This window comes from Microvirga sp. Mcv34, from assembly GCF_024519725.1.
In the GTDB taxonomy this organism is placed as follows: domain Bacteria; phylum Pseudomonadota; class Alphaproteobacteria; order Rhizobiales; family Beijerinckiaceae; genus Microvirga.
This window is the reverse complement of record NZ_JALJRK010000010.1, coordinates 29,742-117,001: the sequence shown is the minus strand read 5'-3', so window position 1 is coordinate 117,001 and position 87,260 is coordinate 29,742. Positions and strand designations below refer to the sequence as shown.

The 87,260-nt window shown below is 64.1% G+C and carries 83 protein-coding genes and 2 tRNA genes; 55 read left to right on the top strand and 30 right to left on the bottom strand.

What is annotated here, in order from left to right; genetic code table 11:
• Positions 1-20: 20 nt before the first annotated feature.
• The 6 genes from OC446_RS08600 to OC446_RS08575 all read left to right on the top strand — a co-directional run bounded on the left by OC446_RS08600 (position 21) and on the right by OC446_RS08575 (position 7,692).
• Positions 21-479 carry a cytochrome c-type biogenesis protein CcmH gene (locus OC446_RS08600; protein WP_262028624.1) on the top strand — a complete coding sequence of 153 codons (459 nt, stop codon included), beginning with the start codon at positions 21-23 and terminating at the stop codon, positions 477-479.
• Between the two features lie 150 nt (positions 480-629).
• On the top strand, positions 630-1,040 hold the full coding sequence (locus OC446_RS08595; protein ID WP_262028623.1) for a hypothetical protein: 411 nt from the start codon (positions 630-632) through the stop codon (positions 1,038-1,040).
• 126 nt (positions 1,041-1,166) lie between these two features.
• The gene (locus OC446_RS08590) at positions 1,167-2,369 is read left to right on the top strand and encodes a S1C family serine protease (RefSeq protein ID WP_410055035.1); all 1,203 of its coding nucleotides are present in this window, start codon (positions 1,167-1,169) and stop codon (positions 2,367-2,369) included.
• Positions 2,370-2,507: 138 nt separating this feature from the next.
• Positions 2,508-3,206, top strand: coding sequence for a response regulator transcription factor (locus OC446_RS08585; RefSeq protein ID WP_262028622.1), 699 nt, complete (start codon positions 2,508-2,510; stop codon positions 3,204-3,206).
• A gap of 10 nt (positions 3,207-3,216) precedes the next feature.
• Positions 3,217-4,647 (top strand): HAMP domain-containing histidine kinase, encoded by a 1,431-nt coding sequence (locus tag OC446_RS08580; protein WP_262028621.1) that lies wholly within the window; start codon positions 3,217-3,219, stop codon positions 4,645-4,647.
• A gap of 93 nt (positions 4,648-4,740) precedes the next feature.
• Positions 4,741-7,692 (top strand): bifunctional [glutamine synthetase] adenylyltransferase/[glutamine synthetase]-adenylyl-L-tyrosine phosphorylase, encoded by a 2,952-nt coding sequence (locus OC446_RS08575; RefSeq protein ID WP_262028620.1) that lies wholly within the window; start codon positions 4,741-4,743, stop codon positions 7,690-7,692.
• 45 nt (positions 7,693-7,737) lie between these two features.
• Here the strand turns inward: OC446_RS08575 and OC446_RS08570 are convergent, their stop codons facing one another.
• Together OC446_RS08570 and pepN are read right to left on the bottom strand one after the other, a co-directional pair.
• Entirely contained in the window at positions 7,738-10,011 is a 2,274-nt protein-coding gene (locus OC446_RS08570) for a PAS domain-containing sensor histidine kinase (RefSeq protein ID WP_262028619.1), read from the bottom strand.
• A 245-nt stretch (positions 10,012-10,256) separates the two neighbouring features.
• Positions 10,257-12,908 carry an aminopeptidase N gene (gene pepN, locus OC446_RS08565; protein WP_262028618.1) on the bottom strand — a complete coding sequence of 884 codons (2,652 nt, stop codon included), beginning with the start codon at positions 12,906-12,908 and terminating at the stop codon, positions 10,257-10,259.
• 196 nt (positions 12,909-13,104) lie between these two features.
• Between pepN and OC446_RS08560 the strand changes: the two genes are divergently transcribed.
• The 7 genes from OC446_RS08560 (at position 13,105) to ybaK (ending at position 20,178) form a co-directional block, all read left to right on the top strand.
• Entirely contained in the window at positions 13,105-13,545 is a 441-nt protein-coding gene (locus OC446_RS08560) for a VOC family protein (RefSeq protein WP_262028617.1), read from the top strand.
• Between the two features lie 139 nt (positions 13,546-13,684).
• A complete protein-coding gene (xdhA, locus tag OC446_RS08555) occupies positions 13,685-15,166 on the top strand; it encodes a xanthine dehydrogenase small subunit (RefSeq protein ID WP_262028616.1) in 1,482 nt (493 codons plus the stop codon).
• A gap of 4 nt (positions 15,167-15,170) precedes the next feature.
• Positions 15,171-17,501 (top strand): xanthine dehydrogenase molybdopterin binding subunit, encoded by a 2,331-nt coding sequence (gene xdhB, locus OC446_RS08550; RefSeq protein WP_262028615.1) that lies wholly within the window; start codon positions 15,171-15,173, stop codon positions 17,499-17,501.
• Complete coding sequence (gene xdhC, locus OC446_RS08545) at positions 17,498-18,472, top strand: xanthine dehydrogenase accessory protein XdhC (protein WP_262028614.1); 975 nt, start codon at positions 17,498-17,500, stop codon at positions 18,470-18,472. Before xdhB ends, xdhC begins: the two co-directional genes overlap by 4 nt.
• Positions 18,473-18,478: 6 nt before the next feature.
• Positions 18,479-18,964, top strand: coding sequence for a nucleoside deaminase (locus tag OC446_RS08540; protein ID WP_315986488.1), 486 nt, complete (start codon positions 18,479-18,481; stop codon positions 18,962-18,964).
• Positions 18,965-19,035: 71 nt separating this feature from the next.
• The gene (locus OC446_RS08535) at positions 19,036-19,686 is read left to right on the top strand and encodes an urease accessory protein UreE (protein ID WP_262028613.1); all 651 of its coding nucleotides are present in this window, start codon (positions 19,036-19,038) and stop codon (positions 19,684-19,686) included.
• Positions 19,687-19,707: 21 nt separating this feature from the next.
• Positions 19,708-20,178 (top strand): Cys-tRNA(Pro) deacylase, encoded by a 471-nt coding sequence (ybaK, locus tag OC446_RS08530; RefSeq protein WP_262028612.1) that lies wholly within the window; start codon positions 19,708-19,710, stop codon positions 20,176-20,178.
• A gap of 54 nt (positions 20,179-20,232) precedes the next feature.
• Here ybaK and OC446_RS08525 read toward each other — a convergent pair whose 3' ends face one another.
• Positions 20,233-20,529 (bottom strand): hypothetical protein, encoded by a 297-nt coding sequence (locus tag OC446_RS08525; protein WP_262028611.1) that lies wholly within the window; start codon positions 20,527-20,529, stop codon positions 20,233-20,235.
• Between the two features lie 220 nt (positions 20,530-20,749).
• Here OC446_RS08525 and dusA point away from each other — a divergent pair, with 220 nt between their 5' ends.
• The 5 genes from dusA (at position 20,750) to OC446_RS08500 (ending at position 24,870) form a co-directional block, all read left to right on the top strand.
• A complete protein-coding gene (dusA, locus tag OC446_RS08520) occupies positions 20,750-21,739 on the top strand; it encodes a tRNA dihydrouridine(20/20a) synthase DusA (RefSeq protein WP_262028610.1) in 990 nt (329 codons plus the stop codon).
• Positions 21,740-22,058: 319 nt separating this feature from the next.
• The gene (locus OC446_RS08515) at positions 22,059-22,295 is read left to right on the top strand and encodes a hypothetical protein (RefSeq protein WP_262028609.1); all 237 of its coding nucleotides are present in this window, start codon (positions 22,059-22,061) and stop codon (positions 22,293-22,295) included.
• Between the two features lie 74 nt (positions 22,296-22,369).
• The gene (locus tag OC446_RS08510) at positions 22,370-23,161 is read left to right on the top strand and encodes an ADYC domain-containing protein (protein WP_262028608.1); all 792 of its coding nucleotides are present in this window, start codon (positions 22,370-22,372) and stop codon (positions 23,159-23,161) included.
• 623 nt (positions 23,162-23,784) lie between these two features.
• Complete coding sequence (locus tag OC446_RS08505; protein WP_262028607.1) at positions 23,785-24,021, top strand: hypothetical protein; 237 nt, start codon at positions 23,785-23,787, stop codon at positions 24,019-24,021.
• A 66-nt stretch (positions 24,022-24,087) separates the two neighbouring features.
• A complete protein-coding gene (locus tag OC446_RS08500; protein ID WP_262028606.1) occupies positions 24,088-24,870 on the top strand; it encodes an ADYC domain-containing protein in 783 nt (260 codons plus the stop codon).
• Positions 24,871-24,904: 34 nt separating this feature from the next.
• Here OC446_RS08500 and OC446_RS08495 read toward each other — a convergent pair whose 3' ends face one another.
• From OC446_RS08495 to cobS, 3 genes are read right to left on the bottom strand one after another with little or no spacing between them, the layout of a single operon-like run.
• On the bottom strand, positions 24,905-25,606 hold the full coding sequence (locus OC446_RS08495; RefSeq protein WP_262028605.1) for a TIGR02281 family clan AA aspartic protease: 702 nt from the start codon (positions 25,604-25,606) through the stop codon (positions 24,905-24,907).
• The gene (locus OC446_RS08490; RefSeq protein ID WP_262028604.1) at positions 25,606-25,821 is read right to left on the bottom strand and encodes a DUF1289 domain-containing protein; all 216 of its coding nucleotides are present in this window, start codon (positions 25,819-25,821) and stop codon (positions 25,606-25,608) included. Before OC446_RS08490 ends, OC446_RS08495 begins: the two co-directional genes overlap by 1 nt.
• Positions 25,822-25,836: 15 nt before the next feature.
• Positions 25,837-26,670 carry an adenosylcobinamide-GDP ribazoletransferase gene (gene cobS / locus OC446_RS08485; protein ID WP_262028603.1) on the bottom strand — a complete coding sequence of 278 codons (834 nt, stop codon included), beginning with the start codon at positions 26,668-26,670 and terminating at the stop codon, positions 25,837-25,839.
• Between the two features lie 78 nt (positions 26,671-26,748).
• Here cobS and cobT point away from each other — a divergent pair, with 78 nt between their 5' ends.
• From cobT to OC446_RS08440, 9 genes are all read left to right on the top strand, one after another.
• Positions 26,749-27,774: a nicotinate-nucleotide--dimethylbenzimidazole phosphoribosyltransferase gene (cobT, locus tag OC446_RS08480; RefSeq protein ID WP_262028602.1), complete on the top strand. Its 1,026-nt coding sequence runs from the start codon at positions 26,749-26,751 to the stop codon at positions 27,772-27,774.
• Positions 27,771-28,274 (top strand): thermonuclease family protein, encoded by a 504-nt coding sequence (locus tag OC446_RS08475; RefSeq protein ID WP_262028601.1) that lies wholly within the window; start codon positions 27,771-27,773, stop codon positions 28,272-28,274. The genes cobT and OC446_RS08475 overlap by 4 nt, the downstream gene beginning before the upstream one ends.
• A 61-nt stretch (positions 28,275-28,335) precedes the next feature.
• Positions 28,336-28,974, top strand: coding sequence for a uracil-DNA glycosylase family protein (locus tag OC446_RS08470; RefSeq protein ID WP_410055034.1), 639 nt, complete (start codon positions 28,336-28,338; stop codon positions 28,972-28,974).
• A 126-nt stretch (positions 28,975-29,100) separates the two neighbouring features.
• Positions 29,101-29,313, top strand: coding sequence for a hypothetical protein (locus OC446_RS08465; RefSeq protein WP_262028600.1), 213 nt, complete (start codon positions 29,101-29,103; stop codon positions 29,311-29,313).
• Between the two features lie 82 nt (positions 29,314-29,395).
• A complete protein-coding gene (locus tag OC446_RS08460) occupies positions 29,396-29,743 on the top strand; it encodes a hypothetical protein (RefSeq protein ID WP_262028599.1) in 348 nt (115 codons plus the stop codon).
• 176 nt (positions 29,744-29,919) lie between these two features.
• Positions 29,920-30,141, top strand: coding sequence for a hypothetical protein (locus OC446_RS08455; RefSeq protein WP_262028598.1), 222 nt, complete (start codon positions 29,920-29,922; stop codon positions 30,139-30,141).
• A gap of 154 nt (positions 30,142-30,295) precedes the next feature.
• Complete coding sequence (locus tag OC446_RS08450; RefSeq protein WP_262028597.1) at positions 30,296-31,087, top strand: enoyl-CoA hydratase-related protein; 792 nt, start codon at positions 30,296-30,298, stop codon at positions 31,085-31,087.
• 12 nt (positions 31,088-31,099) lie between these two features.
• A complete protein-coding gene (locus tag OC446_RS08445; protein ID WP_114945452.1) occupies positions 31,100-31,306 on the top strand; it encodes a hypothetical protein in 207 nt (68 codons plus the stop codon).
• A gap of 104 nt (positions 31,307-31,410) precedes the next feature.
• Complete coding sequence (locus OC446_RS08440; protein WP_262028596.1) at positions 31,411-33,708, top strand: caspase family protein; 2,298 nt, start codon at positions 31,411-31,413, stop codon at positions 33,706-33,708.
• Between the two features lie 162 nt (positions 33,709-33,870).
• Here the strand turns inward: OC446_RS08440 and OC446_RS08435 are convergent, their stop codons facing one another.
• The 3 genes from OC446_RS08435 to moaA all read right to left on the bottom strand — a co-directional run bounded on the left by OC446_RS08435 (position 33,871) and on the right by moaA (position 36,771).
• Positions 33,871-34,737 (bottom strand): NAD(P)-dependent oxidoreductase, encoded by an 867-nt coding sequence (locus tag OC446_RS08435; RefSeq protein WP_262028595.1) that lies wholly within the window; start codon positions 34,735-34,737, stop codon positions 33,871-33,873.
• A 180-nt stretch (positions 34,738-34,917) separates the two neighbouring features.
• Complete coding sequence (locus OC446_RS08430) at positions 34,918-35,724, bottom strand: transporter substrate-binding domain-containing protein (protein ID WP_262028594.1); 807 nt, start codon at positions 35,722-35,724, stop codon at positions 34,918-34,920.
• Positions 35,725-35,733: 9 nt separating this feature from the next.
• Entirely contained in the window at positions 35,734-36,771 is a 1,038-nt protein-coding gene (gene moaA / locus OC446_RS08425) for a GTP 3',8-cyclase MoaA (protein WP_262028593.1), read from the bottom strand.
• A gap of 94 nt (positions 36,772-36,865) precedes the next feature.
• On the opposite strand from moaA, the gene OC446_RS08420 reads away from it, so the two are divergent.
• Positions 36,866-37,234 carry a DUF971 domain-containing protein gene (locus OC446_RS08420; RefSeq protein WP_262028592.1) on the top strand — a complete coding sequence of 123 codons (369 nt, stop codon included), beginning with the start codon at positions 36,866-36,868 and terminating at the stop codon, positions 37,232-37,234.
• A 67-nt stretch (positions 37,235-37,301) separates the two neighbouring features.
• Here OC446_RS08420 and OC446_RS08415 read toward each other — a convergent pair whose 3' ends face one another.
• Positions 37,302-37,886 (bottom strand): L,D-transpeptidase, encoded by a 585-nt coding sequence (locus tag OC446_RS08415; protein WP_262028591.1) that lies wholly within the window; start codon positions 37,884-37,886, stop codon positions 37,302-37,304.
• Between the two features lie 247 nt (positions 37,887-38,133).
• Here OC446_RS08415 and OC446_RS08410 point away from each other — a divergent pair.
• A tRNA-Val gene (locus OC446_RS08410) sits at positions 38,134-38,208 on the top strand.
• 67 nt (positions 38,209-38,275) lie between these two features.
• Here OC446_RS08410 and OC446_RS08405 read toward each other — a convergent pair.
• Positions 38,276-38,977 carry an HAD family hydrolase gene (locus OC446_RS08405; RefSeq protein ID WP_262028590.1) on the bottom strand — a complete coding sequence of 234 codons (702 nt, stop codon included), beginning with the start codon at positions 38,975-38,977 and terminating at the stop codon, positions 38,276-38,278.
• Positions 38,978-39,068: 91 nt separating this feature from the next.
• Here OC446_RS08405 and OC446_RS08400 point away from each other — a divergent pair, with 91 nt between their 5' ends.
• The 3 genes from OC446_RS08400 (at position 39,069) to OC446_RS08390 (ending at position 40,885) form a co-directional block, all read left to right on the top strand.
• The gene (locus OC446_RS08400; protein ID WP_262028589.1) at positions 39,069-39,524 is read left to right on the top strand and encodes a hypothetical protein; all 456 of its coding nucleotides are present in this window, start codon (positions 39,069-39,071) and stop codon (positions 39,522-39,524) included.
• Positions 39,525-39,651: 127 nt separating this feature from the next.
• Positions 39,652-40,347 (top strand): ribose-5-phosphate isomerase RpiA, encoded by a 696-nt coding sequence (gene rpiA / locus OC446_RS08395; RefSeq protein ID WP_262028588.1) that lies wholly within the window; start codon positions 39,652-39,654, stop codon positions 40,345-40,347.
• Positions 40,348-40,378: 31 nt separating this feature from the next.
• A complete protein-coding gene (locus OC446_RS08390; RefSeq protein WP_262028587.1) occupies positions 40,379-40,885 on the top strand; it encodes a DUF2059 domain-containing protein in 507 nt (168 codons plus the stop codon).
• A 134-nt stretch (positions 40,886-41,019) separates the two neighbouring features.
• Here the strand turns inward: OC446_RS08390 and OC446_RS08385 are convergent, their stop codons facing one another.
• From OC446_RS08385 to OC446_RS08375, 3 genes are all read right to left on the bottom strand, one after another.
• Entirely contained in the window at positions 41,020-42,519 is a 1,500-nt protein-coding gene (locus OC446_RS08385; protein ID WP_262028586.1) for a tripartite tricarboxylate transporter permease, read from the bottom strand.
• 10 nt (positions 42,520-42,529) lie between these two features.
• Entirely contained in the window at positions 42,530-43,003 is a 474-nt protein-coding gene (locus OC446_RS08380; protein ID WP_262028585.1) for a tripartite tricarboxylate transporter TctB family protein, read from the bottom strand.
• Between the two features lie 68 nt (positions 43,004-43,071).
• Positions 43,072-44,043 carry a Bug family tripartite tricarboxylate transporter substrate binding protein gene (locus OC446_RS08375; protein WP_262028584.1) on the bottom strand — a complete coding sequence of 324 codons (972 nt, stop codon included), beginning with the start codon at positions 44,041-44,043 and terminating at the stop codon, positions 43,072-43,074.
• Between the two features lie 231 nt (positions 44,044-44,274).
• On the opposite strand from OC446_RS08375, the gene gor reads away from it, so the two are divergent.
• The 4 genes from gor (at position 44,275) to gltX (ending at position 51,107) form a co-directional block, all read left to right on the top strand.
• Positions 44,275-45,660: a glutathione-disulfide reductase gene (gene gor / locus OC446_RS08370; protein WP_262028583.1), complete on the top strand. Its 1,386-nt coding sequence runs from the start codon at positions 44,275-44,277 to the stop codon at positions 45,658-45,660.
• A 381-nt stretch (positions 45,661-46,041) separates the two neighbouring features.
• Entirely contained in the window at positions 46,042-47,427 is a 1,386-nt protein-coding gene (locus tag OC446_RS08365) for a class II 3-deoxy-7-phosphoheptulonate synthase (RefSeq protein ID WP_262028582.1), read from the top strand.
• Between the two features lie 386 nt (positions 47,428-47,813).
• Positions 47,814-49,550, top strand: coding sequence for an NAD+ synthase (locus OC446_RS08360; RefSeq protein ID WP_262028581.1), 1,737 nt, complete (start codon positions 47,814-47,816; stop codon positions 49,548-49,550).
• 216 nt (positions 49,551-49,766) lie between these two features.
• Positions 49,767-51,107, top strand: a complete 1,341-nt coding sequence (gene gltX / locus OC446_RS08355; RefSeq protein WP_262028580.1) for a glutamate--tRNA ligase — start codon at positions 49,767-49,769, stop codon at positions 51,105-51,107.
• Between the two features lie 568 nt (positions 51,108-51,675).
• Here gltX and OC446_RS08350 read toward each other — a convergent pair.
• The 3 genes from OC446_RS08350 to OC446_RS08340 all read right to left on the bottom strand — a co-directional run bounded on the left by OC446_RS08350 (position 51,676) and on the right by OC446_RS08340 (position 54,721).
• Entirely contained in the window at positions 51,676-52,437 is a 762-nt protein-coding gene (locus OC446_RS08350) for an ABC transporter permease (RefSeq protein WP_262028579.1), read from the bottom strand.
• Positions 52,434-53,405 (bottom strand): ABC transporter ATP-binding protein, encoded by a 972-nt coding sequence (locus OC446_RS08345; RefSeq protein WP_262028578.1) that lies wholly within the window; start codon positions 53,403-53,405, stop codon positions 52,434-52,436. Before OC446_RS08345 ends, OC446_RS08350 begins: the two co-directional genes overlap by 4 nt.
• Positions 53,406-53,596: 191 nt before the next feature.
• Positions 53,597-54,721 carry a DUF2865 domain-containing protein gene (locus OC446_RS08340; RefSeq protein WP_262028577.1) on the bottom strand — a complete coding sequence of 375 codons (1,125 nt, stop codon included), beginning with the start codon at positions 54,719-54,721 and terminating at the stop codon, positions 53,597-53,599.
• Positions 54,722-54,879: 158 nt separating this feature from the next.
• On the opposite strand from OC446_RS08340, the gene OC446_RS08335 reads away from it, so the two are divergent.
• Together OC446_RS08335 and OC446_RS08330 are read left to right on the top strand one after the other, a co-directional pair.
• The gene (locus tag OC446_RS08335; protein ID WP_262028576.1) at positions 54,880-55,263 is read left to right on the top strand and encodes a VOC family protein; all 384 of its coding nucleotides are present in this window, start codon (positions 54,880-54,882) and stop codon (positions 55,261-55,263) included.
• A gap of 63 nt (positions 55,264-55,326) precedes the next feature.
• Positions 55,327-55,830, top strand: a complete 504-nt coding sequence (locus tag OC446_RS08330; RefSeq protein WP_262028575.1) for a CreA family protein — start codon at positions 55,327-55,329, stop codon at positions 55,828-55,830.
• A gap of 13 nt (positions 55,831-55,843) precedes the next feature.
• On the opposite strand, the gene OC446_RS08325 is transcribed toward OC446_RS08330, so the two are convergent.
• Positions 55,844-56,455: a LysE/ArgO family amino acid transporter gene (locus OC446_RS08325; protein ID WP_262028574.1), complete on the bottom strand. Its 612-nt coding sequence runs from the start codon at positions 56,453-56,455 to the stop codon at positions 55,844-55,846.
• 94 nt (positions 56,456-56,549) lie between these two features.
• On the opposite strand from OC446_RS08325, the gene OC446_RS08320 reads away from it, so the two are divergent.
• On the top strand, positions 56,550-57,440 hold the full coding sequence (locus OC446_RS08320) for a LysR family transcriptional regulator ArgP (RefSeq protein ID WP_262028573.1): 891 nt from the start codon (positions 56,550-56,552) through the stop codon (positions 57,438-57,440).
• Here OC446_RS08320 and OC446_RS08315 read toward each other — a convergent pair.
• Positions 57,437-57,760, bottom strand: coding sequence for a hypothetical protein (locus tag OC446_RS08315; RefSeq protein WP_262028572.1), 324 nt, complete (start codon positions 57,758-57,760; stop codon positions 57,437-57,439). The genes OC446_RS08320 and OC446_RS08315 overlap by 4 nt on opposite strands.
• Before the next feature lie 293 nt (positions 57,761-58,053).
• Between OC446_RS08315 and cysS the strand changes: the two genes are divergently transcribed.
• The 3 genes from cysS to cimA all read left to right on the top strand — a co-directional run bounded on the left by cysS (position 58,054) and on the right by cimA (position 61,824).
• Entirely contained in the window at positions 58,054-59,580 is a 1,527-nt protein-coding gene (cysS, locus tag OC446_RS08310; RefSeq protein ID WP_262028571.1) for a cysteine--tRNA ligase, read from the top strand.
• 142 nt (positions 59,581-59,722) lie between these two features.
• Positions 59,723-60,232, top strand: a complete 510-nt coding sequence (locus OC446_RS08305; protein ID WP_262028570.1) for a GNAT family N-acetyltransferase — start codon at positions 59,723-59,725, stop codon at positions 60,230-60,232.
• Positions 60,229-61,824: a citramalate synthase gene (gene cimA / locus OC446_RS08300; protein WP_262028569.1), complete on the top strand. Its 1,596-nt coding sequence runs from the start codon at positions 60,229-60,231 to the stop codon at positions 61,822-61,824. Before OC446_RS08305 ends, cimA begins: the two co-directional genes overlap by 4 nt.
• 36 nt (positions 61,825-61,860) lie before the next feature.
• On the opposite strand, the gene OC446_RS08295 is transcribed toward cimA, so the two are convergent.
• Positions 61,861-62,214: a BA14K family protein gene (locus OC446_RS08295; RefSeq protein WP_262028568.1), complete on the bottom strand. Its 354-nt coding sequence runs from the start codon at positions 62,212-62,214 to the stop codon at positions 61,861-61,863.
• A gap of 182 nt (positions 62,215-62,396) precedes the next feature.
• Between OC446_RS08295 and OC446_RS08290 the strand changes: the two genes are divergently transcribed.
• The gene (locus OC446_RS08290; protein WP_262028567.1) at positions 62,397-62,903 is read left to right on the top strand and encodes a DMT family transporter; all 507 of its coding nucleotides are present in this window, start codon (positions 62,397-62,399) and stop codon (positions 62,901-62,903) included.
• A 6-nt stretch (positions 62,904-62,909) separates the two neighbouring features.
• Here the strand turns inward: OC446_RS08290 and OC446_RS08285 are convergent, their stop codons facing one another.
• Positions 62,910-63,518 (bottom strand): TIGR00730 family Rossman fold protein, encoded by a 609-nt coding sequence (locus OC446_RS08285; RefSeq protein WP_410055033.1) that lies wholly within the window; start codon positions 63,516-63,518, stop codon positions 62,910-62,912.
• Positions 63,519-63,612: 94 nt separating this feature from the next.
• On the opposite strand from OC446_RS08285, the gene OC446_RS08280 reads away from it, so the two are divergent.
• From OC446_RS08280 to OC446_RS08250, 7 genes are all read left to right on the top strand, one after another.
• Positions 63,613-64,959: a LysM peptidoglycan-binding domain-containing protein gene (locus OC446_RS08280; protein ID WP_262028566.1), complete on the top strand. Its 1,347-nt coding sequence runs from the start codon at positions 63,613-63,615 to the stop codon at positions 64,957-64,959.
• Positions 64,960-65,064: 105 nt separating this feature from the next.
• Positions 65,065-66,978 carry an ABCB family ABC transporter ATP-binding protein/permease gene (locus tag OC446_RS08275; RefSeq protein ID WP_262028565.1) on the top strand — a complete coding sequence of 638 codons (1,914 nt, stop codon included), beginning with the start codon at positions 65,065-65,067 and terminating at the stop codon, positions 66,976-66,978.
• A 57-nt stretch (positions 66,979-67,035) separates the two neighbouring features.
• Complete coding sequence (locus OC446_RS08270) at positions 67,036-67,737, top strand: phosphatidylserine decarboxylase (RefSeq protein ID WP_036352163.1); 702 nt, start codon at positions 67,036-67,038, stop codon at positions 67,735-67,737.
• A gap of 186 nt (positions 67,738-67,923) precedes the next feature.
• Positions 67,924-68,778 carry a CDP-alcohol phosphatidyltransferase family protein gene (locus OC446_RS08265; protein ID WP_262028564.1) on the top strand — a complete coding sequence of 285 codons (855 nt, stop codon included), beginning with the start codon at positions 67,924-67,926 and terminating at the stop codon, positions 68,776-68,778.
• A 107-nt stretch (positions 68,779-68,885) separates the two neighbouring features.
• Complete coding sequence (locus tag OC446_RS08260; RefSeq protein ID WP_262028563.1) at positions 68,886-69,536, top strand: Maf-like protein; 651 nt, start codon at positions 68,886-68,888, stop codon at positions 69,534-69,536.
• A gap of 198 nt (positions 69,537-69,734) precedes the next feature.
• Complete coding sequence (gene yacG, locus OC446_RS08255) at positions 69,735-69,938, top strand: DNA gyrase inhibitor YacG (RefSeq protein ID WP_262028562.1); 204 nt, start codon at positions 69,735-69,737, stop codon at positions 69,936-69,938.
• 100 nt (positions 69,939-70,038) lie between these two features.
• Positions 70,039-70,114 (top strand) — tRNA-Phe (locus tag OC446_RS08250).
• A 108-nt stretch (positions 70,115-70,222) separates the two neighbouring features.
• Here the strand turns inward: OC446_RS08250 and OC446_RS08245 are convergent.
• Entirely contained in the window at positions 70,223-70,579 is a 357-nt protein-coding gene (locus tag OC446_RS08245; protein ID WP_262028561.1) for a hypothetical protein, read from the bottom strand.
• Positions 70,576-70,761, bottom strand: a complete 186-nt coding sequence (locus tag OC446_RS08240; RefSeq protein ID WP_262028560.1) for a hypothetical protein — start codon at positions 70,759-70,761, stop codon at positions 70,576-70,578. Before OC446_RS08240 ends, OC446_RS08245 begins: the two co-directional genes overlap by 4 nt.
• 158 nt (positions 70,762-70,919) lie before the next feature.
• Here OC446_RS08240 and OC446_RS08235 point away from each other — a divergent pair, with 158 nt between their 5' ends.
• The 5 genes from OC446_RS08235 (at position 70,920) to OC446_RS08215 (ending at position 77,613) form a co-directional block, all read left to right on the top strand.
• Positions 70,920-71,669 carry an ImuA family protein gene (locus OC446_RS08235; RefSeq protein ID WP_262028559.1) on the top strand — a complete coding sequence of 250 codons (750 nt, stop codon included), beginning with the start codon at positions 70,920-70,922 and terminating at the stop codon, positions 71,667-71,669.
• The gene (locus tag OC446_RS08230; RefSeq protein ID WP_262028558.1) at positions 71,590-72,675 is read left to right on the top strand and encodes a Y-family DNA polymerase; all 1,086 of its coding nucleotides are present in this window, start codon (positions 71,590-71,592) and stop codon (positions 72,673-72,675) included. The genes OC446_RS08235 and OC446_RS08230 overlap by 80 nt, the downstream gene beginning before the upstream one ends.
• Before the next feature lie 30 nt (positions 72,676-72,705).
• A protein-coding gene (locus OC446_RS08225) for an IS3 family transposase (RefSeq protein ID WP_262028557.1) occupies positions 72,706-73,880 on the top strand; the annotation gives its coding sequence in 2 pieces (ribosomal slippage) (positions 72,706-72,979 and positions 72,979-73,880; 1,176 coding nt in all).
• Between the two features lie 41 nt (positions 73,881-73,921).
• Positions 73,922-74,362, top strand: a complete 441-nt coding sequence (locus OC446_RS08220; protein ID WP_315986487.1) for a hypothetical protein — start codon at positions 73,922-73,924, stop codon at positions 74,360-74,362.
• Positions 74,359-77,613 carry an error-prone DNA polymerase gene (locus OC446_RS08215; RefSeq protein ID WP_262028556.1) on the top strand — a complete coding sequence of 1,085 codons (3,255 nt, stop codon included), beginning with the start codon at positions 74,359-74,361 and terminating at the stop codon, positions 77,611-77,613. The genes OC446_RS08220 and OC446_RS08215 overlap by 4 nt, the downstream gene beginning before the upstream one ends.
• Before the next feature lie 56 nt (positions 77,614-77,669).
• Here OC446_RS08215 and OC446_RS08210 read toward each other — a convergent pair whose 3' ends face one another.
• From OC446_RS08210 to OC446_RS08180, 7 genes are all read right to left on the bottom strand, one after another.
• Positions 77,670-82,898, bottom strand: coding sequence for a calcium-binding protein (locus OC446_RS08210; RefSeq protein ID WP_262028555.1), 5,229 nt, complete (start codon positions 82,896-82,898; stop codon positions 77,670-77,672).
• A gap of 106 nt (positions 82,899-83,004) precedes the next feature.
• Positions 83,005-83,409 carry a hypothetical protein gene (locus OC446_RS08205; protein WP_262028554.1) on the bottom strand — a complete coding sequence of 135 codons (405 nt, stop codon included), beginning with the start codon at positions 83,407-83,409 and terminating at the stop codon, positions 83,005-83,007.
• A gap of 1 nt (position 83,410) precedes the next feature.
• A complete protein-coding gene (locus OC446_RS08200) occupies positions 83,411-83,818 on the bottom strand; it encodes a hypothetical protein (RefSeq protein ID WP_262028553.1) in 408 nt (135 codons plus the stop codon).
• A 12-nt stretch (positions 83,819-83,830) separates the two neighbouring features.
• The gene (locus OC446_RS30835; protein ID WP_315986486.1) at positions 83,831-85,612 is read right to left on the bottom strand and encodes a hypothetical protein; all 1,782 of its coding nucleotides are present in this window, start codon (positions 85,610-85,612) and stop codon (positions 83,831-83,833) included.
• Positions 85,613-85,800: 188 nt separating this feature from the next.
• On the bottom strand, positions 85,801-85,974 hold the full coding sequence (locus OC446_RS08190; protein WP_262028552.1) for a hypothetical protein: 174 nt from the start codon (positions 85,972-85,974) through the stop codon (positions 85,801-85,803).
• 130 nt (positions 85,975-86,104) lie between these two features.
• Entirely contained in the window at positions 86,105-86,359 is a 255-nt protein-coding gene (locus tag OC446_RS08185; protein WP_262028551.1) for a hypothetical protein, read from the bottom strand.
• 254 nt (positions 86,360-86,613) lie between these two features.
• Positions 86,614-86,763: a hypothetical protein gene (locus OC446_RS08180; RefSeq protein ID WP_262028550.1), complete on the bottom strand. Its 150-nt coding sequence runs from the start codon at positions 86,761-86,763 to the stop codon at positions 86,614-86,616.
• Positions 86,764-87,260: the final 497 nt, after the last annotated feature.

Here is an 87,260-nt window from a genome sequence, read left to right as displayed (position 1 = left end):
CCGTGCCCGCGGAGTAGGCGATGCGCTTCGTTCTCGCCTTATTGGCAGCCCTCCTGTTCAGCGGCTCGGTCTTCGCCGTGCAGCCCGACGAAGTTCTCAAGGATCCGGGGTTGGAAAAGCGCGCCCGCGAGATCTCGTCGGGCCTGCGTTGCCTCGTCTGCCAGAACCAGTCCATCGACGATTCCGATGCGCAGCTCGCCAAGGACCTACGGATCCTGGTGCGCGAGCGTCTGGTCGCGGGGGACACGGACGGCCAGGTGCGCGACTTCCTCGTGCAGCGCTACGGCGAGTTCGTGCTGCTGAAGCCCACCTTCGGCGCCCATACCCTGCTGCTCTGGCTGACGCCCACGCTCGTCCTGGTCCTCGGCGGCATCGGCGCCTACGCGGCCATGCGCCGCCGCCCCCGTGTCGCCACCGCGCTCGATGCCGAGGAGCAGAAGGCGCTGGACGATCTGCTCAAACGCGATCAGAGCGCTTGACGACGGAGCATGGCGAGCAGGGCCGCATTCCTCGCGTTAAGCACGTCCGTTCCTTTCTGTTGATCATGCCATTGTGTCGCGGTGCCAAGCTGGGCAGCGGCTGATATCGGGCTTTCACATCTCCCGATATTTCCCGCGAAAGGTCCGGTCGTGAAGCTTGCGGCCTATGGATTGTGTCTGATCCTCCTTGCTCTGCCTTCCGCCGTCCGATCGAGCGAGAATCTCGCCGACAGACGCGAGGCTTGCCGCGTCGAGGCGAGAAGCCGCATCGTGCCCAAGGGCAAGATCAAGGTCGACGATTACCGCCGCATCGTCCAGCGCCGCGCGGACTATGTGACGCAATGCATCGACCGAACCGTGGTGGCGAGCAGCTACGCTCCTCCTCCCCCGCGAAGGGTGCTCGATGATGCGACGGCCAGCGGCGGACATCTTGCTGCCGCGTCGAGCCTCGAGAAGCCCCGACATGAGGCAGGGCGGGTAAAACCATCCCGCACGAAGGCGGTCAAGGCCGCGAAGGCCAGAACCAGGAAAGCCAAGCCTCATGCGCGCCAGAGACGCTGAAGCCGCCTGGCGGCCCCTCCCGAAACCTTACCAACAATTCATCTACGGGTGAGAGTACCGTAAGGCTCGAACCCCCATCTTGCTCCCATGACGAACCAGCAAGCGTTCTTCGAGGAGAGACAAGACATGTTGGACAAGGTTTCCACCCCCGCCCGCAAGCGCACCGCAAAGTGGCTCGGCGCAGTGGCCGTGGCCGCGATCATCGTGGGCGGCGGCGTCGAAAGCGGTCTGGTTGCTCCCAATCCCGCGCACGCCGAGCTGCGCTCCATGTCGCAGCCGATGCAGGGCATGCCGTCCTTCGCCGATATGATCGACCGGGTGAAGCCGGCCGTCGTGGCCGTGAAGGTCAAGGTGCAGAACGTGTCCGCTCAGGGCGACGACGAGGACGGTCAGCAGTTTTCGATGCCCGACTTTCCGCCCGGCAGCCCGATGGAGCGCTTCTTCCGCCAGTTCCGCGATCAGCAGATGCCCGGCCGGGGCGAGCGCCAGCAGCGCCCGCGCCAGTTCGGCCAGGCCCTCGGCTCCGGCTTCTTCATCTCGGCTGACGGTTACGTCGTGACGAACAATCACGTGGTCGAGAACGGCTCCCAGGTCACCGTGACCATGGATGACGGCAAGGAGCTGAGCGCCAAGGTGATCGGCACCGATCCCAAGACGGACCTCGCGCTGCTGAAGGTCGACGGCAACGACTTCCCCTATGTGCGCCTCGCCCCGCAGAAGGCCCGCATCGGCGATTGGGTCCTGGCCGTCGGCAATCCGTTCGGCCTCGGCGGCACCGTGACGGCCGGCATCGTCTCGGCCCAGCACCGCGACATCGGCTCTGGCCCCTACGACGACTTTATCCAGATCGACGCGCCCGTGAACAAGGGCAACTCTGGCGGCCCGACCTTCAACCTCTCGGGCGAGGTCGTGGGCGTGAACACGGCGATCTACTCGCCGTCCGGCGGCAGCGTCGGCATCGCCTTCGCCATCCCGGCGAGCACCGTGGAGCAGGTCGTCGCTTCGCTCAAGGACAAGGGCTCCGTGACCCGTGGCTTCATCGGTGTGCAGATGCAGCCGGTGACGAAGGAGATCGCCGAAGCCATCGGCCTCAAGGAGCCCAAGGGCGCCCTCGTGGCCGAGGCCCTGAAGGACAGCCCTGCCGCAAAGGCAGGCGTCCAGACCGGTGACACGATCGTCGCGGTCGACGGCGAGCCGATCAAGGAGGCCAAGGACCTGTCGCGTAAGATCGCGAACGTGGCCCCCGGCAAGTCCGTGTCGCTCACGCTCTGGCGTCAGGGCAAGGAGCGGACCGTGACCCTTGAGGTCGGGAGCCAGCCGAAGGCCTGATCCACATCAAGAGTAAAAGGCACCGGGCTTTGTAGTTGATCGCCCCCCGCACCTGGTGTCTTCTGCCCACGGCAGGTCGGCCCCTTCCCCTCCAAGGCCGGCCTGCCGTCGGGCGTTTTTTGCGTGACGAGGAGGCTCATGCGGATTCTCATCATCGAGGACGACAAAGAGGCGGCCTCCTACCTCGTGAAGGCGTTTCGCGAAGCGGGCCATGTGGCGGATCATGCCGCCGACGGACTGGACGGTTATGCCTTGGCCGAGGAGGGGGATTACGACGTGCTCGTGGTCGACCGCATGCTGCCCAAGCTCGACGGCCTCTCCCTGATCCGATCCCTGCGCGAGCAGCGGGTCGAGACGCCGGTCCTCATTCTGTCCGCTCTCGGACAGGTCGATGATCGCGTGAAGGGCCTGCGCGCGGGCGGTGACGATTATCTTCCCAAGCCCTACGCCTTTTCCGAGCTTCTGGCCCGCGTCGAGGTGCTCTCGCGCCGCCGGGCCTCCACGCCCACTACCGAGCCGACGGTTTATCGCATCGCCGATCTCGAACTCGACCGCCTGTCGCACCGCGTGACGCGCTCGGGACAGGAGATCGTGCTGCAGCCGCGCGAGTTCCGGCTGCTCGAATACCTGATGAAGAACGCCAATCAGGTGGTCACCCGCACCATGCTGCTGGAGCATGTGTGGGATTACCATTTCGACCCGCAGACGAACGTGATCGACGTTCACGTGTCGCGGCTGCGCGCCAAGATCGACAAGGGCTTCGACAAGCCGCTGATCCACACCATCCGGGGTGCCGGCTACATGGTGCGCGTCGGCCAGGAGGGCGACGAGGAATGAGCGTGCGGCGATGAACGCGTCCATGTCCGCCCTCGGCAAGCTCGTCCGGACGACCGCCTTCAAGCTGTCCCTGGCCTATCTGCTCATCTTCACGATCTTCGCCTTCGTGGGCCTCGGCTATGTGGCCTGGAACGCCCAGCGACTGCTTACCAATCAGTTCGTGTCCACCATCGAGAGCGAGATCAACAGCCTCTCCGACCAGTATCGGTTCGGCGGCCTGCGCCGTCTCGTGAACATCGTCGAGCGGCGCTCGCGGGCTCCAGGCGCCATGCTGTATCTCGTCACGACAGAGGCCGGCGAGCGGGTCGCGGGCAATGTGGGTGCCCTGCCACCGGGCGTCATCGGCCGCACGGGGCAGTTCGAGACGCTCTACAACCGCACGGACGAAACCGAAGCGCGGCCCGACATGGCCATCGTACGCGTCTACCTTCTTCCCGGTGGGTTCAGGCTCCTCGTGGGTCGGGACATCGAGGAGAGCAGGCGCCTTCAGGAAGTCATCTACCGCGCCTTCGGGTACTCGCTGCTCTTCATCGTCGTGCTCGGCTGCGTCGGCGGCTGGTTCATCACGAGGCGCGTCCTGAAACGCGTCGACGACATGACGGAGATCACGCGCCACATCATGGCGGGCGACCTGGGAGGGCGGCTGACGATCGCGGGAACCGGCGACGAGCTCGATCGGCTCGCCCAGAACCTCAACGACATGCTGGATCGCATGGGCGAATTGATGCGCGGCATGCAGGAGGTTTCGGACAACATCGCCCACGACCTCAAGACACCTCTCACGCGCCTGCGCAACAAGGCGGACGAGGCCCTGCGCACGGCCAGCACGCCCGACGAGCTGAAATCGGCTCTCGAAGCGACCATCGAGGAAAGCGACAACCTGATCCGCATCTTCAATGCGCTGCTCATGATCGCCCGCCTGGAGGCCGGCAATGCCCGCGACGCGCTGGCGGATTTCGATGCCGCCGAGGCGGTGCGGGACGTAGCGGAACTCTACGATGCCCTGGCCGAGGAGGCCGGCGTGTCGCTCGATGTTTCCGTGGAGGACGATCTGCCGATCCATGGCAGCCGTGAGCTTCTGGGCCAGGCCATGGCAAACCTTCTCGACAATGCGCTGAAATACGGTGCCTCGACCGGTGCACCCCAGGCGATCAGCGTGTCGGCCCAGCGGAATGGCGGCGAGGTGCGGATTGTCGTGGCCGATCGCGGCCCCGGCATCCCGGAGGCGGAGCGCGGTCGCGTCCTGGAGCGGTTCGTTCGCCTGGAGACGGCGCGCTCGCGTCCCGGTTTCGGCCTCGGTCTCAGCCTCGCCGCCGCCGTGGCCCGGCTGCATGGCGGGAGCCTGCTGCTGGAGGACAACGAACCCGGCTTGCGGGTTGTCCTGGCCTTGCCCCTGAAGGCCATCGAGCTGCCGCAGGCTCCTCTGCAATCCGCCGCCTGACCCGTCGAGCCGGGTCATACCGGCACTTTTCTGTTGCCTCCGGCGTCCCGGCGTGAACACTCAAGGCCAATCGCAGAACCCGGTGGATCGGCCGTGCAGGACCAGACGAATTCACTTCTCAATCGCCTGACCAAGGCTCCTTTGGTTGCGGACACCAAGCGCGCAAAGGCGCAGTTGTCGGATTTCGTCAAGCGCATCCGCGATGAGCCCGAGGCCGGGGAGCTGCTGAAACACCTCGACGGCGGAACGTTTCGCGATCTTCTCCTGGGACTGTCCGATCATTCTCCCTTCCTCTGGCAGCTTGTTCTCAACGATCCGGCCAGGATGGCGAGGCTCGCCTTCGCGCCGCCGGAAGATTCGCATCGCGCCATCGTCGACAGCCAGTCCCATCTCTTCCAGGAGGTGCGCTCCGGCGCGATGACGCGGGTGGATGCGGTGCGTGCCTTTCGGCAGAACCGCAATGCCCATGCGCTTCTCGTGGCGCTCGCCGATATCGGGGGCGTCTGGGGCACCGAAGAAGTCACGCAGGCTCTCTCGGATTTCGCCGATGCCTCCGTGGCCGGCGGCGTGAACCTGGTGCTGACCGAGACGGCCGATCTCGGCCGCATCAACCTCAGGAACCCCGACGCCCCGGGCGAGGGTTCCGGCTTCACCGTGCTGGCGCTCGGCAAGCATGGGGCGGGTGAGCTCAACTATTCCAGCGACATCGACCTCGTCATCTTCTTCGATCCCGAAACGGCCGCCCTGAAGGACAATTCCGAGGCGGCGACCATCTATACGCGGATCGCCCAGCAGCTCGCCAAGCTCCTGCAGGAGCGCACGGCCGATGGATACGTGCATCGCGTCGACTACCGCCTGCGTCCCGATCCGGGCTCGACACCGACGGCCGTGTCGCTGTCGTCGGCCTATGTCTATTACGAGACGGTCGGGCAGAACTGGGAGCGCGCAGCCTTCATCAAGGCGCGGCCGGTGGCAGGCGATCTCGCCCTCGGCGAAGCGTTTCTGAAGGAGCTTCGCCCCTTCATCTGGCGCAAGTATTTCGACTTCGCCTCCATCGCCGACGTGCATGCCATGAAGCGGCAGATCCATGCGGTGCGAGGCCATGACGAGATCGCAGTCGCCGGCCATGACATCAAGCTCGGACGCGGCGGCATCCGCGAGATCGAGTTCTTCGTGCAGACGCAGCAGCTGGTCTTCGGAGGACGCCGCCCGAACTTGCGGGGCCGCCGCACCCTCGACATGCTCAAGGCCCTGCACGACGAGGGCTGGATCACAGCGACGGCGCGCGACGAGCTTTCCGACGCCTATCGCTTCCTTCGCACCATCGAGCACCGGCTGCAGATGGTGGCGGACGAGCAGACCCAGCGCCTGCCGTCAGACGAGGAGCAGCTCAAGAATTTCGCCAAGTTCTGCGGCTATCCCACTCTGAAGGCTTTCGCCAAGGCGCTGACGGATCAGGCCAGGATCGTGCAGGGCCATTACGCGCTGCTCTTCGAGGAGGGGCCGGAACTCGCCTCCGACGTGGGCAGTCTCGTCTTCACGGGAACGGGCGACGATCCCGAGACTCTTTCCACGCTTCAGCGCATGGGTTTCCGTGAGCCCGAGCGTGCGGCCGAAACGGTGCGCGGCTGGCATTTCGGCCGCCGGCCCGCGATCCAGAGCGCGCGCGCCCGCGAAGTGTTGACCGAACTCACACCCGCCTTGCTCTCCGCGCTCGGCGGCACCGCCGATCCGGACGGAGCCCTCGCGGCCCTCGACCGCGCCTTCGGCCGCATGCCGGCCGCCGTCGAACTTCTCACGATCCTGCAATCGCACGACCGCCTGCGGCTTCTCTTCGCGGATCTCCTCGGCACAGCACCGCGCCTCGCCGACACGGTCGCGCAATCGCCGCACGTGCTCGACGCGCTGATCGATCCCGCCTTCGGAACTCCCACCACGGACGATGAAGCCATCGAAGGTCAGGTCAGGCAGCTCATCGGTCCGGCGCGCGATTTCGAAGATTTCCTGGATCGCATCCGCGATGCGGCGCGACAGATGCGGTTCGTGACCGGCGCAAGGCTTCTTTCCGGGGTCCTGTCTCCCGCTCAAGCGGGCGAGGCTTACGCGGCGATCGCCCGCGCGGTCATCCGTGCCTCCTTCGAAGAGGTCCGCCGGGCTTTCGAGAGCGAGCATGGCACGGTGCCGGGCGCCAGGGTTGCGGTCCTCGGCCTCGGGCGGCTCGGCAGCCGCGAACTCACCGCGGGCTCCGACCTCGACCTCGTGGTGATCTACGATTTCGACGAGAATGCTCGCGAGAGCACCGGCCCGCGCAGCCTCGATGCGGTCGTCTACCACACCCGTCTCACACAGCGTCTCGTCTCCGCTCTCACCGTGCCGACACGGCGCGGCCTGCTCTACGAGGTGGATCTGCGCCTGCGCCCGCAGGGCGGGAAGGGACCAGTCGCTTCGCAGTTCAAGGGCTTCTTGAATTATCAGAAGACTGAAGCCGATCTCTGGGAGCACATGGCGCTCACGCGCGCTCGCGTTCTGGCCGGCGACGAGGCCTTCGGCGCCGAGGTCTCCGAGGCCGTGAAGGGCATTCTCACCGCCAAGCGCGACGCGAAGACAGTGTTCAAGGACGTGCGCACCATGCGCGAGCTGATCGCGCAGGAGAAGGGCGACAGCGATCCTTGGGACCTGAAGCTCGCCCGCGGCGGCCTCACCGATCTCGACTTCATCGCACAGGCTCTGGTGCTGGCCCATGGCGGCGCGCACCCGTCCCTCATCGGACAGGCCGCCGAGGGAGCCTTCGCCAAGGCGCAGGCCGAAGGCTTGCTGGGGGCCGAGGCTGCGCGGTCGCTGATCGACGCGCATAAGCTCTTCAACGACGTTTTCCAGTGGCAGCGTCTGACCATCGAAGGTCGCTTCGATGCCGAAACGGCGCCCAAGCCGATCCTGAAGAGACTATCGACAGTGGCGGGCCTGCCGAACGAGACCGTGCTGCTGTCGCATCTCACCGATACGTATCGGCAGGTGACGGAGATCTACCGGACAGTGCTGAAGTAGGATCTCGTCCTCGGCGCCTCTTGCCGGTCGGATCTCTGCCGGAATTTACGCGGCCGCATCGGCCAGCGCGATATCCGCGTTCGTGGCCTCCGTGAGCGGCAGGTGGACGAGCACGATGGTGCCGACGCCTTCCTGGCTCCTGATGCGCAGGCTGCCGCCATGGAGCTCGGCGAGGGAGCGGGCGATGGCGAGGCCCAGGCCCGAACCCTTGTAGCTTTTCGAGAACTCGGTCTCGACCTGCTCGAACGGCTGTCCGAGCTTGTGCAAGGCGTGATCGGGAATGCCGATGCCGTTGTCTTCCACGTAGATGTTGACCGCGTTGCCGGCCTGGCGGGTTCGCACGGTGATGCAGCCGCCGTCGCTCGTGAACTTCGTGGCGTTCTGGAGCAGGTTGACGAGGATCTGGTGCAGCGCGCGCTCGTCCGCCGGAACGATGATGTCGTCGGGGTTCACGTCGACCGTGACCGAGAGATTCTTGGCCTTGGTCTGCTCGCCCACGAGCTTGAGGGCACGCTGGATCGACGCGTGGACCTCGATCGGCTGCTTGGTGAGCGACGTGCGGCCCGCCTCGATGCGCGACATGTCGAGAATGTCGTTGATCACCGACAGGAGATATTCGCCGCTCGAGCGGATGTCGGAGCAGTATTCCTCGTACTTTTCGGAGCCGAGCGAGCCGAAGATGCCGCTCTGCATGACTTCCGCGAAACCGATGATGGCGTTGAGCGGCGTGCGCAGCTCATGGCTCATATTGGCGAGGAATTCGGACTTCGCCCGGTTGGCGCTCTCGGCCTGCGCTTTCTGGTCGAGATAGCGTTCAGCGAGATCGGCAAGCTGGTGGGTCTGCGCCTCGAGCTTCTGGCGCGACTGCTTGAGGTCGAGAACGGTCGCGATGAGTTCCTTCTCGGACTCGACGAGGCGGTGCTCGTGGCGCTTGAGCGCGGTGATGTCCGTGCCGACCGACACGTAGCCGCCGTCCTTGGTGCGTCGCTCGTTGATCTGCAGCCAGCGGCCATCTTGCAGGCGCGCCTCGAAGGTGCGCGCGCCGACATCCTGCTGCTCGCGACGCAGGAACTGATGCTGCACTTCCGGCGGACGACCGAGCGCCATCACTTCCGCGTAGGACTTGCCCTGGAGCTGCGCATCCGCGGGCAGCTCGTGCAGCTTCTGGAATTTCGAGTTGCAGAGCACGAGGTTGTTGTTCGCATCCCACAGCACGAAGGCCTCCGAGATGGCCTCGATCGCGTCGTGCAGGCGGGCATCCGCCTTCGCGGTCTTCTCTTCCAGGCCGCGCTGCTCGGTCACGTCGACGGCGATGCCGACGAGATGGCTCGCCGCGTCGTCCGGATCGTTCATCAGCTCGGCGCGGGCGCGCAGCCACACCCAGTCACCCGAGATGCTGCGGATGCGGAACTCGTAGTCCACGAGCGAGGTGCTGGCGGAGGCGAGCTGCTCGGCCAGCGTGAAAAGGTCCTGATCCTCGGGATGGATCATGGTGTTCACTTCGCCGAAGGAAAGGAACTCGTCCTGGCGCTCGTATCCCAGGAGCTCGTACATCGAGTCGGACCAATAGATGCGCCCGCGGCCGATATCCCAGTCCCACAGCCCGCAGCGTCCGCGGTTGAGCGCGGAATCGATCCTGTCGCGCACCTTCTCGCAAACCTCGTCGGCGGCGCGGGCGCGGTTCGCCTGCATCACATAGGCCACGCCGATGCCGAGCAGGACCACGATGGTGGCGCCGAGCAGCGAGACATGGCCGATGGTGCGCGTCCACCAACCGGAGAGAATGTGCGGCATCGGCTGCACGAGCGCGATCTGTCCGGAAGACGCGTGAAGCGCACGGACCGTTGCCATGCCCTCGGTGCCGCCAGGAAGCTTGATCGTCATCACGCCGGCGCGGTCCGCGAACAGCATCAGGGGCTGCGCTTCTCCCAGGATGTCCGTCAGCTTCGCCGGTGCTTCGTCCATGGGCGGATAGACAGCGAGAATAAGGCCGGCTTGGTCCACAAGCAGGAGCGAGCGGTTCTGCGTCAGGGCGCTCGGCGGCATGTCCTTCGCCAGGCGCTCGAGCTGAGCCAATGCCTGAGTGCGGTCTGTCGGCGCACGAGCGGCGCCGAGCTTCGCGGCCGAGAGGGACGCGATGATGTCGATGTCGTTGATGGCGTCGAAGAGGGTGTCCTTGCGGCCGTCGCGGATCTGGATCCAGGCGCTGCCTGCGAGGGTGATCAGGAAAAGAACAAGGAGAGCCGGGACTGCGAGCCTCAGCAGAGGCTCATATTGCTCGAGCCGACGATAGGCCGGATTCGCATCCGAACGCGTCACTCCTAGAATCGTACCCGCGCGTGCGGGTACGCATGCGGTCACCGCCCCCGCCATGCGATGCTTCCTCCGGAACCATTTACGTCCTGTTTCGGAGGACGTGCCGCATCTCTCCGAATCACTAACAATAGAATCTTGAGCGGGTGATTTGTCTAGTTAGTAGAACCCGAAGGTTAATAAAAATTTTCCCATTTCGCATTCCCCTGGGGAAATCTTGGACAACCCGCTAACCTACTAGAACATATAGCTTATTTGCCCTGGTTCTCTTCGAGCGAACGACTCACGATATCACCTACGTCCCGGGAAAGATTGGGCTTTTGAGCGATGGAGCGAAGGGCTTCTTCGGCGTGTGAACGGCGCGTGCTTTCCATCATCCGCCAGGTGCTGAAAGCGGTCAGCAGACGAGCCGCGAGCTGTGGGTTCAGCTCATCCGTACGCAGCACGATCGAGGCCAGGAAGCGATAGCCGGCTCCGTCCGCGCGATTGAACTGAACCTGATTCAGCATGGCGAAGCTTCCGATGAGCGCGCGCACGCGGTTGGGGTTGGTGATCGAGAATGCCGGATGCTGCATCAGGCCTTTGACGCGCTCCAAGGTGCCGTCCTCCGGGATGGCGGCCTGCAGGGTGAACCACTTGTCGAGCACGAGGGGCTCGTTGCGATAGCGTTCGCCGAAACGGGCAATGGCTTCCTCGCGCACCGCACCCGGCAGGGTGGTCAGAACGCTCAAGGACGCGAGGCGGTCGGTCATGTTGCTTGCGGATTCGAGCTGGCGCACGGCGAGGGCTTCGCCTTCGCCTGGATCGGCGGCCGCAAGGAGATCGAGCGACGCGTTGCGCAGCGAGCGCCGCCCCGCGCTGGCCGCATCGGGGCTGTAGGCTCCTGAATCGGTCAACGACCCGTAGAAGCGCCGCAGGTGCTGGGCGCAACTGACGCCGATGCGCCGCCTCATCTCCGTGCGGGCCTGATGAATGGCATCCGGGTTCACGTTCTGGCCGATCTCCTGCGCGATATCCGCCTCGCTGGGCAGCGTGACGACAAGCGCTGCGAAGGCCGGATCCTCACAGGCGTTCCTGTCCATGAAGGAGGCAAGCGCCGCCGTGAAGGCGTCGATCGGCGCGTCTGAGACATCGGCGCCGTTCGCGCGGGCGGCAAGAAGGCGCATGGCGACGGTCTGTGCCGCCTGCCAGCGATTGAAGGCGTCCGTGTCGTGCCGGAGGAGGACCAGCAGCTCCTCGTTCGGCAGGTCGAGCGAAACCTTCACCGGAGCCGAAAACCCTCGGAAGAGCGATGGCACCGGCAGGGACGTCACGCCCGTGAAGGTGATGCTGTGTTCAGGCTTGTCGAACAGGAAGACGCCCCGAGCGTCCACATGCTCGCACGTCGCGTTCAGGAGCGACCCATCATGCGTGACCAGGCCGAGCGCCACCGGGATCGCCATGGCGTCCTTCCTCGGCTGACCGGGAGTCGGAGGCGTGCTCTGCGTGAAATCGATGCGGTAGGTCCGCGCGTCGGGATCGTAATGCCCCTTCACCTTGACCCGCGGCGTCCCGGATTGTTCGTACCAGCGCGCGAAGTGAGACAGGTCACGGCCGGTCACTTCGGCGAAGGCATTGAGGAAGTCCTCGACAGTAGCGGCCGTACCGTCGCAGCGCTCGAAATAGAGATCCATGCCGCGCCGGAAATCCTCCTCGCCGATGATCGTCTTGAGCATGCGCACGATCTCGGCGCCCTTCTCGTAGACGGTGGCGGTGTAGAAGTTGTTGATCTCCCGATACTGGGTCGGGCGCACCGGGTGGGCGAGGGGACTCGAATCCTCCAGGAACTGCCGCGCCCGCAAGGTCTTCACCTCGGCGATACGGTGAACGGGGCGGGAGCGTTCGTCGGATGAGAATTCCTGATCGCGGAAGACCGTCAGGCCCTCCTTCAGGCAGAGCTGGAACCAGTCGCGGCAGGTCACGCGGTTGCCGGTCCAGTTATGGAAGTACTCATGAGCGATGATCGCTTCGATATGGGCATAGTCCATATCCGTGGCGGTCTCGGGGGAAGCGAGAACGTATTTGTCGTTGAAGATGTTGAGACCCTTGTTCTCCATCGCGCCCATGTTGAAGTCGGACACGGCGACGATGTTGAAAACGTCCAGGTCGTATTCGCGGCCGAAGACCCGCTCATCCCAGCACATGGAGCGTTCGAGGGCGTCGAGGGCGTAATCGGCGCGATCCTCCTTGCCGGGTTCCACATAGATCGCCAGCTCCACCTCGCGCCCGCTCATGGTCGTGAAGGTCTTGGCAATACGGCCGAGGCGCCCGCCGACGAGGGCGAAGAGATAGGACGGCTTCGGGTGAGGATCGTGCCACACGGCATAATGTCGGTGGGAACCGTCCACGGATCCGCTTTCGACCGGATTGCCGTTGCCCAGGAGAACCGGAACATCGTCGCGCTCGGCTTCGAGGCGGGTGGTGTAGACGCTGAGAACGTCCGGCCGGTCGAGGAAATAGGTGATCCGCCTGAAGCCTTCCGCCTCGCACTGCGTGCAGTAATTGCCGCTCGACCGGTAGAGGCCCATGAGCTTGGTGTTGGCGGTCGGATTGATCTCGGTCTCGATGGTGAGGGTAAAGGGTTGTCGGGGCGCCTGCGCGATGGTCAGCGACTGGGGCGAGGCTTCGAACTCCTCGGTCCCCAGGGTGCGGCCGTTCAGAGCCACGGACTTCAGCTTCAGCTCGTCGCCATCGAGGGCGAGCGCCGCGTCCGGACGACCCTCCGGGTTGGGCCGCATGGCGAGGGTGGCGATGACCCGGGTTTCCGTGGGATGAAGTCTGACATCGAGCTCGACGCTGTCGATCAGGAAGTCGCTGGGTCGGTAATCCTCAAGGCGAACAATCGGGTTTGTGTCGATGCGCATCAGATACTCGTCTGAAACTGTGTTACGTCGAAAGTAGGACCTTGGGGAGGGGCCTCCAGCCTGCTTGGAGCAGCAATTGTTAAAAGTCACCTGATCTTGAGCAAATCCAAGGCTTTTTCGGCGCAAGAAAAAGGTACCCCTTGATCTCCTCGGCAAATACGCCATCACCTATCCCCGACCCATAGGGAAACTGATCATGGAATACCTGCACACGATGGTTCGCGTCTCGAACCTCGAGGAATCCCTCGATTTCTTCTGCAACAAGTTCGGGCTGGTCGAGGTTCGCCGGACGAACAACGAGAAGGGGCGTTACACCCTCGTTTTCCTGGCCGCTCCCGGCGATGTGGAGAAGTCCAAGGACACGAAGGCTCCCTTGCTGGAACTCACCTACAACTGGGACGAGAACGAATATACCGGAGGTCGTAATTTCGGCCATCTCGCTTACCGGGTCGATGACATCTACGAGACCTGCCGCAAGCTGATGGAGGCAGGCGTCACTATCAACCGTCCGCCACGCGACGGCAACATGGCCTTCATCAAGACTCCGGACAACATCTCGATCGAATTGCTGCAGCGCGGCGAGCCGAAGCCCGTGCAGGAGCCCTGGGCATCCATGCCGAATACCGGCACCTGGTAAGCGGAGACCTCGACGGCAGGAAAAGCCGGTTCTGGTGGCGGACAGTCTCGCTTGAGTGTGCCCTTGGCGAAAAGGCCTTGCTCCGTCATTCGACCCGGCTCACCATAACAAGGCCGGGTGCAACCGGCGGAGGATTACTGTGGTACGAGACACTATCCGCTTCTGGCGGAACGGACAGGCCGTCGAGGTTTCCGGCTTTCACCCGCGCACCACGCTTCTGGACTATTTGAGGCTTCAGGAGCGTCGCGTCGACACGAAGGAGGGTTGCGCGGAAGGCGATTGCGGTGCCTGCACCGTGGCCTTGGGTCGATTGAGGGGCGGGCGTGTGCATTACGAGCCCATCAATGCCTGCATCCTGCTGCTAGGCCAGATCGACGGAGCGGAACTCGTCACGGTCGAAGATCTGAGCTCAACCGGAGACCTGCACCCGGTCCAGTCCGCGATGGTGGCCCATCACGGATCGCAATGCGGGTTCTGCACGCCCGGCATCGTGATGAGCCTCTTCACCCTCTATCATGAAGGTGAGCGGCCATTGACCCGCGAGAGCGTCAATGATGCTCTGGCCGGCAATCTCTGCCGCTGCACGGGCTACCGTCCCATCGTGGACGCGGCGCTTCAGGCCTGCAGCCGCCATGTCGGCGATTCCTTTTCCGAGAGCAGGGAGCACACCGCGCAGGGGCTCATGAGTCTGGCCGATGGGCGCGATGTCTTCATCGGCGACGAGACCTGTTTCTTCGCCGCGCCTGCGAGCGCGGATTCGCTTGCGGCGTTGTATGCGCGACACCCCGATGCGACCCTGGTGGCCGGCTGCACCGATGTCGGCCTCTGGATCACCAAGGCCATGATGGAGATCGAGAAGGTCATCTGGCTCGGGCGCGTGGCGGGTCTCGACCTGATCGAGGATTCCTCGGACAGGCTCGGGATCGGCGCGACGGTGACGCACGCGGAAATCCATCCATCCCTCGCGCGGATCGATCCCGATCTCGGCGAGATCATGCGGCGCTTCGGTTCGGTGCAGGTGCGCGCTTCTGGAACAGTCGGCGGCAGCATCGCCAACGGCTCGCCTATCGGCGACCTCGCGCCCGCCCTCATCGCTCTTGGCGCGGCATTGGAATTGCGACAGGGCGACGGCACCCGCACGCTCCCACTCGAAGACTTCTTCATTGCCTATCGCAGGCAGGACCGGAAGCCGGGCGAGTTCGTTCGCCGGGTGAGCGTGCCGAAGCTGAAGGCCCAAGAGGTTTTCCGCGCCTACAAGATCTCGAAGCGCTTCGACGAAGATATCTCGGCGGTTCTCGGCGTCTTCAGGTTCACGCTCGATGGGCGGCGCATCGCGGAGGCTCGCGTCGCCTTCGGCGGCATGGCCGGAACGCCCAAGCGCGCGGCCGAGACGGAGCGGGCGCTGATCGGCCTGTCGCTCGACGAGCCGTCGTCCTGGGGCGAAGCCATGGCGGCGATTGCGATCGACTACCAGCCTCTCGACGATCATCGGGCCTCGTCCGCCTACCGCGCGACCGTCGCGCGCAACCTCGTGTTCAAGGCGCTGAGCGAAACCGCATCGGGCGAAACACAGGCGACTCGGATCATCGGACGGCGCGAAGCCCTCCAGGCGGCGGAGTAGGGTCATGAACTCACCCGCCAAACCGACCATGGATGCGGAATCGCTTCGCCACGTCCGCCAGCCCGTCGCCCACGATTCCGGCATCAAGCATGTCCAGGGATCGGCGCAGTATATCGACGACATTCGCGAGCCCGAGGGCACGCTGCACGTGGCCATCGGCCAATCGCCGAAGGCCCGGGGGCGGCTGGTCTCTCTCGACGTGTCGGCCGTGCGCGCGATGCCCGGCGTCGTCGCCGTTCTCAGCGCTGCCGACATTCCTGGAAAGAACGATGTGTCGCCCGCCTTCGGCGACGATCCGCTCTTCGCCGACACCGAGATCAGCTTTCTCGGCCAGGCCCTTTTCGCCGTCGTTGCGACGAGCCGCGACGCGGCGCGTCGTGCCGTTACGAAGGCGGTCATGGACATCGAAGAGGAAGCGCCCAGCATCACCGTCGAGGATGCGCTGGAGCGCGGTGAGACCGTGCTCCCCGACTACGCTTACGGCCGCGGCGATCCGAATGCGGCGATTGCCCACGCCCCACGGAAGCTGGAGGGCCGATTCCGCGTCGGCGGGCAGGAGCACTTCTATCTCGAGGGCCAGATCGCCATGGCGATCCCGGGCGAGGATGGCGACATCCATGTCTATTCCTCGACACAGCATCCGACAGAGGTGCAGCACGTGGTCGCCCGCGTGCTCGACATTCCCGACGCCTATGTGACCTGCGAGACGCGCCGCATGGGCGGCGGCTTCGGCGGGAAGGAAAGCCAGGCGACGCAATGGGCCGTCACGGCCGCGCTCGCAGCCCGGGTGACGGGCAGGCCCTGCAAGCTGCGCCTCGACCGGGACGACGATTTTGTCCTCACGGGCAAGCGTCACGATTTCCGCTGCGACTGGCAGGTCGGGTTCGACGAGGACGGGCGCATCCAGGGTTATGCGGTCGATCTGCTGGCCCGCTGCGGCTATTCGGCGGATCTCTCCAGCGGCGTCGTCGACAGGGCCATGTTCCACGCGGACAACGCCTATTGGATGCCGGCCGTCCACATCGCCTCGAAGCGGCTGAAGACCAACACGGTGTCCAACACCGCCTTCCGCGGCTTCGGCGGCCCGCAGGGGATGCTGGCCATCGAGCACGTGATGGACCAGATCGCCTGGGCGACAGGGCGCGATCCGCTCGACGTGCGCTACGTCAATTTCTACCGGCCGGGCGAGAACGTCACGCCCTATGGCATGGAGGTCGAGGAGACCGACACGCTCATCAATCTCGTGCGCACGCTCGAAGAGACGTCGAACTATCGCGTGCGCCGCGAGGAGATTGCGGCCTTCAACGCATCGTCGCCGATCATGAAGCGCGGACTGGCGCTGACGCCGGTGAAATTCGGCATCAGCTTCACGCTCACGCACATGAATCAGGCGGGCGCCCTGGTGCATGTGTATCAGGACGGGTCCGTGCACCTGAACCACGGCGGCACCGAGATGGGGCAGGGGCTCTACATCAAGGTGGCGCAGGTGGTAGCCGAGGAATTCGGCATCGCCATGGAACGGGTACGCATCACCGCGACGACCACCGCGAAGGTGCCGAACACCTCGCCCACGGCAGCCTCCTCCGGGTCCGATCTCAACGGCATGGCGGCGCGGGTCGCGGCGGGCGCGATCAAGAAGCGGATGATCGACTACGCGGCAGAAGCCTATGGGGTGCCGGACGAGCAGATCGTGTTCCGCGACGACCGCGTCTTCATCGGCAACGACAGCGTCGCCTTCGACGAGCTGGTGAAGAAGTGCATCCTCGCCCGCGTCTCGCTGTCCGAGGCCGGGCATTACAAGACGCCGAAGATCACCTGGGACCGGGCGAAGGCAACGGGTCGGCCCTTCTTCTACTTCGCCTATGGGGCGGCCTGCTCGGAGGTGATCGTCGACACGCTCACCGGCGAGAACCGCCTGCTGCGTGCCGACATTCTCCACGATGTGGGGCGCTCCCTCAATCCGGCGATCGATATCGGCCAGATCGAAGGCGGGTTCGTGCAGGGCATGGGCTGGCTGACCACGGAAGAACTGGTCTTCGCCAAGGACGGGCGTCTGCTCACGCACGCGCCTTCCACCTACAAGATCCCGGTGGCATCCGACGTGCCGGCCGACTTCAGCGTGGCGCTCTATCCCAACGAGAACCGCGAGGAGACGATCTACCGCTCCAAGGCCGTGGGCGAGCCGCCGATCATGCTGGCCAACAGCGTGTTCTGCGCCCTTGCCGACGCGGTCCATGCCGTCGATCCGTCGAAGCCCGTGCCGCTCAATGCGCCGGCCACGCCTGAGGCGATCCTGCGGGCCTGCGAGAGCCTGCGGGGGAGGCCGATGGGGTGAAGGTCTGGCGCCGTCTCACCGACCTCGTGGCGCGGCACGGCAGCGCCGCCCTCATCACCGTGCATGACGTGAAAGGCTCGGCACCCCGGGAGGTCGGCGCCCATATGGTCGTGCGGCCAGATGGGGCCTTCCACGGCACCATCGGAGGAGGGCAGCTCGAATTCCGCATGCTCGACACCGCCCGCGAGATGCTTGCGGCGGGGCGAGGACAGGCGCGCATCGTCGATCAGGCGCTCGGGCCGGATCTCGGTCAATGCTGCGGCGGGCGGGTGAAGATCCTCGTCGAGACCTTCGACAAGCGGGACCTGGAAGACCTCGCCCCCCTCGTGGAGGCGGAAGCCGAGGGCGGGCTGTTCGAGGTCGAGTGCCGGATGGAGGCGGGACGCGTGCGGCGCGAGATTTCCTCCGCCGTCGGCGACGACCGATGGACCGGTTGGCGTGAGACCCACGGCGAGGTCCGCACGCCCGTCCTCATCTTCGGCGCAGGCCATGTGGGGCGTGCGCTCGTCCTGTCCCTCGCGCCCCTGCCGTTCTCGACTCGCTGGCTCGACGACCGGGAGGATGCCTTTCCCTCCCACGTTCCGGCAAACGCGAAGGCCGTCAACATGCGGGACCCGGAGGCCGAGATCGCGGAGGCCGAGCCGGGCTCCTTCATTCTGGTCATGACCCATGATCACCCCCTCGACATGGCGATCACGGCGGCGGCCCTGAAGCGGGGCTTTCCCTATGTCGGCCTCATCGGCAGCGCCACGAAGCGGGCGCGTTTCGAGAAGCGCTTCCGGGAGCTGGGCCTGCCGGAGGAGACGATCCGCTCCCTCATCAGCCCCATTGGGCTCCCCGGCATCACGGATAAGGACCCGGCGGTGATCGCCGCCTCGGTGACGGCGCAGCTGCTGCAGATGCGGGAGAGGGGAGGCCGAGTGAGCGGCCAAGGAAATTTCTCGCCTCCCGCCGCCTCAAACGATACATAAGCGTCCATGAGCACCATGAAGACCGACGACCAGCGCTATCTGGCGCGCGCCATCGAACTCTCCCGCGAGCACATGGACGAGGGGGCCGGAGGTCCCTTCGGCGCCGTGATCGTCCGTGACGGCAAGGTTCTGGCCGAGGGCTGGAACCAGGTGACGTCCGCCAACGACCCCACGGCCCATGCCGAGGTCACGGCCATACGCCGCGCCTGCCAGGAAGTCGGCAATTTCTCCCTGGAGGGCGCCACGCTCTATACGAGCTGCGAGCCGTGCCCCATGTGCCTCGCCTCGGCCTATTGGGCCCGGGTGAGCCGGATCGTCTTCGCCAATACGCGGAAGGATGCGGCCGAGATCGGCTTCGACGACAGTCTCATCTACGACGAGATCCCCAAGCCCATCGCCGAACGCATCCTCCCGATGGACCACCTGCCGAGCCTGGAGGCCAGGGCCGTCTTCGACGCCTGGGCCGACAAGGAAGACAAGATCAGGTATTGATCTCGGCCGCTCTAGGTTCCGCGCTACGCCTTCTTATCTAACCTTCACCGACACCTACCCGAGACAAGCCCATGCCCCGCGTCAGCACCATCGTTCGCAAGCCCGCCGTGAAGGCCGAGCGCGTCGTCGACACGATCACCCTCGACCACAACGCCCGCAACCGCCGCCAGGGCAGGCTGAAGGCCGAGGGCGGGACCGAAATCCTGCTCGACCTCGACATGGAAACAACCGTCAACGACGGCGATGCCCTGCGCCTCGAGGACGGGCAGCTCGTCCAGGTGAAGGCGGCGGCGGAGCCTCTGCTGGAGGTGAAGGCGGAGAACCCCTTGCGGCTGACGCGCCTTGCCTGGCACCTCGGCAGCAGCCACGGCCTCGTCGAGGTCACGGCGGACGCTCTCTATGTCGAGAACAACCCGGTTGTGGCCGAGCTGGTGCGCGGGCAAGGCTGCACGGCGACGCCCGTCGAGCGGCCGTTCAAGCCGGAGCGCAGCGCCCATGTGTGCGATCACGACCACGGGCATCACGATCACGGGCACTCTCACAGCCATAGCCATAGCCATAGCGAGAGCCATAGCCACGCCCACTCCCATGCTCATTCCCATACCGATGGCCACGAGCATCATGACCATGGGCACGATCACGCGCATGGCCACACGCATGATCACGACCATGGTCATGGCTGCGGCTGCGGTCATCACCATGATCACAAGCACGAGCACTGATCGCCTTTAAGCGTCACGACCATGTCCAAGACCACCCGCGCGACCGCAGCCCTGCAACAGGCGGGCATCTCCTTCACGGTTCATGCTTACGATTACGACCCGAATGCCGAACGCATCGGGCTCCAGGCCGCCGAAGCCATGGGGGCGGACCCCGGACGGGTGCTGAAAACCCTGATGGTGCTGGTGGACAACAGGCCGGCCTGCGTGATCCTGCCCTCGGACCAGGAAGTGAATCTGAAGAGGCTCGCCGCCGCTCTCGGCGGCAAGGCAGCCCAGATGATGAAGCCGGCCGATGCGGAGCGCATCACCGGCTACCATGTCGGTGGGATCAGTCCGTTCGGCCAGAAGAAGCGCGTTCCGACCGTGCTGGAGCAATCCGCCCTGGAACACGCCGAGGTGTTCATGAATGGCGGGCAGCGAGGCCTGCAGGTGAAGCTCGAGCCTCGGGCGGCGGTGTCGATGCTGGACGCAAAGGTGGCTGCGGTGATCTGAAGATCTGCCCGGGATGAGGATGCGGAGAGGCCTCGCCTCTCCGCATGGGGCAGTTTATTTGCGCTGCGTCGAGGTGCCGGTCGAATCCGTCGGCAGCTTCTTCTGCTGACCGGGGGCGTAGCCCGAGGCACCGGAGCCGCTCACGGAACCGGTGGTGTCGTTCTGCATCTTCTGACCAGGGGCAGCGCTCGATGCGCCGGGTCCTGTCATGGTGCTGCGGTCCTGCTGACCAGGAGCATATTGTGAAGCGCCGTTCGAATTCGTGTTTGTGTTCGAAGATTGCGCATAGCTTGCCATGGGAACGGCAAAGAACAAAGCTGCGGCGCAGGAAAGTCCAAGTGTCTTCTTCACGCGAGTGCTCCTATGTTGGGCATAGAACTTGGACGATGGAAACGAATGCTCGCGACAGATGTTCCGATAATAGGTTGAGACAAAATTATACATAAGTGAATTTTTATTCATCTTAGTGGCATCAAAGTGAAGCGGTCCGGGAGCGCCTTATTTGCCTTGCTCCGGCCATACCCATATGAAAGGGCCTTCCCTGAGCCCTGGACCTGCAGTTTTTCTGACGATGACGGACAAGTTTCTCACCGTTGCCCCCATGATGGATTGGACCGACCGGCATTGTCGGGCGTTTCACCGTGTCCTGTCGCGCCGGGCACGGCTCTATACGGAGATGGTGACCACGGGGGCGGTCATTCATGGCCCGCGCGAGCGGCTGTTGGGCTTCAGCGACGTGGAGCACCCGGTGGCGGTGCAGCTTGGCGGGTCCGACCCGGAGGATCTGGCGCTAGCCGCGAGGATCTGCGCCGATTTCGGTTATGACGAGATCAACCTCAATGTGGGCTGCCCCTCCGACCGGGTCCAGAACGGTCGTTTCGGGGCCTGCCTAATGCAGGAGCCGGTTCTGGTGGGCGAGTGCGTGGCGGCCATGAAGGCAGCCGTTGCCTTGCCGGTGACGGTGAAGTGCCGGATCGGCGTCGACGATCAGGACACGGAAGAAGCCCTGAACCGCCTGACCGATTGCGTCGTGGCGGCAGGCTGCGACGAGCTGACGGTCCATGCCCGCAAGGCTTGGCTCAAGGGCCTGTCGCCGAAGGAAAACCGCGATATCCCGCCTCTCGACTACAACCGTGTCTATCGCCTGAAGCAGGCTCGGCCGGATCTTCCCGTCGCCATCAATGGCGGCGTCAAGACCTGGGCCGAGATTCACGAGCACCTGGAGCACGTGGACGGCGTGATGCTGGGCCGCGTGGCCTATCATGAGCCCGAGATCCTGCTCGCCGTCGATCCTGAGCTTCATGGCGAAGCCGCACCGGTGGCTGACGGGTTCGAGGCGGTGGAGGTTTATGAGCCTTATATCGCAATGCAGCTCGCCAGAGGCGAGCGCCTGAGCAGCATCACCCGCCACATGCTGGGTCTCTTCACAGGCCGTCCCGGCGCACGGGCCTACCGTCGTCATCTGGCGACCGAGGCCGTCAAGCCGGGCGCGAATTTGCAGGTTCTTCGGGAAGCCGTGGCTCAGGTGTCGCGCGCCGCCATGCATGAGGCGGCGGAGTAAGTCCTGAACGTCGTTCACAGCGTAATGCTTGCCCTCGAAGAATTTGGGGCAAGATCAATTACCGGTTGCTTTGTGTATTCATATGCAACTTTAACCCAATGGGTTCGCCAAGAGGTGGCAGCCACAAGTTCTTACGGCAACTAAGAGTACGCTTACCGTGAGAGGTTTCGCACATAGTCCTGTGATTTCTGACAATATTCTCGCTTTCGCGCTTTACTGTAACAATGTTCAGATTATCTTCCCTCTAGCGGGGCGCCTCGGCGTCCGCTCACTCATCTTAGAGGGAAAGTGAATGTCTCTTCGTTCGAAAACCGCCATCTTGGCACTTGCCGTCGGAATCTCGGCGGGATCGGCCGCGTACGCCGCCGAGGTCGCCAACGGTCTCACCTTGAATGGCCTGACGTTGAATGGTCTTACTGTAAACGGTCTCACCGTGAATGGTCTGACGCTGAATGGCCTGACCCTGAACGGCCTCACCGTGAACGGCAGGGCTTCGCAAACTCTGGCTGTGCAGAGCGTTGCTTTTCCGAACGGCGAGCGCATCGAGCTGCGCTGATCGCTTGTCAGTGAAGAGAAGAAGCCCCTTCGCTCCTGGCGAAGGGGCAAATTCATTGTCCAATGCACAATCCCTTGTTCTTCTTCCTTCGGATTGGCGCCTTCATTCTTGCTCTTCTTGCTGCGCCGGCCCTTGCGAGGGAAGGGCGCTTTGTCCTCGAGGGCCTGGATCTCACGCTCCGACTGAGTGACGGAACCGTGTTGAAAGGCGACGGATTGGTCGGCCTGACCCTCACGGCTGGCCAGCCCCCGAACCAAACCGACATTCGCATCGACGACATCGTCCGCAATGGCCCGCTCGCTAAGCGCGAAATTGCTTTCTACCGCATGTCGCTCCAGGATACCGCCACAGGAGCATCGCAATCCTTGTGTGCGGCTGATCCCGACGGCGAGCGTGCGGCCTTTGCCTTTCCTAATGACGCGGGAGGATTCTCCATCACCTGCACCAGCGGCGCGGAAGGCAAGTGCATCCTTTTCGGCTATCGCCCCTGGGAGACGCGGGACGGCGTTCCCTTGCGTGATCTGCATAAGGCATGTGTGCATATGCTGCGCGCGGATTACGGCGGTGACGATCGTCCCACGACACGGGATGGCACCGCAGTAAACATCTACGATCGCCTCGGCATTCAGCATCCCGACCCGGCGCCGGGAATGGCCTTCGAGGCGGCGTGGGGGGCCGAGGGAGCTGTCTGTGTTTCTCACACGCGCATTGCCGACAATATCACCCTTGAGGAATTGGCCGAGCGCTATCCCCGGTTGCGTGGAAGGCTGGGGCCGCATGTCTGCTCAGAAGAGGCCATGCGCGCTGATCCGCTGGCGCTGCTTTACAACCAGTCCGTTTTGACCTCGCGCAGCGACAAGCGCTAGCGGAGGTTCAATCGGCATCGACCGATCCTGTATGTCGGCAACGTCCTTCTTAGGAGGGGCGCCTTTTTGCTCGTCATCGGATCAGGCACGAGGCGTGTGTCCTGCTCCTTCATCACGTCTTAGATGATCCTCGTCACCATTCTGATTCCTGCTTCAACCCTCACTGCGATCGGGCGGTATACGATGTTCCGAGCTGGATCCTCGAATTGCCCTTAGGGTTCTCTTGAGAACGACGTTCTCCAATTTTTCACAAGCAGATGACCGGATCCTGCGATGCGGATCGGTTTCCGGCCTCAAGAGAAGCCGGGGAGCGCCAGTCCAGTGCTTCAAGATCGCATGGGTGAGCGCTGCGTCTCGGCTCGATGTCAATCTCAGGGCGAGACTACCTAAGGTTACCTATTGAGAATATTCAACAACGCAGAGTGAAGCAAATTCAATCTGTAATAGAGTTGGCTTCAGCATCTAATCAACCGGCAATATGACGCAAAGTAGCTATGCAAACATGCATACATAAAGTTACGCTTAGCTAATTGCATGAATCGTTATTACATGTACTTTCTCTGCGTGATCGGGCGGGTTGCCGCTGAGTCATTTCACAGAAAATACGATATAAGGGGATAAATATGCGTATTCAGTCTTGCCTTCCGGTTATTGCCATAGCCTTCACCCTTTCGGTTGCCTCTGGTGCAAGTGCGGCTGAGACAATGAACGGCCTGAGCACCAACGGCCTGAGCACCAACGGCCTGAGCACCAACGGCCTGAGCACCAATGGACAGGATCCCAAAGGCGCCGCTTCTACGGGGATGCGGCTTGATGCGGCTATTCTGCAGGATGGCTCTGTTATTCAGCTCAGGCAGTAATCCAGCGTTGCTTTGAAGTTCGTAGCCTCTCGTTCGAGAGGCTACTTTTTTATCAGGATCCACTTTATGCGCAGTCCGACCCTCGCATCCATCCTGCTCTTCATCCTGCATGCCTCCGTCTTCTCCCAAATGGCCCTCGGCGCAGGTGGCAGGCTTCAGGCCGAGGGACCCGAGCTCGTGCTCAGCTTGGAGGATGGTCGGGTCCTGCGAGGCGACAACCTGATTGGAATAAGGTTCGTTCTGACCGGCCAGGAGGGAGCGATCCAGGTCCGGATCGACGGTGCGGAAGAGGATAAGACTGCCACGGGAGGCCCGCTTCTGCTTTACAGGCTGTCGATCCATTCTCCGAACGGAGAGGAGAAGGGGCCTTTCTGCTCATCCGACCCTCAAGGGCGTAGCGCCGGCTTTGCGATGCCTGACGGCGCCGGTGGGTTCAGCTTTACTTGCACCAGCGGTGCGGAGGGCAAATGCGTTCGCATGGGCTACCGGCCATGGGAAAAACGCGATGGGCTGCCGCTGCAGGAGCTCCATCGGGCTTGCGTTCACATGCTGCGCGCCGATTACGGCGGAGATAACCGGCCGACGACGCGGAACGGCACTTCCGTCGATATCTTCGACCGGTTCGGTATTCAGACGTCCGAGAAAGCGGACGGCATGCAGTTCGAGGGCGCCTGGGGGGGCGATGGTGCGCTATGCGTCGCTCATCCCCGCATTGCGCAGAACATCACGCTTGAGGACATCGCGGCCCGTTTTCCCCGCTTGGCCGGAAGGCTCGGACCGGAGAAGTGCAGCCTTGAAGCGATGCGTGCGGAGCCGCGCGCGATTCTCTTCAACCATTCCTACCCCTGAACGAAGACGGATTCTCATTCGCCCCGGCGTGGCGTCACGAGCCTGTCCGGGCTCTCAGGATCAATCTGTTCCCCCGCACCTCGTAGGAGCCCAGCCGCTCCAGAAACGTCATGCCGAGGAGGTTGGCGTGGAGCACGCCTTCGCGGGCGATGAGCGCGCGGACCTTGCGTTCGGTGATCGCCCCGATGGTCAGGCGGTCGATGATGACCGGAGCGGCGAGGGCGCCCCCGTTGGCGGTCGCGACGGGAATGGAATAGTTCAAGTTGTCGGGTTTGAAGCCGAGGGCGGCGGCGTGCTCCGCGCGCAGGACGACGGTGCTGGCGCCCGTGTCGAAGACGAAGCGGGTCTCGTGGCCGTTCACCTCGCCCTGCACCATGAAGCTCCCGTCGGTGCGCCGCGCGGCTACCACTTCGCCTTCCGGCGTGACGACGGTCCGTCCGACCGCGATGTCGCCGATGGCGCGGTCGATCACGGCCTGCAATTCTCCCCGGGACGCATAGGTGACGATCAGGGCGACCAGGATGCCGCCACTGACCGCGATGGACTGGACGCCATAGGTCCAGTGGCGGGAGAAGCCTTCGACGATCGAAGCCGCCATGAGCAGGCACACGCCGCCGATGGCCAGAAGCCCCGAAGCCTCCAGGGCCGAAAACTCGCCGATGGAATCGTTGACGAACAACCCCACGAGCAGGGCAGCCAGGAGAAGGAGGAGGCCCGCGCCGCGAATGCCCGGCATCAACCCGCCTTGCCGGCTTTCGGCGCGAACGGAGATTCGATGGCGAAGGCCTGACGCATCCGCTCCGGGAGTTCGGCCATGATCCGCTGGCGGTCCTCCTCGCTCATGCGGTACCAGCCGGCGATCTCCTCCCGCGTGCGGCCGCAGCCTTCGCAGAGCCCCGTTTCGGGGTCGAGCATGCAGACACGGATGCAGGGGCTGGAAACGCGGGTCATCTTATCTTCATGTCGTTACGGGTGGACGGTGGTCAAGAGGCCGATCAGCGCAGCGATCTCCGCTACCTGCTGGGCGGCGCCGATCACATCCCCCGTCTGCCCTCCAAGATGCCGCGCCGCGAAGCCGCTGAGGGCAAGGCCCGCGAGGCCCGAGAGAATCAGCATCAGGGCGATGCCGAGCGGCGGCAGGCCCGAAAGGGCTCCGAGGACGACGGCGATTCCCCCGGCAATGCCTGCGGCCAGCCAGAACGTCTCCCGCGCCGGCTGCCCGACAGCCCGGGCGACGCCGTCCCGGCGGGCCGGCGGCAGGAACACGAGGGGAATCAGCCCGGCCGTGCGGGACAGGCACGCGACGACGAGGACCACCGCCATCACGGCGGCTGCGTCGAGCCTGGAAGCGAGAGTGGCGAGCGCCCCGACCCTGAGTGCCAGGCCCAGAAACAGCGCCGCGGCCCCGAAGGAGCCGATCCGGCTGTCGCGCATGATCTCCAGGCGCTTCTCGCGGGTCGAGCCGCCGACGCTGTCGGCGACGTCGGCGAGTCCGTCCTCATGCAGGGCCCCGGTCGTCGTCACCAGGGCGGCCACGGCCAGCATAGCGGCGAGCCAGGGGCCGAGATCGAGGACAAGGGCCAGGCCGAGCAGGACCGCCGGGAGGGCGCCGATGACGAGCCCCCCGAGCGGGATCACCCGCACCACGCGGGTAAAGTTCGGCAGCCCATGGGCGTCCCGCTCGAAGGGAAGGGTCGGCACCGGCAGCCGGGAATAGAAGCGCACGCAATGGGCCAAGTCGGTGACAATCGCCCGCCAGCCGCCGATGGCGGCCTTACCCTGCTCAAATTGCTCCGACATGCTTCACCCCGCGTGCATGGGTCGTTATAGGTCACGCCTCTTCGTGTTCTGCAATGCCCCCCGGGGCCGGAGCCCTCCATGTCTGATGCCGTGTCCTCACCTTTCGACGATATCCGCCGCCTGATCACGACCATGCCCGGTCCTGACGAGGCCGCCGTCGAGGCCGTGCAGGCGCGTGACCGCCAGCTCACCAAGCCCACCGGGAGCCTGGGGCGCCTGGAGCGGATCGCCGAATGGCTCGCGGCCTGGCAGGCGAAGCCCGTTCCGACCGTCGACCGCCCCCTCGTCTGCGTCTTCGCCGCAAGCCACGGGGTGACCGCCAAGGGCGTCTCGGCGTTCCCCTCCGAGGTGAACCGCCAGATGCTGGAGAATTTCGCCGCCGGCGGGGCGGCCATCAACCAGATCTGCGCCGCCTATGGCCTGGGCTTCAAGGTTTTCGACCTCGCCATCGACATGCCGACCGGCGACATCACCGAGGCTGACGCGATGGACGAGAAGTCCTGCGTCGCCACCATGGCCTTCGGCATGGAGGCGATCGCCGGCGGGACCGATCTGCTCGCCATCGGCGAGATGGGAATCGGCAACACCACCATCGCGGCCGCCATCTACACGGCCCTTTACGGCGGGTCGGCCGAGCATTGGGTCGGGCGCGGCACGGGGGTGGACGACGAGGGGCTCAAGCGCAAGGTTGCGGCGGTCGAAGCGGCCATCGCCCATCATGGCGACAGCCTGAAGGATCCGCTCGAATTGCTGCGCCGCCTCGGCGGGCGTGAGATCGCCGCCATGGCGGGCGCTATTCTCGCGGCGCGCCTCCAGCGCATTCCCGTGATCCTCGACGGCTATGTGGCCACCTCCGCGGCTGCGGTCCTTCACGCCATCCATCCCTCGACCATCGATCACTGCATCGCCGGCCATCTGAGCGCCGAGGGCGCGCACCAGGACGTGCTGACCCGCATCGGCAAGGTGCCGCTCCTGGCCCTCGGGATGCGGCTCGGCGAAGGCTCCGGCGCAGCTCTGGCGGCTGGCCTCGTGAAAGCCGCGGCGGCGGTGCATCGGGACATGGCCACCTTCGGGCAGGCGGGAGTTTCCGAGCGCCTGTCGTGAGGTTCCGGCGTCGCCGCTCCCGGTCGAGCGGCATCACCTCCCTGATCGTCGCGCTGGCGCTCGCCGGCGGGGCCGGGCTCGCGCTGAAGCCGAACGGGCGCTCCCTCGATGGCCGGGCCCAGGTGACCGACGGGGATACGATCCGCATCGGCGAGACGCGCATCCGCCTCAAGGGGATCGACGCGCCCGAGATCAGGCAGCATTGCTCCCGCGCAGGTCGTTCCTATGCCTGCGGCGAGACCTCCCGCCGGGTGCTGATCGATCTCGTGTCCGGCGAGACGGTGCGCTGCCGCGCCACCGGCCGCGACCGCTACCAGCGCGTTCTCGCCCGCTGCACGGTGAACGGCCGGGACATCGGCGCCCGCATGGTGGAGGACGGCTGGGCCGTTTCCTACGGACGAGACTACGATGCCGAGGAAACCCGCGCCCGCAAGCGCTCGACCGGACTCTGGGAGGGCGATTTCGAGCGCCCGCAGGATTGGCGCAGGCGCAACTCGTGAGGGAGCGACGTCGTGTCGTTCCTCCGGGCATCTCCTCGGCCTGGGCCTCGATCCCCATCTGATGGGGATGAATCCCTCCCCGAGTTTCGACGATCTTGCCGCACAACTGAGAGCCTGCCGGATCTGCCGCGACGCGCCGCGCTTCGGCGCCGCCCTGCCGCACGAGCCGCGCCCGATCATCCAGGGCAGCGCGACGGCGCGGCTGTGCATCGCCAGTCAGGCGCCGGGAACCCGCGCCCATGCCAGCGGCATCCCTTTCGATGATCGTTCGGGCACGCGCCTGCGCGACTGGCTCGGCCTCGACAGGGCGACTTTCTACGACGCCTCCAAGGTCGCCATCGTGCCCATGGGCTCCTGCTTTCCGGGCCAGGATGCCAAGGGCGGCGATCTCGGTCCTCGCCGGGAATGCGCCGAGGCCTGGCGACGGCCGCTCTTCGAGGCGCTCCCCGGCCTCGATCTCGTGCTCCTGATCGGCCAATACGCCCAGGCCTGGCACATGGGAGACGATTTCAAGGACGGGCTGACCGGGACCGTGCGGCGCTGGCGGACGATCCTCGGCAGTCCGCAGAAGCCCCGCATCCTGCCCTTACCGCATCCATCCTGGCGCAATAATGGGTGGCTTAAGAAAAACCCATGGTTCCAGGATGAAATTTTGCCTGCTCTGCAAGCTGAAATTCGAAACTTAATAAGAAGATATTGATATTGTAGATATTAAATTCATGCCATTAATTGTGGGAGTGGGTCGGAACTTATTTGGAATACAGTATGAATATTATGGAACAATCACTGATAGGGCCCGTTGTCAAAATACATATCAGGTAATTTCATGTCACAAATATTCGACGGTTGGGACGACCACATTTTTGCAGGACGCCATATGCGCGAGGTCCAAGCCAAATGGAATCGCCTGTCCATGTCGGACCTCTCGCAGATCAAGACGAAATCTGAGCTGATCGATCGCGTTCAGGAGCAATACGGGCTCGCTCGCGAGGTGGCGGCTCAGGACGTCGAAATCTGGTGGTCGGATCGGAGCTTTTGATCGTTCCAGCCACCGACGAGTTGCAGCGGCGAACAACTGTTCGACAGTTCAACCTGCCCGGACCTGACGAAGGAGCGGCCCCATGAGAGCCCACCATTTTGCTGTTGGAGATCATGTTCTCTATACGGAGCAGCGTTTCCCTCACGTCGTTTGCAAGCAGCCATACACGATCGTCGGCTGCCTGGACTCAAGACGTCGCGAACCGCAATATCAGATTCGATCCGCCATGCGGCCTTACGATTGCGTGGCTGGCGAAGATGAGCTGAGCCGGGATGGTTCTCCAATGAGTGCCTTTCGAGCGGCAGATAGCTCGGATTCCCTGGATGAAACAGGCATGAACGAGCCTGCCAATCTGAACCTCGTTCCCTGGGCAAGCCTGCCGCGCAGAGCCCAGCACAAGAACGAGCAATCGTACCCGTTCAGGCAATGACATCCACGTTCAGGCGCGGAGCCGTTCCGACGCAGAATGGACGCACTCTACTCATCCCAGTCGGCCCCACCGTCACTGTCCGGTTCGGGGCCTTCTTCATCACCGCTCTTTAAGCCCTGGAACCGCCAGTCGGATGGTCTCTCGGCCGATTCATCCGAGATTTGAAGGGATTTCCTGTGTCCAACTATCTTTATGCGCGTGGTCAGCATGTGACGTTCACCGCCAAGCGCTTCATTGGCCCGGCATGGACCGGAGCATTCGTCGTGACCCAGCTTTTACCCTCCGGCGGCGAGGAGCCCCGTTACGAGATCAGAAGAGTGGGCGAAGTCTATAGCCGCGCGGTTCTCGAGAGCGAGTTGAGCGTCCGTTTCGAAGTCCTTCAGTCAACCGATCTTTGATGTCGCATATCGAGCGGAAGGTCAGACCAATTTGAATGATCGGGCGATCGGCCATGCGGGGCGTCATCCTTCCTTAGTCTGAACACGACTTTTACGGGTTCTCCGATCGGAGATCCGTTCTATGTTCGGTCCCGACGACAAGGAGCTTTGAGGCATGAGCCCGACGACCCTGCGCTGCGCCGTCGACGGATCGGTCGCGACCATCACGCTGTCCCGGCCGGAGAAGATGAACGCTTTCAACGCCGAGATGCACGCGGACCTTCGGGACGCGCTGGACCAATGCGAGCGGGACGAGGCAGTGCGCGTGGTGGTGCTGACCGGGGAGGGGCGGGCGTTCTCCTCGGGCCAGGATCTGACGGTCGATCTCAAGCGCGACGAGCAGGGCCGTATCGATCTCGGACCCGCGCTCACCCGCGATTACAACCCGCTGGTGCTCAGGCTCGCCGATTACGCGAAGCCGACCATCGCTGCCCTGAACGGCCCGGCGGTCGGCGCCTCCATGAACATCGCGCTCGCCTGCGACATCGTCGTGGCGGCGCGCTCGGCCTATCTGCAGGAGGCCTTCGCCAAGATTGGCCTGATCCCGGATGCCGGCGGCACCTGGATCCTGCCGCGCCTCGTCGGTCCCAAGCAGGCGCTCGCCCTGATGCTGAGCGCCGAGGCCATCCCGGCCGAGGAGGCCCAGAGGATGGGGCTCGTCTACAAGGTCTTCGACGATGTATCCTTCGCGGTCGACGTGGCGGCTTTCGCCGCAAAGCTTGCCGAGGGGCCGGGACTCGCCTATCGCCTCACCAAGCAGGCGGTGGGACAGAGCCTGGCGAACGATCTCGAAGCCCAACTCGATCTCGAAGCCAGGTTTCAGGCCGAGGCGGGATCGAGCCACGACTTCATGGAAGGCGTCGCGGCGTTCCGCGAGAAGCGAGCTCCCCGGTTCGAGGGACGATAAGGAGAAAGCCCGATGCGCCCGACCTACTGGATTCTCGGCCTTGCCACGTTGAGCATCGTCATCGGACTCTTTATGTCGCGCGATCCCGAACGCGCCGAGCGCCTCAACCAGATGTACCGGGACGCGGCCCTGACGGGCGAAACGCGCCAGCTGGTGATCATGGGCCTCGCCGTCGCCATCGGGGCCTTCGTGGTTTACCTGACGATGACACGGCGGTGACAGAAGAGCCGGCATCCGACCATCCCATTTCGTTCACAGCCCGTTCAACTGCCTTGTCCATATCTGCATAAGACCCGCAAGGGCGACAAAGGGGTGGGCAATCCGTGTCTCGTCTGAAACGTGCTATCGTTTTTATTTTTCTAGTTGCGACAGCCTTTATTGGCGCCTTTTCATATGCTGCAGCCCAACCGCAGCGTCTCGCACTCGTCATCGGTCAACGCGAATATTTGAATCAGAGCCGCCATCCGATCACGACCACCAACGACGCCGGGTTAATTGCACAGACATTGACCAGTGCCGGTTTCGAGGTTGTTCAGGGTCGCGATCTGAGAAGCAACGACCTGCGTAGCGTAATGCGCGATTTCCTAGATAAGGCTCAAGCCCTAGAGCCAAGCGCCGTCGTGATGATCTATCTATCGGGCTATGGCATCCAGCTCGAAGGCGAGAATTATTTCATACCTGTCGACGCCAATGTCCAACGCCATATGGACGTACTTCTAGAGGGCTTCCGTCTTTCAGATTTGACTCGTTCGCTCGAACGCACCTCAGCTCAGGTTCGCATTGTCGTGGCCGACATGGAGGATTACCGAGAGTCTTTTCCCTCCGACGGTAAGCCGCTGGCTCAGGGCCTCGCCCTAATGGAGCCGCCTGCCGGGTTCCTGATGGCCTTCTCCTCGGCTCCCAACATTGTCGCGGCCGATAGGCAGGGGCCTTACGGGGCCTATGCGACGGCCCTGGCGGAGATGATCCGGCAGCCGGGAATGCCGATCGACGAGGTGTTCGCCCGCACGCGCCTGAGGACGCACGAGGCCACGAACGGCCTGCAGATACCCTGGCATTCGGCCAATCTCGGAAACAGCTCCTTCGTCTTCTTCGAGCAGGCAGAGGCGGCGGCCGCGCCGCTGGTGCGCGAGGTGCGCCGGATCGAGGACGTTCCGGCCGAAGAGGCTTACGCCATCGCGGTCGAGCGCGACACGATTCAGGACTACCAGGCCTTCCTGCGCCGCTACCCGGACCATCGCCTGGCCCGCCACGTGACGGCCCTGCTGGCCGCCCGCCGCGAGGCCATCGTCTGGCGCCGCACGCTCACCAGCAACACCCGCGAGGCCTATTGGACCTATCTGCGTCGCTATCCGAACGGCCCCCATGCGGCGGATTGCGAGCGCCGTCTCGCGCGCCTGTCGGCCCCCTATGCGCCGCCGGCGGATTTCGAGGAGGTGGTCTATGTGGATCTGCCGCCGCCGCTGCCCGAGGTGGAGCGGGTCGAGGTCGTCGAAGTCACGACCATCATCCGCGACGTGCCGCCGCCGCGCGCGCCGGTCTATCTCCTGCCGCCGCGCGACGAGGACGTAGAGTTCGTGACCATCGTCCGCGAGCCGCCGCCTCCTCCGATCATGGCCGGCGTGCTGCCGATCCCGATGGCCATTCCGGTCCCGGTGCGCGCCCGTCCGCCGCGCTCGTTCTACCAGCCCATCGCGCCGGTCACGCCACGCGGCCCGGTCGCCATCCCGGTGGCCGCTCCGCCGGTCTTCGGCGGACTCATGGGCGATGAGCGAGGCCCCCGTCCGCGCCGCGGTCTGCGCCCTCAGGAGCCGGTTGTCCCGCGCCAGCCCGGATTGGCCGCGCCGCTGCGGCCGCTTCCGGTTTCGGTTGATCCGAGAGGTCCGCGCGAGGGCAGGGGCGTTCGCCCCGGCGAGGCGCAGCCGCAGCGGCCCGGCCGCCTTCCCCCGCGTCCGATTCCCCTCGCGACGTTCCCTCAGGAACCATCCCGTCAGGAAGTTCCCCGTCCTGGTCGCTCGGATATCGGGCAGCCGGCCTTCCGTCCGGAGGTGCCGCGCGGTGTGCGGCCCGTCGAGCGCGATGTCTATCCTCGGGCGATCCGTCCTGAAGAGCCCATGCGCGATGCGGTCCGCCCCAGAGAGCCTCGCTTCGACAGGGATCAGGTCCTGCCGCGGCAGGCCCGGCCCGAGAGGCCGCGGATCGAGATCGAACGGGAGCGGCCCGCCCGGCACGAGGCCGGCCGCCCGACGGCCGTGTTCCCTCAACCGGAGCAGCGCCGACCGCGCCCGGACGTCAATGTGCGCCCGCCGATGGAGCGCGAGCGGCCTGCCGCCTGGGACAGAATGGATCGCGAGCGTCCCTCGCCGCGTCCTGCACATCGGATGGAGCGTCCGGAGGCACCAGCCTTTCAGCCCAGGCTCGTTCCGCGCATGGACGCGCCCCGGGAGGAGCGCGCCTTCCGCGAGCCGCCGCGCCCGACGATGCAGCCGCCCCCCGGGCGTGGCTTCGAGAGGCCGGCGCAGCAGGTTCGCCCCGCACCCGCGCCATCCGGCAACCGCCAGGGCGGGGGGCATCCCGAACGCTGCCGGCCTGGACGGCCTTGCGCGGAAGAAGGACGCTGAAACGGAGAGCGCCGGAGCTTGGAGGTGTTTCCACTGACGTGGAAACACCTCTCTTCTTTGTCGGACCGCATTTTCTTGACGGTGAACCGGATCCACTTCACCGAAACATGCACTTACCGGCCCCGGCGCTTCGCTTTCATCTCTTGATGGATCGGCTGAGGCTTACTTGTCGAGCCGGGCGATCAGGCTCGACGTATCCCAGCGCCGGCCGCCCATCTTCTGCACATCGGCATAGAACTGATCGACCAGGGCCGTGACCGGCAGGCTGGCGCCGTTCTTGCGGGCCTCGTCCAACACGATGGACAGGTCCTTGCGCATCCAATCGACCGCGAAGCCGAAATCGAACTTGCCCTGGTTCATGGTCTTGCCGCGATTCTCCATCTGCCAGGAGCCGGCGGCCCCCTTTGAGATCACGTCGAGCACCGCCTCGATGTCGAGGCCGGCCTTCTTGCCGAAATGGATGCCTTCCGCCAGACCCTGAACGAGACCGGCGATGCAGATCTGGTTGATCATCTTGGTGAGCTGACCGGCGCCGGCCTCGCCCATGAGGCGCGAGGCGCGGGCAAAGCTCATGATGGCGGGCTCGGCCTTCGCGTAAGCCTCCGCGTCGCCGCCGCACATGACCGTGAGCACGCCGTTCTCCGCGCCCGCCTGACCGCCCGAAACGGGGGCGTCGATGAAGGCGAAGCCCTTCTCCGTCGCGGCGGCATGAAGCTCGCGCGCCACTTCCGCCGAGGCGGTGGTGTGGTCGACGAAGATGCTGCCTTTGCCCATGCTTTGGAACGCACCGTCGGGGCCGAGCGTCACCTGGCGCAGGTCGTCGTCGTTGCCCACGCAGGCGAAGACGATCTCCTGGCCTTCGGCCGCCTCCCGCGGCGTCCCGACGGCACGTCCGCCGTTCTCGGACACCCATTTCTCGGCCTTGGCCGCCGTGCGGTTGTAGACCGTCACCTCATGACCCTTCGCCTTGAGGTGGCGAGCCATGGGGTAACCCATCACGCCGAGTCCGAGGAATGCAACTTTCGCCATCGTCCGCTCCCTGTATGTCTCGCCGGTTCTACCGCATCATGCGAAAATGTGGACCTGATTTTTCTTGGACGCCCACGGTGTCATCACCGACCTGTGCCGGTGATCTCGCTTCTGGAGCGCGCGGCGCCTTTTCAATCGGGATGGCCGGCACGAGGCCGGCCATGACGTGATCGATCGCCTCTATTTGACGTCGAAGGGGAAATACTCGGTGCGGATCCGGTCATAGGTCCCGTCCGCCTTCACCTGCGCGATGGCGCGATTGAACTGCTGGCGTAGGCTCTCGTCCTCCTTGCGCAGGCCGATACCATAGGATTCGCGCTTGTAGGCGGGCTCGGCGGGTGCTTCGCCGAGGATCTGGCAGCAGGCGCCTTCGCGGCTCTTCAGGAATTTCGAAAGAAGCAGCTCGTCGGCGAAGACCGCATCGATACGGCCCACGAGAAGATCGAGATTGGCTTCTTCCGCCTTGGCGAAGAGGACGATCTGGGAATCCTTGTAGAACGTCTTGAGATAGGTTTCGTGATCGGTGCGCTCGATGGTGCCGATCTTCTTGCCGGCCATCGCCGCCGGAGTGACCGGGCCGGGAGCGGTTTCCTTGGATCCGATGAAGACCGCCGGGATGCGGTAGTAGGGATCCGAAAAGGCGATCCGCTTCTGGCGACGTTCCGTGATTTCCAGGGACGACATGATCGCGTCGTATTCGCGATTCAGGAGTCCCTTGATGATGCCGTCCCATTCATGCTGGACGAGTTCGCAGGTGACATTCATCGTATCGCAGAGGCTTTTGAGGAGCTCGACCTCGAAACCCTGCAGCTCGTTGTTGGCATCGATGAAGTTGAACGGCGGGTAGGCGCCCTCGATGGCGATGCGGATCGTCGGTGTCGGTGCTGGCGCCGCATCCTGCGCGAAGGCCGGGGCCGTTCCCAGGCCGATCGCGAGGGATGCCAGGAAGGCCAGCTTGCGGATCGAGATGAGGACATTCGCATTCATTGCCGGAGCCTACCCGCCTGTGACGCTCATGTGCCGGCTCACCGCTGGACGGGCATGACGCCGGTCGATGATGAAGTCGTGCCCCTTCGGCTTGCGGGCGATGGCATCGACGATGGCGCGCTCGAGCAGCTCGTCGGACGTGGAGGCGCGCACCGGGCCGCGCAGGTCGGCGGCATCCTCCTGGCCGAGGCACATGAAGAGCTGGCCCGTGCAGGTCAGCCGCACCCGGTTGCAGCTCTCGCAGAAATTATGGGTCATCGGCGTGATGAAGCCGAGCCGCCCGCCGGTCTCCTTCACCCGGACGTAGCGGGCCGGCCCTCCGGTGCGGTCGGCGAGATCTTCCATCGTGTAGCGCTCGGACAGGCGCGCGCGGACGAGCGACAGCGGCAGGAACTGATCGATGCGCTGCCCTTCGATCTCGCCCAGCGGCATCACCTCGATCAGGGTCAGATCCATGCCGCGGCCGTGCGCCCATTCGAGCAGGTGCACGATCTCGTCCTCGTTCACGCCTTTCAGGGCGACCGCATTGATCTTGACCTTGAGGCCCGCGTTCTGCGCCGCATCCAGCCCTTGCAGCACCTTGGTCAGGTCGCCCCAGCGGGTGATGCTCCGGAACTTGTCGGCATCGAGCGTGTCGATCGACACGTTGATCCGCTTCACCCCGCAGGCGGCGAGGTCCTTGGCATGGCGGGCGAGCTGCGAGCCGTTGGTGGTGACGGTGAGCTCGTCCAGCGCGCCGGAATCGAGATGGCGCGACAGGGAACCGAACAGGGTCATGATGTCCCGCCGCACCAGGGGCTCGCCGCCGGTGATGCGCAGCTTGCGCACTCCCCTGTCGACGAAGGCCGTGCAGATGCGGTCGAGCTCTTCCAGGGTCAGCAGGTCGCGCTTGGGCAGGAAGGCCATGTCCTCGGACATGCAATAGACGCAGCGGAAATCGCAGCGGTCCGTCACCGACACGCGGAGATACGTGATCGCCCGGCCGAACGGGTCCAGGAGGGACCGGTCGGTATCGGCATTCTCGAGATGGGCCGGAAAGGCTCCCATGGCGGAGACGTCCTTGTTGGCTTGAACGCTTGCCTTCGATGTTATGATCAAGCAGTTAGCGTGAAATTACGTTCCGGGGAAGGGGTTGAGGCCTATGACATCTGAACGCTGGCCGACGGAGATCCGCCTCGCCAAGGACAAGCGCAGTCTCCGCATCGTCTTCGACGACGGGGCGGCCTTCGACCTGCCGGCCGAGTACCTGCGGGTCACGAGCCCCTCCGCCGAGGTCCAGGGCCACAGCCCCGCGGAGCGAAAGACGGTGCCGGGCAAACGGGAGGTGCAGATCATCGGCGTGGAGCCGATCGGCAACTACGCCGTCAAGCTCGTCTTCGACGACATGCACGATACCGGGATCTACGGCTGGGATTATCTCTATCGGCTCGGAGCCGAGCAGGGGGCAAAGTGGCAGGCCTATCTCGATGAGCTGGCCGCGAAGGGCCTGTCGCGGGATAGAGCGCGCTGAGGGGAGAGCCGCTTCCAAACAGAAATGGCCGGGACGAACCCGGCCATGGCCTGTAAAGTCTCGTCCTTTAGCGCAGGACCACGACCCTCGCGCCGACCTTGGCGCGGTTGTAGAGGTCGGTGACGTCCTCGTTGGTCATCCGGATGCAGCCCGAGGACACGGCCTCGCCGATGGTCTCCGGCTCGTTCGAGCCGTGAATGCGGTAGATCGTGCTGCCGATGTAGAGGGCGCGGGCGCCGAGCGGGTTGTCCGGTCCGCCCTTCATGTAGCGGGGTAGGTCGGGACGGCGCTTGAGCATGGACGCCGGCGGGCGCCAATCCGGCCATTCGCGTTTCATGGTGACGGAATGGGCGCCCGACCAGGTGAAGCCCGGGCGTCCGACGCCGACGCCGTACTGGATGGCCTGGCCGTTGCCGAGCACGAACCAGAGGCGGCGTTCGCTGGTCGACACCACGATGGTGCCGGGCGCATAACGGCCGTCGAAGGTCACGACTTCCCGCGCGACCGAGGCGGCCTGGGCCTTCAGGGCGTCTTCAGCGCTGTAGAGCGGCTGGCGGGTCAGAGGATCGATTGCCGTAAATGCCGCAGCCGGCGTCGCAAGGGCGACGAAAGCGCAGGTGAGCCCGGTCAGGGCAGCGCGAGTGCGTCCCATTTTTGCCTCAGAGAAAACATGGTTGGTGGCGGGTACTGTCATTGCTCAACGCAACAGCCCCACTTCGGATCCATGTCTTATCAAGGTTCTGCTATAAAATTCTAGTGCGGAATGGCCTTATTTCCACCACATCGTGAGCAAGCTGTTAAAGCCACGCTGCCGCAATTCACCACGCAAAATACTTGGACCCGGATATGCTTCTTTGGCTTGACGCCGGGGGCTGAGCGCCTTTAGAAGGCGCTGGTCAGGGCGCGTAGCTCAGCGGGAGAGCATTCGCTTCACACGCGAAGGGTCACAGGTTCAATCCCTGTCGCGCCCACCATTCCTTCCTGATATCGAAGCTTCACTTCTCCATGCGTGGTCGCCGCGCAGGATCGATGTCGGCCGCGTCAGGCCGCCAGCGGCCTCATGAGGGTCTGCACGGCGGCGAAAAGGTCGTCGAAGTGGTCGATGATGAGATCGGGTCCCAGCTCGCGAACCGGCACATCGGTATAGCCGAACGGTACGGCAATCGCGGGGATGCCTGCATTCTTCGCCGTCACGATATCCGTCCGTGAATCGCCGATCATGACCGCCCGGGCCGGGCTCCCGCCGGCGCGTTCGATGGTCAGGGTGAGGTGGCGCGGATCGGGCTTGAAGTAGGGGAACGTGTCCCGGCCGCAATTGGCCGCGAAACGCCGGCCGACGCCGAGCTCGTCCAGGAGCTTGACCGAGTGCTCCTCGACCTTGTTCGTGCAGACCGCCAGGATGAATCCCGCCTTTTCCAGCCGGTCAAGCGCCGAGGCGACGCCCGGGTAGAGCTGCGTGCGGACGCAGATGTTCTCTCCGTAATGGACCATGAACTGGCGGAACAGCTCGTCGAGATGAGCGGGCGCCAGCTCCTTGCCGGCGGCCTCGAACCCACGTTCGATCAGGGCCCGGGCCCCGGCGCCGATCATGTCCCGCGCCTCGGCGACCGGGAGGGGAGCCAGACCTTCGCGGTCGAGAATCACATTGAGGGTTCCGACGAGATCGACGGCCGTGTCCGCCAGGGTTCCATCGAGGTCGAAGACGGCGATGGGCGAGACGATGTGCGGGGTATCAATGGCCATGAAGGTCGGCTACCTGCTGTGGGCAAGGGAATCAATCACCGGGATGATATGGTGCCTATGGTTGATTCGTTCTTACCGGATGGAGTGGTGAATGCGGCCCCTTGGTTCCGCGGCGTTGATATCGGCAGTCCTGGCGCTGGGAGGCTTCTTCGGCCCCGCCCTGGCGGCGTCCTATGATTTCGTCCCTGCGCCTCAGACCGACCTGAACAGGATTTATAGGATCGATCGGATCACCGGCGAGGTGAGCTCCTGCCAATACGGTTTACAGGAAGGCACGGTCGGGGTCACCCTCTGCTACAGCGCGGGCGAGGGCGCGGGAGCTCAGGCTCCCGGGGAATACGGTCTCGTCGCCTCCCGCCACGAGCGGGAAGGGGGCGTGTTCCGGGTCAATTACCGGACGGGCCAGATGAGCATCTGCTACGTTTTCGACGAGCGCGTGGTCTGCACCCCGCAGACGACCCCATCGCCCGCCGTTTCGTCGGCCGCGCCGACGGCCGCCACCCCGAGCGGCGGCTCCGGGACGGGAGCCTCGCCGCAGCGTCCCTGACCGGGCCCGGGCGAGCTTCCGCTGCCGACCATGGGTGAAACGTTCTTTCTTTTAGCCGCTCCGACATGCTAGAGGCGAGCAAAACAGCCTTCGCAAGCCGGAGCGGACGCATTCTCAGAGGATTTCAGTGAGCGACAATCTCAAGCGCGCTGCGGCCGAGAAGGCTGCCGAACTGGTCACGGACGGCATGAGGCTGGGCCTGGGCACCGGCTCGACCGCGGCGCATTTCGTGGCGGCCATCGGCGAGCGGGTTCGGGCCGGGCTCAAGGTGGTGGGAGTTCCCACCTCCGAGGCGACCCGCGAGCAGGCGCAGCGCGAGGGCATTCCCCTGTCGACCCTCGACGAGACCCCGGACCTGGACCTGACGGTCGATGGGGCCGACGAGATCGACGACGACCTCCGCCTGATCAAGGGCGGCGGCGGCGCTCTCCTGCGTGAGAAGATCGTGGCCTCCGCGAGCCAGCGGATGATCGTCATCGCCGACGGGTCCAAGCTCGTCTCCAAGCTCGGCCGCTTTCCGCTTCCCATCGAGGTCGTGCCCTTCGGTCTCACGGCCACCGAGCGCGCCATCGTCAGGCTGCTGGACAGCCTGGGCATGAGCGGCGAACTGATCCTGCGGCACGCTCCCGACGGGGCCGCCTACGTCACAGATGGTGGCCATTTCATTCTCGATGCGCATCTCGGGCGCATCGATAAGCCGAACGTGCTCGCCTCGACGCTGAACAACATCCCTGGCGTCGTAGAGCACGGTCTCTTCCTGGGTCTGGCCACCGGAGCGATCCTCGCGACGGGCGACGGGCTCGTCGAACTCGGTCAGCTCTGACCAAAAAACCATGACGATTGGAGCTACTTCTATGATCCGCAACGCCTCCCGCTTGGCCGCGACCTCGGTCGCGTTGTTCATGCTCGCAAGTCCCGTTTTCGCCCAGCAGGCTCCGCAGCCCAGCGCCAGCCAGCTCGCGGCCGCCACCGACGTCGCCGTCAGCTCCGGCCTGACCGGCGCCTTCGATGCCATGACCGACCCGCTGCTCAATCAGCTCCAGCAGATGAACGTGACCCGCCCGGAGATCCGCCAGGATCTGGACCAGGTGGTGACTCTCATCCGTCCCGAGGTCGAGCAGAAGAAGAAGGAAATGATCGACGCCACGGCCAAGACCCTCGCATCGCGAATGAGCGAGGCCGAGCTGAAGGAGATCGCAGCCTTCTACAAGTCCCCGGTCGGCCAGAAGTGGGTGCAGCTGCAGCCTGGCATTCTCGACGCCATCGTCCGCGACATGGCGATCTGGACCCAGAAGACCTCGGAATTCATCATGACCCGTGCCCGTGAGGAAATGGGCAAGCGCGGTCATCAGCTGAACTGAGATCGATCGGATCGCAGACATGAAAAAGGCCCGGGAAACCGGGCCTTTCTTTTTGTCTGTCCTCTGAAGTCTTTGTTCTCCGGCATCTTTCCATCCAAGACCGGGAGCCGGCCCTGGATGCGATGCTTGGAGGATCAGTCCTCGACGGCCTTGAAGCGCCCCATGCCTTTGAGGACGAAGGGCAGGACCAGGGCGATGACGGCGATGCCGAGGAGCGTGGCCGAGATCGGGCTCTGCAGGAGCACCATCGGATCGCCCAGGCTGATCGAGAGCGCCCGGCGCAGCTGGCTCTCCGCGATCGGGCCGAGGATCAGGCCGACCACCACCGGGGCGATCGGGAAGTCGAACCGGCGCATCAGGAAGCCGAGCACGCCGAACACCGCCAGCATGATTAGCTCCACCGGCGAGGGATTGGCCGCGATGGTGCCCATGGTGGCGAAGACCAGAATGCCGGCATAGAGCCAGGGCTGTGGGATCGCGAGCAGCTTCACCCACAGGCCCACCAGCGGCAGGTTGAGCACCAGCAGCATGGTGTTGGCAATGAACAGGCTGGCGATCAGACCCCACACAAGGTTGGGCTGCTCGGCAAACAGCAGCGGACCGGGATTGAGGCCGTATTGCTGGAAGCCAGCCAGCATCATGGCGGCCGTCGCGGAGGTCGGAAGGCCGAGCGTCAGCAGCGGCACGAGCGTGCCGGCCGCGGAGGCGTTGTTGGCGGCCTCCGGTCCGGCCACGCCCTCGATGGCGCCCTTACCGAAATCCTCCGGGTACTTGGTGAGCTTCTTCTCGGTCGCGTAGGACAGGAAGGTCGGGATTTCGGCGCCGCCGGCCGGCAGGGCGCCGATGGGGAAGCCGTAGAGCGTACCGCGCAGCCAGGGCTTCCAGGAGCGCTTCCAGTCCTCCTTGGTCATCCAGAGCGAGCCGCGAACGGCCTCGAGTTTCTCCTCGTGGATATGGCGCCGGGAGGCGACGTAAAGCGCCTCGCCGACCGCGAAGAGACCGACCGCGAGGGTCGTGACCTCGATGTTGTCGTAGAGTTCCGGGATGCCGAAGCTCAGGCGCGACTGGCCGGACAGGATGTCGATGCCCACCAGCCCGAGCAGCAGGCCGATGAAGAGGCTGCTGAGGCCCCTGACCGGGGAATCGCCGAAGGTGGCCGAGACGGTCACGAAGGCCACGCACATGAGCGCGAAGTAATCCTCCGGCCCGAAGCTCACGGCGACTTCCACGAGGTACGGGGCGAGCAGCGTCAGGCCGAGGGTGGCGATGGTGCCGGCCACGAAGGAGCCGATGGCCGAGGTGGCGAGCGCCGGGCCGCCGCGGCCCGCCTTGGCCATCAGGTTGCCTTCGAGGGCGGTCGCCATGGAGGCGCTTTCGCCCGGCGTGTTGATCAGGATGGCGGTGGTCGAGCCGCCGTACATGCCGCCGTAATAGATGCCGGCGAACATGATGATGGAGCCGGCCGGATCGAGCTTGAAGGTGATCGGCAGGAGGAGCGCCACGGTGAGCGCCGGGCCGATGCCGGGCAGAACGCCGACGGCGGTGCCCAGAAGCACGCCGATGAGCGCGAACAGCAGGTTCATCGGCTGGATGGCGACGGAGAGGCCGCTGGCGAGGGAGGTGAAGGCTTCCATGATCAGGGCCTCAGAACAGGTGCTCGAGCGGACCTGCCGGCAGGGACAGGGTCAGGAGCTTGCCGAAGAGCAGGTAGATGAAGACCGCGATCACGGCGCCGATCAGCAGATCGGTCAGGAACGCCCGGCGTCCGAAGGCGGCCGATGTGGTGGCGAACAGGATGGCCGTGCCGATCATGAAGCCGCCGCCGACAGCGACGAGGGCGATGAGGCAGGCGAGGCCGCCGAGAATGAGGATGATCGGCTTCCAGTCGAGGCTGTCGCGGGGCGGAAGATCGCCGCGCAGGGCGCCGATGCCGTTGCCGATGGCGAGAAGCGTCAGGCCGACGGAGACGACGATGGGCATGACCTTAGGGCCGAGATCGTATGGGGAGAGGATCTGGAGCTTGGTCATGTCCCACCAGACGAGACCGGCCAGGCCGATGAGAATGAGCGCGATGACGAGGCCTGCCACGTCGATGCGCCGCTTGGGTGATGTGGTCATGGATTGTCCCAAAAAAGAAGCGCCGCGCTCCGAGAACGCGGCGCTTCCAACGGCCTTTATCTTGAAAATTAAGACTTCACCAGTCCCACGGCCGTGAGCACGTCCTTGGTGCGGCCCTGCTCGTCGGCCAGGTTCTTGGCGAAAGCATCACCGGACATGTAGGAATCCTCCCAGCCCTTCGCCTTCAGGATTTCCTGCCACTCCTTGGACTTGGCCATCTTGTCCATGGCGTCCATCAGGGCCTTCTTCTGGTCGGCGGAGATGCCGGGAGGCGCCACGACGGCGCGCCAGTTGGCGATCTCGAGGTCGAGGCCCTGGGCCTTGATCGACGGCAGGTCGGCGGTGGCCTTGTCGGCCGGCGACGTCAGGCCGAGGAGGCGCAGCTTGCCGGCCTTCACCTGGCTTTCGAACTCGCCGTAGCCGGAGATGCCGGCCGTCACCTTGCCGCCGAGGATGGCCGCGAGGGCCTCGCCGCCGCCGGAGAAGGGAATGTAGTTGATCTTGGTCGGATCAGCGCCGGCCGCCTTGGCGAAGAGCGCCGCAGCGATGTGGTCGACGCCGCCGGCCGAACCGCCAGCCCAGGTCACCTTGGCCGGATCTGCCTTGATGGCATCGGCAAGTTCCTTGACGGACTTGATCGGCGAGCTGGCCGGAACCACGATCGCCTCGTATTCCGAGGTCAGGCGGGCGATGGGCGTCGTCTGGTCGAGGGTGACCGGCGACTTGTTGGTGAGAAGAGCGCCGACCATCACGTAGCCCATGACCATGAGCTGGTTGCCGTCGCCCTTGGAGTTGTTCACGAGCTGCGCGATGCCGATGGAGCCGCCGGCGCCCGGCACGTTGGCGACCTGCACGCTCTTGGCGATGCCGGCCTGGGTCAGGGCCTGCTGCATGGAGCGGGCCGTCTGGTCCCAGCCGCCGCCGGGAGCCGCCGGAGCCATGATCTTGAGCTCCATCTGAGCTGCCGCCGATGTCACGAATCCTGCCACGGCCGCCGCAGCGAGAGCGCTGCGCCAAAGACCTTTACGAAAATGGCTCATAAGTTTCCTCCACTTGGGGCCGACTTCAGTCGGCGTAGCCGCGGCAGACCCTAATGAGGGAACAGGGGAGCGGCAAGCGGCTTGCTCCTTTATCGTTGTTGAACCTTAGCGTAAGAGCTTCTCGATTCAGGTGAGCAGCCATGCACCCGGAGCAGGGCCGGCGGGCGACGTCGCCGCAAACCGTCCTTATATGAATGAATCCAAGTTGCAGAAGTGAGCGGAGACCGCACCATGTCCTCATTCGACGTTGACCTGTTCGTAATCGGAGGAGGATCCGGCGGCGTGCGCGCGGCGCGGATCGCCGCGGGCTACGGGGCGAAGGTCATGCTGGCGGAGGAGTACCGGGTCGGCGGAACCTGCGTGATCCGCGGCTGCGTGCCCAAGAAGCTGATGGTCTATGCCAGCCGTTTCGCCGACGATTTCCACGACGCGGAGGGCTTCGGCTGGAGCGTCGGGGAGACCCGCTTCGACTGGGCTACCCTGATCCGCAACAAGGATCGGGAGATCGACCGGCTGGAAGGGATCTATCGCGCCAACCTGGAAAAGGCCGGCGTCGAGGTCGTGGACAGCCGCGCCGTGATCGAGGACGCCCATACGGTCCATCTGCTCAAGACCGGCGCACGCATCCGCGCCCGCTATATCCTGGTGGCCGTCGGGGCCCATCCGACCCTGGAGCCGGTCATTCCCGGCGGCGAGCTCGGCATCACGTCAAACGAGGTCTTCCACCTGGAAACCCTGCCGAAGCGCATCCTGGTGGTCGGCGGCGGCTACATCGCCGTCGAATTCGCCGGGGTCTTCGCAGGCCTCGGCAGTGACGTCACGCTCCTGCACCGGGGCGACAAGCTCCTGCGCGGCTTCGACGAGGACGTGCGCGACGCCCTCGGGGAAGCCTATGCCCAGCGCGGGATCAGGCTGGCCCTGGGCCGGACCCTCACGAGCCTGGAGAAGACGGCGGATGGGATCGCCGCGACCCTGTCCGACGGGTCGATCCTCACGGTCGACCAGGTCCTCGTCGCCACGGGCCGACGGCCGAACACGAAGGGGCTCGGACTGGAGAAGGCCGGGATCACCGTCGACGAGGTCGGGGCCATTCCCGTGGACGGCTATTCCCAGACCCTGGTTCCCTCGATCTACGCGGTGGGCGACGTGACCAACCGGGCGAACCTCACTCCCATCGCGATCCGGGAGGGCCATGCCTTCGCCGACACGGTGTTCGGCGACAGGCCCACCATCGTGGACCACGACCTGATCCCCACGGCGGTCTTCTCGACGCCGGAGATCGGCGTGATCGGCTGCGGCGAGGACGCGGCCCGGGCCATCTACGGCGATGTGGACGTCTACAAGACCGCCTTCCGGCCGATGAAGGCCACGCTCTCGGGCGGCAAGGACCGGGTCTTCATGAAGCTCATCGTCGACAAGGCGACCGACAAGGTCGTGGGCGTCCACATCATGGGCCACGACGCGGGCGAGATGATCCAGCTCGCCGGCATCGCCGTGACCATGGGGGCCACAAAGGCCGATTTCGATCGCACCGTGGCGGTTCACCCAACGGCCGCGGAGGAACTGGTCACCATGCGCACGCCGGTGGTGGTCAAGAAGCCGGTGGCGGTGGGCTAGGGTTCTTAGAATTCCAATGGCTTAAGTGTTTATGCCTCATATTATGTAGTAACGTCAGTTGAGCTGAGCGCATTCCGGAGCTGTTTTCGTGTTTGAGGTCATGCATATGGTTTGGGATGTGCTTGCCGAGCTATGGTGGGTACCGGCCGTTTATGCCGTACTCATGATCATGACAGGAAAGTGGAGTTTACGGGATCTTGCTAGAAGATTATGAGAGGTCGTTTGCAAAGCATAGATGGCGATATCGCTGCACTTGCAGGGATTCGAGACGCGTCACCTCTACCCACTCGCCTTTTTGAATATGTCGTGTATAGGTGCCTTTCCATGCCGCTTGTTGCGGTGCACGATGAGTATTGAAGGAAGGATACGGGGGTTAGTGTCATGACCGAGCGGTGGACGCCCGATAGCTGGAGAAACAAGCCAATCCAGCAGGTTCCGGCCTATCCGGACCTTGAGGCGCTTGAGAGCGTCGAGCAGCAGCTCGCCGGCTTTCCCCCGCTCGTCTTTGCGGGCGAGGCGCGCAAGCTGAAGCGGACCCTCGGCAAGGTCGCCAAGGGCGAGGCCTTCCTGCTCCAGGGCGGCGACTGCGCCGAGAGCTTCGCTGAGCATTCGGCCGACAACATCCGCGATTTCTTCCGCCTGTTCCTCCAGATGTCGGTGGTGCTGACCTATGCGGGCGGCTCGCCCGTGGTGAAGGTCGGCCGGGCCGCCGGCCAGTTCGCCAAGCCGCGCTCCGCTCCGACGGAGACCATCGACGGCGTGGAGCTGCCGAGCTACCGGGGCGACATCATCAGCGACATCGCGTTCACGCCGGAGGCCCGCACGCCGGATCCGCGCCGCCAGCTCATGGCCTACCGCCAGTCTGCCGCGACCCTGAACCTGATCCGCGCCTTCGCGACCGGCGGCTATGCCAATCTCGAGAACGCCCATCGCTGGATGCTCGGTTTCGTGAAGGATTCGCCGCAATCGTCCCGCTACAGCGAGCTTGCGGAGCGCATCACCGAGAGCCTGAATTTCATGCGGGCCATCGGGATCGATCCCGAAACCCACCCCGAGATGCGCTCGACGGATTTCTACACCAGCCACGAGGCCCTGCTGCTCGGCTACGAGGAGGCCATGACCCGCGTCGATTCCACGACCGGAGACTGGTACGCCACCTCCGGCCACATGCTCTGGATCGGCGACCGTACCCGTCAGCTCGACCATGCCCATGTGGAATACATGCGCGGCATCAAGAATCCGATCGGCCTCAAATGCGGTCCGTCGCTCTCGGCCGATGGGCTGCTCAAGCTCATCGACATGCTCAACCCTGAGGACGAGGCCGGTCGTCTCACGCTGATCTGCCGCTTCGGCGCCGACAAGGTGGCCGACCATCTGCCGGGCCTGATCCGCGCGGTGCAGCGGGAAGGGCGCACGGTCGTGTGGTCCTGCGATCCGATGCACGGCAACACCATCAAGGCGGCCTCGGGCTACAAGACCCGGCCGTTCGAGCGCGTCATGGGCGAGGTGCAGGACTTCTTCTCCATCCATCAGGCGGAAGGCACCCATGCGGGCGGCATCCACCTGGAGATGACGGGTAAGAACGTGACGGAATGCACGGGCGGCGCCCGCGCGCTGACCGATGCGGACCTGCGCGACCGCTACCACACCTATTGCGACCCGCGCCTCAACGCCGAGCAGGCGCTCGAAATCGCCTTCCTGACCTCGGAGCTCATCAAGCGGGAGCGCCAGTCAAGGGAACGACCGGCCGCCCTCGCGGCGGAATGAGCGACTGGGCAGATTAGATAAATAAAAGGGGCGCTCCGGGCGCCCCTTTTACTTTACACATACGCAACTCTACTCGTATTATGGGTTAGCTGAGCCAACCCATGAAGAAGAGAATGAGAATGATCGGCAGCGGAATGCCGATGAGCCAGAGAAGGCCGCCTTTAAACATGTCAGTCTCCCAGTGTTTCGTGTGGAAATAACGAACTGGACTGTTCCGGGTTCCCACAAAGCTTGATCTGTGCAGCCGTTGCTTAACCGGGGGGCCGGCCTCCAACGAGAGGCATGGAGAGACACGTCGCGGTGGCGCCGCCCGTGAGGGTTCATGAAGCATGGGAAAGCCCCACCCTTGCATTGCTGCTGACCCTGCCGCGCGCTAGATCCGTGGCATGACCGCTCAGAACACGCTCAAGATCGCGCTCGCGCAGCTCAACCCCATCGTCGGCGACGTGGCCGGCAACGAGGAGAAGGCGCGGGCGGCCCGTGCGGAGGCGGCCCGGCTCGGGGCCGATATCGTGATGTTCGCCGAGCAGTTCCTCGCGGGCTATCCCGCCGAGGACCTCGTGCTGAAGCCCGCTTTCCAGGATTCCTGCCGCGCCGCCCTCGAACGCCTCGCCCGCGAGACGGCGGATGGCGGTCCCGGAATGCTCATCGGCCTGCCGTGGCGTGAGGAGGGCGAGCTCTACAACGCCTACGCGCTCCTCGACGGAGGCTCGATCGCGGTGCGCTTCAAGGTCGATCTGCCCAATTACGGCGTCTTCGACGAGAAGCGCAATTTCGCCGCCGGCCCTCTGCCCGGGCCCGTGAACTTCCGCGGCATCCGCTTGGGTCTTCCGATCTGCGAGGACATCTGGACCGGCGATGTGGTGGAATGCCTCGCCGAGACGGGCGCCGAGATGCTCCTCGTGCCCAACGGCTCGCCGTATTGGCGCGGCAAGACCGAGGAGCGGTTCAACATCGCGGCCGCCCGCGTGACCGAGACCGGCCTTCCCCTGGTCTATCTCAATCAGGTCGGCGGCCAGGACGAGCTGGTCTTCGACGGCGCATCCTTCGCGCTCAATGCGGATTGCTCGCTCGCCTGCCAGCTGCCGGCCAACGAGGAACTCGTTGCGCTCACCACCTGGGAGAAAGGCGAGGAGGGCTGGGCCTGCCGCGAGGCGCCCTTGGTGACGGTGGAGGAGGGCGAGGAGGCCGATTATGCCGCCTGCGTCCTGGGTCTTCGCGATTACGTGGAGAAGAACGGCTTCCCGGGCGTGGTGCTGGGCCTGTCCGGCGGGCTCGATTCCGCCATCTGCGCCGCCATGGCGGTCGACGCGCTCGGGCCCGAGCGGGTGCATTGCGTCATGCTGCCCTACCGTTACACCTCGGGCGAGTCCCTGAGGGACGCGGAAGCCTGCGCGCAGAAGCTCGGCGTCCGCTACGACATCCTGCCGATATCTGCCCCGGTCGAAGGGTTCGAAACCGCCCTGGAGCCGATCTTCGCCGGCCGGGAGCGCGACATCACGGAAGAGAACCTCCAGAGCCGCGCCCGGGGCACCATCCTCATGGCGATCTCGAACAAGTTCGGCGCCATGGTGGTGACGACCGGCAACAAGTCGGAGATGTCGGTCGGCTATGCCACCATCTACGGCGACATGAACGGCGGCTTCAATCCGATCAAGGACCTCTACAAGATGGAGGTCTATCGCCTCGCGGCCCTGCGCAACCGCTGGAAGCCCAAAGGGGCGCTCGGGCCGGACGGGATCGTCATCCCCGAGAACATCCTCAGCAAGGCGCCCACGGCCGAACTGCGCGAGGGGCAGAAGGATCAGGATTCGCTCCCGCCCTACGAGGATCTCGACGAGATTCTGCGCAGCCTCGTGGAAGAGGAGCTGCGCGTCTCGGACATCGTCGCGAAGGGCTACGATCTCGACACCGTCAAGGAGGTCGAACGCCTGCTCTACATCGCCGAATACAAGCGCCGCCAAGCGGCGCCCGGCGTGAAGGTGACGCGCAGGAATTTCGGCCGCGACCGCCGCTATCCCATCGTGAACCGTTATCGCGACCAGGGGGTGGCGGCGCACCGGAAGGACGAAGCCCTTGAGCGCGCCACCGGCAAGCCGCGCCTGGGGTCGATGGACGTGTGAGGCTCACTCCACGTGATCACCGGCCTCGTGCCGGTGATCACGATCGGAAAGGTGCGGAGCTTCGCCGGATCGGGCTGGCCGGGACTAATCCCCGGATCAAGTCCGGGGACGGCCATGACATCGGAGGGGGCAATCCCCAGCGGCAGCAGCTGGGAACAGCACCGAAAACCCCGTCGCCTCTTGCGCGGCCGTGCTCCCTTCGCCATAGCATCTTGAATGTCCAAGCCCATCGTTCGCTTCGCCCCGTCACCGACCGGGCACATCCACATCGGCAACACCCGCGTGGCCCTGCTCAACGCGCTCTATGCGCGGCGCGAGGGCGGCACCTTCATCCTGCGCTTCGACGATACGGACGTGGCGCGGTCGAAGCAGGAATATGCGGATTCGATTCAAACCGATCTGAACTGGCTCGGCATTCCCCCCGACGTGATCGTTCGCCAGTCGGATAGGTTCGATCTCTATGACGCCGCGGCCGAGCAGCTGAAGGCGGCTGGGCGGCTTTATCCCTGCTACGAGACGCAGGAAGAGCTGGAATTCCGCCGCAAGCGCCAGCTCGCCCGCGGCCTGCCGCCGATCTACGACCGGGCGGCCCTCAAGCTCACGGACGAGGATCGCGCCAGGCTCGAGCAGGAGGGGCGCAAGCCTCACTGGCGCTTCCGCCTCGAGCCCACGAATGTCGCCTGGGAGGATCTCGTGCGCGGGACTTGCCACGTGGATTGCAGCTCGCTGTCCGATCCGGTTCTGGTGCGCGAGGACGGGACCTATCTCTACACGCTGCCCTCCGTGGTGGACGACATCGCGCTCAAGATCACCCATGTGATCCGCGGCGAGGATCACGTCACCAACACGGCCGTGCAGATCCAGATCTTCGAAGCCCTGGGCGCCGCTGTCCCCACCTTCGCCCATCACAGCCTGCTGATCACGGCGAGCGGGGAGGGCCTGTCCAAGCGTCTCGGCCATCTCTCGATCAAAGGCCTGCGCGATGCCGGTCTCGAGCCGCAGGCGGTGGCGTCGCTCGCCGTCCTCGTCGGGTCGTCGGAGGCCGTGCGGCCGGTGGCGGATCTCAACGAACTCGCCAGTCTGATCGACTTCTCACACATCTCCCGCGCGCCTGCGAAGTTCGACGAAAGCGAGCTGGAGCACCTCAATGCCCGCCTGATCCATGAGATGCCCTATGCGGCGGCCCGCGAGCGGCTGGCCGGGCTTGACGCGGATGCCGGTGAAGCGTTCTGGCTCGCCGTGCGCGGCAACCTGACGAAGGTTCGCGATGCCGCCGAGTGGGCCAGGGTCGTGCGCGGCCCGGTGACGCCCGTCATCGACGACAGGGCCTTCATCGACGCGGCCACGGCCGTTCTGCCAGCCACGCCCTGGGATGCGACGACGTGGAAGGCTTGGACGGAGGCCGTGAAGGCGAAGACCGGGGTCAAGGGCAAGGCCCTGTTCATGCCCCTGCGCCTCGCGCTCACCGGCCTAGACCACGGCCCGGAACTGGGCGCGCTGCTGCCGCTGATCGGGCCCGAGCGGGCCAAGGCACGGCTGTCGGGACAGGCGGCCTGAACGCTCCACGCCATGGTGGGGAGCGCGCCCACCATGTTGGTACCGAGACGACATCCTCCACGTCATCACCTCCCCGGATCAAGTCCGGGGAGGTGATGACGTCGCGGGGTGGTCGGCGCAGCGTTATGTTCTTACTTTGTTCTTGACAGGTGGTGTAACCTTAGCTATATCATTGCACAGCCTGATCCGACGAGGGGCGCGCTCGCGAGGCGTCGCAAGAGTGGGAGCAGGCACGGTCCCGCCGCAGGTCTCGCACACCTGTGGTCGCGGGAGGTCGACCTTGGGCATCGCCCCAGCTGGTCCACCTGAAAAGAACCGTGCGGGACGAGCAGTTCGGCTCTTCCAACAAACCTACTCACAGCGAGCCGGGCTGCCCGACACGCCACCCTCGACCCCTGATGAGGCTCGCAGCGCAAGCTGCGGGCCCACAGGCGCTGGCTCTTTGACATCAATAGGCATCACCCGCCGTGTCATGGCCGCAATCGTTGCGGCCACCCACGTCTTCGGAACCACCGCATCACAAGACGTGGATGCCCGGCTCAGGGCCGGGCATGACGGATGGATTATCCTACGCCTTGATCTTGTACCCGGTCCTGAAGATCCACCAGACGGCGCTGAGGCAGATCAGCATGAAGACCATGGTCATGGCGAGGCTCAGGCCCACGCCTACGTCGGCGACGCCGTAGAAGCTCCAGCGGAAGCCGCTCACCAGATAGACCACCGGGTTGAACAGGGCGACCGTCTGCCAGAAGGGCGGGAGCATGTTGATGGAATAGAAGCTGCCGCCGAGGAAGGCGAGGGGCGTCACGATCATCAGCGGGACGATCTGCAGCTTCTGGAAGCTGTCTGCCCAGACGCCGATGATGAAGCCGAAGAGGCTGAAGGTGACGGAGGTCAACACCAGGAAGGCGACCATCCAGACGGGATGCGCGATGGAGAAATCCACGAAGAGCCGCGCCGTGATCAGGATGATGGTGCCGATGATCACCGACTTGGTGGCCGCCGCCCCCACATAGCCGATCACGGTCTCCAGGGCCGAGATCGGGGCGGACAGCAGTTCGTAGATGGTGCCGGAGAATTTCGGCATGTAGATGCCGAACGAGGCGTTTGAGATGCTCTCCGTCAGGATGGAGAGCATGATCAGTCCCGGCACGATGAAGGCGCCGTAGCTCACGCCGTCGATATTGGCCATGCGCGAGCCGATGGCGGAGCCGAAGACGATGAAATAGAGCGAAGTCGAGATCACCGGCGAGGCGATGCTCTGCATCAGCGTGCGCCAGGTGCGGGCCATCTCGAAGAGATAGATGGCCTTGATGCCGTAGAGGTTCATGGGCGCCCCCTGACCAGACTGACGAAGATCTCCTCGAGGGAGGATTCCGACGTCTGGAGATCCTTGAAGTCGATGCCGTGCTCGTTCAGCTGGCGCAGAAGGCCCGCGATGCCCGTCTCCCGCGTCTGCGTGTCGAAGGTGTAGACGAGCTGGCTGCCGTCCGGTGACAGCTGCAGGTTGTCGGATTGCAGCTCGGGCGGCAGGCTCGCGAGCGGGCTCTGCAGGTGCAGGGTGAGCTGTTTCTTACCGAGCTTCTGCATGAGGGCGGTCTTGTCCTCGACGAGGATGATCTCACCCTTGCGGATCACCCCGATCCGGTCGGCCATCTCCTCGGCCTCCTCGATGTAATGGGTGGTCAGGATGATGGTGACGCCGTTCTCGCGCAGGCGGCGGACCATGTTCCACATGTCCTGCCGCAGCTCCACGTCGACGCCGGCGGTCGGCTCGTCGAGGAAGAGGATCTTGGGCTCGTGCGACAGGGCCTTGGCGATCATCACCCGGCGCTTCATGCCGCCCGAGAGGGTCATGATCTTGCTGTCCCGCTTCTCCCATAGGGAGAGGTCCTTCAGGATCTTTTCGAGATAGGCGGGATTGGGCGGCTTGCCGAAGAGCCCCCGGCTGAACGTCACCGTCGCCCACACGCTCTCGAAGGCGTCGGTGGTGAGTTCCTGCGGCACGAGGCCGATCTTGGTGCGCGCCGCCCGGTAGTCGCGGATGATGTCGTGGCCGTCGGCCGTGACGGTGCCCGTGCTCGGATTGACGATCCCGCAGATGATGCTGATCAGGGTCGTCTTGCCGGCGCCGTTGGGCCCAAGCAGCGCGAAGATCTCGCCCCGGCGGATGCTCAGATCGACGCTCTTCAGGGCCTGGAAGCCCGACGCGTAGGTCTTAGCGAGGCCAGAGATGGAGATGATCGGATCGAGGGCGCCCGTGGGCCGGGGGAACTCGGGGGAATCGAGCGGTTTCATGCCGGGGTGAATAGCATGCCCGGAGCCGGGGCGAAATGGATGGCCGCCGACGCTTCCTCGGCGTTACCGGCCTCGTGCCTGTAACGCCGATCCGGGAAGCCTCACGCTTCATGCAAGCGAGATGGCCGGCATCGGTCCCGGATCAAGTCCGGGGAGGCCATGCCATGATGGGCTTCGTTCCCGAAGTGACTTCAGTTCTGTGCGTGCGGAACGGGGATGATGTTGGGGGCGATCACCCGCACGGTCTTCTTCTGGCCATTGCCTGCGGGGACTTCCTGCTTCGAGCCTTCGCCCTGGCTGACCACGGTGTTGGTCTCGATGGATTGCGGGCCGATACCGGCCGATTCCTTGCTCGCCGTCGGGGCGGCGGCGGCGATATCGGCCGCTTCCTTCGTTTCCTCGTCGGCCTTCTTGTCGGCGGCCTTGCGAGCGGCCTGCGCCTTCGGCTTGGAGAGCTCCTCGGCCTTCTCGGCAGTGACGATCAGGTCGCCCTTGCGCTGCTCCAGCATGCTCTCCGCCTTGCGCAGGACCACGGCCCAGCTCTCGCCCTGCTTCTTGCAGGCGCAGCTCTCGTCGAAGGTCTTGCGGAACTTGAAGGCGTTCGCCAGCGACGTATAGGGCTGGTTCGTCGACAGGGAGGCGGCCCGGTTGAGGCCCTGGTCGCCGCCCGGATAGGCGAAGGCCAGGGTTTCCGTGCCGGGGCAGAGGGACTGGCACATCTCGTTGGCGCTCTGCCCGCCGCCCGGAGGGGTCGTCAGCGGGAAGAAGGAGCCGTCGCAGGTCTTCACGCAGATCAGGCGTCCGCCGCCCATGGCGGGCGGTCCGTCATCGGCGATGATCGGCTGCCCTTCGGGCATGATCTCCTGCTGCTGTTGCTGGCGCGGGGCGCCGAACAGGGATTCGAAGAAGCCGCGGGGTTGGTCTGTGGAGCAGGTCTGCTGGACCGCGACCTGCAGCTGACGGCGCCGGGCCTCGATCTGGCTCTGGTCGACGGCCTGCGAGGCGAGGCGGGCATAGCCGGCTTCGAGCTGGCGGATCTGCTGGGAGATCGAGCCGCACTCCGCCGGCGCCGGGCCCGACAGGAAGCCGAGCGGACCGCGCTCGCAGCCGATGTTGCGGTAATAGCCAACGAGGCGGTTGATCTCCATCCGCTGGGCCTGCATCTGGCCGGTCGGCGCGCTCCCGCCGCTGCGGTCCAGGGCCGCGAGTTCGGCCTGGAAGCGTTGGCACTGCGCCGACTGGGCATAGGCTGCCTGGCCGGCAGCCAGGAAGGCCGTCGCGGCGATGAGGGAGCGGAGAAAAGATATCTTTGCCATTGAGCTGATCGCAGAACCGGTCCGTTGCGGCATCGAATGCCTGGGTCAGGCAGGTGATGTGCCGCTGGAATTTGACCCTATTGTGATTAACGCCTTGCCCCCTTCGAGGGAAGCTGTCTAGCCTCGTCCTGAACAGCGACTCCGAAAAGTGATCCCGCATGTACTCCCATACGACCGTCGGGGCAAATGACCTCGCTCGGGCGAGAGCCTTCTACGATACCGTCCTGGCTCCGCTGGGGCTTGAAGTGCGCTTCTTGGACGAGAGCATCGTGGGCTGGGGCCTGCCCGGCGGACGGCCGCAATTTCTGGTCGTGCGCCCGTTCGACGGCCGCGAACCGAGCCCGGGCAACGGGTCCATGATCGCGCTGCTGGCCTCCGAGCGCCGCCTCGTCGACGCCTGCCATGCGGCCGCCCTGGAGCAGGGCGGAAGGGACGAGGGGGCGCCTAGCCTGCGGCCGCAATACCACGAGAATTATTACGGGGCCTATTTCCGCGACCTCGACGGCAACAAGATCTGCGTCGTCAGCCATCACCGGGAATAGGCTCTCGTCAAAGGCCGCAGCCATCCCCACATGACAGCGTAACCGTGGGAGACGACTGGTAAGATGTTTGCGAGAATTGCTTTGACCCTGGCCGTGACGATGGCTGCCGTGACGGGTGCCGCGGCCCAGGAGCCCGACCTGATCTTCAAGAAATCCACGGTCTGGCGGGCGCTCACCCCGGACGACAAGCTCGCGGTCTATGGGCTTGACGATCCCCTCGTGGAAGGCGTGGCGTGCCACTACACGACCCCGGAGCGCGGCGGCATTTCCGGCACCTTCGGCGTGGCCGAGGAGGTCTCGGACATTTCCCTGTCATGCCGGCAGGTGGGTCCGGTGAAGTTCAAGCAGAAGTTCGGCCAGGGCGACGTGGTGTTCAGCGAGCGCCGGTCCCTGATCTTCAAGAAGATGCAGATCGTCCGCGGCTGTGACGCCAAGCGCAACACCCTGGTCTACATGGTCTATTCCGACCGGCCCATCGAGGGTTCACCGAAGAACTCCACCTCGACCGTCCCGCTGATGCCCTGGGGCACCGAGGTTCCGCCGAAATGCGGGGAATGGCTGAAATAGGCGGGGACGGGCTTCAGGCCGCTCCTTCGCCGAGCAGCAGCCTTGCGGCCGTCAGCCACATGATGAGCCCGATGGCGATGTCGAGGATCCGCCATGTGATGAGTCGGGCGAAGAACGGCTTCAGCAGGCGCGCGCCGAAACCAAGGGAAAAGAAGAACGTGAAGGAGGCCAGCATGGCGCCGGCGGCAAAGGCCTCCTTGCCCTGCTCGAACTGCGTCGAGAGCGACCCGATCAGCACCACCGTGTCGAGATAAACATGCGGGTTGAGCCAGGTGAAGGCGAGGCAGGTGAGGACCACTCTGCCGAGGCTCTCCGGAGCGGCGTCGGACGGCCGCAGGGAGGCTGACCCGAACGCGGCCATGAAGCTGCGTCCGCCATAGACGATAAGGAAGGCCGCGCCCCCATAGAGCAGGATCGTTTCGGCCCAGGGCACCCTCGCGCTGAGCTGCGCGAAGCCGGACACGCCGGCGAGGATCAGGATCGCATCCGACAGGGCGCAGGTGAGGCATACGGCCAAGACATGCTCGCCGCGCAGTCCGATCCGCAGGACGAAGGCGTTCTGTGCCCCGATGGGGAGAATGAGGCTGAGGCCGAGCAGGAAGCCCGTGAGAAGGGTCGAGGTCATATCGAGGATCCGAGAAGGAGTCGACCTCTCTTAGGGTCCGGCCTAGAATTAGTGGAGTTAAACTCTTTGAACTCGACTTAGAATAACTAATCCCATGCTGGATTATTCCCACCTGTCCGCCCTCGCGGCGGTCGTGCGCACCGGCAGTTTCGAGCGGGCCGCCGACCTGCTCAACGTTACGCCATCGGCCGTTTCACAGAGGATCAAGTTGCTGGAGGAGCGGATCGGAGCCGTTCTCGTGGTGCGGGGCCAGCCCTGCACGGCGACGGAGGCCGGTCAGCGGCTGTGCCAGCACGTGGAGCTGGTCGCCCTTCTCGAAGGCTCCCTGCGTCAGAACCTGCCCGGGCTTCAGCCTGAGAGCCGCCCGGTGACCCTGCGCATCGCCGTCAATGCCGACAGCCTCGCCACCTGGTTCGTTCCGGCCATGGCGGAGACGGCAGGGTTCCTTTTCGACTTGGTGGTGGACGATCAGGACCACAGCGCCGAGTGGTTGAGGCGCGGGGAGGTCGTGGCGGCCGTGACCTCGCACGGCAAGCCGGTCCAGGGCTGCGACAGCTATCCGCTGGGCCATCTGCGCTATCTTGCGACGGCGAGCCCCGCTTATGTCGAACGATGGCTGCCGGATGGGTTGAACGAGGATTCGGCGTCTCGAGCCCCTTGCCTCGTCTTCAACCGCAAGGACCGGCTCCAGGCGCTCTGGCTCCGGCGGGCCCTCGGGGCTGATGTCATGCCGCCTGCCCATTGGCTGCCATCATCGCAGGCTTTCGTCGATGCGGCCCTGGCGGGATTAGGGTGGGGGATGAACCTGGAATCGATGGTTCAGGAGCATATCCGGGCGGGCCGCCTGGTGGCCCTGGAGCCGTCGGAGCCGCTGAAGGTGCCCCTGTTCTGGCAGCAGAGCCGGATCGTCGGTCCGCTGCTGGGAGACCTGACCCGGGCCGTCGTCGCGACCGCCCGGACCATGCTGTCTCCCATGCCGGCTTAGTTGGAGCAGGTCACGGAGACCGGCCGCTCCTCAGGGGCAAGGGCGGCCTTCTGGATGGTGCCCGTCACCTCGTCGGGGGCGATCTGGCGGTAGGACACCGCTTTCACGTAACCATGGGCCTCGCACCAAGCGGTCGCCACAACTTGGCCACATGCCTGGTTTGAAATCAGGCATTCCGCGACGCCGTAGCCGTCTGCGGCGGGGACCATGAAAGTTGCCTGGCTCGAAGAGGCCTTGGTGCCGTTGGGGAGCAGCGTCAGGGACGCGGCTGCAAGAAACACAACACTACCCATTCCGAGCATGGTGAATGCGCGGCGCATCGAAGACCTCATTGTTTGAACTCGGGCTATTATGCCACGAGTGTGCGTGAACAAAGCTCTAACGCGCTTTGCCGGAACCCGTTTCATGCGGCCGTGCAAATAAAACATGCTTACCAAACCGGAAACCTTGACGTCCCAGGGGCGAAAAGGCATTGATGGCTTCATGAACACGGCAACGATCCTCATTTCCGGGATTATTTGCGGCTAGCGCATTTCGCTGGCTGGAGCCGTCTCGTTCTCATTCCAAGATCGAAACCACCCTCCGGCCTGCGGCCTGACAGGGATATGGTTTCATGGCGGCACGCTTGAGGCTCTACAACACGCTGACCCGGTCGAAGGACGCTTTCGTCCCGATCGACCCTGGAAACGTGCGCCTCTATGTCTGCGGACCCACCGTTTACGACTACGCCCACATCGGTAACGCCCGCCCGATCATCGTCTTCGACCTTCTCTTCCGTCTGCTGAGGCATGTTTACGGTAAGGAAGCCGTTACGTATGTGCGCAATATCACCGATGTGGACGACAAGATTAATGCCCGGGCCGCCCGGGATTACCCGGACCTGCCCCATAACGAGGCGATCCGCGTCGTCACTCAGAAGACCGAGGAGCAGTTCCACGCCGATATCCGGGCGCTGGGCGTGCTCATGCCGGAGGATGTGAACGAGGCGGGTCAGGCTCCGCGCTTCGTCGAGCCCCGGGCGACCGAGCATATCGCCGAGATGCGCATGATCATCGAGCGGCTGATCGCCCGTGGGGCGGCCTATGTGGCCGAGGAGCACGTGCTCTTCTCCGTCGCGGCCATGCAGACGCTGCCGAACGTGCCGCAATACGGCGCCTTCTCGAAACGCTCCCTCGACGAGCTGCTCTCCGGCGCCCGCGTGGACGTGGCGCCCTACAAGCGCGACCCGATGGATTTCGTGCTCTGGAAGCCCTCGGGCCCGCAGGACCCCGCCTGGCCGTCGCCCGCCGGGATCGGGACGCCCGGACGTCCCGGCTGGCACATCGAGTGCTCGGCCATGGCGTGGAAGCATCTGGTCCAGGCCTTCGAGACCCGGCTGTCCTGCTCCGACCCAATGGAGCGCGAGGTTTTCGACATCCATGGCGGCGGCATCGATCTCGTCTTCCCGCACCACGAGAACGAGATCGCCCAGAGCTGCTGCGCCTTCGACACGCCGCGCATGGCCAATGTGTGGATGCACAACGGCTTCCTGCAGGTGGAAGGGGAGAAGATGTCGAAGTCCCTCGGCAACTTCTTCACGATCAACGAACTGTTAGAGACGAAGAATTTCGGAAATCAAAAGTGGCATGGCCGGGTGCTCCGACTCGCCATGCTGATGACGCACTACCGACAACCAATTGATTGGACGGTCGATCGGCTGTTTGAGGCTCGTGAAAATCTCTACGAATGGAATGTTCTTTGCCACGAGGCACCTGGCGCCGCCGAGACTCCTCAGGAAGTGATTGAGCCACTTTTTGATGACCTGAATACACCAGCCGCCATCGCCTCTCTCCATACTTTGGCTCGTTCAGTGCGCAGGTTCCAGAGCGGTCCCGAATATGTCGAAGCGGCATCGAAACTGCGGTTAGCTCTAGAGCTACTTGGTCTGTACGAGAAAGACCCCTCGTCTAAGCTGCTCATGCAAGACGTCAGAGATCGGGAATTCGATGCCAAGGTCGAAGCTCTGATCGCGGCGCGCAAGGACGCCCGGGCGGCGAAGAACTGGGCCGAGTCCGATCGCATCCGCGACGAGCTTGCGGCGCTCAACGTGGTGGTGAAGGACAACAAGGACGGCACGACCACCTGGGAGGTGGCGCGATGAACGTCATCGCATCCTCCAACGTCATCCCCGGGCTTGTCCCGGGGATCCACGCCTTTGCGACGGTGAGGCTCCATGACGTGGATGGCCGCAACGAGTGCGGCCATGACGTATGTTGTGGTTCGGTTGAAGGAAGGGCGCGCTGATGGGACAGGCATTGCCGAAACCGGGACTTCGTCCCTTCCTGCCGGCGGACCTGCCGGTCCTCGTGGACATCTACGAGGAGAGCATCGCGGAACTGACGGGCGAGGATTACAGCGAGAGCCAGCAGGAAGCCTGGATCGCGCGCGCCGAGGATGATGCCTTCGCCCAGAGGCTGACGCAGAGCCTCACGCTGATCGCCACCGTGGAGGGCTCTCCGGTCGGCTTCATCGCGCTCAAGGACAATGAGCTGATCGACCTGTTCTACGTGCATCCCGCCGCGGCCGGGCAGGGGATCGGCACCATGCTCTACGATGCCGTCGAGAAGCTCGCCGGCGCGCGCGGGGCTCCCCGTCTCGTGGCGGAGGTCAGCGACAACGCGCTGCCGTTCTTCCAGAAGCAGGGCTTCCAGCCGCAGCGCCGCAACACGATGCCGCTCGGCGACGAATGGCTCGCCACCACCACCATGGAAAAGCGTCTGGCCCCGCAGGAAGACAGGAAATTGTCGTCATGAGCCGCGAACGCATCACCCTTTTCGACACGACCCTGCGCGACGGCGCACAGACCACCGGCGTGGATTTCTCCCTCGACGACAAGAAGGCGATTGCGGCTCTCCTCGACAAGCTCGGCATCGACTACGTGGAAGGCGGCTATCCGGGGGCGAACCCGCTCGACACGACATTCTTTTCCGAGAAGCGCACGAAGAACGCCAAGTTCACAGCCTTCGGCATGACCAAGCGGGCGGGCCGTTCGGTCTCCAACGATCCCGGCGTCGCGGCACTGCTCGAAGCACAGGCCGATGCGATCTGCTTCGTGGCGAAATCCTGGGATTACCATGTGCGCGTGGCTCTCGAGACCTCGCTGGAGGAAAACCTCGGGGGCATCCATGAGAGCGTCGAAGCGGCGCGCGCCAGGGGGCGTGAAGTTCTCGTCGATTGCGAGCATTTCTTCGACGGCTACAAGGCCAATCCCGAATACGCTCTGTCCTGCGTGAAGACGGCCTATGAGGCCGGGGCGCGCTGGATCGTGCTCTGCGACACCAACGGCGGCACGCTGCCCCACGAGGTGAGCGCGATCGTCACAGAGGTGACGTCGGTCGTGCCGGGATCGCATATCGGCATCCATGCCCATGACGATTGCGGCTGCGCGGTCGCGAATTCCCTTGCGGCCGTGGAAGCGGGCGCGCGCCACATCCAAGGCACGCTCAACGGCCTCGGCGAGCGCTGCGGCAACGCCAATCTCATCACGCTCATCGGCGCACTGAAGCTGAAGGACGGCTATGCGTCCCGCTTTGAACTCGGCGTGACGGACGAGGCATTGAGCGGCCTCACTCATGTCTCCCGGCAGGTGGACGAGATCCTCAACCGGCAGCCGAACCGCCACGCGCCTTTCGTGGGCGCGAGCGCCTTCGCCACGAAGGCGGGCATCCATGCCTCGGCCGTGCTCAAGGATCCTCACACCTACGAGCACGTGGAGCCGGAGATCGTCGGCAATGCGCGAAAGGTTCTGGTGTCGGACCAGGGCGGCCAGTCGAACATTCTCGCCGAGTTGAAGCGCTGCGGCTTCACACTCGAAAAGGGCGACCCACGCATCGCGCGCGTGCTCGACGAGGTCAAGCGCAAGGAGGCGCAGGGCTTCGCGTTCGAGGGCGCGGACGCGTCCTTCTACGTGCTGGTCAAGCGCATGCTCGGCGAAGTGCCGGCCTTCTTCGACGTGGAGCGGTTCTCCGTCAACGTGGAGCGCCGCTTCAACGCGGTCGGCGAACTCGTCACCGCCTCGGAAGCCATCGTGAAGGTGCGCGTGGGCGACGAGGTGCTGATTTCCGCCGCAGAGGGCAACGGCCCCGTGAACGCGCTCGATGTCGCGCTGCGCAAGGATCTGGGCAAGTACCAGCACCTGATCCAGGACCTGGAGCTGGTCGACTATAAGGTCCGCATCTACCAGGGCGGCTCGGATGCGGTAACGCGCGTGCTGATCGAGTTCACCGACGGCTCCGGCGAGCGCTGGACGACGATCGGCGTGTCGGCCAACATCATCGACGCCTCGTTCCAAGCGCTGACGGACTCGATGGTCTACAAGCTCTTGCGGAGCAAGGCCTCGCTGTGACGAAGGGGAGCGCGGTGACGCTCCCGCTCCCGTCGTTCAGCGACACACGTGCCGGTGGCCGTCGCTTCCCATGTAGGTGTTCGAGCTCGGATCGTAGGTCCGGAACCTCTGGGTGCAGAGAGCTGCGTGCGCTTGCGCCGTGCCCGCCTGCGGCATCGTTCCTGCGACGCTGCCGGTCGACAGCGGCGCCGCGACACCCGGGACATCCGGGTCGTATGGATTCATCGTGGTGGTCGGGCCGTTCTTGCCGAACTGGTCGCGATGGTTGCAGTAGTAAGTCAGCGAGTCCGGAACGGCCGTGCAGTCGAGGTTGACGTCCTGGGCCTGGGCGGATGAAAGATATCCCGATACCAGCCCGCATGTCGCGATAAGGAAGAGGGACTTCTTCATGACCATCTCCTGTCGATAAGGTCGGAGATTAGTATCGATTGACAATTTGGACTGCGAGTTTGGTTCAAATGCGGGGATGGAAATCACATTTGCGATATTCATCGGCCACAAACCCCTTTAAAAAGCTTGCCTGACCTGCATTCAGGTCATGCCGTCGGCCAAGGCCGGAGCTTGCGTTTCCATTGATCGAAACTGACGCCGCGATACAGAAGGCGGTCGTTCTTCCAACCGGTATTCCCATGAACATCTCGATCCTGCTGCCGCTCCTCGGAATCCTTCTCGGCGGCGTCTTCCTCGCGTCTCAGGCTCCCATCAACGCTGCCCTGGCGCGCTCGCTCGGCGACCCGATCCTGGCGGCCTGCATCTCGTTCGGAATCGGCTTCGTCGTCCTGGCGGCGATCAGCGTCGTCCGGGGCTCCTGGCCGTCCGGCAGCGGCATGGCTGCGGCGCCCTGGTGGTCATGGCTCGGCGGCTTTCTGGGCGCGTTCTACGTCGCGGTCGTGATCTGGGGAGTGCCGCAGCTCGGCGTGGTCAGCACGGTGGCGGCTCTCATTCTGGGACAGGTGGTGGCCGCGCTGGTCCTCGACGCCGTGGGTGCTTTCGGCCTTCCTGTCCAGGCGATCACCTGGCAACGGCTCGTCGCGGCAGGCATGATCCTGGGCGGGCTTGTGCTGTCCCGCGCAGGATAGCAGGGGCTAAAACCGCGTCTCGATCTCGTCTTCGTGACTGACGATCCCGATCCGGCGCGCGGCATTCTCAAGCATGGGGATAACCTCTTCGACCCGCTCGGCCACCAGGTAGTTGAGCTCGAGGCCCGGACGGATGAAGCCCTGTTCGCGCATGTGAGCGATCAGGGTGAGCAGGGGCTTCCAGAAGCCCTTCGTGCTCAGCATCAGGATAGGCTTGGTGTGCTGGCCGAGCTGGGACCAGGTCATCTGCTCGACGAGCTCTTCGAGGGTCCCGATACCACCCGGCAGGGCCACGAAGGCGTCGGCCTTTTCGAACATCAGGCGCTTGCGCGTGTGCATGTCGGGCACGACGATGGTTTCCTGTACGTCGTCGAGGAGCCTCTCGCGGGACTTCAGGAAGTCGGGAATGATCCCTGTGACATAACCGCCGTGGTCGAGCACGGACTGGGCCACCGTGCCCATGAGGCCGACATTCCCGCCGCCATAGACCAGATTGATTCCCTGTTCGGCCATGGAACGGCCCAATACGGCCGCATTCTCCGCGAAAACGGGGTCGTCCCCGAAACCGGAGCCGCAGTAAACGCAAATGGATTTGATCGGTTTAATGGATGACATGTCTATTCTGGAGAGGCGGGGAGCCTCCCGGGCTGAGTCGTGAAGCATTAATTGTCCTTTATGGCCGTAGCCTTTTGAAAGATAAACGGTTTAAATGCACGAAAGTGCCGCGTTCGAGAAAAGCACCATGGCGGGTCCGAAGGAAATAAAAGGTACAATCGCGTTGCTCGGCGTTGCCGCTGCAGCCGTTGTCGCAGTTCTTCTCGGAGTGCTTTACTGGTCCTGGACCGGCCGGTCGGATTCGGCGCAGACGGCCTTGCCCGCCCAGCCATCTTCCGCATCCCAGGCAGCCTCCAACCAGCAGGCTGCGGCCAAGCCGCCCGCTCCCGGCGAGGACCCGGCCGCGAAGCCCAAGGACGGTCCAGTCGCCCCCTCCTTCGATCTTGTGCGGGTCGAGCCGGACGGCGAGAGCGTGATCGCGGGGCGCGCGGCCCCCGGCGCTACCATCGAATTGCTGCGCGGCGACCAGGTTCACGCCCGCGCCGCGGCCGACGCCTCGGGCCTTTTCGCCATCGTGCCACCGCCCCTGCCGCCGGGCTCCCATCTGGTGGTCCTGCAATCCATCGCGCCGGACGGCACCCGCCAGCGCTCGTCCCAGAGCGTGACGGTGGTCATCACCGACCCCAAGACTCGGCCGCTCGTGACCCTGACGGCTCCGGACAAGCCGACGGTAGTCCTGTCGAACCCCGAGCCGCCTGCCAAGGTGGCCGAGGAGCCCAAGGCCGAAACCAAGCTCGATGCGAAAACGGCCGAGACGCCTCCAGCCGCGCCGCAGCCCGGTCAGCCGGCGGCACAGCAGCAGGCGAGCGCGACGCCCGCCGCCCCGGCGGCTCCCTCGGGCGCTTCCTCGCAGCCGGCCCCACGGCCCGAGATCAAGATCGTGACCGTCGAGGCGGAGGAGGGGAAGCTTTTCGTGTCCGGCCAGTCGGCACCGGGCGCGACCGTGCGCCTCTATCTCAACGAGAGCTTCATCGCTCCGGGCGGAGCGGGCGGCGACGGCAAGGTGTCCTTCTCGATCGGCAACGGCGTGAAGCCCGGCGATTACCGGATCCGGCTCGACGACGTGGATCCTGTCTCGGGGCAGGTCAGGTCCCGGGCCGAGGTGGGCTTCAACGTGCCTGTCCAGGTGGCCTCCGCTCAGCCTCAGGTCCCGGCATCGGCCGCCCAGCCATCCTCTCGGGCTCAGACCTCCCGCGAGCTCGCCTCCGCTCTGCCTGAAGGGCAGATGGCCAGCGCCGGAACGGTCGTGGTCCCGAACATCAACACCACCATCGTGTCCCGCGGCGACAACCTCTGGCGCATCAGCCAGAGGATCTACGGCAAGGGCCTGCGCTATACGGTGATCTACGGGGCGAACCAGGAGCAGATCAGAAATCCGAACCTGATCTATCCGGGTCAGGTCTTCGTCCTGCCGGGCGATCAGGAGCCGAAGAGCAACTGAAGCTCTCGGACGGGCCGCATAAGTTAGAACAATGACAGACTTGGGGTGAATTCATCCCGATGATCGCCTATATCGAGGTCCGACACTTCGATTGGATTCTCGCGTATGCCTCCCTCCACCGCCGTCCCGACGACGAGCGCTGCTGCGTCAAAGCCCAACGGCTTGGCTGCCACCTGGACGAAACTCTGGCCCTATCTCTGGCCCCATGGCAGGCCCGATCTCCAGCGACGGGTCTTCCTGGCCTTCGGTCTCCTGCTGGTGGCGAAGGGCGTCACCATGGTCACGCCCTTCGCCTTCAAATGGGCGACGGACGCTCTCGTGGCCGTGACGGGCAGCGCGGGCCAGGGCGTCGAAGCGGCCGCCACCTCGGGCTCCTGGCTCTGGAAGGCGCCGATCCTGCTGACCGCGATCTATGGCGTCACACGCATCCTCATGGCGGTGCTGACCCAGATGCGCGACGGCCTCTTCGCCAAGGTCGCCATGCATGCGGTGCGCAATCTCGCGCTGCAGACCTTCGAGCATATGCACCGCCTGTCGTTGCGCTTCCACCTGGAACGCAAGACCGGCGGCCTGACCCGCGTTCTGGAGCGCGGCCGCGAGGGCATCGAGGAGCTGTCGCGCCTCATGGTGCTCACCCTCGTCCCGACGATCCTCGAGTTCATCCTCGTGCTCGGACTGCTCGCCTGGGAGTTCAACTGGGTCTATTCCGCCGTCGTCTTCGCGATGGTGGTCGTTTATCTCGCCTATACCTATAAAGCGACCCAATGGCGGATCTCGATCCGCAAGCAGATGAACGATTCCGATACGGACGCGAACACCAAGGCGGTCGATTCCCTCCTGAACTACGAGACGGTGAAGTATTTCGGCGCCGAGCAGCGGGAGGCCGCGCGCTACGACCGCTCCATGGAGCGCTACGAGAAAGCCTCGACCCAGACCTATACGTCGCTCGCCGTGCTCAATGCCGGCCAGGCTGTGATCTTCTCCATCGGCATGGCCATCGTCATGGTTCTGGCGGCGCGGGACATCATGGCGGGGCGCGCCTCGATCGGCAGCTTCGTGCTCGTCAACGCCATGCTGGTTCAGCTCTATATCCCGCTGAACTTCATGGGCATGCTCTATCGTGAGATCAAACAGGCTCTCATCGACATCGACGACATGTTCGCGATCATCGAGCGCAATCCCGAGATCCAGGATAGGCCCGGCGCCAAGCCGCTCCAAGTGGCCGAGGGCGTCGTGCGCTTCGAGGACGTGCATTTCTCCTACATCCCTGAGCGTCCGATCCTCAAGGGGGTGAGCTTCGAGGTGCCGGCGGGCCATACGGTGGCGATCGTCGGACCATCGGGCGCGGGCAAATCGACCATCTCGCGCCTCCTGTTCCGCTTCTACGAGCCCACCAGTGGGCGCATCCTGATCGACGGGCAGAACGTCGCCGAGGTACAGCAGGCCTCCTTGCGGAAGGTCATCGGCATGGTTCCGCAGGATACGGTGCTCTTCAACGACACCATCGGCTACAACATCCAGTACGGCCGCTGGGACGCGACCCCGGAAGAGGTGAGGGAGGCCGCGCGCCTCGCCCAGATCGACCGCTTCATCGGACTCCTGCCGGAGGGCTACGACACGCCGGTGGGTGAGCGCGGCCTGAAGCTCTCAGGGGGCGAGAAGCAGCGCGTGGCCATCGCCCGCACGATCCTCAAGGCGCCGCCGATCCTGGTGCTCGACGAGGCGACCTCGGCCCTCGACACTTTCACCGAGAAGGAGATCCAGGACGCCCTCGACCGGGTCAGCCGCGGACGAACCACCCTGGTCATCGCCCATCGGTTGTCCACAGTCATCGGAGCCGACGAGATCATCGTCCTCGACCAGGGCCGGGTGGTCGAGCGCGGCAACCATGCGAGCCTGCTGAGCCTCGGCGGGGTCTATGCCGCCATGTGGAACCGCCAGCGCGAGGCGGATCAGGCCCGCGAAACCCTCAAGCGGGCCGAGGAGGAGGAACGCAGCCCCGAGAGCGTGGCAGGTTGACAAAAAGCTCTTTCGCCTGCCATCCCCCAGATGAACGCTCTTAAGGCTTGATAAACGATGACCGATATCCTGGAATCGATGCGCCGCATCTTCGTGCCGATCCACAAGGAGGGCTATCCCTTCATTCTGATCGCGCTGTTTGCGACGATCGTCCTGGCGTGGCTCTGGTCGCCGCTCGGCTGGATCGGCGCGATCCTGACCGTGTGGGTCTGCTACTTCTTCCGCGATCCTCCGCGCGTGACGCCGATCCGGGAAGGCCTTGTGGTCTCCCCGGCCGACGGCCGGGTGAACCTCATCACCACCGCCGTGCCGCCGGCCGAACTGGACCTTCCGCCCGAGCCGATGACCCGCATCTCGGTTTTCATGAACGTGTTCGACTGCCATGTGAACCGCTCGCCCGTCACGGGCCGGATCGCCCAGATTCTCTATACGCCGGGCCTCTTCCTGAATGCGGAGCTGGACAAGGCGAGCGAGGATAACGAGCGCAATGCCCTCGTGATCGAGACGGCGGGCACCAAGATCGGCGTCGTGCAGATCGCCGGCCTCGTGGCCCGGCGCATCGTGTCCTTCGTGAAGGTGGGCGAACATCTGAGCACCGGCGAGCGCTTCGGCCTCATCCGGTTCGGCTCGCGCCTCGACATCTTCGTGCCGCTCAACGCCCAGGTCCTCGTGGGCCTCGGCCAGACGGCAGTGGCCGGCGAGACGGTCCTGGCGGACCTGACTGCCAACGAGCCCGCGCGCCAATACCGCGTGGGCTGATGGCCTCTCGCCCGCCGGGGGAACAGCCCTTCCCGGCGGGTAGTCGGGCGGAACCGTTTGCGCGGTTTGTGCTTTTCCGTCAGGCGCAAACGGCCCAGCTCTGCTTGCCGCTCTCCTCTTGATGAGCGCATCGCTCAAGGCGGAAAACCCGATCCACTTTTCCGCCCGATGCGCTAGGTTGGTGCCATGAGTGACCTTTTCCCGCCCTTCGCTCCGGACCCGAACGAGCCGCGCAAGCGCCTCTTCAAGCCGGTTCCCTTCCGGATGATCGCCCCCAATATCATCACCCTGATCGCCCTATGCCTGGGGCTCTGGGCCATCCGGCTGGCCTTCGACGGGCAATACGAGCGGGCCGTGGTGGCGGTGATCGTGGCCGCCTTCCTGGATGGGGTCGACGGGCGGATCGCCCGCCTGCTGAAGGGGACCTCCCGGTTCGGCGCGGAGCTCGACTCCCTGGCGGACTTCCTGAATTTCGGCGTCACCCCGGCGCTCATCATCTACAGCTTCGTCCTGCACGAGCTGGGACGCGTCGGGTGGATCGGCTCCATCGTGCTCGCCATCGCGGCGGCCCTTCGGCTGGCGCGGTTCAACGTCATGATCGACGATCCGAACCGACCCGAATGGAAGAAGAACTTCTTCGTGGGCATGGCGGCCCCGATGGGGGCCATGTGCGCCCTGCTGCCGCTTTACCTGTCGTTCCTCGGCATTCCGATTCAGGATTCTTCCGTCGGCCCCGTCATCCTCGTCTATGTGGTCGGGGTGGCTTTCCTCATGGTCTCGACCATCCCGACCTATTCGGGAAAGACCATGGGCAAGTATGTGCCGCGCCAATGGGTTCTGCCGATCTTCGTTCTGTCGGTCGCGGCCTTCGGCCTTCTCATCAGCTTCCCCTGGGAGATGCTGAGCCTGATCACGGTCACCTTCCTGGCGACGATCCCGGTCAGCGTGATGCGGTATCGCAAGCTGGACCGCCAGGACGATTCAGGTGCCGCCGGGACGACCCCGTCCCCATCCGGCGCCGAGCCGCCTCCCGTCGCCTGACCGACTTGATTCAAGGCGGGCCGGTGCCATCTTGCACCCAGCGTAGCCGTTTGCGTTTGTGAGTATCCTGGACGGATCCTGCGGGATCCCGGAGCGTGGAGAGAAAAGTGGCGTCTTCTTCCGAGGTGTCGAATCCCAGCGGGCGTCCGAAGCTCGTGCTCGCATCCGCCTCGCCGCGCAGGCTTGGCCTTCTGCAGCAGGCCGGCATCGAGCCCGACGCTCTGTTGCCCGCGGACGTGGATGAGACTCCCCTGAAGAACGAGGGCGCCAAGGATCTGGCCAAGCGCCTGGCTCGCTCGAAGGCGGAGGTGGCCCGCAAGGTCGCCCGTGTCCGCGAAGACCTGAAGGACGCCTATATCCTGTCCGCCGACACCGTTGTGGTCGTCGGCAAGCGGATCCTGCCCAAGGCGGAGCTGGTGGAAGAGGCGGCGGGCTGCCTGAGGCTCCTTTCGGGCCGGGCCCACCGGGTCTATACCTCCGTGTGCCTCATTACGCCGAAGGATTCCATCCGCGAGCGGTTGGTGGAAACCCGGGTGCGCTTCAAGCGCCTCTCCCGCGACGAGTTCGAGCGCTATCTCGCCTCCGGCGACTGGCGCGGCAAGGCCGGCGGCTATGCCATCCAGAGCCTCGCCGGCACCTTCGTGGTCAAGCTGGTCGGGTCCTATTCCAACGTGGTGGGCTTGCCTCTCTACGAAGCCGCTTCCCTGCTCGACGGGGAAGGCTATCCCGTCCGCTCCAGCTGGCTCGACGCGGCCTGAGATCCATTCTTTGATGTGAGGCCTGCCTTGCGCGTGGGAGCGCCCAAGCATCGGACCCAAAAGTGGTTTCCACTTTTGGGATCCAATCCAATGATTTCTTCTTTAATGAGAGCATCGTTCTGAGCGGAAAACCGGAGCCACTTTTCCGCACGATGCTCTAGCAACCACGTTGCCGTCCGGAAGAAAAGGAGGCGCGCCATGAACGCCGCCAACGAGAACAAGCCGCTCGCGTCAGCCGGCAAATGCCCGATCTGCGGGAAACCCGCCCAGCCCGAGTACAGGCCCTTCTGCTCGAAGCGCTGCGCCGACGTGGATCTGAACCGCTGGCTGTCCGGCACCTACGCGATTCCGGCCGTCGAGAGCGAGGAAGACGACCGGGACGAGGACGATCGGGAAGCCTGAAACAATTTCCCCGAATTTTGTCGTGCGAACCGCTGGACATGCGGCTCAGGTCTGACTATACACCCCTCCACGACGCGCACGGCCTCGCCGCGCATCGGATGCCCAGGTAGCTCAGTTGGTAGAGCATGCGACTGAAAATCGCAGTGTCGGTGGTTCGATTCCGCCCCTGGGCACCACTTGCTTTTCCTGACATCTCAATGGTTTGAAGCTTAGTGGTACTTCGATACCGCCCCGGTGTTGCCGAGGGCGTTACCGGTGAATGTTCACTCTTGTTTCTTGCTCTCTCAACTTGAGGCCCTGTCCGCGTTCAGGAACTCAATTGCCTGCATGTAGCTATTCGCTGTCCAGCGGTGTGCGAGATGGAACTTGCCGTCGGGCGAAGCGATGATGACTTCGTTCTCTTCATCATCGGTCATTCCATCCAGAGTAACCGGGGTTACATGCTGCGGGCCGTTGCTCTCGCCTCGGGCATCACCGTACTCATAAATTGATGGCCGCACTACCCAGGCAATAATGGGCTGCAGCGAGAGTTCGATTACCTCGTTTCCGCTCTCAGTCCAAACAGGCCACGCTCTAAAGTATCCCGGTTGGGCTTGAATCACGGTCGGGTCGAGGAAGCGTGGGGTAGGGTGGTCTTTCACTCTGTCTTCTCCTTGTTCCTGCGCGCGACCCTCAGCTCAGCGACTCGGCTGGTCTGAACGATCTTGCCTCGGTTGTATCGCATGGTCGTGCTGAGCTGGGTATGGGATGCAGCCTTCATCACATCTTCTGCCTGTGCACCGGCCTCAAACGCTTCGGAAACGGCACCGGCACGGCTGTCCATGTTCCATACCTCATCCGGCTAACCAGCCTGTGTGCCCTCCGAGAGGGTCACAACGAAATTCTCCCCATAATTAACAGGCGCCCGCGTCAGATTGACTCTGAGACAAACGAGAACATATTAGGAACATAACCTAACGAGAGACGGATCGGGCAAGGTGCATGCGTGCCAGGCAACAGACGACGCTTGCCGATTTGCGGCACCAGATCGAGCGCCTGGACGGCGGGCGCCATCGGCGCCGCTCGTTGCCCTTCGCGGTCGCCGCCATCGATCAGCGGCTTCCTCAAGGCGGTCTGGCGCTTGGAGCGCTGCATGAGATGATCGAAGGAGGTCCTGCGGCCGAGTTCGCTGGCGCCGCGACCCTCTTCGTGGCCGGGATCGCAGCACGCCTCAAAGGGCCCGTGCTCTGGTGCCTCAGCCGCCGCGACTTGTTCGCTCCCGGTCTGATGAACGCGGGTCTGCATCCCGATCGTGTGATCTATGCCGAGACCTTTCGCGAGCGCGAGGTGCTGGCCGTTATGGAGGAGGGCCTGCGGGAGCAGAGCCTTGCCGCCGTCGTCGGCGAGGTGACGCATCTCGGACTCACCGCATCCCGCCGCCTTCAGCTCGCGGCCGAAGCCTCGGGTGTGCCGGCTCTCGCGCTCCGGCGCTGGTGGACGGTTGCCGAGAAGGAACTGACGGGGCTTCCGTCGGCCGCCGTCACGCGCTGGCGCATCGCTCCGTTTGCCTCTCATGCTCCACCGACACCGGGTTTGGGTCGTGCCCGCTGGCACGTCGAACTTCTGCGCTGCCGCGGCGGCGAACCCTATTCCTGGATTGTCGAGGCTTGCGATGCGAAGGGTCGTCTCGCTCTACCTGCCGACCTGGGCGACCGATCGGATCAGACGCCGCAACGGCGCGCCGCCGGATAAGCCTCTTGTCACCGTCAGGACGGAAGGATCGCGCCGCTTGGTCGCCGCCGTCGAGGCAGCGGCTTACGTCCTCGGTCTGCGTCCTGGTCAGACGATCACCCATGCGCAGACATTGGTGCCGAACCTGCACGTTACCGATGCGACCCCGGACGAGGACGAGGCCTCGCTCGCTGAACTGGCCCGCTGGTGCATCGGCTATTCGCCCATCGTCGCGCCGGATCCGCCTGATGGCGTATGGATCGACATCGCCGGCGCGGCTCATCTGTTCGGCGGCGAGGAGAAGCTCGTGGCCCACCTCCTCAAGCGCCTCGTCAGCCAGGGCATCCAGGCTAACGCCTGCGTGGCCGATGCGCCGGGAACGGCCTGGGCCGTCGCGCGCTACGGGAACCAGGCCGTCGTTGCGCCAGGGCGCTCGGTCGAAGCGGTGGCGAGCCTGCCGGTTCCCGCCCTGCGCCTGCCGTCCGCAACCGTCGAGGCGCTTCATCGTCTCGGGATCGAACGGGTCGGCCAGCTCGCGGCCATGCCGCGTGCGCCGATGGTGCGCCGCTTCGGCAAGGACGTGGCGCTGCGGCTCGATCAGGCCTTCGGCCATGTGTTCGAGCCGCTCAACCCGCTCGTGCCGAAAGAAACGCCGATGCGGCGCGTGACCTTCGCCGAGCCGATCGGCCGCCTGGAGGATCTGCAAAGCGTGGTGAAGCGGCTTGCCAGCCGGCTCTGCGGTGATCTGGAGCGCGCGTCGATCGGCGTGCGCCGCCTTGATCTCGTGTTCGAGCGCGTCGACCGCCGCAGCGTCGCCCTTCGCGTCGGAACGGCGAAAGCGACGCGCGAACCAGGCCATCTCGCAAAACTCTTCGATGAGCGCCTGCAAACCGTCGATCCCGGCTTCGGTATCGAGGCCGCGATGCTGATCGCCAGCAAGGTCGAGCCGTTGAGCGAGAGGCAGGTCGCGGCGAAGAGCTTGGTGGAGGGTGATGTGATCTTCCCTCGCTTTGACGGACACCTCTGATACGCTCCTGCGGGAGCGGGAAGGTGTTTGATGACGAAGACAAGGCGAGAATTCACCCCCGAGTTCAAGCGAGAGGCCGTTGCCCTGCTGGAGAGCAGTGGCCGCCCAACTATGCAGATCGCGACTGAGCTGGGGATCTCCCCATCCATGCTGCGCAACTGGCGGGCCCTTGCCCATGGAGCTGCGCCCCGGTCCAGGGCCGCTCCCACGCCATTGCCAGCTGGCAGCGCATCCCCGGCCGATCAGGCAGCGGAAATCGCCCGGCTGCGCCGTGAACTCGATCGCACCCGGATGGAACGGGACATCTTAAAAAAAGCCATCGGCATCTTCGCGGAGGTGCCGAAATGAAGTTTGGCTTCATCGAGCAGCATGCCCGCACGTTTCCGGTGCGGCTCATGTGCCGCGTGCTCCAGGTATCGCCCAGCGGCTATTATGCCTGGCGTGCCAGGCCGGAGAGCCAAAGGACGATGGCGAACCGGCGTCTGCTGCAGCAGGTCCAGCGGCTCCATGCTCGTCACCAGGGTCGCTATGGCAGCCCGAGGATGCACGCGGCTTTGCGAGCCGAGGGCCACCGGGTCAGCCGCGGCCGGGTTGAACGCCTGATGCGCCGTCATGGCATTCGTGCCCTGGCCCGCCGTCGCTTCCGGCCAACCACGACCGACAGTCGTCACACATTACCGATTGCGCCCAACCTCCTGCAGCAGGAGTTTGCAGTATCCGTGCCAAACCACGTCTGGCTGGCTGACATCACCTACATTCCCACAGATGAGGGCTGGCTCTACTTGGCAGCCGTGCTGGACCTGGCCACCCGCAAGGTGGTGGGTTGGGCCATGCGCGATCATATGCGTACCGAGCTGACCCTTGGCGCTCTGATCATGGCGGCCCAGCGGCAGCGGCCAGGTCCTGGGCTCATTCATCATTCGGATCGCGGTAGCCAATACGCGGCCGAGGCTTATGCCCGGCAGTTGGCGTCCATGAAGGCCAAGGCATCGATGAGCCGGACGGGCTGTTGTTACGACAATGCCCCGATGGAGTCGTTCTTCCATTCCTTGAAGGTCGAGCTGGTCCATCAGCGGAATTGGATGACGCGCGAAGAGGCAAGGCGGGATCTGTTCGGCTACATCGAGGGCTATTACAATCGGCAGCGCATTCACTCGGCGCTCGGGTACCTCACACCCGAACAGGCCGAGCGGAAAGCGCGCTAACCCGGTGTCCACCCAATCGGGGGAAGATCAATGCGCCATCCGTGGATCTGAGCTGTCTGGTCGATCGTCTCGGCGCGAAGCTGGGACCGAAGCGGGTCTACCGCCTCGTTCCCGTCGAGAGCCGCATGCCGGAACGAGCGGTGAAGCGCGTTCCAGCCTTGGCTCCGCCAACGGGTGCTACATGGCCTGACGCCTTGCCGCGACCGACGCGCTTGATCGACCCGCCCGAGCCCGTGACGGCCACGGCGCTGCTGCCGGATCATCCGCCGGCCTTCTTCGTCTGGCGCCGCGTGCGCCATCGCGTGGTCAGGGCCGACGGGCCCGAGGGCATCACGGGCGAGTGGTGGGTGTCGGAGCGCGAGCACGCGTCCTTACGCGATTACTACCGGGTCGAGAATGAGCAGGGTGCGCGCTTCTGGATTTTCCGCGATGCGCCCGCCGACGAGGGTGGCCGCTGGTGGCTGCACGGGCTGTTTGCATGAGCTATGCAGAGCTTCAGGTGACGACGCATTTCTCGTTTCTGCGTGGGGCCTCGAGTCCGCGCGAACTCTTCGAGCAGGCAAAGCTCCTCGGCCTCTCGGCGCTCGGGATCGCCGACCGCAATTCACTCGCCGGGATCGTGCGCGCCCATGAGGCCGCGAAGGAAACAGGCGTGCGCCTCGTGGTCGGATGCCGGCTCGATCTCACCGACGGCACGTCGCTGCTCGTCTATCCCACGGACCGCGCTGCCTATTCCCGCCTGTGCCGCATGCTGAGCCTCGGCAAGAGCCGGGCAGGGAAGGGCAAGTGCGCTCTCCTGTGGGAGGATGTGGAGGCTTGGAACGAAGGCCTGCTCGCAGTGCTGCTCGGCGATCGTGCCGATGAGGATCTGGCGTTCAATCTTCAGCGGCTGAAGCGCACCTTCGGCAACCGGGCCTCCATGGCGCTGATCCGCCGCTTCGCGCCCGACGAGCATCTGCGCCTGTGGCAGGTCGAGCAGGCCGCGCAGGCCGCGGGTGTGCCGACGGTCGCGATGGGAGACGTCCTCTATCATCATCCCTCGCGCCGGATGTTGCAGGATGTGGTGTCCTGCATTCGCCAGGGCTGCACCATCGATGAGGCGGGCTTCCGGCTGGAGCGGCACGCCGACCGCTTTCTCAAGGATCCGACCGAGATGGCGCGGCTCTTCGAGCGGCATCCCGAAGCCTTCGCGCGCACGGGCGAGATCGTCCGGCGTTGCCGGTTCTCGCTCGACGAACTGCGCTACCAGTACCCGGGCGAGACCGAACCGGGCGAGACGGCACAGGAGAAGCTGGAGCGGCTGACCTGGGAGGGCGCCAGACGACGCTATGGGAAGGAGCTGCCGGACCTGGTTGCATCGCAGCTCCGGCACGAGCTCACCCTGATCGAGAGCCTGAACTATGCTCCGTATTTCCTGACGGTCCATGCCATCGTGAGCTTCGCCCGCTCGCGCGATATCCTCTGCCAGGGGCGAGGCTCGGCGGCGAACTCCGCCGTCTGCTATGTGCTCGGCATCACGTCCATCGATCCTGTCCGCTCGGGTCTCCTCTTCGAGCGCTTCATCTCGCAGGAGCGCAACGAGCCGCCGGATATCGACGTCGATTTCGAGCACGAGCGGCGTGAAGAGGTCATCCAATGGATCTACGACACCTACGGCCGCAACCGGGCCGCGCTCACGGCCGTCGTGAGCTGCTACCGCGCCCGCGGCGCCGTGCGCGAGGTCGGCAAGGTGCTGGGCGTGCCGGAGGACGTGACGGGCGCCCTGTCGGGCCTCGTCTGGGGCTGGAGCAACGAGGGCGTGAGCGAGAGCGAGGTCAAGGAGCTCAATCTCAACCTCGCGGATCCGCGCCTGCGCCTGACCCTGGAGCTGGCGCGCGACCTGATCGGCGCGCCGCGTCATCTCTCGCAGCATCCGGGCGGCTTCGTGCTGACGCAGGACCGCCTCGACGATCTGGTGCCGATCGAACCGGCCGCCATGGAGAACCGTCAGGTCATCGAGTGGGACAAGAACGACATCGAGATCCTGAAGTTCATGAAGGTCGACGTGCTGGGCCTCGGCATGCTCGGCTGCATGCGCCGCTCCTTCGAGCTCTTGCGCGAGCACAAGGGCATCGGCCACGATCTGGCGTCCATTCCGCCCGAGGATCCCGCCACCTACGCCATGATCCGCCGCGCCGATACCGTCGGCACGTTCCAGATCGAAAGCCGGGCCCAGATGGCGATGCTGCCGCGGATGAAGCCCAGGACCTTCTACGATCTCGTGATCGAGGTCGCGATCGTCCGGCCCGGACCGATCCAGGGCGACATGGTTCATCCCTATATCCGCCGGCGGGAAGGCCGGGAGGAGGTGTCCTATCCGACGCCGGAGCTGGAGCGGGTGCTCGGCAAGACGCTCGGCGTTCCGCTCTTCCAGGAGCAGGCGATGCGCGTCGCCATCGAATGCGCCGGCTTCACGCCGTCGGAAGCCGATCAGCTGCGCCGCTCCATGGCGACCTTCAAGTTCAAGGGCGACGTGTCGAAGTTCCAGACCAAGCTCACGCACGGCATGCTGGCGCGCGGCTACACGCAAGACTTCGCCGAGCGTATCTTCAAGCAGCTCGAAGGCTTCGGCTCCTACGGCTTCCCCGAGAGCCACGCGGCCTCCTTCGCGCTGATCGCCTATGCGTCGTCCTGGATGAAGTGCCATCACCCGGACGTGTTCTGCTGCGCGCTCCTCAACGCGCAGCCGATGGGCTTCTATGCGCCGGCCCAGATTGTGCGCGATGCGCAGGCGCACGGGATCGAGGTGCGCCCCGTCGACATCAACCGCTCGCGCTGGGACTGCACGCTGGAGCCGACCGGCCGCAAGGGCCGCTTCGCCGTGCGCCTGGGGCTTTGCCTGGCGAAGGGTCTCGCCAATGCCGACGGCGCCATGATCGTGCTTGCGCGCGGCGATGCGCCTTTCGCTTCGATCGAGGATCTCTGGCTGCGGGCCAAGGTTCAGGTTGCCTCGCTCGAGCGGCTGGCCGAGGCCGATGCCTTCGGGTCCTTGCGCCTCAATCGCCGGGATGCCCTCTGGACGATCAAGGGCCTGGGCGACGCGCCATTGCCGCTCTTCGCGGCGGCGGACGAGCGTGACGGCCTGTTCCGCGCGGAGATCTCCGAGCCGGATGTCCCGCTCGTGCCGATGACCGAGGGGCGCGAGGTGGTCGAGGATTACCGCTCGAAGGGTTTGACGCTCAGGCACCATCCGGTCGCCTTCCTGCGGGACGAGCTGGAGCGCCGCCGCATGATCCGCTGCGCGGACCTCAAGCGGGTCTGCGATGGCCAGCGCGTCACCGTTCCCGGCCTCGTCCTCGTGCGCCAGAAGCCGGGCTCGGCCGGCGGCGTGACCTTCATGATGATCGAGGACGAAACCGATGTGGCGAACCTCGTCATCTGGCCGTCTCTCTTCGAGCAGCAGCGGCGGTTGATCCTGTCGGCCGGTATGATCGCCTGCCGCGGCCGTGTTCAGAAGGAGGGACAGGTGATCCACGTCGTGGCAGAGCACATGCTGGATCTGTCCGATCTCCTGCGAAGTGTCGGGGATCGGGAGGAGCCATTCCCCTTGCGCCATGGGCGCGGCGACGAGGTGAAGCATGGCAGCCGCCCCGATCCCCAAAAGGCGCCGGTGCTGGAGCCCAAGCCTCGCGACATCTACGTGCCGGATCTGCGCCTCAGCAGCATCAAGGTCAAGACACGGGATTTCCGGTAGTGTGCGGCTATCGCCGCACGTAGCTGCTCTTGTCGGATATTCCGATGTTCTTCAGGTTAGAATAGGAAAGCCAAACCATCCCAATCTTTAAGTCTTTGAACGTACATCTCAGCGATGGTGCCGGGACTGGAATTGCCTAAATCATAGAGGATCCAGCCATCCCAGTTTCCAGTCTGATCCACGGCCAGAGCGTAGATACCTACTCCATCCCAGTTCATGACTCCAGGGCGATCGAGAAAGTGGAGAAATACCTTGTAGGTTCGGCCCTCTTCTATCCGCGCCGCATCGAAGGTTATCCCTTCAACAAAGTTGAGCCGCACGCCGCCATACTCGCGCGATTTCCAGATCTTGGTGTCCCAGGCTTGATTGCCGAGATCCTTCTCCTCGATGATGCGTAGGCTGCTGTCATAGAGCGTCGACTTCCAGGAAAACTTCTCCACTCCATTGATGATCTTGCCCCTGATCGAGATCGTGTCCCAGTTCTGGCCCTCGTAGTCGAGCCTGTCGATCGTGTAGGTGTCATCGTCATTGACACGCTTGTGATAGACCTCATCGCCATCGTGATAGCGTTTCTCGAAATGGTCCCAGGATGCTCCGCTGAAATCCCAGCCAAATTCCTTGATGAGTGTTTCGCCATGGTAGTACTTGTCCTCAAGCTTATTGGCGCCGTGCCACACCTCCACATGCCGGGTCCAGCTCTCGGAACCGGTGCGATCGAAGATCTCGACCACCTTGCGATCGGCATAGGTCGTCTCGATCCGGTCGGTCAAATCACTGATCTTGACGGTGATCCGCTCCAGCCATGAGGGCGCCTCCGCAAGACTCCACTCGTGCACCGTCTTGGTGTTGCCGACGACAGTGTGCTGGTAATACATCGTACCAAAGAAATCGGTGCGGACCTCGTACGTAGAGGAGGCGGCTCCACCGCTGAACTCTCGGTAGACATGCGCGTCTCCTGCATATTGCTCCCATTCCGTCAGCTTGGTGCTGCCGTTGTAGAGCGTTTCGCACCACTCCCATCCCTGGCTGGACCAGTTCCAATCCTTGATGGAATGCGTGCCATTGTCGAACCAGAACTTTTGCTGGATCTCCCTGAACAGGCCATCCCTGGTCAGTTCGGTGCGCGTCCACGGCTGCCCGTTGAAGTCCCATTCCCGCTCGACGATGCGTTCCTGTTGCACCGTAGCGCCGTAGAATTTGTAGATTTCCCAATACTTGTTGTTGCCGGTGTCCCGACGCTCCTCGAAGGAGACCCATTCCTCGCCGGCTACTTGCGCGGCGTTCACGCCGTCGCGGTAATTGTAGCCGTCCTGGCTGTAATCCGAGCCCCTGACGACGCTGGAGCCGTCATCGTTCACAATGGTCTCGATGAGCACCTGCTGGGCCGCGTTGAGCTCCTTGAGCTTGGTGTCCCAAGTCTGTCCGGCGCGGTCGGTCAAGCGCTCGATGAAGTCCACCGGCCCGAGTTCGCCGTCATCGATGGTCTCGAACTGCCGCGAGGCGATCCCAGCCTGATAATCGGCAAGACTGTCGTAAGTGCTCGCGCGGTTCACCCAATTGTACTGATCGATCGCTTCTGGGTCGAACTCCCACTTCGTGACGGTGCCGTTGCGGTTCGTGTCGACCTGGCTGATCAGATTGGCCTGCGCATCGTAGGTCTGCACATAGGATGACCACACCAGCAGGCCGGTGAGATCCCAGGCCTTGGCGAGACGCGTTCCATCCGGATGGAACACCGTCTCGCTCATCAGGTCGCCCGCGATGTTGCGACGCTGGACATAAGTCTCGATGATCGAGGGATCGTCGGCGGACGGGCGCCAGCCGAGACGGCTCTTGGAGCCGTCGCTGTTCTCCACGTCATAGGCCATCGCGGCATCGGCCGCGGTGATGTAATTCAACTCCGCAATGCTGAGATCGCCATCGGCGAAGCGGAAGATCTCGATATCGGCAAGGTCGGTCCCATCCGGCGAGCCGGCGCGCAGATCGACGATGGAGTACCGCCCGATCGCGGTGTTGAAGCGGATCAGGTAATCGGTGCGGTTGCCGGTGAGCACGATCGTGTCGGTGCCGGAACCGCCATCGATATAGTCCGTATCCGGTCCTCCAATCAATATATCGTTGCCTTCACCGCCGAAAAGTTGATCGGCTCCGCCGCCGCCGACTAGGGTGTCGTTGCCGGCCCCGCCCGAGAGCTTATCGTCGCCGAGGCCGCCGTCGAGACTGTCGGCACCGGCGTCTCCGGTGAGCACGTCGTGTCCGTCACCCCCGAGCAAGGTGTCGTCACCAATTCCACCCCACAGCTTGTCGTCGCCCAAACCGCCGTCGAGGCTGTCATTGTCCTCGTCGCCATAGAGCAGGTCGTCCTCGGAGCCGCCGAGCAGCGTGTCGTTGCCCGCGCCGCCGTAGAGGTCATCGGCTCCGGCATCGCCGGACAGAAGGTCGTGCCCGGCGCCGCCCTTGAGCATGTCGCGGCCCGTGTTGCCGTAGAGCCGGTCGTCGCCGGCTTCACCCACGAGCGCATCGTCGCCGGTTCCGCCATAGAGCGTATCGTTGCCGGATTCACCGATCAGCGCATCGTTACCGGATCCGCCATACAGAAGATCGTTCCCGGCGCCGCCATTGAGATCGTCGTCGCCGTCCTCACCATGCAGCACGTCGTCATCGGCCTCGCCGCGCAGGCGGTCATCGCCCGTGCCGCCCTCCAGCGTATCATGGCCGGTGCCGCCTTCGAGGGTGTCGCGATCCGCGCCGCCCTTGAGGTGGTCGTCATCGGCCCCGCCGATCAGCTTGTCGTCGCCGTCGCCACCCAGGAGAAGGTCCGCGCCGTCGCCGCCGACGAGCCAGTCACGGTCGGCCCCCCCGTCCAGGGTGTCCTTGCCCGCCCCGCCCTGAAGTTCGTCGCGGCCCAAGCCACCATCCAGGCTATCGTCGCCCTCGTCCCCGAAGAGCAGGTCGTCGCCGTCCTCGCCTTCGAGCCGGTCGTTGCCCGCGCCGCCATGGAGCTCATCGATTCCGCCACCGCCGCGCAGGGTGTCGTCACCGGCTTCGCCGTCCAGATAATCGCGGCCTTCGTCCCCGAACAGCAGGTCGCTGCCAGCGCCGCCATAGAGATCGTCGTAACCGTCGCCGCCATAAAGCGTATCGGCTCCGTCGCCTCCTTTGAGGGTGTCGTCGCCGGCCTCTCCTTCGAGCAGGTCGTCACCCTCATCGCCATTGAGCTGGTCGTCGCCCTTGCCGCCCTTCAACGTGTCCGCGCCCGCGCCGCCATATAATGCGTCGTTGCCGTCTAGCCCCTCCAAAACGGTTTCTTCATCTGATCCCAGGAGGGTATTATTCTCTTGGTTACCCGTGATGTGCTGGTGGACCAGTTTCTCCTTGGCATCGAACTTCAGCGTAAGGTGAATGCCTTTGACCCAACCTTCGTATGAGATGACCTTTCCCTTTGCAGTTTTAGTGAAAAGGGCGGAAATCTTGCCCTTCGCATCGTAGGTTGCACTCAGGGTCTTCCCAGCTTTATTTGTGAGTAGAGCAGCGCCATAGCCGGATTGGCCGAGCTTTAAGGCACGACTGCGCTCACCTTTACCTTTGAAGATTTTGTATTTCGTGCCATCCCCGAGATCAATATCGATGTCGCTCTTACTTTTCACGATAGAAGCATCATTCTGTCCTGCTTTGAGGATCATATCGGCAATTGCCACCTTCTTGCCGTTTGTAAGTTTAAACACCGCCTTGCCGACACTGCGCGATCCATCGGTGTATCGCCGGGTCTTGCCATCCGTCGTGAGCGGAATAGAGGTCATGCCGATTTCATCGAGCGTCTTGAGTTCACCAGGCTCAGTAACGGCATTGCTGTTCCCATCGATCCAAATCCGGAAAAAGCGGAAGGCCTCATCGGCCTTTGAGAGAAGGCCATCCTGGTTGGTATCAAATCGCTTCCGCAACGCCTCAAGATCGGTCTTCTGACTTCTATCCCAGTGCCAGAACACGAATTCAGCAGCTTGGTCGATCACGCCATCCGGTTTGAAACTGCCGTTGGGGCCTAGATCGATGACCAACACGCCATCGCCGCCACCAACCCAAGCGGTGCGTCTGAGTTTACCGTGTCCAGTAAGATCGAAGAACGCAGAGGATTTGTGCAGTGGGACGATCTCGATGCCGTCGCCATCGAGATCGACGAATATTGGAGGATATTCAGACTGAGACGGTCCTACATGTACGGAGAATGATAGCGGAGTATCCTCGTGCTTGCGCTCACCTTCGACATTCCCCAAAGCATCATCAACATTGCCGTTATCGCCATAACCAGTCCCTGTGCCAACAACTCCAGGTATGCCAGATCCGATGCTGGTGCCATTACCATGATGGCCGTTTCCGGTAGAAGTCCCGTCCTGGGGATTTTTATCATAGCCTTCGCCCGGCTCGCCGCTGTCTCGCTCTGATCCACTTGAGGCGCCGTCAACCGATGTATTGGCTGGGCTGTCAGGAAGATTGTTGCCAGACTGGCCTGAGACAGGGCCTGCGGGATTGGCAGTTTCGGCTGCAGCAATCTTTGCGGCCTCGAAGATTTCTTTCAAGCTCTCCGCAATAGCAACAGTTGCCCAGACCACACCTTTGAACGCAACAATCGACAGTGCCTTTAAAAAATTATCCTCTTGAATCTTGGGGCGTAGCGATTCGAAATTCTCCTTAGTGACCTTGCTATATGTCTTGCCGCCGTAAGTGAAATCTAGCTTTACATCTTTAGCTTTCAGAAATGGATCATTTAAGAGATGCCACACGGCATTTGTCGCTGCGACATAGGGCACCTTACCCGTTAGTTCATGATCAAAGCTGTCATCCCGGGGCTTGATCTGAAGGTCGCGAATTTCGATGTTGCCATTCTTGTCAACGTGAACCTTGCCGCCGCTAATGGCGAATGGGCTTGAGCCAAATACCCAAGACCGAAGAAAGTGGTCAGGACTCCACACGTCCGTCTTGTAATTGCTCAAGACTGCCGTGATACGACTCTTGTCATTGGGATTTCCATCATCTGTATAGAAGATAGCATCCTTGTTATCCCGATCTTTCGAAACAAGATCGTAGACACCCGGATCAAGAGCGATCTTGCCACTAAGTAAGTCTTGCAGAGCTGGGATCTTCGTTGGATCGAAATACTTGCCAGGGCCCTGCTCCATAAACCAGTCCACATCGATCTGATAATGGGGAATCTTACCGCTAAGCGCATCACGTTCTAGTTGCTCGATGCTAAGCCATCCTGCATTCAGCGTCTTGATATGATCCTGCATGTCAGCCCCCGATAGATGAGAATGCTGCGCAAAAGCTAGTCAGTAAGCTGTTTGCTCCAGCTGTGCCTTTGATCTTGATGATGATTGCTCTGAATAAGCTTTCAGTTCAGCGCCGTTCGGTCCAATGATCGGTAACGATGTCGTATCGGCAGGAGGTGAACTGGACGCTATACCCGTAGTCGTAGTCCCCTCTGGGAGACGTGAACCTCAGGGCGACATTCCACTCTCTGCCTTCATTGGCTTGAGGATCGATGCGCTGAACCGAGCAGCATTTCTCCTTCCGCAGTTCCCGATCCAGGTCCTGAACGGATTGGAACGTGTCTCTCCAAAACCAGGCATCGTGACGGAGGAAATATTTGCCGAATTCAAGCGCATCGGCCTCTGTGACGATTTTCACGCCGTCTTCACAGGGGCTAGGTCGCCATGTGATCACCCACCAGCCATAAGCGAGTAGCGCAATCCAGGACGCGAGTGTGACCCCTAAGACGACACGGGTGGGGGACACTTGCATGTCAGTGCTCCTCACGCGTGATCTTGGTGAGAATCTTATACCGGCATGGCGTGAAGCGAACCTCGTACCGTTCGATGCCCTCGCCCGGCTTGGCGAGTCTCAAGGATGTCGACCACGCACGCCCCTCATTCTCCGATGGATCAATCGCCTGAACTGCGCAGCAGCCTTCCTTTTCAAGCTGTAAATCTAAGTCTGTTAGGGTTTGAACGCCTTCAACGCGCCAAAATTGCTCATCCCGGCGCAGCCAATACTTGCCGAACTCAAGAGCGTCTTCTTGGGAATCTATCTTCTGAAGATTGCTGCAAGACCCAATGTTCCAAAAGACGAACGCAAGCCCACCCGCGAATGCAATCAGGGGAGTGCAGATGAGGACCGCGAGAACGGTTCGGAAAGTCGTCGCAATCGTCATGCTCATGCCCTCCTAAATCACGAAGAAGTCTTTGGCGCCGAGCGCCAGCTTCTTCGATAGCACGGCGATCTTCACCGCAGCAGCCTTGCCGGTGCCGTCCGGATCATAGGTCAGCACGCCGTTCTTCGGATTGTAGATTAGCCGGTCGTTTCCATCGTGCGCTTTCGTGCCTTTCCAGAACTTGGACGAACCGAGCTTTGCGGGCTTCGTGAGCGACCCCTTAGACCCCAGCGCCTTGAAGACGGCGTTGTCGAGGAAGATGCTGTCGTCGGGCCCATTGAAGTCAGTGATCCGGTCCACGTTCGTGGACGCGCTGGGCTTGGTGTCGAATACGAAGGTGTCCCTGCCTTCGCCGCCTGTCAGGCTATCATGGCCCTGCTTGCCATAAAGCACGTCGTCGCCGAGACCACCCGAGAGCTTGTCGCGCCCGCGGGTGCCGATCAGGGTATCGTTGCCGTCAGTGCCGAGGACCGAGCCGTCCGACCAGACGAGCGTTTCGTCCCACACGTCCTCGACCGCGATGGTGAAGCTGTGGTCGATCACCGTGCCGTCTGCGGCGGTGGCCCGCACCTTCACCTCGTGCGCGGGATGGCTCTCGAAGTCGAGCTTGGCTCCGGCCGCGACCAGCAGCCGGTCGCCGTCGAGAACGAAGCGCCCTCCGGCGCTGTCGAGAAGATGATAGGAGAAGCCGCTCAAACCGGGCGCCCTGGCCGTCAGCAGGCCGACCAGCGTGCCGCCGAGCGACAGTTCCGGCACGGCCGCGTGGCTGAGGAGCAGTTGCGGCGGCTCGACCAGCACGCTCTGGTCGATCCGCACGGTCGAGGTCGAGCGCCGGCCGCCCTCGTCCGTCAGCGTGATGACGATCTGCTGCTGAACGCTCGTCTCCGGCACTTGATCGGCCATGGTGTAGGTCAGGGCGCGCAGGATCTCCTGCACGCGGGCCGGGGTCGCATTGGCGTTGAAGATGACGCTCAGGCCGGAGTCAGAGGCGTCCCACAACATCCCGATATCGGTTCCGCCGACCCGCAGGGTGCTGCCGGAGGCATAGCCGCCCTCCAAGGCCACCGTGCCGGAGAGATCGATCCGTAGTTTGCCGGGCGCGGAGAGCCCGACCGGCGCCTCCACCTTCAGCAGGGTGAGCAGCCCGTCATCCTCGGTCAGGGCAGCATCGCGATCGTGATCCACGAACACCCGCTCGCCGGCCTCGACCTCGAAGCGGTCGCCGTCGAGGTGCTCCGTGATCGGGGCCAGATTGATGTGCGTCCCCGCCGCGTCTACGACCATGTCGATGCCCTGCCGGTGAAGCTGCCGGATCTCGGCGGCCGTGAACGTGACGCTTGCCGCCACGAGCCTGTCGTTCTGGCTCGAGATTCCCGAGGCCAGGAGCGCTGTCTCCGCATTCCCAACGGTCAGCACGGCGCCGTCGGTCTGCAGGGAGATCCGGTCGATCCCGATCAGGGTCTTGCCCGTGAAATCGAACGCGCTGCCGACCAGTTGCAGCTCATCCCAGTGCGAGGCCGGATTGGCGCCGCCATTGAAGGTGATGACGCCCGCCGCCTGTTCGGCATTCAGGATGACCGTGTCGTGCCCGTCCGAGCCCTGGATCGTCTCGATGCCGGAAATGGACTGAAGCTTGGTGAGATCGAACGTACCGCCGCCCAGCAACTGCAGGGTGTCGTTGCCGCCCAGCCCATCGAGAACACCGCCTTCGATGTCATCCTCCGTGGCGGTGAAGACATCATCGCCAGACGTGCCGGGAGGGAATGAAACCAGGGGGGTAAAACGAGCTGACATAGGAAGGGGCGGCCATAAGACGGGATATATTCTTATGTGCAACCTATAGTCAGTCCCTTCGGGGTCTGTCTAGTTATTTTGTTGCAATGATTTCGCCAGTCAGCAACTGCCTTAACGTCACTGGATTCTGGGCCCAGCGGTATCGCTCACGAGGTTCGAGGGTTATGCGACGCGGCGTAGGCTCGCCCTTACCCCGCTCTCTTCGCAGCCCTATGCAGCTTCAGGTTGTCGATTTTGCTGTACTCGTATTGCGCCAATGCCGCTCCGATCTGGCCGAACAGCGCCCCGATGATCAGTCCCGTGACGATGATCAGCGGCAGCTGGCGCCAGTCGAGGTGGGTCTTCGTCAGGTCCTGTGTCATCGCTCTTTCTTCGCGTGAGCCGTCGATTCACGACGCGATTGCGCGGCGATCTTAGCACGTCATCAAGTGGAGTTGAGTAGGGCGCATCGTGTGCACGGGCAAGGAGAACCTGACCAGGAACGAGTCGCGTTCAGTGAGAACGGGGCATCACACGTGCGGTTCGCCATCGTTGCCCGGCGCGTTCCGTTTTGCCGGCGGCCTCGAAGGCCTCGGTGGCGATGAGAGAGGATCCGCGGTGGGAGGTCTGCTGCTCGGCGAGGGAGATCGCGATGCGCGCCAGGTCCCTGAACTCCTCCCGCAGAGCCTCTGGAGCATCGTCCCAATCGCCCGGATGCTCGGTAGCGTAAAACGCCTGCGCGACACGTTCAATCTGGTTGGGCGTCATGCAAGTCTCCCTGCACCTGTTAACCAGATAGGTAATACGGAAGGCATTCGTTCCCTTTCTCTTTGGAGTTACTCCTTCTGATAGGAACTAAGTCTATGAAAATACTGGGCGCGCTACCGCTTTCGATCGGAAAGATTCCTAGGAAAGTTTCCAATAGCCTCGCTCGGCTTCTCCTCAACCAGCCGTTTCGACGGACGCTCACGAGCCGCGTGACACACCTTGCGCGATGACGCATAGGCGCGACCCGCTCGCTGTCACTTCCTCGCGCAGATCGCCCGGGCGATCATGGCCTTCGAGCCGTCTCCGGTAGAGAAGCAGTAGACCCCGGCTTCATCCATGTCGAAACGGTCGCCTCGGCTGCAGGTGCCGCTGATCGGGTATTCATCCTCGTTGCAGCGCGCCATGCATCGGCCCTGTGTCGCGCATTCCTGCACGAAGACCCTCAGGATCGTGCCGGCGAGGCCTGCCTTGCCCTCGGGACCCGCTTTTCCCTCCGGGCCGGCCGGACCGGGAGGTCCGACGGGACCGGTCAGGCCCGCCGGGCCGATGGGGCCAACGGGACCCGGGGGGCCGATGGGGCCGATCTCTCCGGCAATGCCCTGCGGACCCGGAGGGCCGGCAGGGCCCACGGCGCCGATGGGGCCGGCAGGACCTGTGGGTCCCGGCGGTCCGGCCGGTCCGGGTTCGCCACGCGGCCCCGGCGTCCCTTGCGGCCCCTGTGGTCCCTGGTAGCCTGCCAAGCCCTGCGGGCCTTGCGGCCCGGGAGGTCCCGCCGGGCCTTCAGGTCCGATCGGTCCGGCCGGTCCCGGCTGCCCTCCCGGGTTGGCTTGGGCTTCCGCAGTTCCGGGCGGGCCCGGAGGCCCGGCGGGTCCCTGCGGGCCCATCGGGCCGGCTGGGCCGG

Bases quoted from the DNA above. Each gene is read 5' to 3' on its own strand.
- OC446_RS08325 (WP_262028574.1), bottom strand. From the start codon at position 56,455: ATGACCTCGACCCTTCTCACGGGCTTCCTGCTCGGCCTCAGCCTCATT.
- OC446_RS08450 (WP_262028597.1), top strand. From the start codon at position 30,296: ATGAGCCCGACGACCCTGCGCTGCGCCGTCGACGGATCGGTCGCGACC.
- yacG (WP_262028562.1), top strand. From the start codon at position 69,735: ATGAACGCCGCCAACGAGAACAAGCCGCTCGCGTCAGCCGGCAAATGC.
- cobT (WP_262028602.1), top strand. From the start codon at position 26,749: ATGTCTGATGCCGTGTCCTCACCTTTCGACGATATCCGCCGCCTGATC.
- pepN (WP_262028618.1), bottom strand. From the start codon at position 12,908: ATGCGCATCGACACAAACCCGATTGTTCGCCTTGAGGATTACCGACCC.
- OC446_RS08305 (WP_262028570.1), top strand. From the start codon at position 59,723: ATGGGACAGGCATTGCCGAAACCGGGACTTCGTCCCTTCCTGCCGGCG.
- OC446_RS08205 (WP_262028554.1), bottom strand. From the start codon at position 83,409: ATGCAAGTGTCCCCCACCCGTGTCGTCTTAGGGGTCACACTCGCGTCC.
- OC446_RS08460 (WP_262028599.1), top strand. From the start codon at position 29,396: ATGAGAGCCCACCATTTTGCTGTTGGAGATCATGTTCTCTATACGGAG.
- OC446_RS08350 (WP_262028579.1), bottom strand. From the start codon at position 52,437: ATGAACCTCTACGGCATCAAGGCCATCTATCTCTTCGAGATGGCCCGC.
- gltX (WP_262028580.1), top strand. From the start codon at position 49,767: ATGTCCAAGCCCATCGTTCGCTTCGCCCCGTCACCGACCGGGCACATC.
- OC446_RS08275 (WP_262028565.1), top strand. From the start codon at position 65,065: ATGCCTCCCTCCACCGCCGTCCCGACGACGAGCGCTGCTGCGTCAAAG.
- OC446_RS08445 (WP_114945452.1), top strand. From the start codon at position 31,100: ATGCGCCCGACCTACTGGATTCTCGGCCTTGCCACGTTGAGCATCGTC.
- dusA (WP_262028610.1), top strand. From the start codon at position 20,750: ATGACGGACAAGTTTCTCACCGTTGCCCCCATGATGGATTGGACCGAC.
- OC446_RS08420 (WP_262028592.1), top strand. From the start codon at position 36,866: ATGACATCTGAACGCTGGCCGACGGAGATCCGCCTCGCCAAGGACAAG.
- OC446_RS08285 (WP_410055033.1), bottom strand. From the start codon at position 63,518: ATGTCATCCATTAAACCGATCAAATCCATTTGCGTTTACTGCGGCTCC.
- OC446_RS08185 (WP_262028551.1), bottom strand. From the start codon at position 86,359: ATGACGCCCAACCAGATTGAACGTGTCGCGCAGGCGTTTTACGCTACC.
- OC446_RS08190 (WP_262028552.1), bottom strand. From the start codon at position 85,974: ATGACACAGGACCTGACGAAGACCCACCTCGACTGGCGCCAGCTGCCG.
- OC446_RS08270 (WP_036352163.1), top strand. From the start codon at position 67,036: ATGACCGATATCCTGGAATCGATGCGCCGCATCTTCGTGCCGATCCAC.
- OC446_RS08500 (WP_262028606.1), top strand. From the start codon at position 24,088: ATGCGCAGTCCGACCCTCGCATCCATCCTGCTCTTCATCCTGCATGCC.
- OC446_RS08295 (WP_262028568.1), bottom strand. From the start codon at position 62,214: ATGAAGAAGTCCCTCTTCCTTATCGCGACATGCGGGCTGGTATCGGGA.
- OC446_RS08210 (WP_262028555.1), bottom strand. From the start codon at position 82,898: ATGCAGGATCATATCAAGACGCTGAATGCAGGATGGCTTAGCATCGAG.
- OC446_RS08180 (WP_262028550.1), bottom strand. From the start codon at position 86,763: ATGGCGCGCTGCAACGAGGATGAATACCCGATCAGCGGCACCTGCAGC.
- OC446_RS08405 (WP_262028590.1), bottom strand. From the start codon at position 38,977: ATGGCCATTGATACCCCGCACATCGTCTCGCCCATCGCCGTCTTCGAC.
- OC446_RS08345 (WP_262028578.1), bottom strand. From the start codon at position 53,405: ATGAAACCGCTCGATTCCCCCGAGTTCCCCCGGCCCACGGGCGCCCTC.
- OC446_RS08535 (WP_262028613.1), top strand. From the start codon at position 19,036: ATGCCCCGCGTCAGCACCATCGTTCGCAAGCCCGCCGTGAAGGCCGAG.
- OC446_RS08340 (WP_262028577.1), bottom strand. From the start codon at position 54,721: ATGGCAAAGATATCTTTTCTCCGCTCCCTCATCGCCGCGACGGCCTTC.
- OC446_RS30835 (WP_315986486.1), bottom strand. From the start codon at position 85,612: ATGTCAGCTCGTTTTACCCCCCTGGTTTCATTCCCTCCCGGCACGTCT.
- OC446_RS08505 (WP_262028607.1), top strand. From the start codon at position 23,785: ATGCGTATTCAGTCTTGCCTTCCGGTTATTGCCATAGCCTTCACCCTT.
- OC446_RS08375 (WP_262028584.1), bottom strand. From the start codon at position 44,043: ATGAGCCATTTTCGTAAAGGTCTTTGGCGCAGCGCTCTCGCTGCGGCG.
- xdhB (WP_262028615.1), top strand. From the start codon at position 15,171: ATGAACTCACCCGCCAAACCGACCATGGATGCGGAATCGCTTCGCCAC.
- OC446_RS08380 (WP_262028585.1), bottom strand. From the start codon at position 43,003: ATGACCACATCACCCAAGCGGCGCATCGACGTGGCAGGCCTCGTCATC.
- OC446_RS08580 (WP_262028621.1), top strand. From the start codon at position 3,217: ATGAACGCGTCCATGTCCGCCCTCGGCAAGCTCGTCCGGACGACCGCC.
- OC446_RS08540 (WP_315986488.1), top strand. From the start codon at position 18,479: ATGAGCACCATGAAGACCGACGACCAGCGCTATCTGGCGCGCGCCATC.
- OC446_RS08465 (WP_262028600.1), top strand. From the start codon at position 29,101: ATGTCACAAATATTCGACGGTTGGGACGACCACATTTTTGCAGGACGC.
- OC446_RS08335 (WP_262028576.1), top strand. From the start codon at position 54,880: ATGTACTCCCATACGACCGTCGGGGCAAATGACCTCGCTCGGGCGAGA.
- OC446_RS08280 (WP_262028566.1), top strand. From the start codon at position 63,613: ATGCACGAAAGTGCCGCGTTCGAGAAAAGCACCATGGCGGGTCCGAAG.
- OC446_RS08200 (WP_262028553.1), bottom strand. From the start codon at position 83,818: ATGACGATTGCGACGACTTTCCGAACCGTTCTCGCGGTCCTCATCTGC.
- OC446_RS08585 (WP_262028622.1), top strand. From the start codon at position 2,508: ATGCGGATTCTCATCATCGAGGACGACAAAGAGGCGGCCTCCTACCTC.
- OC446_RS08365 (WP_262028582.1), top strand. From the start codon at position 46,042: ATGACCGAGCGGTGGACGCCCGATAGCTGGAGAAACAAGCCAATCCAG.
- ybaK (WP_262028612.1), top strand. From the start codon at position 19,708: ATGTCCAAGACCACCCGCGCGACCGCAGCCCTGCAACAGGCGGGCATC.
- OC446_RS08495 (WP_262028605.1), bottom strand. From the start codon at position 25,606: ATGCCGGGCATTCGCGGCGCGGGCCTCCTCCTTCTCCTGGCTGCCCTG.
- OC446_RS08470 (WP_410055034.1), top strand. From the start codon at position 28,336: ATGGGGATGAATCCCTCCCCGAGTTTCGACGATCTTGCCGCACAACTG.
- cobS (WP_262028603.1), bottom strand. From the start codon at position 26,670: ATGTCGGAGCAATTTGAGCAGGGTAAGGCCGCCATCGGCGGCTGGCGG.
- OC446_RS08265 (WP_262028564.1), top strand. From the start codon at position 67,924: ATGAGTGACCTTTTCCCGCCCTTCGCTCCGGACCCGAACGAGCCGCGC.
- cysS (WP_262028571.1), top strand. From the start codon at position 58,054: ATGGCGGCACGCTTGAGGCTCTACAACACGCTGACCCGGTCGAAGGAC.
- OC446_RS08360 (WP_262028581.1), top strand. From the start codon at position 47,814: ATGACCGCTCAGAACACGCTCAAGATCGCGCTCGCGCAGCTCAACCCC.
- OC446_RS08330 (WP_262028575.1), top strand. From the start codon at position 55,327: ATGTTTGCGAGAATTGCTTTGACCCTGGCCGTGACGATGGCTGCCGTG.
- gor (WP_262028583.1), top strand. From the start codon at position 44,275: ATGTCCTCATTCGACGTTGACCTGTTCGTAATCGGAGGAGGATCCGGC.
- OC446_RS08315 (WP_262028572.1), bottom strand. From the start codon at position 57,760: ATGCGCCGCGCATTCACCATGCTCGGAATGGGTAGTGTTGTGTTTCTT.
- OC446_RS08590 (WP_410055035.1), top strand. From the start codon at position 1,167: ATGTTGGACAAGGTTTCCACCCCCGCCCGCAAGCGCACCGCAAAGTGG.
- OC446_RS08390 (WP_262028587.1), top strand. From the start codon at position 40,379: ATGATCCGCAACGCCTCCCGCTTGGCCGCGACCTCGGTCGCGTTGTTC.
- OC446_RS08235 (WP_262028559.1), top strand. From the start codon at position 70,920: ATGCGTGCCAGGCAACAGACGACGCTTGCCGATTTGCGGCACCAGATC.
- OC446_RS08600 (WP_262028624.1), top strand. From the start codon at position 21: ATGCGCTTCGTTCTCGCCTTATTGGCAGCCCTCCTGTTCAGCGGCTCG.
- OC446_RS08230 (WP_262028558.1), top strand. From the start codon at position 71,590: ATGCGAAGGGTCGTCTCGCTCTACCTGCCGACCTGGGCGACCGATCGG.
- OC446_RS08415 (WP_262028591.1), bottom strand. From the start codon at position 37,886: ATGGGACGCACTCGCGCTGCCCTGACCGGGCTCACCTGCGCTTTCGTC.
- OC446_RS08430 (WP_262028594.1), bottom strand. From the start codon at position 35,724: ATGAATGCGAATGTCCTCATCTCGATCCGCAAGCTGGCCTTCCTGGCA.
- OC446_RS08400 (WP_262028589.1), top strand. From the start codon at position 39,069: ATGCGGCCCCTTGGTTCCGCGGCGTTGATATCGGCAGTCCTGGCGCTG.
- OC446_RS08560 (WP_262028617.1), top strand. From the start codon at position 13,105: ATGGAATACCTGCACACGATGGTTCGCGTCTCGAACCTCGAGGAATCC.
- OC446_RS08215 (WP_262028556.1), top strand. From the start codon at position 74,359: ATGAGCTATGCAGAGCTTCAGGTGACGACGCATTTCTCGTTTCTGCGT.
- OC446_RS08240 (WP_262028560.1), bottom strand. From the start codon at position 70,761: ATGGACAGCCGTGCCGGTGCCGTTTCCGAAGCGTTTGAGGCCGGTGCA.
- OC446_RS08385 (WP_262028586.1), bottom strand. From the start codon at position 42,519: ATGGAAGCCTTCACCTCCCTCGCCAGCGGCCTCTCCGTCGCCATCCAG.
- OC446_RS08435 (WP_262028595.1), bottom strand. From the start codon at position 34,737: ATGGCGAAAGTTGCATTCCTCGGACTCGGCGTGATGGGTTACCCCATG.
- OC446_RS08490 (WP_262028604.1), bottom strand. From the start codon at position 25,821: ATGACCCGCGTTTCCAGCCCCTGCATCCGTGTCTGCATGCTCGACCCC.
- OC446_RS08320 (WP_262028573.1), top strand. From the start codon at position 56,550: ATGCTGGATTATTCCCACCTGTCCGCCCTCGCGGCGGTCGTGCGCACC.
- moaA (WP_262028593.1), bottom strand. From the start codon at position 36,771: ATGGGAGCCTTTCCGGCCCATCTCGAGAATGCCGATACCGACCGGTCC.
- cimA (WP_262028569.1), top strand. From the start codon at position 60,229: ATGAGCCGCGAACGCATCACCCTTTTCGACACGACCCTGCGCGACGGC.